We start from the raw sequence: 111290 nt of genomic DNA, 5'->3' as shown, positions 1-111290 counted from the left end.
ACCGCGTGGTACGCGCGGTGACGATGATCGCATCGTCGGCCCCGTCCACGGGAGCATCCGTGGTAGCGTCGGCGGCCGGGGTCGCCGGGGCGGCAACCTCATCCTTGGCCAGGGCAGGGGAGGCCGCCGCCAGCGCCATCACTGCCGCGCCGCTCAGCCAGAAAACTCGTTTGTCGAAAAAGATCATTGCCGTCCCTGCCAATTATGTTGCGCCGCACAACGGCGACCGGCAGGCCTGTAGCGAGGTAAAAAAACGGCATGATTGCCGATTTATGAAGCTTCGGGGTCAGTTATTGTCGGGATTGATGACAGCGGGTGCTGCGGTACTGGCTGGGCATCAGGCAATAGCCCAGATCGTCATAGGCGACGCTCCGCCACCCTCGCATCCTTGAAGAACACCCGATCGCGCCGGTTACTGCGCTACGTCACATGGTGCGAATGCTGGGCCGGACGATACGGGCGAGTCTGGCCATTGGCTAAGGCTAGCGACGCACTACGCCGAGTAAAGGGGTTGTTGCACGTGTTACCGTAATTCAATTCGGTAATCCCGTAATCCGGGCTCTCGCCATCGCTGCCCGCCGTGATGTCCTGCTGGGGAGTGTAGGATGGCGCTTGGCGTCACGCGTTAAAAACAATACTTTCAAATTCTAACTCTAAAGCTTCTCCTTTACTTATATCGCATCCATTGGTGTAAGAAGAACTATCAATGAATTGGCAAATAAATTTAAACCACTGAGAGAATGAATAAAATTTTTCTGTAAATACCGATTCCGAAACTAATCTTATATCGCCATCTTTGCTTAACTCTATAAAATATGATTTTTCAAAAAAAGATACACAGGAAACTTTTAACCAAAAATCATCTACAACATCTAAATAACTTTTCACATTTATGCCGGATCTGTTTTTTAAAGAAATAGCGTTTTGATCATTGAGAAGAATACTTCTTTTTAAATTATCTCTAAGTCCGAATATTTGAAAAGTATTGTCGAATAAACTTGCTCCAGAATACGATCTCATAAATTCCAAATAATCTCGATGGATATAGAAGTTCCGTAAGGAATTTAAAGAAGATGATGATGATCCTCCATATAGAACATGAAGATATCCAAGGTTATTTTCTGCAATTTTGTGGATAAATTTATTATCACTTTCTGTGGTTACAATCTCACTTTCGTCGAATTTATTCATCATATGAGATAAATACTCGAACAAATGATCGTCGCTGTGCGGGGTTTGTGTCATAGTCGCCATATTCCCAGGTTTCTATTACGGTAACACGTGCAATAACCCCTAATTCTCCGGCACCGGCCCGCGCTTGCGCGGCGCGCGGGGCAGGGCGCTGCGGGCTTCCATGTCGGTGAGCCATTCCTTCGATCCGACCGGATGACCGAAGCTCTGCGCCTTGCGGAGCATGGCATAGCGCATTGCGCCGTCAAACACTGCGCCCAGGAACGTCGTTAACCACCGACCGCTCCAGTGCTGGCGCGATATCCGTGAAACGATCGCTCTTTCCCGCGATAAGTACGCATTGGCCAGCGCTACGCCTCATCCTCACTCTCCCCCGACATTGGTCGCACCACCGCCACCCCCGATACCCCGTCGATCAGGATATCGTCGTCGCTCGTCCATAACGGCACGTATCCGCGTTGCTCGGCGCAATAGCGCTCATTCACGCCGCCGCGTTCCAGCATATTGAACAGGGCGACCTGCGCGTCCTTCTGCTCCTGCTCGGCCAATCGCACGATCGCGGTCCAGCGCTGCTGCGCGAGCTGGTTGCCCCGCATCGCCGCTGCGGTCAGCGCCCGGAACACTGCCTGGTTCGCCGGCATCTCGATCTCGCCGTCCGCATCCTCCACCCGCACCATTCGATAGGCTTCCTCCAGGATCATCGCCCGGGTCGGCTGGTCCGCGCCGGGCAGGCGGTCGCCACGCGCGCCCGTCGCACGGCGACCGGGTGGCCGCCCGGCGGGGTTGCCGGATATGCCTTTGACAAAACGCCTTCCCGGCCCGTGCCTGCGCTCGCGCGTCTCTATCGCGGCCGGCGTTTCTCCGGCGGTGTCCTGCGCCTCGTTCGATTCAAGCGTCTGTTCGTTCATGGTACAGCCTCGCTGATGGATGATCCCAGACCCCCGAAAGCCGATTTCGCCGATCGGTTGAATCGATCGCTGGCTGTTCCGGCGCACCGGCTGGCTGTTCCGGCCCGATTGCTGGCTGTTATGCTGGCTGTTCCGTTCGCTGTTCGGTGGCTGTTATCGAATAACAGCCAGGGGGTATCAACATGCTGATTTATCGGCAGGAATCGAGGTTTGGCGGCGGCAATAACAGCCAGCAAAAAACATATTGCCGGATAACAGCGAATAACAGCCAGCATGACGGGCGACCGGAGTGTCCATGCCGGGTTTCGAATCGGGGCTCGCATGGTTTGTCGGGGCGGGTAGGGGCAGATCATCCCCGCCGTTCACACCGGTTGACTCAGGACCCCCCCTTTTCTAAACGGACGCCGCAACGGGGGCCCTGTGCAGCAGTTCTCCCAGGTTTCTCGTCGCCGTGCGCAAGCCCGGCGGCGTTTTCTTATCAGGATGCTTTCGCGTTGGTCGACGACCGCCAGACCGATGACCTCGATCTCCGCATCGCCAAGGCGCGTGCGGCGGAAGAGGCGCGTGCCGGTGATGTCGGCGTGGCGAAGCCGGCCAAGGGCTATGCGCAAGGGTCGCGCGTGCTGGCCGAGCTGATCGGCGCCCCGCTTGGCGGCGGCGTGCTCGGCTGGGCGCTGGACCAATGGTTCGGCACCAAGCCGTGGATCATGCTGATCCTGATCGCGCTGGCCATTGTCGTGGCCTTCCGTAACATCTTCCGTATTTCGAAGGAGCGCGCAGAGTGAGCGCCGGCAAAATCGATCCGATGGAACAGTTCCTGGTTGAGCCCGTGCTCGGCCGCCATATCGAACTGTTCGGGTACGACGTCTCGTTCACCAACTCGGCGCTGTTCATGGTCGTCGTGTTCGTGTTGCTCGCCGTCTTCATGTCGGGCGGGCTGAAGCGTCAGCTGATTCCCGGCCGCTGGCAGGTTGCCGCCGAAGGCGCGGTGAGCTTCATCGACAATATGGTGAAGGTGAATATCGGCTCGGGCGGCAAGAAGTTCGCGCCGTACATCTTCTCGCTGTTCTTCTTCATCCTGTTCGCCAATCTGGTCGGCGTGCTGCCGCTGGCGATCCTGCCCGGTCTGCACACCTTCGCGGTAACCAGCCATATCACTGTCACTGCGGTGCTGGCGTTCCTGTCGTTCGGCATCGTGCTGCTGGTCGGCCTGTGGAAGCATGGCCTGAAATTCTTCTCGCTGTTCGTACCGCACGGCACGCCGCTGTGGCTGATGTGGCTGATCCCCCCGGTCGAACTGCTGTCGTTCCTGGTGCGCCCGTTCAGCCTTGGGCTGCGACTGTTCGTCGCGATGACCGCCGGGCACATCCTGCTCGAAGTGTTCGGCAGCTTCGTCGTTCAGGGCCTCAACGCCGGTGGCGCGATGGGCCCGGTCGTCAGCTTGCTCAGCTTCGTGATGATCGTCGGCGTCAGCGCACTCGAATTGCTGGTCTGCGCGATTCAGGCCTATGTCTTCGCGCTGCTCACCTCGCTTTACCTTCATGACGCGGTGCATCTGCACTAAGTTCTGATTTTTCCACCACTTGAAGATTATTTTGGGAGTTTTGACATGACTGATCTTGGTGCAATGTACATCGGTGCCGGCCTCGCGGCGATCGGCGTTGGCCTGGCCGCGCTCGGCGTGGGCAACGTGTTCGGCTCGTTCCTCGAAGGCGCGCTGCGCAATCCTGGTGCGGCTGACGGTCAGCAGGGCCGCCTGTTCATCGGCTTCGCGGCATCCGAGCTGCTCGGCCTGATCGCGTTCGTCGTCGCGATCCTCATCCTCTTCGTCGTCAAGTAAGAGCGAGCGCCTCCAATGCCTCAGTTATCCCAGATCGGAGAGATCTACGCGTCGCAGCTGTTCTGGCTCGCGATCGTATTCGCCCTGATCTATTTCGGGATCGGCAAGGCGATGGTGCCCAAGATCGAGCGGACGATCGATGATCGTACCGCCCGCATCTCGGGCGACATCGCCGCGGCGGAGGCGGCGCGCGCGACCGCCCAGGCTTCGGAAACCGAGTATCAGACGGGTCTGGACTCGGCCCGCAGCCAGGCGTTCAAGGCGGTGACCGAGGCCAAGGCCCGGGCCACCGCCAATGCCGAGACGCAGGTCAAGGCCGGCGATGCGGAGATCAACGACCGTATCGCCGCCGCGACGTCACGGATCGACGGCGCCCGGCAGCAGGCGATGACCGACATCGAAACATCGACCGTCGATGCGGTGCAGGACATCGTCGCGAAGCTTTCGGGCGTCGCGGTCGATCGTGCCGCGATCGAAAAGCAGGTAAAGGTGGAACTGGCGCATGGCTGAGGCGCATCCCGTAGAGACCGTGGCGCAGACCGGCGTGGTCGAGCTGCATCACGAGCCGACCGCATTCGGCGTGGCCGCACCCGGCTATGTCGCGCTGTCGATGCTCGTCGTCATCGCGATCCTGCTGTGGAAGAAAGTCCCGGCGATGATCGCGGGGATGCTCGATGCGAAGATCGCGGCGATCCGCACCGATCTCGATGAAGCCGCGCGGCTTCGTGCCGAGGCCGAGGCGCAGCTCGCCGAAGCCAGGGCGCGCAATGCGGCGAGCGCCGGCGATGCCGCCGCGATCGTCGCCCATGCCGAAGCGGAGGCGAAGCTGCTGCTCGCCAAGGCCGAGAGCGATGCGCAGGAACTGGTCGCACGTCGCGGCAAGATGGCCGAGGACAAGATCTCCGCCGCCGAGCGCGCTGCGATCGGTGAAGTCCGCGCCAAGGCAGCCGATGCCGCCGCCAAGGCCGCTGCCGCGATCATCGCCGAGCGTCATGGCGCGACCGCCGACAAGGCGCTGGTCGATCGCACGATCGCTGGCCTGGGCCGCCTGAACTGACATTTCGTTGCACTCGCCTCCGCGGGACGGGTGCAATCATTACATTTCGAAATGCCACTAATCCGGCTAAAGGCCGGATCTGCGGCGATTCTGCGCCGCTTTCTTTTGAAAGAGGCATTCCCAATGAAGTCTGTCGTCCTCGGCGCCGTCCTCGCACTTGCTGCCGCCGCTCCCGTCGCAGCCCAGACCGCGCCCGCCGCGGCACCGACCACGCCGGCGGCGCCTGCCGCCGCTGCTGCTGCGACCAAGTTCAACCTCGACACGCCGATCGAGACGATCGCTGCCGATCCGGCCGGCAAGGCCGTACTCGATACGGATCTGCCGGGTGTCACCACCCATGCGATGTACGACAGCTTCAAGGGCATGTCGCTGAACCAGCTTCAGCCGATGTCCGGCGGCGCGATCCCGCCCGAAGCTTTGGTCAAGGTCGGCGCCGACCTCGCCGCGATCAAGTGAGTACAGGCTCCGCTGCTGGCGCCGTTGCGCGGCGTCAGTAGCGGAGCATGATCCGCCGCGCGATCGCCGGCGAGACGTTGTAGACCGCATTGAGCACTGCAGTCATGCCGACATTGGCCTGATCCCGGCTCTTCTCCATCGCCACGACGATCTGTCGTGCGCATTCCGGCGCGGGCATCTTGCTGTGGTGGTTGTCCTCGGTCATCCGCGTCTCGACCACTGGCGGCAGTACCTCGAGCACATGGATCTTGCTGTCCGCCAGCTGCGCGCGCAGCGCCCGGGTAAAGCTGTGCAACCCCGCCTTGGTCGCGCAATAGACCGGCGTCGTGGCGGCCGGCGCGATCGCCAGGCCTGACGTGACATTGACGATCATCGCCTCGGGCCGGGTGCGCAGCGCATCGAGCATGCCGGCGATCAGGCGGATCGGGGCATTGAGGTTGAGGAAGATCGACTGGTCGACCACGCCCATGTCGATCGGCGCGGCGACATCGAACGGCACGCCCATGCCGGCATTGTTGACCAGGATGTCGATCGGCCGGCCGGCGACCGCCGCGAGCAGTTCGGCGCAGCCCGCCTCACGACTGAGGTCGGCGACAAGCGCCTCGAACCCCTCCGCCTGCGCTGCCGCGATGCGTTCGGCATTGCGGCCGACGACGATGACGGTCGACCCCGCTGCCTTGAGCCGGCGGGCCAGCGCAAGGCCGATGCCGTCGGTTCCGCCAGTGACCAGGATCGTCTTTCCCGCAAGCTGCATCGTCATTCCCCTCTGCTGCTCGATATAGCCGTTGTTGCCTGCGCGCCGGAGTCCTAAATGAAACGACACCATATGAGACAATGATGTCGTCGCCCAACGCCCCCGATCGTTTCAACGAAGAGAAATCGACCTTCACCGTCCGCGGCAGCGATGCGCCCGATCTGGAAGCGGGCGTGGCGGCGATCCGCAACGTGCTGGCGACGTTGCCGACGCGGCCGGGCGTCTATCGCATGCAGGATGCGCGCGGCGACGTGCTCTATGTCGGCAAGGCGCGCGCGCTGAAGAACCGCGTGACCAACTATGTCCAGGTCGACCGCTTGCCCAAAAGGCTGCAGCGCATGGTCGCGCAGACCCGCTCGATGACCATCGTCACGACCAATAACGAGGCCGAGGCGCTGCTGCTCGAGGCGCAACTGATCAAGCGCTACCGCCCCGCCTACAACGTGCTGCTGCGCGACGACAAAAGCTTCCCCTTCATCCTGCTGCGCGCCGATCATGATTACCCGCGCATCCAGAAGCATCGCGGCGCGCGGCGCGCCAAGGGCAATTATTACGGCCCCTTCGCCAGTGCCGGCTCAGTCAACAACACGCTCAACGCATTGCAGAAGCTGTTCCTGCTGCGCTCCTGCACCGACGGCTTCTTCAAGAACCGCGACCGGCCCTGCCTGCTCTACCAGATCAAGCGCTGCTCGGCGCCGTGCGTCGGGCGGATCGACGCGGCCGGCTACGACGAGCTCGTCACTGACGCGAAGTCATTCCTCGCCGGCAAATCGACTCAGGTGCAGACCAAGCTCGGCGGCCAGATGCAGGCGGCGGCGGAAGCGATGGATTTCGAACTCGCCGCGATCCTGCGCGACCGGCTGCGCGCGCTGACCTTCATACAGGGCACCCAGGCGATCAACGCCGAAGGGCTGGGCGATGCCGATATCTTCGCGCTTGCCTGCAAGAACGGCGTGATGGGCATCCAGGCCTTCTTCATTCGCGGGGGGCAGAATTGGGGCCATCGCAGTTTCTTTCCCGCGCACACCAACGACGTGCCCGAGGATGAGGTACTGAGCAGCTTCCTGACGCAATTCTATGAGGAGGTGCCACCACCGCGCACGATCTTCGTCGATCGCGAGCTGAACGAGGCCGCACTGCTGGGCGAGGCATTGGGCGCCGCGGCCGGGTTCAAGGTGACGCTGTCGATGCCGCAACGCGGTACGCGCCGCCGGTTGCTCGATCAGGCCAAGCGCAATGCCGAGGAAGCGCTCGACCGGCGGCTTGCCGAGAGTACGACCCAGGCGAAACTGCTGCAGGAGGTTGCCGACCTGTTCGACCTGGGTGAGCCGCCCGACCGAATCGAAATCTACGACAACAGTCATATCCAGGGCACCAACGCGCTCGGCGCGATGGTCGTCGCCGGGCCGGAGGGGTTCCGCAAGGGCCAGTACCGCAAGTTCAACATCAAGAACCCCGACACCGAGCCGGGCGATGACTTTGCGATGATGCGCGAGGTATTCGGCCGCCGTTTCGCCCGCGCGCAGGCGGAAGATCCTGATCGTGACGCGGGTGACTGGCCCGATCTGGTGCTGATCGACGGCGGGCGCGGCCAGCTCAACGCGGTGAAGGGCGTGATGGAGGAACTGGGCATCGAGGATGTCTGTCTGGTCGGCGTATCCAAGGGGCCGGATCGCCATGCCGGGCGCGAGGTGTTCCATATGCTCGACGGGCGCGAGTTTCAGTTGCCGGTCAATGCGCCGGTGCTGTTCTATCTCCAGCGCCTGCGCGACGAGGCGCATCGCTTCGCGATTGGCGCACACCGTGCCAAGCGCGCCAAGGCGATCGGTGCGTCGCCACTCGACGAAGTGCCGGGCATCGGGCCGGCGCGCAAAAAGGCGCTGCTGATGCATTTTGGCACAGGCCGCGCGGTGCGCAATGCAAGCCTGCAGGATCTGCAACAGGCGCCGGGCGTGTCGTCGGCGGTCGCGCAACAGGTCTATGATTTCTATCATAGCCGATAACGATGATTCCCCGTTTGCCGATCGCGGGCACTCGATTAGAGTCCGGCGCTTCGTCCGGGGGTAAGATCATGTTGCGGCCTATTTTCTTCACGGCACTCATTGCGGCAGCGAGTGCTGCTCAGGCGAGCGACAAGCCGATTTATGCGCCCGCACCCGACTGGATCAAGCCGGCTCCGGCGATCGACACGGCATCGATCAAGGATGAATCGCCGGTCTTCCTTCTGCTCGACGGCCAGCAATTGCTGAAAGACGGTCAGATCACCAGCTATGTCGAAACCGCTGCGCGAGTCGCCTCGACCCAGATGCTTGATCAGATCGGCTCGATCAAACTGCCCTGGCAGCCGGACAAGGGCGATCTGATCATCCACAAGCTGGAGATCATCCGAGGCTCCGAGCATGTCGACCTGATTGCCGCCGGTCAGCGCTTCTCGGTACTGCAGCGTGAAGAGCAGCTCGAACAGCGCATGCTCAATGGTGTGCTCACCGCAACGCTGGCGGTCGAAGGGCTGCGGGTCGGCGATGTCCTCCATATGAGTATCTCGATCACGCAGAAGGATCCGACGCTCAAGGGTAATCTCCAGACGATCTCGCTGTTGCCCACGGATCCCTTCAGGATCCAGTTCGGGCGGACCCGGCTGATCTGGCCGAAGGATGCGCCGATGCACTGGCGGCTCAATGTGGCGGGCCTTCAGCCAGAGGTGACGACCATCGGCGGCTATCGCGAACTCAGTCTCGCGCTGCCGCTCGCCAAACAGCCGGAAATGCCGAGTGATTCGCCGACACGGTTCCGACGGCTCCCGATGCTGGAAGCGACCAGCTTTGGCGACTGGGCATCGATCTCGTCGATCATGGCGCCCCTCTATGCCACCGATGGCCTCATTGCCCCAGGCAGCCCGTTGGCGGGCGAGGTCGCCAAGATCATGGCGGCGGACTCGGATCCTCTAAAGCGTACCGCGTTGGCGCTGGCGCTGGTTCAAGACAAGATCCGCTATCTCTTCAAAGGTATGGATGGTGGCAATTACGTACCCCAGACGCCGACCCAGACCTGGTCGCTACGCTATGGCGACTGCAAGGCGAAGACGCTGTTGCTGCTCGCCATGCTGCATCAAATGGGAATCGAGGCCGAACCGGTGCTGGCGAGCAGCCAGCTCGGCGATGCCTTGCCGGATCGGCTGCCCAGCCCGGGCGCCTTCGATCACGTCTTTGTGCGGGCAACGGTCGCGGGCGAGACCCTGTGGCTCGACGGTACCGGTGCCGGGACGCAGTTCGCCGATATCCGCGACACGCCGGCGTTCCGCAATGTATTGCCTTTGCGTACGGCAGGCGCAGCACTGATGCCGTTGCCGATGCGACCGAGCGCACGGCCCGAAATGGCGGCCGAGGTCGAGCTGGACGAATCGGCAGGCGCGAATTTCCCGGCTCCTTTCAAAGCCGCGATGACCATGCGCGGCCCTCTCGCGCAGCTCATGAAAGCCGGCGCAGCCCAGGCCAGCAAGGATCAGCTGACCGAGATGGCGAAGAAAATGAGCGAGAACCTCGTCACTTCGCCCACCATCATCACCCGCCGACTGAGCTTCGACGATGCGGCCGGCACCGCGACGCTGCATGCCTCCGGCGTGGCCTATCCCGACTGGACGCGTGAGAATGAGCGCTATCGCATCGCGATCGACAGCGGCGTCTCCGATCTGAGCTTCGCGCCGGATCGCACCCGCACCGCCTGGCGCGATATCCCGGTCTCGACCGGGGACGCGCAACACACCGCCATTCGCACGCGGATCATCCTGCCCGATGGCGGCAAGGGCTATACGCTGGAAGGCAATATGACTTTGTCCGACACTCTGGCGGGCACCAAAGTGGATCGCACCGCAACGCTGGCCAATGGCGTGATCACGACCGACGCGAAGGTGATCGAGAGCGGCGGGGAAATCGCGGCCGCCGATATCGGGGCGGTGCGCCAGCGGCTTGCCCAGGCCAAGCAGCATCTGCTTCGCGTGGTAGCACCGGCCGATCTGCCGCCCGCGTGGCAGATCGTCGAAGCGGGCAAGCGCGCGAAGAAGTTCGACGCCATTCTCGCACTGTACAAACAGGCGATCAGCGATGGGCCGGGCAAGGCCGAGCCCTATACCAACCGCGCCTGGTTCTTCGAGAAGATTTACGAACCGCGCCAGGCGATCGATGACGTGACCCGTGCGATCGCCATCGAACCGAGCGTCGACAGTTATTTGTGGCGTGCGCGATTGCTCAGCGGGCTCGGCGATCGCGACAAGGCGCTCGCCGACCTGACCACGGCGCGCAAGATCGACCCGGCGTCGAGCAGTGCAGTGACTCAGCTCGCAACGCTTTACGCCGATCGCGGCAACAAGGATCAGGCGCTCAGCCTGCTGGACGAGCGTATCGGTGAGGGCGGCAAGGACAAGGCCGACTTCATGGCGACCAAGGCCGTGATATTGGGGGAGGCCGGCGACAAGGAAGCGGCAATCGAGACGATCGATGCGGCGATTGCGACAAGCCCGGGCAACCCCGGATTGCTCAACAGCCGGTGCTGGCTGAAAGGCACCCTCGACACGATGCTCGACACCGCGTTGAAGGACTGCACCAAGTCGATCGAGCTGAGCGATTCGCCGCAGGAACCGCTCGACAGCCGCGCCATGGTATATTTCCGGCTCAACCGGCTTGACGATGCGCTGGCCGATTTGAACGCGGCGCTCGACCTGGAGCCGGATCGGCCGGAAAGCATCTATATGCGTGGAATGGTGCGCAAGCGGATGGGCGATGCCAAGGCAAGTGACGTCGACCTGGCTGCAGCGCGGATGATCTCGCCGATCATCGATCAGACCTATGCGAAATATGGCATCAAGCCGTGAGATGATGGGTCGCCATGTCGTCGTCGTTGGGAGAATCTTCACCACGCGCCGTTAGCTATGGGCCGCATGACCAGCGTTTTCCTCACTGTCGATACCGAGCTTGCCTGGCGGCATCATGCCGCATCGCTCGATGTCGAAACGATCTTCAAGCGCTCGCTCGAGCCGGCCGGCGTAGGCCTTGCCTATCAGCTCGACCGGCTTGCCCGGCATGGGCTAAAGGCCTGCTTCTTCGTCGATCCGTTGCCCGCTCTGTTGTTCGGCCTCGAGCCGATGAAGCGGATCGTCGGCGCAGTGATCGATGCGGGGCAGGAGGTGCAGCTTCACCTCCATCCCAACTGGACCGGCGCGGCGGCAGGCGATGGTGGCAAGACGCATGGCCGTTTCGAGCTGATCGATTTTCCGCAAGCGCAGCAGCGCGACCTGATTTCCGGCGCCACCGAGTTGCTGGTCGCGGCTGGTGCGCCGCACCCGATCGCGTTCCGTGCGGGCAGCTATAGCGCGAACGATGACACGCTGCGGGCACTGGCGAGCCTCGGCTTTGCCTATGATAGCAGCCATAATGGCGCCGAGCATCCCTGGCCGAGCGCAATCGGCCTGCCCGTTCGCCAGATCGCGCCGGTGTCGCGTGAGGGGCTGATCGAAGTCCCGGTAACCTTGATCGAGGACCGCCCGGGCGCCTTGCGCAATTTCCAGATTTGCGCGCTATCGGCGGGCGAGATGGCCGCGGCGCTCGACCATGCCATGGCCGAGGCGCATGCCGCGCTGACCATCGTCAGCCATAGTTTCGAACTCGCCAATCGCGCCGGGACGCGCCCCAATGCCGTCCATGTCCGTCGCTTCGACGCGTTGTGTGCGATGCTTGACGACCGCCGCGGCGATCTGCCCACCGTCCATTTCGCGGATCGGCCGGCGCTGGCGCTCGACCATGCCGACGCACCGCTGGGCCCCAATTCACTGCGCACCAGCTGGCGCCGTGCCGAACAGCTCTGGTCCAACATGATCGAGGAGCGTGCCGCATGACCGCCGTGCCACTGCCGCTGCGCTTCCAGATTGGCGCGCGGACGCTGGCGTCGATCCAGCGCCGGATGGTGCGGGTGCCGATGACTCTCGACGATGTACTGGAGGGGCGGCTGCCGGCCCTGCCGCCGCTTGGTCGCGACGCGCATGGCTATCAGATCACCTCATTGCCCGAGGCGAGCCGAGGCGCGATGATGCAGGCGGGCGGCGGGATGATCGCGTTCGTACGGCAACGCTACACGCGCCATTATGCCGACCTGACGATCGGCCATGATGACTGGCTCGCAACCATGTCGCCGAACGCGCGCAGCGGGATGAAGCGCAAGGCGAAGAAGGTCGCGACCGTGTCCGGTGGCGCACTCGACGTCCGGCGCTTCCGGACACCCGACGAGATGGCCGTCTTTCATGATATCGCGCGGCGGATCTCGGCCCGTACCTATCAGGAGAAACTGCTCGGGTCGGGCTTGCCCGACGACGCGGCATTTCTTCGCCAGATGTACAGCATGGCGGCGGCGGACGCGGTGCGCGGCTGGTTGCTCTATGTCGCCGGCGAGCCCGCCGCCTATCTCTATTGCCCGGTGGTCAACGGCACGGTGCGGTACGAGTATGTCGGGCATGATCCGGCATTCAACGAGCTGTCGCCGGGCGGCGTACTGCATATGGAAGCGATGCGCGATCTCTATGCCGAGGGCGGGGCAGAGGGAAAGCTGAAGCACTTCGATTTCACCGAAGGCGAGGGGCAGCACAAGCGTCAGTTCGCCACCGGCGGCGTGGCATGCCTCGACCTGCTGCTGTTCCGTCCCAGCGTGGTGAACCGGCTGACGATCGTCGCGCTGGGCAGTTTCGATCGGACCACCGCGCTGGGCAAGACGGTGGTGCAAAAACTGGGGTTGGGCAATCTGGCAAAGAAGTTGCGGCGGGCGTAAAGCCGAACTGCCCTGATCGGCCTGGAAGTTCCAATGCGCCTTTCGGTCGGCGGGAGTGCGCGGGAAAGGAAATGCTGCAACCATTCGGTGACGAGATCTGGATTGCGGAAGGCCCCATCGCAACCGTGGCGGGCTTCCGATATCCGACGCGAATGGCCGTCATCCGACTGTCCGACGGCACGCTGTTCATCTGGTCGCCGGTCGCGCTTGCCGATGGGCTTCGTGCGGCGGTCGATGCGCTTGGGCCGGTTCGCCACATCGTCGCGCCCAACTCGCTGCATCATCTGTTCATCGGCGACTGGCAGGCGGCCTATCCCGATGCAAGGCTCTACGCCCCGCCGGGACTGCGCAACCAGCGCAAGGACATCGTTTTCGATGCCGATCTCGATGATGATCCCGCGCCGGAATGGTCGGGGGAAATCGATCAGGTGGCCGTTCGGGGCAATGCGATCACCACCGAAGTGGTTTTCTTCCACCGGAATAGCCGCACGGCGATCTTCACCGATCTGATCCAGCATTTCGAGCCGGGATGGTTCACCGGCTGGAGGGCATTGGTGGCGAGGCTCGATCTCATGACAGCGCCCGAGCCGGCGGTGCCGCGGAAATTCCGCGGTGCGTTCACCAACCGAAGCGCAGCGCGTGCTGCCCTTCGCCGGATCCTGGAGTGGCCGGTGGAAAAGGTGCTCATGGCCCATGCCGCCCCGATTGAAGCGGGCGGCCAGGCCTTCATCGCGCGTAGCTTTGCCTGGCTGTTGACCTAGTGTCCGGCGGACCGGGGTTACGGTCATCGTTCGGTTGAATTAGGCACAAGGTGCGAGCCCGCCAATTCTGGAGTTTCATCTTGATCAGTCATCTCTCCATCGGCGTTTCCGATTTGGCCCGGTCGATCCTGTTCTACGATGCCGCACTCCGGTGCCTCGGCAGCTCACGCGTCTTCACCGGCGATGAATCGGTCGGCTATGGCCCAAGGCCGGATACCGAGGGTCTGGCGCTGAAGCAGCGCTCAAAAGAGGCTATCGGCCTGGATCAGGGGTTTCATCTGGCCTTTGACGCCGATGATGAGGACGCGGTCGATCAATTTCATGTAGCCGCGCTCGCCCATGGCGGGACCGATGACGGCGCGCCGGGCCTGCGGCCCGACTATGGCGACCATTATTATGCAGCCTTTGTCATCGACCCTGACGGCCATCGCCTGGAGGCAGTGTATCAGCGAGGCTGAGGTGACTCCATGGGCTAAGGGGCTTGGCGCGGCCAAGTCGGATCTCACGCATCGGCGGCACAGGACGCAAAGGACGAGCGGGGAGATATGGGACACCGGAATGTCGCATATCCTTTCCATCGTCACCTCTGTGAGAGGATGGTATAATACTGTTATATCAAATGCTTAATCTAAAAATAGAAGGATCTTGCCGTTTGTCCGCACGGCAGGCATGGTGGCCGTTCCAGTGTCGCCGGGCTATCAGATCAACGCGGAAGCGGCGGATCGAAAATGGTGCTTTCAATCGGACCGCAGTGGAACGATGTCACGGTGCCTTTGTCGGCCACCGCGCCGTCCCGTCCCAGCACATTCAGTTTGAAGGCGATCGTGAAGTCGCCGACCTTGCGATAGTCGCCGGCCTCCACCGTGGTCGGGGACGCGCCGTGGCGGTCAACCACGCGCTGGATCAGGTGGGTGCGACTGTCGAACCAGGCCTCGAAGGGTCGACCTCCCTGGGGCGTGATCTCGATCACATGAAGCCTCTTGCCGGCCTCCCGTACTTCGCGAAGATATTTGAACCTGGCCGGGAAGCGATCGGGGAAGAAGAACCCGTTTATGCTGAGGTAGTTTGTGACGATGCCTTCGCGGAGGGACGCCGGGTCGGATCGGACATCAACCTTGCCATCACCGGCAGCCAGCCAACTTGCTTTCCCGTTGAATCCCATCGAGCGGCTGGTGTCGCCGCGCTCGCTGTCGATACGCATCCCATAGCCGAAGAGCCTGAATCTCGTCCGATAGGAGATTGCGCCATCTGCGTGCGTACCCTGTTCGAAGCACCCTTGCGGTTTATTCCATGCGGTGCCGCCCGTCGCGCGTTTGGACGCTGCGATGATCGCTTCGGCCTTCGATGTCGGCGTGCGAGCTTGGCTGACACCGGCAAGGCCGGAGAAGACGAGAAACGCAAGCATGGCCTTCACGGATCTCGCCATCATATCCTCCCCGAATATTTGTGCCGGCTCTGGGACCAGGCGAGCAGCGCCGGCAGCACCACCGCCTGCAGGATCAGAGCATGGAATTCCGACGGCACGCCATCGATGCTCCAGACGATCGACAGCTGGATCGCCACCGCAACGCTGGCGACAAGGAGCGCAGCGCACCATGCGATGAGGAACCGGTGAAACTGTGTGCGGCTTAGAAACCAGGCTGCAGCGAGATGCGTACAGCCAAGGATGATGAAACAGCCGATGACGATCGGGCGAGCCGCTTCATAGCTCGCCATCAGTGCGGGACTCGCTCCATGATGCAGCAGGGCCTCGCTCATCCCGTCGCGAGCACCCAGAAGGGCGCGGATGCCATGCGCGGCGCAGGCGAACTGAACGACGGCAAACAGGCTCGTGACGATGGCGATCGACCATAGGCCGGCGGTAAATCGGGTGTCGAAATCGCACATCCGTTCGTGCAGGGCGGCCAGCAGGCAGCCGCCGGCATAGGCCAGCGCCGCGCGGTCATCTTCCGCGTGCGCGAGCTCGGCGGTCATCGCGTCGGCCCACGGCTTTCGTGCGGCCGGGAGCATGTGGCCAGCGACCCGGCACAGCGTGAAAGCCAGGCGATGCGTCATGCAGGGGCGATCCCGTGTCTGGGCCGTGCCTCAGCAGCGGCATCGATGCTGGCGTGCGCGAAGGCGAGGCCTGCCCGGGTAAGGCGATAGGCATGCCGTGCCGGCGTACCCGGACGGTCGGACACATGCCATTCGGACTCAAGCAGCCCCTGATCCGCCAACCGCATCAGCACGGGATAGAGCGTGCCCGATTTTAAGCCGATGTCCTTTGTCAGGTCATAACCGTACCGCCAATCGGCCGGACGGGACAGCAGGGCTTGCAACACGGCAAGTGTCTGGCGGGAAGGTTTACGGTGTCGCATTGCATCATAACTCTACATATATAGAGAAAACCGTCAAGCATCTGCATGGCCGCCCATGAAAGCGATGGGGTGAAGTCGCGCGCATCCCCGGCTACACCCCATCCATGCATCTCCGCGCCGAAGCCCTGATCCTCGCCGTTCGCCAGCACGGCGAACATGGTGCGGTGGTGCGGGCGCTAACCGCGGAACATGGATTGCAGCCCGGCTATGTCCGTGGCGGCAAGTCGCGGCGCATTCGCCCGATCCTGCAGCCGGCCAATCTGGTCCTTGGTGAATGGCGGGCACGGACCGACGATCAGCTTGCCGGACTGACCGTCGAGCTGATCCACAGCCGCGCACCGCTTTATGCCGAGCCATTGCCCGCTGCCGCGCTCGAATGGGTGACGGTGCTGACCGCGACCGCGCTGCCCGAAGCGCAGCCCTATCCGCGCCTCTATGCCGCGCTCGATGGGGTGATCGGTGCGATCGAGGCAGCGCCTGCCGCGCGCGGCTGGGCGCTGGCGCTGGCGCGCTATGAGCTGCTGCTGCTGGCTGAGCTTGGTTATGGTCTCGAGCTTGACGATCTGCCCGCCATCCTGCGCAGCGGGGGAGAAGCGGGCTGGAGCGATATCCTTGCCGCGCTGCGCATCACCGGCGAGGCGCTGGAGGTGGATATCCTGACCGATCGTCGTGCCGACACGCTCGCTGCGCGAGCCCGGCTGGTGGAAAGGCTCAAAAGGGCGGTTGCGTGAGCGACCGGGGGCGGGCATTGCCGCGGCGCCAACCTAGCGGAAGACGCCATGCTCATTGCCTTGCTGCCCGGAGACGGGATCGGTCCCGAAGTCGTCGCCGAAGCGCGCCGCGTGCTCGAAGCGCTGGATCTCGATCTGAGCTTCGAAGAGGCACTGGTGGGCGGCGCGGCCTATCATGCAACCGGGCATCCGTTGCCGCCGGAAACACTGGCATTGGCGAAGCGCGCCGATGCGATTCTGTTCGGCGCGGTCGGCGATCCGACATGCGACACGCTGGAGCGGCCGCTGCGTCCCGAACAGGCGCTTCTCGCCCTGCGCAAGGAACTGGGGCTGTTCGCCAATCTACGGCCGGCAACGCTCTTCCCCGGCCTGGAGGACGCGTCCACGCTTCGCCCCGAAATTGCCGCAGAGATCGACATGGTGATCGTGCGCGAGCTGACCGGTGACGTGTATTTTGGCGAAAAGGCCCGGCATATCACCAGCGATGGCCGACGCGAGGGCTATGATCGGATGTCCTATGCCGAGGACGAGGTGCGGCGGATCGCGATCGTCGCGTTCGAGATGGCGAAGCGGCGCGAACGAATCCTGTGCTCGGTCGACAAGGCCAATGTGCTGGAAACGTCGCAATTGTGGCGCGATGTCGTCAATGAGGTCGCGGCCGACTACCCCGAAGTGACGCTGACCCATATGTATGTCGACAACGCGGCGATGCAGCTTGTACGGAATCCGGGCCAGTTCGACGTCATACTCACGGGCAATCTGTTCGGCGACATCCTGTCGGATCAAGCGAGCATGTGCGCCGGGTCGATCGGCATGCTGCCCTCGGCCTCCTTGCGGGCATGGAGCGGCGAAAACGGCATGTATGAACCCATTCACGGCTCGGCTCCGGACATTGCCGGGCAAGGCAAGGCCAACCCCTGTGCGACGATCCTGTCGGCCGCGATGCTGTTGCGGCATTCGCTGGACCAGGAGGCGGCAGCGCAGCGGATCGAGGCGGCGGTTTCCGCTGCACTGGTCGCCGGCGCGCGGACGCTCGACCTGGGCGGCACGCTGTCGACCCGGGCGATGGGCGACGCGGTGCTCGCGGCGCTGAATTGAAGGCCGGCGCGTGAAGGATCTGCTCGAACTGGCGGTCGTCATTCCGACCTTCAACGAGATCGGCAATGTGCCGACTCTGGTCGCGAAGCTCGACGCGGCGCTGCAGGGCCGCAACTGGGAAGCGATCTTCGTCGATGACGACAGTCCCGACGGCACGGCGCAGGCGGCGCGCGAGATCGCGCGGTTAGACCGGCGTGTGCGGGTGATCCAGCGGATCGGCCGGCGCGGCCTGTCCTCGGCCTGTATCGAGGGCATGTGCGCGACCGCGGCCCCGGTGGTCGCGGTGATCGACGGCGATCTGCAGCATGACGAAACCATCCTGCCCAAGATGCTCGATGCGCTGCAGGCGGACGAAGCGCTCGACGTGGTGATCGGGTCGCGCTTCGTCGATGGTGGCTGCACCGGCGACTGGGATCGTGACCGGGTGGCGAAATCGGCGTTCGCCACAAAGCTTTCGCGGCGAGTCCTGAAGGCCGATCTGAGCGACCCGATGAGCGGTTTCTTCATGATCCGCACCCAGATCGTGCGCGAACTGTCGCCGCATCTCAATGCGATCGGCTTCAAGATCCTGCTCGACCTGATGACCGGCAGCCCCAAGCCGCTCAAATTCCTCGAGCTTCCCTACACCTTCCGCGTGCGCACCGAAGGCGAGAGCAAGCTCGATCATGTCGTCGCAATGGAATATCTCATCGCCATCTACGACCGGATGTTCGGGCGCGTCGTTCCGGTGCGGTTCGCGATGTTCTCCGCCATCGGCGCGCTTGGCGCCGGTGTGCATTTCCTGTTCCTCGGCATATTGTTCAAGGAACTGGGCATGAGCTTCATCGGCGCGACGATCGTTGCGACGATCGCGGCAATGACGTTCAATTTCTTCCTCAACAACGCGCTGACCTATCGCGACAGCCGGCTGAAGGGAGCAAAGGAATTGTTCGACGGCTGGGTGACCTTCTGCATCGTCTGCTCGGTCGGCGCGGTCGCCAATGTCGGCGTCGCTGCGTTCCTTTACGATGCGCGGGCGGACACCTGGGCCTTTTCGGCGCTGTCGGGAATCCTGGTCAGCGCGGTGTGGAACTATGCGCTTTCGTCGAGATTTACCTGGGGGCGCTATTAACTTTCGTTCCTCCCCGGAACGGGGAGGAGCAGGTTAGGGCCAGCTCCGCAACCACATCCAGTGCAGGAATGCCTGGTCGTTGGGCAATGCCGCGGCCGAGATGATCGGGTAGAACATCACGAAGAGCAGCGTGACCAGTGCGAGATAGGCCCAGTCCCAATGGCGCCATTTGCCGCGTCGGTGATCGATCAGCGCGGCCAGTGCGATGCACAGGAAAATGCTCGGCAAGTAATAATAATAGAAGAAACCCAGTGATTTGGGGATGACCGCCCAGATCGCATAGGACCCGATCCACAAGCCGGCGATGCCGAGGAATTTGAGCGATCGCCGGCGGATGCCGATGACCAGACAAGCCGCGACGGCCACCAGTCCGCCCCACAGGATCGCCGGGTTGCCGAGCAACAGGATGCCGCGCACCGCGCCATCGACCTTTTCGTAGAGATACCAGATCGGCCGGATCATCAGCGGCCAGCTCCACCAGCTCGACTGATAGGGGTGAGACGGCAGGACCTGAGTCTGTTGCGCATACATGTGAAGCTGGAACGGGATCAGCTGGCCCAGCGTCAGCGGTTCCTGGGCATAGAAAAAGGCCGGCGCGAAGGTCAGGAAATAGGTCGCGATGCTCACCGTCCCGAGGATCAGCAGGGCAGGGATCGGGCGCAGCCCCGGCCAGGCCGCCGCATCGCGCCGGCGCATCACCAGAAAGGCGATCGCGGCATAGGCGACGAACGGCGCCGCAGTCCATTTGGTCGCGACCGCCAGGCCGAGCAGCACGCTGCCCAGCACCCAGCGGCGCATCACCTTGCCGGGCGGGCTGCGCATTGCGCGCAGCAGCGCGACGATCGCCAGGATGACGAACGCCGCCATGAAACCGTCGAGCATCCCGATCCGCGCCTGGATGAAGACGGTGAAGTTGAAGATCACGAACAGCGCGCCGAACATTGCCGTGCGGGTGCGGTGGAACAACATCCACAGGATCGCGAACACGCCGATCACGATCGCTGTCGCTGCGATCGTCGACATGATCCGCCAGCCCAGCGCATTGTCGCCGAACAATGTCATGCCTGTCGCGATCAGCGCCTTGCCGAGCAGCGGATGCTCGGTGTTGGTCGGATAGGCGAGCTTCATCAGCACGCGCGCGGCCGGGACATAATGCGTCTCGTCGAACACGACCTTCGTTGGGCGGGTCAGATTCAGCGTGAAGAGAAACTGTGCCGCCGCACCGATTCCGCTGGCGATCAGCGTCGGGCGGGGCGGGGTGGCGGCGGTCTGCATCGCGCATCGCTATCCCTTCTTCGCGACCGGCTTTCAAGGGACGCCGACACGCCTGTTGGCCTGAGGGCATTGACGAGAGGTGACCCCACCCGGCAAAGCGGCGCCATGAAACGCCGTACCGGACAAAATCGCGACATCACCCGCACCTGGCGCCCAGCGACTCAGGCGATCCGTGGCGGCACCGCCCGCTCGGAATTCGGCGAGACGTCGGAAGCGCTCTTCCTGACGTCGGGCTATGCCTATGACTGCGCCGCCGATGCTGCCGCGCGGTTTGCCGGCGAACAGGTCGGCATGACCTATTCGCGACTGCAGAACCCGACGGTCGAGATGCTCGAACATCGAATCGCGCTGCTCGAAGGCGCCGAAGCATGCCGGTCGATGGCCACGGGCATGGCAGCGATGACCGCCGTGCTGCTGTGCCAGTTGCAGACCGGCGACCATCTGGTCGCGGGCCGCGCCGCATTCGGATCATGCCGCTGGCTGACCGACACGCTGCTGCCGAAATTCGGCATCGAGGTGACGATCGTCGACGCCCGCGATCCGCAACAGTTCGCCGATGCGGTGAAGCCCAATACCAAAGTCTTCTTCTTCGAGACCCCGGCCAATCCGACGATGGACGTGGTCGATCTGAAGGCGGTGTGCGACATCGCGCGCAGGCACGGCATCGTCAGCGTGGTCGACAATGCCTTCGCGACACCGGCGCTGCAGCGGCCGCTCGAATTCGGCGCCGACGTGACGGCCTATAGCGCGACCAAGATGATGGACGGGCAAGGCCGTGTGCTCGCCGGCGCAGTGTGCGGAACCGAGGATTTCATCAACAACACGCTGCTGCCCTTCACCCGCAATACCGGGCCGACGCTCAGCGCGTTCAATGCCTGGGTGGTGCTGAAGGGGCTCGAAACGCTCGATCTGCGTATCCGCCGCCAGAGCGAGAATGCGTTGAAGGTGGGCTCGTTCATCGAAAAGCGCGTACCGCGCATCCTCCATCCCGGCCTGGCCAGCCATCCGCAGCATAATCTGGCGATGAGCCAGATGGACGCCTGCGGGCCGATCTTCGCGTTCGAGGTCGAGGGCGGGCGCAAACAGGCGCACGGCCTGCTCGACGCCCTGGCGCTGATCGACATTTCGAACAATATCGGCGATTCACGGTCGCTGATGACTCATCCCTCCTCGACCACCCATTCCGGCGTTGCCGAGGACAAGCGGATCGAGATGGGCGTGACCGAGAATCTGCTGCGCCTCAATGTCGGCCTGGAAGATCCGCAGGACGTGATCGACGATCTCGATCAGGCGCTCAGGGCAGTCGGGTTGTGACCGGCCTGTCGGGCATGAAGGCACTGTTCCCCAATGTCGCGGAAACCCGCGGCGTCGTTGTGCGGGTTTCGGTCAGCTATCTGCCCGAACAATCCGAACCGCAGCGCGGCCGCTGGTTCTGGGCGTATCATATCCGTATCGAGAATGAAGGCGAGCAGGCGGTGCAGCTGCTCACCCGCCACTGGGTCATCACCGATGGGCGTGGCGCGCGCCATTCGGTCGAGGGCGAGGGTGTGGTCGGCGAACAGCCGCTGATCGCGCCGGGCGGGAGCTTCGACTATGTCTCGGGTTGCCCGCTGGCGACCCCCACGGGCTCGATGCAGGGCAGCTATCATATGATCGGCGAGGACGGATCGGGGTTCGATGTCGACATCCCCAAATTCGCGCTGCTCGCGCCGGCGGTGGGGGCATGAAGCGGACGCACCTCCCGCTCAATGGCCTGCGCGTGCTCGACGCGGCGGCGCGCCATTTGTCCTTCACCCGCGCCGCCGATGAACTTGCTGTCACGCCCGCCGCGGTCGGGCAGCAGATTCGCGCGTTGGAGGACACGCTGGGCGTGGTGCTGTTCCGCCGCACCACCAAGGGGCTTGAGCTCACGCCTGAGGGCGAGGCGGGGCTGGCGGCGTTGCGTCACGGCTTCCTGCAGTTCGAGGAAGCGGTGCGTGCCATGCAAGCGGGGCAGACCTCCAAGTCGTTGACCATCGCCGCGCCGCGCGACCTGACCGAGAAATGGCTGATGCCGCGTCTCGCCGAGATTGCGCGCAGCGATGGCGAGTTGCGCTTCGTGCTGGTGTCGGCGGACGAGGATGTCGATTTCACCGAAGCCAATCTCGATCTGGCGATCCGCTGGGGTGACGGCCCGGGCGAGCATGAGGGTGAAGCGATCGAGTCCGAAGGCATGATCACGATCGAGCGCCCGGGCGGCGGCATCGATACGCGTATTTCGTGGCCGGGCTGCGTCAATGATCCCGCAACATCGCTGGTGCGGGTCGGGGATGCCGGGCTCGCGCTCGATGCCGCGGCCCAAGGACTGGGCCGGGCGACCGTGCCCGAACTGCTCGCAGCCGCCGATATCGCGGCGGGACGCGTGGTCGCGATCGGCGACCCCAAGCCTTACCGGCTCGGTTACTGGCTGGTCGCGCCGCTGCCGCAATGGCGGCAGAAAAAGGTCAAGGCGCTGGTGGAAGCGCTGACCGCGTGAGCGCCGCGAGGCGCCTTGCCGCGCTTCTCGCGCCTTTGTGCCTCGTCGCCGCGCTGCCCGCCTCGGCGAGCACCTTCGCGCAAGTGACCAAGACCTGCCCGATCGGTGGCGAGAAATTCGAATTCGCCGAGCAGATGAGCGCCACGAGCTGGGGACAATTGCCGGACGGCATGAGGCTCGGCACCGGGCCCAACCCTGGATTGCTGCCGCAATGCCCGAAAAACGGCCTGGTCATGTACCGGGACTTCGATGCGGCGACGGTCAAGCGTCTCCAACCGCTGGTAGCGGACGACGAATATCAGGCGCTGCGCCAATCGGAGACGCCGCATTATCTCGCCTGGTGGCTGGCGAGCCGGCTCGGTGATGAGGATGCGCCGTGGCAGCTGCTCGCTGCGACCTGGGAAGCGAAGAACGCCGATCCGACAAGTGCGCAGGCGCGGCGCTATGCCGAAACTTTTGTCGCGCAGGTTCGCGCCATGCCGGTCGCGAACAGTGTCGACTCGGTCTCACTGCGTGCGCGTGCCGCCAACGCCCTGCGGGAGATTGGCGATTTCGCGGGCGCCGAGGCGCTTCGCGCCGCGATCATCATCGCCCCGGATATGGGCGGCAGCGATCAGGATGCGATCGACAACCGCAAGGGCCTGACGGATTTCCTGACCAGGCTGGCCGGGCCGATCGGGCGCAGCGACGCATCGCGCGCGCCAATCGACATGATGGGTAATCATGCGGCGGCGGAGCGCTGCCTCGAGCCGGGCATCAAGCGCGAGGCCGATGATCCACCGGCTGCCCCGCTGACGGCGTTCGAGGTCGATTATTGCGCCCGTCCGGCAATGATCGACGAGATCAAGCAGTTCAACGATGGCTTCGACGATCGGATGTCGTCCTGACATGACCGACGTGCAGTGGTTTGAAAGCGAGCGGCTGGTCATGCGGCCGCAGCGGATCGAGGATGCCGAGGCGCTGTTCGAGGCGTATCGCGATGCCGAGCTGATGCAATGGTGGTCGAGCGCTCCGCATGTGAGCGTCGAGGAAACGCGCAATTATCTGCTGCCGATGCTGGAGGGCGGGGACTGGCGCGGCTGGGCGATCACGCTGAAGGGCGACGACCGGGCGATCGGCACCATCGCCGCAGGCAAGCGCCGCACCGGCGTGGTGGAGATCGGTTACATGCTTGTGCGCAGCGCCTGGGGGCAGGGCTATGCGCATGAAGCGGTGACGCGTCTGCTCGACCTGCTGTTCGTGGAAGAAGGTAATCGCCGGGTCTTTGCCGATACCGATCCCGACAATGTCGCGTCGAACGCCCTGCTCGAGCGGCTCGGCTTCACCCGCGAGGCGCGGCTGCGCGGCGAATGGGAGACGCATATCGGCGTGCGCGACAGCTTCATCTGGGGATTGTTGCGCGACGAGTGGAAGGCCGCGTGATCCCGCCGCCTGATCTGGCCACGCCCGAAGGACGCGCAACCTATCGCGCGGAGTTGCGCGGCATTGCGCGGCCGATCCGTTATATGGGCGTGATTCTTATGCTGGTGGGCCTGGCGCTGGTGCTGTTCCGGCATTTTTCGATGCCGGCGCTGCCGTCGATCCTGCCGCTGGTGTTCATCATCCTCGGCGTGCTGCACATGCTGGCGGGGATTGTCGTGCGCCTGCGTTATCATCAACGGCGAATGAGTGGAGAATAGCCCGGGCCGAGCTGTTTCGACGCTCGTGCGGCGGGTTTGCTCAGGCGTGGACTGCCGGAGATATGTTACACCGGTCGTGTAAAATATCTCTCCGCCATCGCCTCGACGATGCGTCAATAAAGCAGTTATATATCAAGCATTTAATACGCCTGATGGCCTGCGCTTGGCGCGGGTGGACCGGATTCAGTACACGGCATGTTAGCTCCCCGCCGCCAGCTCCACCGCGCGCGCCATCAGTCCGGCGAAGCGGCCCTCGTCGACCGGTGCGGCAACGTCGTTCCAGCTTCCCGACATGGCATACCAGTGGCCATCCTTGCCCTGCAGCAGAAAGGTCATGGCGATGACCCCCGGTTCCGAGCCACCCTTGAAGCCGAGATACTGCCAGCGCCCCGCCGGGCCTGCGCCGACACCCGAATTCTTCGCCAGGATTTCCCGTGCGCGAGCGGCCGGGCCGCTCTCCGTGTGGCGGCGCAGCCAGTCCATCACCCGAACCATGTCGGCGGGGGATGCGAACCATTCGATGCTGCCGACGCGGATTGGCTTGCCGCTCGCAAACAATGCCGGATTGATGGCGGACACCGGCAGCCTCGCGACGTCGCCGTCGAGCAGCGCGCGTCGCCCCGCCTCGTCAAGGCCGGCCCAGCGCTCGCCGAGCGCACCGCCTGATGCGCCCTTGAGCTTGAAGAGCTCGAGCGTCGACAGAAACGGCCGCATGCCCGCGGGATCGGCGATGCCGACCGTGCCGAGCATCGCTTCGACCTTTGCGCGACCGGCGAGCTTGAGCAGGATATCGGTCGCGCTGTTGTCGCTGACCGAGATCATCTTTTCCGCCAGGTCATAGAGCGAGACCTTGGTCCCGGCGGGGCTCGACATATAGGCGCCGCCGGGCAACCCGGTGCCAGCCAGCGTGATCTCGTCCTCCCAGCGCCGCTCGCCGGCCGAGATCGAGCGGACCAGTTCGGCGAGAATCACCAGCTTGAATTCCGATCCGATTGCCAAGCCACGGTCCGGCGCGCGCGACTGCAGCATGACCGGACCGGCCGCGTCGAGCCTGGCAAAGGCGAACCCGGTCACCCCGGGCAGTTTCGCCAGCGTGTCGATCACGGCACCCAGCGTCGCTTCGCGTGCGGACATGCCGGTAATGAGCAGGCCGGTGATCTGGTGTGGTGGCGCCGGATCGGCCACGATCTGCATCGTCGCGATGCCGCGCTCATAACCGACCAGTACGACCGCGCTCCACGCGCTGGCCGGCGTGATGCGCTCGATCCCCGTAACCTTGCCATCCGATGTGGAGAGCTGCGTGCCGATTGTCGCAAACGTCTCTTTCGGAACCGCGGTTCGGAAGGCGGCCGAGAAACTGGCGTTATAATCGCCTCCACCCATGAGCAGCGTGGGAAGCTCGGCGATCCTTGCCTCGAGTTCAGGGGCGGCCTTCACGGATGCTGCCGGCGGCGTCTGCGCGGTCGCGACAATGGGCACGAGCAAGGTGGCGAACAGGGCAAGCAGCAAACGCATATCGGCTCCGTCAGGCGCACGGTTTTATCCGGAACGATTGCCGGAACACTGTCGCGTGAGGCGAACAGGATTGGCACGATCAGGCGTCGATCGCATCTTCCTCGATCCGAGCGGCATTTTCCTGGATGAAAGCGAAGCGGTGCGCAGGGTTGTTGCCCATCAGCCGGTCGACCAGATCCTTGACCACCGCGCGCTCCTCATATTCCTGCGGCAGGGTGATACGCAGCATCGAGCGCGTCTTCGGGTCCATCGTGGTTTCGCGCAGCTGCATCGGGTTCATCTCGCCAAGCCCCTTGAAGCGCGCGACATCGACCTTCTTGTTCTTGAAGGCGCCGGCCTCGATCTCCGCACGGTGCGCATCGTCCATCGCATAAAGCGACTTGGTGCCGGCGGTCAGGCGATAGAGCGGCGGCTGAGCGAGATAGAGGTGCCCGCGCCGCACCAGCTCGGGCATTTCCTGGAAGAAGAAGGTCATCAGCAAGGTCGCGATATGCGCACCGTCGACATCGGCGTCGGTCATGATGACGATGCGTTCGTAGCGCAGATTGTCGGGCAGGCAGTCCTTGCGCGTGCCACAACCGAGCGCCTGGATCAGGTCGGCGATTTCCTGGTTGGCGCCGATCTTGGCCGAGGTCGCGGAGGCGACATTGAGGATCTTGCCACGGATCGGCAGGATCGCCTGGGTCTTGCGATCGCGCGCCTGCTTGGCCGATCCGCCGGCCGAATCGCCCTCGACGATGAAGAGTTCGGTGCCCTTGGGGTCATCCGACGAACAGTCGGTCAGCTTGCCCGGCAGGCGCAGCTTGCGCGCGGAGGTCGCGGTCTTGCGCTTGACCTCGCGCTCCGCCTTGCGGCGCAGCCGGTCGTCCATCCGCTCCAGCACATAGCCAAGCAGCGCCTTGCCGCGTTCCATGTTGCGGCTGAGATAATGGTCGAAATGATCGCGCACCGCTTTTTCGACCAGCATTGTCGCCTCGGGCGAGGTCAGCCGGTCCTTGGTCTGGCTCTGGAATTGCGGTTCGCGGATGAACACAGAGAGCATCAGCTCGCACCCGACCATCACGTCGTCGGCGGTGATGTCCTTGGCTTTCTTCTGGCCGACCAGATCGCCGAAACCGCGAATGCCGCGCACCAGCGCCGCGCGCAGGCCCGCCTCGTGCGTGCCGCCATCGGGAGTGGGGATGGTGTTGCAATACCAGCTATAGGAGCCGTCGCTCCACAGCGGCCAGGCGACCGCCCATTCGACGCGACCCTGCTCGTTCGGAAAGTCCTGCGTGCCGGTGAAGAAGTCGGCGGTGGCGCATTCGCGCGTGCCGACCTGCTCGCGCAGATGGTCGGCGAGGCCGCCGGGGAACTGGAACACCGCCTCTGGCGGGGTGTCATCCGTGATCAGCTCGGGCGCGCATTTCCAGCGGATCTCGACCCCGGCGAACAGATAGGCCTTGGAGCGTGCGAGCTTGTGCAGGCGCGCCGGCTTGAAGTGCATCTCCGGCCCGAAAATCTCCTCGTCGGGCACGAAACTGACCGAGGTGCCACGCCGGTTGGGGGTTGGCCCGAGCGCTTCGAGCGGGCCGAGCGTCACGCCGCGCGAGAAACGCTGGCGGTAGATGGTCTTGTTGCGCGCCACTTCGATCGTCGTGTCGGACGACAGCGCATTGACCACGCTGACGCCGACGCCGTGCAGGCCGCCCGATGTCGCATAGGCCTTGCCGTCGAACTTGCCGCCCGAGTGCAGCATCGACATGATCACCTCGAGCGCCGATTTGTCCGGGAACTTCGGATGCGGGTCGACCGGCATGCCGCGGCCATTGTCGACGATCGTCAGCCGGTTGCCGGGTTCGAGCGTGATTTCGATCCGCGTCGCGTGCCCCGCGACCGCCTCGTCCATCGCATTGTCGAGCACTTCGGCGGCGAGGTGGTGCAGCGCGCGTTCGTCGGTCCCGCCGATATACATGCCGGGACGGCGACGAACGGGTTCAAGGCCTTCCAGGACCTCGATCGACGAAGCGTTGTAATCGGACCCGGCGGGAGTGGAGGAAGCGAACAGATCATCGGCCATGCCCCCGCTATAGGAGAGCAGGAGTCAGTCGGGCAAGCGCGAGCCGGTGCTGTGACTGGTTTGTCACACTCTCCCGTCAATGAGACGAACTGCGCGTCCATGTTGCAACTGCGAACGTTCCTGCCTTCGCTAACGCACCATTTGGAGTAACACGATGCGCAGCCTGTACATGCTTACCCTTGCCGCCGGCACTGCCGCTCTCGCGGTCGCCGCCCCGGCCTTTGCCCAGGATACCGAAAAGGCGCCGTTCGACGGCGTCTATGTCGGCGGGACGATCGGCTTCGACGCCCAGCCCAATGACGGCAATGAAACGATCCTGTTCGACCGCAATCTCGACGGCAAATTCGGCGACCCGGTCGTCACCTCGGGTGGCGCCAATGCCTTCTCGCCGGGATATTGCGGCGGCGCCGCGACTTCGACCGCCAATCTCGCCTGCCGCAACGACAAGGACAATATCAGCTATTCGGCGCGGATCGGCTTCGACAAGCAGTTCGGCAACATCGTCGCCGGCCTGGTCGGCGAATTCGGCAAGAGCCAGATTCGCGACAGCGTCTCGGCGTTCAGCACGACGCCCGCCAGCTATACGATGACGCGCGAAGTCGACTACAACGCCAATGTCCGCCTGCGTCTCGGCTATGCCGCCAACACGACCCTGTTCTATGCGACCGGTGGCCCGGCTTATGCCAAGCTCGACCACAGCTTCACCACCAGCAATGCCGTGAACAGCTTCACTGAGCGCGGCAAGAACAGCAGCTGGGGCTATGTCGCGGGTGGTGGTATCGAGCAGAAGCTCGGCCAGCATTTCTCGATCGGCCTCGAATATCTCTACAATCAGTACAAGGACGATGATTACCGGGTCCGCGCCGGTGCCGGTTCGGCGCCTGCCACCAACCCGTTCATCCTTGCACCCAACGCCACCGGAACCGACTTCGCGCGCAGCGGCGACCAGTTCCGCTGGCACAGCGTCCGCGCCACGGCGCAGTTCCGCTTCTAACGCCGGGTAGAAATGGGGAAAACGGCCGCCCGCGTGCGCGGGCGGCCGTTTTTCGTCAGGCGACCAGGCTCGCCATGCCGCAGCGCATGCCGGTCACCCGGACATCGGCCTGGCCATAATGGACACCAAGTGCGCCGGTGACCGTGTTGAGCAACCCGTCGACCAAGGGTGCGAGGATGGTGAGCTGAGAGCCCACCGCCGACAATAATCCGCCGAGCGGGAGCGGCAAGCCGATGATGACCGGGGTCAGATCCACATTGCTGACCAATGAGGCGGCGACACTTTGCACTGCGCTGCCGCTCGATACGGTTTTCGGGGTGGCGGCGGTGATCGCGGCATTGTCGAAGCGCAATGTCTGCCAGGGCTCCGACTGACCGAGGTTGAGACCGGCCCGGCCCTCGACGTCGATCAGCAGCGTATCGACGATCTTGGCATTGCTCAGCGTCACGGGATGCTGGAAATCGGCCAGCTGACTGGTGTTGTTGACGGCTGCGATCGCGGCCTGGCCGGGGTTGGGCTTGGCTTCGATCGTCACCCCGCGGCTCGCCTGAGTCGAACAATCTATGCCGCTCAGCCGCGCCTCCGCACTGGCCAGCTCGACGAACAGCGGTAATTTGATGGCGACCAAGTTGCCGACAACAGGCAGCGAGAGGTTGCCCACCTGCACCTCGGTATAGATGCGAGCCTGTGCGGTGCGGATGATCGGCGTACCATTGTCGCTGATCGCGATCCAGGGCGATTGCGCCGGCCGTTCGCCGATCGCGATCCACACCTTGGTCGAAACCAACCCGGCCACGCTCGCGCCGAGATCAAGCGCGACCTGGCGGCTGGGCGCAGCAAGCTGCAGAACCGTGCTGACAAAGGCCATGCTGTTGACCTTGACGAGACCGCGGCCGCCCGACGCCTGGCTACCGAATGTGCCTGGATCGATCAGCGTGTTGAGCGAGATGCTGCCCCCCGACACCTGTGTCGCCATGGTGCGCATCGCGCCGGCCGCGCTGGCGTTGCTGCCGTCGAGCGCATTGGCGAGTGCATTGAGGAGCTGCGAGCGGGTGACGCGTGCGTCGAGTACGTCCTGATAGGTCAGCGCATTGAGGCTGGCGGTCGTGCGCAACGCGTCGAGTGTCGCGAACAGGTCGACATCGGCGCCGGCCAGCGAGTTGTAATCCATCACCGACAGCGACAGGCTGCTGCCGGTCAGAGCCGACAGATAGGAATTGAGCAGGCCGCCATTGAGCGCGGCGAGGCGGCTGCCGACGCTGAACGCGGCAAGCCGCTCGCGCGCTGCGGTTGCAGTGCGTGCGATCGGGATCGAACGTTGCCCGAAGATGCGCGCGAAATAGGTTGGCGATGGCGTCTGCAGCGATACGCGAACCGCATCGGTCGCGCTGCTGCTGGGGGTGAACCGCGCACCGGGCGCGACGGCCGCGTCGCGGGTATAATCGCCGCGTGTCGCAACCACGGTGACCGCACGCGGCCAGCCGCTTTCCGCCACCGATGCCTGGGCAAGCGCCTGGGCCTGTTGCGGGTCGGCGGCGGCGGCCAGAGCGGCGGCATCGGCCAGCCCCTGCAACCGGCGTGTTTCCAGCGTGGCCGATCCGATATCGACCGCGAACGCGGCAAAGCCGAGGATCATCGGCAGGGCTGCGGCGGCGATCATGCCGACCCCGCCGCTCTGGTCGCGAACAAGCCGTTTCATAGCAAGATTTTTCATGAGACCCCTCCCGGACGAATGACCGCGCGCCGTTCGATCATCGGATCCGGCATCGGGATCATGGTATTGCGGAACATTGGCACCGTGCTGGCATCGAACCGCACACTTACGGTGACGACCTGCCCAGTTTCGGTGGTGGTGGTGGTGATCCGATTGGCGCGCAATTGAGGCAGCGAGGGCAGCGAGGCTGCGACACTGGCCGACGCGAGCGTCTGCCGTTCGGTGGCGGTCATCCCGGCAACCGTCGCACGGGCGGCATCATTGGCCAGCTGCTGAACACTGTGCGCGAGCAGGAAATACTGGCCATAGCCAAGGATGCCGTACAGCATGCAGGCGAACAGCGGCAGGATCAACGCGAACTCCACGACCGAAGTGCCGCGTTTGGCGCGAAGCAGGCGAGCGAAGGTCATTCCCAATTATCCCTGTGTTACAAAGGGATAATGGTCCGCTGAGGTTGCCGTTGAGAAAAGGGTTGAGGGAGCTGAGTTGCGTAAATTACGCATTTCCCACCTCCCCTAGCAGAAGACGGGTAGCGGCTTGGGGCGGCCCGGGCGCTTCGGGAGCGCGCGAAATAGTGCCTTACGAAGTAGTGGCGAACCTGAGTGAAGGGCGTCCGGACCGGAACCAGCGGTCCAATCCGTACGCCTTCGTTATCCTCTCACCCTTGAGCAAGAGGATAACTCCGTTCCGAACCCCAAATCCGCAATCCGCGTATTAGCGGTCCCGGAATCAGCAGCTTAGCGTGCGCGCACGCCGCCGAACGGCAGCGGTGGCGGAGGACGGCGGTCGCGGCGCGGCAACTGCGCCTGATAGGCATGACCGCAATGCGCCACGCAATATGGGAAGCCCGGGTTCACCTTCTCGCCGCAGAAATGGAAATCGGGCTCGCCCGGATGGCCGAGCGGCCATTTGCAGATCTTGTCGTTGAGATCGAGCAGGGTGGTCTTGCCTGCCATATCGGCAGACGGCTTGGCCGGAACCAGACGGCGGGGCGGGGCGGGGGTGATCGGTGCCTGCTGCTCGCCGGGCGCCTGGCGAAGAAAGCCGCCGGGGCCGACCGAGCGCATGATCGGCTGCGGCGCCGCGACAGGCCGCGCAACGGCGACGTCTTCGCCATCGTCATCCTCGTCTTCGTCGTCGGCAATCACCACTGGCGCGGGGGCAGGCGGGGGCGGAGGCGCTGCGACTCGCTCGACCGGCGGCTTGGGCGCGGGAGGGGGCGGTGCAGGCTTGGGCGCGGCCGGTGCGGCAGCAGCCGCTTTCGCATCGGGCTCATTGGCCTTTACCGGCGAGGGGCGCGATTGCAGGCCAAGGCGATGCGCCTTGCCGATCACCGCATTACGGCTGACGCCGCCCAGCTCTTCGGCGATCTGGCTCGCCGTGCTGCCCGATTCCCACATCTTCCTCAGCGTATCGATACGCTCGTCGGTCCAGCTCATCTCAAATCCTCAAATCTTGCCAACTGGCTTGCGGGCAGCGGCGGCAGTCATTAGCGCGTTCGCCATGAGCAGCCAGCCCCCATTCGGCCCAGAAACCAGTCATATTCAATCGGCGGTTGTTAACGCCCCAGGCGTTCCTGTCATCCGGAATGTCAATTGGGGCGGTCTTCGAACCCTCTATATCAAGGAGGTGCGCCGATTCTTCAAGGTGCAGCTCCAGACGATCTGGGCGCCGGCGATCCAAACCTTGCTGTATCTGATCGTTTTCACCGTCGCGATGGGCGGCCGCAGCGCAGTCCATGTCGGCGGAACCCAGGTCGCCTTTGCCGATTTTCTCGCCCCCGGCCTGATCGTGATGGGCATGCTGACCAATGCGTTCGCCAATGCCAGCTTCTCGCTGCTGGTGGGCAAGATCCAGGGCACGATCGTCGATTATCTGATGCCGCCGCTGTCGACTGCCGAATTGCTCGCGGCGCTGGTCGGCGGGGCGGTAACGCGCGCCTTTTGCGTCGGCTTTGCGGTGTGGCTGGCGATGCTGGTCTGGCCCGGCGTGCATGTCTTCCCGCATCACCCCATCGCGATCCTGTGGTTCGGCCTGCTCGGCGCGACCTTCCTCGCCCTGCTTGGCGTGCTGACCTCGATCTGGGCGGAAAAGTTCGATCATGCCGCAGCGGTGACCAATTTCGTCGTCGGCCCGCTGACCTTGTTGTCGGGCACCTTCTATTCGGTCGACAAGCTGGCGCCGACATTCCAGGCGATCAGTCACGCCAACCCGTTCTTCTACATCATCTCGGGCTTTCGCTACGGCTTTCTCGGCACCGCGGATTCGCCGATCTGGATCGGCAGCATCGTGATCCTGACGATCGACGTGGCGCTCGGGCTGCTTTGCTACGCGCTGCTCAAGGGCGGCTGGCGGTTGAAGAACTAGCGCGGTGGTCGGCGCGTACGATCGGGGCCGCGGGTGAAGACGCCGAAGATCGTCCTGGCCACGATTGGCTCGCTGGGCGACCTTCACCCTTTCATCGCCATCGCCCTTGCGCTCAAGGCGCGCGGGGTATCGCCGGTCCTCGCCGTGCCACAGGACCATGTCGACAAATGCCGCGCAGCAGGCGTGAAAGCCGAAGCGCTGTTGCCGACATTCGAAGAAGTGGGTCGCGCCACCGGTCTTGATGACGAGATGATCGTTCGCCAGGTCATCGACGATACCCATTTTTTGATCGACCATGTGCTGTTGCCGCCGCTTGCCGACAGCACCGATCGGCTGCTGCGGATTGCCGAGGGAGCGGACCTGCTGGTCGGATCGGCTTTCGCGCTTGCCGCGCCGATCGTCGCGGAGCGACTGGCGATCCCGTTCGTTTCGATCATCCTGCAGCCCATGTCGTGGTTCTCGCCGGGCGATCCTCCAGTGGCGCCTGGGTTTGCCGCGCTGGCCAGGCCACCGCTGGGCCTGATCGGGACAGGCTGGAACCGCTTTGTCCTTGGCGCGGTGAAGCTCGAGATGCGTCGCCGTTATGGCCGGCGCGTCAATCGGGTACGCGAAGCCCATGGGCTGGCGCGATCGCACGCGGCGCCGATCCTTGAACCCGGCACACCCCCCATGCTGTCGCTCGGCACCTATTCACCGGTACTGGCAGCGCTTCCCGCTGATGCGCCCAGGCCCGCGTCATTGACCGGCTTCCCATGGTTCGACAGTGCGGACGGCGCGCCCTCGATGCTCGATCCTGGGCTCGCTGCCTTCCTCGCGGAAGGGCCGCCACCGCTGATCGTCTCGCTCGGCTCCTTCCTCCCTTTTGCGGCGGCCGATTTCTACCGGCACAGTGCCGCCATCGCCGCCGAACTCGGGATGCGCGCGATATTGTTGACGGGGGAGGCGGTCACGGCGGCATCGCGTGATATCATGGTGTGCAGCTATGCCCCGCACTCGCTGCTGTTTCCCTGCGCCGCGGCGATCATCCATCATGGCGGTGTCGGGACGACCGGACAGGCACTCCGGGCCGGGAAGCCGCAACTGGTCGTCCCGTTCATGGGTGATCAGTTCGATCATGCCGATCGCATCACGCGGATCGGCGTCGGACTTTCAACCACGCCCCGGCGCTTCGCGACCGAGGGGGCATCGCTGATCCAAAGCCTCCTCGACCATCCCGGATTTTCTGCTTCCGCTGCCACGATCGGCAAGCGGGTGGCGGGCGAAGACGGCGCCAGCATCGCGGCCGAGAGGCTATTGGGGTTATTGGCGACTTCTCATCGGCACCGGGTTTCGTCGCGACCCTCTGCATAAGCGGCAGAGTCGGGCAGGCGCGCGAAGCGTTTCGGTGTGTCCGGGCCAGGCCCGGCAGTCCGAGGGTTGAGTGCAATCCAAACTATACTCATAAGGCTTCGCCATGCGCCCATGAGTATAGGGAGATGCCTGTGAAGTTTACCAAGCGATATCCGGGTTATGATGCGGTGCTCGACACGGACCGCTGCTCACCACGAAACAATGCGGACCTGAAGCTCACCCTGCGTATCGGATTCCGCCAGATCAACCCGATGGCCGGGGCGGCCACCGGCACCTATCCGGATTATGGCAGGTCGGGAGAGACACTGCGCCAGATCGTCAAATGGACGGCCGCCGACTGGGCTGCCTGGAAGCTGAATTTCTGCAATTCGGCGCAGAAATTCTGGGACAAGAAATTCTGGCTCGACAATCGGGCGGGCGATTTCGCGTTCCGGCAGGGAACCGAGATCTTCATCCCCAATATATTCTGCCGGTTCGAGCTGATCGGTAACGACGACACGGTTGGTACGCACCATGTCGTGATCGATGTCGTCCGCCTGGCCGCCACGGAGAATTTTTTTGGATCGCATTCGGTGCTGTTCGACAGCAAGGATACGAATCTGGTCCAGAAGGGAACCGACAGCAAGGGCAACAAGATCATGCAGCGCGCCCATGTGCATGAGGTGGGGCATCTGCTTGGCTTGGGACATGTCGCCATCGGATCGGCGGGATGCCCTGCAACGGGAGACACCAATATCAGCGCCTGTTACGGCGTGACCGATCAGGACAAGAACTCGGTGATGGGCGGCGGCATGCGCCTCGATGTGGTCCATGCCGCACCCTGGATAACCGCATTCAACGACCTGGCTGCCGCTCAGTCTGCCATGTCGCTGTTCAGGCTCTCGCCCAGTTTGCCGGTCTATTCGCCCCCGATCCTGAAAACGCGTCCGATCGTGGCGGTGATGTCGCAGATTTATCCGCGCAACGTCGCCGAGTTCGAGGCGGGCGCGGTACTGAAAACGCTCAAGCGCGGAAGGTAGACTCTCCATGATCACTGCATCGCGATCGATATTTCCCCGGCTGTCGTGCCTCGCCATGCTGCTCGCGGCGTGGTCCGGCCCGGTCATCGCCGCCAGTACATCGTCTTCAAAAAAGGATGCCGTCATGTCAGAACAGCGTTGCGCCAACGACCAGCTGGCCCGGTCGACCTGCATGATCCGGATCATTCTCGACGATCTCCATGCCAGCTTTCCGGGGGTGGATGAGGGCGGCATCTCGCAGATCAAGGCCGTGACCTCCACATCCTATATCGTCTCGCTTCCCCGCGAGGAGCGAATCCAGCAGCTTACCTACGAATTCGACGTGCGCGACGGCGTGGTGAAGCTCAAGCAGCGCTCGGAGTCGACCAAGAGCTTCTGACCATCTTCATCGCCGGGCGGCTCAGGTCCAGCCCGAGCCGGATATGTCCGTGCGCCCTGTGAACCAAATTCACACGGCGCACGGTGTTGCGCTCTTGCCCCAACCCGCTTAAAAATGCCGTTCGGGCGACCGCATGGGTCGCCCTTTGCTTTTTCAGGAGCATTGTCATGCCGATCACCCCACTCATGCCCGTCTATCCCCGCTGCGGGGTGCGGCCGGTGCGAGGCGAGGGCGTGTATCTCTATGGCGAACAGGGCGAGAAATATCTCGACTTCGCCAGCGGCATCGCGGTCAATGCACTCGGTCACGGTCATCCCAAGCTGGTCAAGGCGATCGCCGATCAGGCGGCGACCCTCATGCACGTGTCGAACCTGTACGGATCGCCACAAGGCGAGAAGTTCGCGCAGCGGCTGGTCGATGCCAGCTTTGCCGACACGGTGTTCTTCACCAATTCGGGCGCCGAGGCGGTCGAGTGCGCGATCAAGACCGCGCGGCGCTACCATTTCGTCAACGGCAACCCCGAACGCCACGACCTGATCACCTTCGATACGGCGTTCCATGGCCGCACGCTCGGCACGATCAGCGCGACCAACCAAGCGAAGATGCGCGACGGGTTCGAACCGCTGCTGCCGGGCTTCAAATACGCCAATTTCAACGACCTCGAAGGCGCGCTGGCGCTGATCGACGATAATACTGCCGGCTTCCTGGTCGAGCCGATCCAGGGCGAGGGCGGTATCCGTCCGGCGACCAAGGAATTCATCAAGGGCCTGCGCAAGGCGTGCGACGATCACGGCCTGCTGCTCGTGCTCGACGAAGTCCAGGCGGGTTATGGCCGCACCGGCAAGCTGTTTGCGCATGAACTGTACGGCGTGGTGCCGGACATCATCGCCGCAGCCAAGGGGATCGGCGGCGGCTTCCCGCTTGGCGCGTGCCTCGCGACCGAGGAAGCGGCCAAGGGCATGGTGATCGGCACGCACGGATCGACCTATGGCGGCAATCCGCTGGCGATGGCGGCGGGCGAAGCGGTGCTCGACGTGATCCTCGAGCCCGGTTTCCTCGAAAATGTCGAAAAGATGGGCGCACGGCTGCGCCAGGCGCTCGAGCAGATGCTGCCCAATCACGACCATCTCTTCGATCATGTGCGTGGTCATGGCCTGATGCTCGGCATCAAGCTCAAGTCGGACAGCCGCCGCTTCGTCGCGCATTGCCGCGACAATCACGGCCTGCTGACCGTGGCGGCCGGCGACAATGTCGTGCGCATCCTGCCGCCGCTGGTGATCGACGAGAGCCATATCGCGGAGTGCATCGAGCGGTTGAGCGAGGCGGCGCGGGTCTATGTGCCCGCCGCGGACGATTGAGCTACCGTCATTTCCTCGACCTGTCGGATGCCGGGGGCGACGGGATCGCGGCGATGATCGCCGACGCGCTGGACCGCAAGGCACTGCGCCAGGGCTGGCCAAAGGGTAAGGCCGACGCCGATGCCCCGCTTGCCGGCCATGTGCTGGGCATGGTGTTCGAAAAGAACTCGACCCGCACGCGCGTGTCCTATGACATGGCGATGCGGCAATTGGGCGGCAGTTCGATCGTGCTCGATGCGGGTACGACCCAACTCGGGCGCGGTGAGACGATCGCCGATACCGCGCGCGTCCTGTCGGGCTATTGCGACGCGATCATGATCCGCACCGACGATCACGCCAAGATCGAGCAGATGGCCGAATATGCCAGCGTGCCGGTGATCAACGGCCTGACCGACGCCTCGCATCCGAGCCAGATCATGGCCGATCTGCTGACCGTGATCGAGGCGGGCAAGCCGCTGCCCGGCCTGAAATGGGCGTGGCTCGGCGACGGCAACAATGTGCTGGCATCGATCATGGAAGCCGCCGCGCTGATGCATTTCGATGTCGTGGCGGCATGCCCGCAAGGGTTCATGCCGTCGGAAAGCGATGTCGCGCGGGGGCAGGGGCGTGCACGGGTCGTCGGTACCGCGGCGGAGGCGGTCGAGGGCGCCGATGTCGTGGTCACCGATACCTGGATCTCGATGGGCCAGGAGCATGCCGAGACCAAGCTCAAGGCGATGTGGCCCTATCAGGTGGACGAGACGCTGATGGGCAAGGCCAGGGCGGATGCGGTGTTCATGCACTGCCTGCCCGCGCATCGCGGCGAGGAAGTGACCGACGCGGTGATGGACGGGCCGCAATCGCTGATCTGGAAAGAGGCGGAGAACCGCATGCATGCGCAGAAATCGATCCTGCGCTGGTGCTTCGGGCAGATCGGCTGAGAGCTTGTTTGAAAATTCGCTCTTTCGTGAATTTTCAAACAGACTCTGACCAAGCCGGCGAGTTGTCTCGCAGATTGTAGCGCCTATCTTCCGTCATCCCCGCGAAAGCGGGGATCCCGCTGCCTTTGTGCAGCGTCAGTAGAAGAAGCGGGATTCCCGCTTTCGCGGGAATGACGATGGAAGACGATAACATTAGCGACACCGACCGCGCGCTCGGTTTCACCATTCCGGCGCGGCATGCGCGTGGGCGGATCGTGCGGCTCGGACCGGTGCTCGATACGATTCTCGCCGCGCATGCCTATCCGCCCGCGATCGAGGCTTTGCTGGCGGAGGCGCTGACGCTTGCCGCGCTGATCGGCTCGACCCTGAAGGATGCCGGCGGCCAGCTGACCCTGCAGGCGCAGACCGATGGTGGCGTGGTCAAGCTGCTGGTGTGCGATTACAAGGGCGGCGAGTTGCGCGGTTATGTCGATTTCGACGCAGAGCGCCTCGCGGCAGGACCGGAACAGCCGAGCCTGTTCGCGCTGTTCGGCGCCGGCTATCTCGCGATCACCTTCGATCAGGCGGCTACCCGCGAGCGTTATCAGGGCATTGTGCCGCTCGACGGCGATACGCTGGCGCAGGCGGCGCAGAATTATTTCGTCCAGTCGGAACAGATACCGACCCTGGTCAAGCTCGGCATTGCGCGCCGTGCCGATGGCAGCCATGTCGCGGGCGGGCTGTTCCTGCAGCATCTGCCTGAGGGCGAGGAGGGGCGTGAGCGCCTCCATACGCGGCTCGACCATCCGGAATGGGAGCATGTCGCGATTCTCGGCGGGACGATGGGCATCGACGAACTCGCCGATCCGGTCTTGTCGCTCGAAACGCTGATCTGGCGATTGTTCAACGAGGAAGACGAGGTACGCCTGCTGTCGGAGGTTGCGATGACGCGGGGTTGCCGTTGCTCGCCGGAGTATATCGCGCAGGTGTTGGGCAAGTTTCCGGTCGAGGAGCAGCGCGCCATGGCGGGGGACGACGGCATGATCACGGTCGATTGCGCCTTTTGCGCACAAAAATTTCCTGTCGCCGTGACAAATGTCGTTTTGTGACAATCAATGTCGTTTCGTGACCGTTATTGTAAGTCTCCGGCACGTTCCCCAAATGGCGAGGGGGTGCCGATAGGAGCCGCGTAGTTCGCGGCCATCGACGGGTGGAATTGAGAAGATGCGGGTTTCGACGATGATCCGCCCGGCACTGTTCGGGCTGCTGTTTCTGGGTGGTGTCGCTGCTGCCGAAGGGCCTGCCGCAGCACCGCATCTCGCTGCGCTCGATGCGATCGAACAGGGGCAGTGGCAGCTGCGTGAAGTCGGCGGACCCGGTTCGCGCAGCCTGTGCGTCGCCGATCCGCGCGTCCTGCTCCAGCTTCAGCACGGCAAGGCGCAATGCTCGCGGTTCGTCGTTGCCGATACGGCCAATTCGGCGATCGTCCATTATACCTGTCCGGGTTCGGGGCATGGACGCACCACCATTACCGTCGAAACGGGGCGTCTGTTCAAGCTGCAGACGCAGGGGATCGCCGACGGTGCGCCGTTCGACATGAGCTATGAAGCGCGTCGGACCGGCGCATGCGGCGCCGGAACTGCGTCCCGTTAAGAGCTTGTTTACCGTCAGGATGATAGGAATCTTGCGTGTCATTTACGGGCACGCTTTCTTCCCTAGAGGGCTCCGGGAGGAGCCACCCCTGGGTCGCTTACGGGCGGCCCGTTTTTTTGCTCAGGGTTGCGGTGGCGGGTCAATGGTCCTAGCGCGGGTCGCATAATGACATCTGCAGATACTTATGCGGTCGTCCTGATCTCGGGCGGCCTTGATTCGATGGTCGCGGCGGCGCGCGCGCGCGAGGACGGACACCGGCTGCTTGCGCTGTCGATGGATTATAACCAGCGCCACCATGTCGAGCTCGCCGCGGCGCGGCGCATTGCCCATCTGCTCGGTGCGGAACGCCATATCGTCATGCCGCTCGACCTGTCCGCGTTCGGCGGGTCGGCGCTGACCGCGGATATCGATGTGCCCAAGACGGGTGTCGAGGCGGGGATTCCGGTCACCTATGTCCCGGCGCGCAACACGATCTTCCTCAGCCTTGCGCTGGGCTGGGCGGAGGCGGCTGGCGCGCGTGATCTGTATATCGGGGTCAATGCGCTGGATTATTCGGGCTATCCCGATTGCCGCCCCGAATTCATTGCCGCGTTCGAGGCCTTGGCGGAACTCGCCACCAAGGCCGGCGTCGAAGGCGCACCATTCCGCATCCACGCACCGCTGCAGCATATGAGCAAAGCCGATATCGTGCGCGAAGCCGCCCGGCTCGGGCTCGATGCCGGCGTCAGCTGGTCCTGCTATGACCCGGCGCCCGGCGGGCTGCATTGCGGGCGCTGCGATTCCTGCCGGTTGCGCTCGAAGGGCTTTCAGGATGCGGGCCTGCCCGATCCGACCGCCTATGCCGTTATTCCCTAAGGCCCGTTCGACATGAGCTATGCCGTCAAGGAGATGTTCCTCACCCTGCAGGGCGAGGGCGTGAACGCCGGACGGCGCGCCGTGTTCGTGCGTTTTGCCGGTTGCAACCTCTGGTCGGGCCGCGAGCAGGACCGGGCGAGCGCGATCTGCCAGTTTTGCGATACCGATTTCGTCGGCGTGGATGGGTTGGGTGGCGCGAAATTCGCCACGGCCGACGCACTTGCCGAAGCCGCGCTCGGCTTCTGGGGTGAGGGAGATACCAGTCTCTTCGTTGTGCTGACTGGGGGCGAGCCCATGCTTCAGGTCGATGACGCGCTGGTCGATGCGCTGCATGCACGCGATTTCGAGATCGCGATCGAAAGCAACGGCACCTTGCCCGTTCACCCCGGCATCGACTGGGTCTGCATCAGCCCCAAGGCAGGAAGCGAGGTCGTTCAGCGCTCAGGCGACGAGCTGAAGCTGGTCTGGCCACAGGCCGGCACCGACCTGGACGAAATCGAGCGCTGGGATTTCGATCATTTCCTGCTGCAACCGATGGATAATCTGCAGGCGGTCGCCAATCATGCGGCGGCGATCGCGCTGGTCATGGATCGCCCGCACTGGCGGCTCACGATCCAGACGCACAAATTGCTGGGATTGCGCTGAGCTTTTCAGCAGGCAAGGCTGGGCCTCGTGCTGGCCCGATTGTCATGCCTGAGGGCAGTGGTATCTAGTTAAATACCTGATATATAATTGATTTATTTGATTCTCGTCGGGCCGACGCCAGACGAGATATGCAACAACCGGTGTCCCATATCTCTCGTCGCTCGCTCACGCGGCTCAGCTGCGGCGATCCAACCTTCATACAGGATCGGGCATGTCATCGCTCGCCGGACTGATACCGGCGCGCTCTTTCTCCGTGTGGATCTGAGCCGCAATCGGCGCTCGATATCCCTAGTAGCGCGTCACCCATTGAACATCCGGACCGCATTTTTTCGGGTTCCATATGCCTTGTTTGGTCCAGCATATCGCATCGAGACGGGGCAGGATCATGCGGCGGTCGAAGCGCATGCCGCGGGGAAAGCGCTGTTCGCCATAGGGGATCAGGCTGTTGCGCAAGGAGCGCATCCGGTTGCTCGCGACTTCGTGCAGCGACCCGCGTGGTGCAAAGATCGCTTCGCGGCCGACCAAGGCGGCCGTTTGGCAGAAGCCGAACTGCGCTGAAGCGGTCGAGAAACTGCCATAGATGCGCGTTCCGAACTGATCGAGCGCCAGCTGGCCGGCTTTGGGGCCCTTCGCCTTGTTGATGCGGATAAAATATTTGGCGAGCGTATCGTAGGTGGTCTTCAATTCGTCGCGGTGGTCGCGCAGCATCGCGTTGTAGTTCGGGACTGTCAGCAAGGTCGGTTCGAACTGGCATTGCAATGCGGAGATGTTCAACGCGGCGCGCAGGCTCCAGACAAGCGATGCGCGAAGTTCCGCGTCGGTCGCGCCGGGCAAGTCGATCCCGATGCCGGGCTCGTCGCCGCGCACCGGTGCACCACTGAAGTCGCGGGAAGCCATGAAGAATTGCGCCGACGCCGGTGCCGCGGCGAGCGTACCGGTGGCCATGAAGGCCGCAACAAGAATACGCACCACAGTCATCACTAACCTCTCACAGCCGCACCAGCACCGGTTAGGGCCTTTTGTGCGCGGTCCCAAGCATTTTTACCATGATTCCATATGTTACAGCGCGCTGGATCATCGCCCAGGCCATCGCCGATCCACGGAACTGGAATCGAAAGGGCCGCCCGGTTTCCCGGACGGCCCCCGAACCTAACAACCCGAGGGTCGATTAGTTTGCGTTCGTGGTCGTCGTCGAGTTCGACACAACGGTTTCGTTCGACACAACGGTGTCGTTCGCCAGAGCCGCGCCATTGTCGGTGCCCGCGCCGTCGACTGCGGTCATGTTGTCCGAGGTCATGGTGTCCATGCCTTCGGTGGCGTTCAGATCGGTAACCAACGTGTTGTCGGTGGTCGTCGTGGTGGTCGGACCGCAGGCCGAAACCGCCAGAGCCGCGCCAACGATCATGGCTTTGGTGATGAATGCACGCATTTGGAAAGCTCCCTAGATAATGGATCTGGATGGCCTCGAGACCTTAATACCCAAACCGTGGTGGACATTAGACTTAATACGGGTGTGCCTCAAGCCCAGTTTTCTCGTGGTGAAGAAACTGTTTCAAGGAACGTGTCGGCGCTCAACGCAAGGGCCGCGTCAAAGGTTGCAAAATCCGTTGGTTTTCCGAGGGTCCTGGCGCTGGTCACGGGAAACTCGGCGAGGCCGCACGGGACGATTCCGCCGAAATGCGAGAGGTCCGGGGACAGGTTGACGGAAAACCCATGCATCGTGACCCATTTCTTCACGCGCACCCCGATCGCTCCGATCTTCGCCTCGCGCCCCGCGTCGAGCGTCCAGATGCCGATCCGGCCCGGGGCGCGAAATGCCTCGATCCCGATCACGCCCAGGGCGTCGATCACCCAGCCTTCGAGCGCATGGACGAAACGGCGCACATCGCGCCCACGCTTGTTGAGATCGAGCACGATATAGCCAATCCGCTGCCCAGGGCCGTGATAGGTATAGCGCCCGCCGCGCCCTGCATCGATTACCGGGAAACGCGGGTTGATCAGCTCGGCCGGGTCGGCGCTGGTGCCGGCGGTATAGACCGGGGGATGTTCGAGCAGCCAGGCCAGTTCGCGCGCCGACCCGCCGGCCACGTCCTGCGCGCGTCCCTCCATTTCGGCCAGCGCGTCGGTATAGCCTACCGGCTGCGGCGCGACGCGCCATTCGATGTCGTCAAGAAAGCTACCCACATCGGTGCAATTGGGCCAGCACATGCGCTTGTGCAAGCATTGGCAAGCGCGCCGCGCCTGGGCTAACAGCAGACCAAGCGCGAACGACGCGCCCGGGAGTCGCATCTGATCATGGTCAACATGGGTAATGTCTGGGATCGCGCGACCGAGTTTTTGAGCGATAATCTTTCGGCGATCGTACCTATTGCATTGTTTGCGATTTTCCTGCCGTTGTCCCTGCAATCCAATCTTCAGCCGCTGGCCAGGACCGCGCCTTCGGCGGCGGTGGCGATCAACATCATCTGGTATGTAGCGGCGATCCTCTCGCTCTGGGGCCAGATCGCAATCATCGCGCTGGCGATCGATCCGGCGGCGGGGCGTCCGGCGGCGATCCACGTGGCCAACAAGCGCGTGGCGCCGGCGATCGGTATCATGTTGCTGCTGCTCATCGCATCAATGTTTCTGATCGCTCCGATCGGCGTGGCGATGGGTCTTGCGGGTTTCGATTTTGCCGCGGCCGTGGCGGGGAGCAAGCAGGACCTGCCCTCGGGCGTCGCCGGCTTTATCGCCATCTATCTCCTGATATTGACGGTGGCGGGGTGCTGGATCGCCGCGCGCCTTGGCCTGATCTACCCGATCATCGTCTGGGAACGGCGCGGCATGGGGGTGTTCCGCCGGTCATTCATCCTGACGCGCGGTATCGTCTGGAAGATCATTGGTGTGACGATCCTGTTCGGCGTCGTCGCCGGCGTCGCGATCATTGCCGCGCAATTGGTCTTCGGGTCGATCCTGCGGCTGGCGATGGGAGGAGAGGGCGATATTTCCGTCGCGACAGTGCTGACATCGGTCCTGGTCGGCGCAGTGACCACAGCCTTTATCGTGCTATACTCCGCCTTCACCGCCAAATTGTACCTGGCGGTCCGCGACCGGCGGGAAGCCATTGTTGAATCGGCATGAAGCGCGACGTGAAATGAAAAACGGATTCCGATGAAAAATAATATGGCGGGCGCGCTCGCCGACGCATGGACGATGTGGAAGGCCGATCGAGATCTGCTGATTCGGGTTGCCGGGTTGATTTTCTTCCTGCCGCGCTTTGCCGTTCTCGTGCTGACGCCGTCCTTTGTTGCGCCGCCGGTTTTTCCCGGATTCGAGGCCAAGGAGGCTGCCCTTCAATCCTATACTGCGGCCAGTCAGCAATGGTTTCTGACCTATGGCACAGGGCCAGTGGTGATTTCGCTCGTCACCCTGTTCGGCGTGCTTGCACTGACCATCATGTATCTGGGCAGCCATCGGCCGGACACCAGGGCGGCGTTGGGATCGGCTGTGCGCCTTCTGCCTCGCTATATCGTCGTCGCGATCCTGTTGGCGCTGCCGCTCGAATTATTCGTGAAGGCCTCGCCGTTGCTCATTCTCCCCGCCTTGTATCTGGCCGGCAGGTTGTTGCTTGTGACGCCGGCGTTCGTCGCCGAGCAGCCGATCGGCATTCTCGCAACCTTCCGTCGCAGCTGGGCATCGACGCAGGGGATGGGTCTTCCACTGACCGGGCTGGCGTGCATCGCCATTTTCGGCGGTTTTCTCTTTGCCCTGCCATTGGCCTTGATCGGCGCCAGCCTTGATGGTGCGCCGATGGCGAATCCGGTGATTGCGATCATCATCGATGCGGCGACAGCCGCGATCCTGTCGGCCGGGGTGGTTGCCGCGATCCTGATCCAGGTGGCGCTCTACCGGCGATTGGCGTCGAGGCCGGTGTCGAACATCGGTATTTGAGGCGCTGCATCGCGTGGCAGCGCGCCGGTCAGGCGCGGGTCGGGAAACGTCTCGATGGTGCGCTTGATGGGGGCGAAGCCGGACTTGCGATAGAAACCCAGCGCCGACGGGTGATCGAGCGTGCAGGTATGCACCCAGACACGATCGATCCCTTTGATCCAGGCGCGGGTCAGTGCCTGCGCCATCAGCCAGCGGCCATGGCCCTGTCCGGCAAGTTCCGGGACCAGCCCGACATAGGATAGCTCGCAGGTGCGCGGTTCGCGGAAATCGAGTTCGAGCATGCCGACCTCAATCCCTGCCGGATCGATGATGGCGAAAATGGCGACATCGGGATCGTGAATGATCCGGACCAGCGCCTCGTCGTCCATGACCAGGCGCGAAAACCATAGCCAGGGCGCGCCCACCCGGCGGAACAAGGCTCGATATTTGTCGGATGTTGGCCGATCCCAGACCACCAGTTGCAGGCGCGAGTCGGGCAGGAGGCGCGCGGGCGGACGCTTGCGCATCTCCAGCGTGGTAACGATCGTTGCTACCTCGCTTTCGGGGACCGGCGTCAGTCCCATGTCGCGACCGGCGGCAGGCTCATCAGGATCGCATCGATATTGCCGCCGGTCTTGAGCCCGAACAATGTGCCGCGATCATAGACCAGGTTGAATTCGGCATAACGGCCGCGCCACGCGCGCATTGCGGCAATCTCAGCATCGTCGAAGGGGGTATTCATCCGGCGTCGCACGATTCGGGGATAGGTATCGAGAAACGCTCGACCGACATCCTGGGTGAAAGCGAAATTGGCGGCGAAATCGCCCTCCAGATGATCGTAGAAAATGCCGCCGACGCCGCGATGCACTCCACGATGCGGAATGTAGAAATAATCGTCGGCCCATTTTTTGAAGCGCGGATAATGGCCGGCGTCATGGATATCGCAAGCGGTCTTGAGCGCCGCGTGGAAATCAGCCGTGTCCTCCTCGCGCGGCAGCGGCGGATTGAGGTCCGCCCCGCCCCCGAACCAACGCCTGGTGGTGACCAGGAAGCGCGTGTTCATGTGTACCGCCGGCACATGCGGGTTGGCCATGTGTGCGACCAGACTGATGCCGGTGGCGAAGAAGCTGGGATCCTCGCCAGCGCCATGGATCGATTTGGCGAAATCGCCCTCGAACGTGCCGCCAACGGTCGAGACGTTGACGCCGACCTTCTCGAACACCTTGCCCTTCATCACCCCGCGTACGCCACCCCCCCGGGCGCGCCCGAAGGGTCGGCGCGATCCCAGGCGATATACTCGAAGCTGGCGCCGGATCCCGCCTCGCGCTCGATCTGCTCGAACTCGGCGCAGATCAGGTCGCGCAGCTGTTCGAACCAGCCGCGCGCCTGCGCCTGTTCCCCATCCATTTCGATATCCATCTCGATGCCCGTCTCGTTCACGCGGGATATCCTCCGGTTTGCCGCAATGCTTCGCCGAGCGCGATGCCCGTCGCGACCGCGACGTTCAAGGATCGCATGCCCGGCATAAGCGGTATCCGTACCGCCAGCTCAGCGCGCGTGTGCACATTGGCGGGAACGCCGCTGCCTTCCGATCCCATCAGCAACACATCGTTGGAGGCGAACCGCGCCGTATCGAGGCGTTCTCCGCCGCGGGTCGTCAGCAAGACGACCCTGCCGGTCACCTGCGCCTCGAACGCAGCCCAATCGGCATGGCGCGTCACGAGCGCCGCCGGGACATAGTCCATTCCGGCCCGGCCAAGGGCGCGATCGGAAAAGGCGAATCCCATCGGCTCGATCAGATCGACACCGACACCAAGGCACGCTGCGGTGCGCAGAATCGTGCCGACATTGCCGGCGATATCGGGCTGATAGAGGGCAATGCGCATATTTCGAGCATATCCAGCCTCGTCACTGTCGCAACAAGCCTAAAATGCTGTTGGCAAAGCCGTCCGCTCGCGTCTATCAGGCCGCCAGCCTCCGTGGGGACGGGACAGGCTGGCTGAGGGCAATCTTTCTGCGCGACGCCTCGCCACCGTTCGAACGGGTCAAGAAGTGCAAGGGCAAGTGAATGGCAATTGTTGATACCGCGGTGCCGCCCGGGGAAGACCCGGCTCCTTTCCACGAACAGGTGGATGACCCGCGTCGCCGTGATTTCATCAATATCGCGGCGGTCGCCTGGATCGGTGTCGGTGGCGCGGTGACCGTGCTGCCGCTGCTCAATCAGATGAATCCGTCGGCCGACGTGCTTGCGCAATCGACCACCGAGATCGATCTGTCGAAGATCGTTCCGGGTCAGGCGATCAAGACCTCGTTCCGCAAGCAGCCCTTGTTCGTGCGCAACCTGACGCCGAAGGAGATCGCCGAAGCCGACGCAGTCGACGTCAAGACGCTGCGCGACCCGCAGACTCTGGCTCAGCGGACCAAGGAAGGCCACAAGAACTGGCTGATCACGCTTGGCGTGTGCACTCACTTGGGCTGCGTGCCGCTGGGCGCGGGCGAGGGTGAGATCAAGGGGCCGTTCGGCGGCTATTTCTGCCCGTGCCACGGCTCGGCCTATGATACCGCCGCCCGCATTCGCAAGGGTCCGGCGCCCACCAATCTGCACGTGCCGGATTACACTTTCTCGTCGGACACGACGGTCGTCGTCGGTTGAGGATCCAGATATGAGCTTTCCCTGGGCCAAGCATTATGCGCCGACCAACCCGCTGATGAAGTGGGTGGACGAACGGCTGCCGCTCCCCCGTCTCGTTTATAATGCCGTCGGCGCGGGTTACCCTGTGCCGCGCAACCTCAATTATTTCTGGAACTTCGGCGTCCTCGCCGGCGCCGCGCTCGGTATCCAGATCATCACCGGCATCGTCCTCGCCATGCATTATGCGGCGAATGGCGGCGTGGCGTTCGATTCGGTCGAGCATATCATGCGCGACGTCAATGGCGGCTGGATGCTGCGCTATGCGCACGCCAATGGCGCCTCGATGTTCTTCATCGTGGTCTATGTCCACATGTTCCGCGGACTCTATTACGGCTCGTACAAGGCGCCGCGAGAGATGGTGTGGCTGCTTGGCGTGGTGATCTTCCTGCTGATGATGGCGACCGCCTTCATGGGCTATGTCCTTCCCTGGGGCCAGATGAGCTTCTGGGGTGCGCAGGTCATCACCGGCTTCTTCTCGGCGATACCCGTGGTCGGCGAAACGATCCGCGTCTGGCTGCTCGGCGGCTATGCGCCGGACGACGCCGCGCTGAACCGCTTCTTCTCGCTCCATTACCTGCTGCCGTTCGTGATTGCGGGCGTCATCATCTTGCACATCTGGGCGATCCACATTCCGGGATCGAGCAACCCGACCGGCGTGGAAGTGAAGGGTGAACAGGACACCGTGCCGTTCCACCCTTACTACACGGCGAAGGACGGCTTCGGGCTGGGCATCTTTTTGCTGATCTTTGCGGTGCTGCTGTTCTACGCGCCGAATTATCTGGGGCATCCGGACAATTATGTCCCGGCCAACCCGCTCTCGACGCCCGCGCACATCGTGCCCGAATGGTATTTCTGGCCCTTCTACGCGATCCTGCGCGCCTTCACCGTCGACTTCATCATCCCGGCGAAGCTGTGGGGCGTGCTGGCGATGTTCGGCTCGATCCTGTTGCTGTTCTTCCTGCCCTGGCTGGACAGCTCGCCGGTGCGTTCGGCCAATTACCGGCCGACCTATCGCATCTTCTTCTGGATCCTGATGCTCGACATCCTGGTGCTCGGTTATTGCGGCGGATCGCCAGCCGATCCGGTCTATGTGATCCTCAGCCAGATCTGCGCCGCATATTATTTCGCCCACTTCCTGATCATCATGCCGATGATCGCGCGCTCCGAACGGCCGCGGCCGCTGCCCAATTCGATCACCGAAGCGGTGTTGTCGAAGCATGGCGGCACCAGCCCAGCCGCGTCCGCGCTGGCGTAAGCGAACAAGAGGGATATCGACATGGTTCGCTTCATCGCATTGCTCGTCGGGGTCGCCTTTGCCGGTGTGCTCCTGCTCGCACTGGGCAATACCGTTTATGGCGTGGTCACGGATCCGCCGGCGGCGACCGCTGAGCATGAGTTCCATCTTCACCCGAAGGAACTGAAGCTCGCATCGGACGGCGCATTCGGCAAATATGACAACCGGCAGCTGCAGCGCGGCCTGCAAGTCTACAAGGAAGTCTGCTCGGCGTGCCATTCGCTCCGCCTGGTTTCCTTCCGTGACCTTGAGGGCATCGGCTACAACGAAGCGCAGGTGAAGAACTTCGCCGCCAGCATCGACACGATCCCGTCGATCAACCCGGACACGGGTGAGGCCTCGACGCGCAAGGGCATTCCCTCGGATCGCTTCCCGTCGCCGTTCGCGAATGACGTCGCCGCGCGCGCCGCGAACAACAATGCGATCCCGCCCGATCTGTCGCTGATGACCAAGGCGCGTCATGACGGCTCGGCCTATGTCTATTCGCTGCTCACCGGTTTCCAGAACCAGCCCGCAAAGCTGCTCAAGGAATTCCCGGACTCGAAGACGCCGCCGGGGCTGCACTACAACCCCTATTTCGCGAATCTCAATCTTGCGATGGCGCCGCCATTGACCTCCGAAGGCCAGGTTGCCTATCTCGACGGCACGCGGCCGACGGTCGACCAGATGGCCAAGGACGTTTCAGCGTTCCTGACCTGGACTGCCGAGCCGAAGCTGCAGGCGCGTCGCCAGACCGGCTTTGCGGTGATCGGCTTCCTGCTTGTCTTCTGCGTCCTTGCCTGGGGCGCGTACCAGAATGTCTGGCGCAACGTTAAGCATTGAGGGTGTCCAGCGGCGCACCCAACAATGCCAATGATGACCTGAAGGCGCTGATTCGTACGATCCCCGACTTTCCGAAGCCGGGAATCATGTTTCGCGACATCACCACCCTCCTGCTCGACGCTCATGGCCTGGCGCAAAGCGTAGAGCGTATGGCCGCGGCCGCCAGTGGCAGGGTCGATCTCGTCGCGGGCATCGAGGCGCGGGGGTTTCTGTTTGCTGCTGCGCTTGCGTTGCCGCTCAAGGCCGGTGTCCTGCTGATCCGCAAGGACGGCAAATTGCCGGGCGCCACCATCGCCGAGGACTATGCGCTCGAATATGGCACTGACCGGATTGCGATGCATGCCGATGCCTGCACGCCCGGCGCCAATGTCCTGTTGATCGACGATCTGATCGCCACCGGCGGCACCGCGCGGGCAGCCGTCCGCCTGTTGCGCAAGGCCGGCGCGATCGTGACGCAGGCGCAGTTCCTGGTCGACCTGCCTGATCTGGGGGGTGCCGACGCGCTGCGCGCCGACGGGATCGATGTCACGTCGCTGGTGGCTTTCGCGGGGCATTAAGGGGCTGACGGGCCGGGGCGAGCGGAACAACGCCTGCCGGGCCGTCGTTCTACCATCGCAAGCGGCCATCTGCCGCACGGATGCTCGGGAGAGTGGCGATGTTTTCACCCCGGATCGGCCTTGCGGCTCTCGCGCTGGCCGCTGCCTTGGGCCTTGGTGGCTGCACCGACGGCTATGGATATAGCGGCGTGTCCCTCGGCTATAATTCGGGCGGCTATGGCGGCTATGACGGCGACTATTACGACGCCGCTTATTATGGTGGTGGCTATGGCGGCGGCTATGGCTGGTACGGCGACTATTATTATCCTGGCACCGGCTATTATGTCTATGACCGCAACCGTCGGCCGCATCGCTGGAACGATGGACAGCGACGCTATTGGGAAGGGCGTCGCGACCGTCGCGGGGACCATCGTCAGATTCGCGACAATTGGCAGAATTTCAACCGTGACCGCGATGCCGGCAATCGTGATGATCGACAGAATCGCTGGGGTGATCGTCAGGCCGTGCGCAATGGCCAGGGAACGCGCGAGCAATTTCGCGGCGATCGCGGTGGAAGCCGCCAGACCTTCCGCCCCGAATCTCGCGGCGACCGGGGCGCCTTGCGGCAGGGCGGCCGCCGCGGGCGGCGCGATTGACCTGCGCGAAGCGAATTCTGTGATCAGGTCTTCGGGCGGGTTTGGACCAGACCGATCGAGGTAAAGGTCATTACCGGCACATTGTCCTGGTTGAGCACCGTCATTTTGGTGCGGAAGCTGCCCATTTCCGGTCGACTTTGCGATGCGCGCTTTTCGAGAACTTCAGTCTCGCACCGTAGCGTATCGCCTGGATAGACCGGCTTCAGCCAGCGTAGCTCGTCCACGCCTGGCGAGCCCAATCCAGCCTGCTTGTTGGCCTTCAAATTGGCCACCACCATCGACATGACCATGCCGCAGGTGTGCCAGCCGCTGGCCGAAAGCCGTCCGAAATGGGTCTTCGCGGCTGCCTCGTCGGAGAGATGGAAGGGTTGTGGATCGAATCTCTCAGCATAGGCGACCACCTCTTCGCGGGTGACCTGGTAGCTGCCGAAGCTGGACTTGGTGCCGATGGCGATGTCTTCGAAATACTGCATGATATCAGTTTCGCAATGAAACTGGCTCAATGCAAGTGTCGAAACGGCTGGTGCCGAATTCAACGCTTCGCCGCATCCCAAGTCGAGGTGCTGCCATCGCCCTTGGGAGGCGTGACACCGAGCAGGTTGAGCGAGCAGCGGCTGGATATCGACATTGTCGAACGCGGGCAGGGCGCGGCCGCTGGCAAAGGCCGGCCCGTTGGCGATAAACAGCGCCGCCATGGCCGGGTCGGCATTGTCATAGCCATGGCTGCCGCCGCTGGAGCTCTCGGTCGGAGCGCTCTTGCTGATCAGCCAGCCGATCTCGGCAAGGCATAGATAAGGGGGCACGCGCGGGTTTGTGCCATAGGCGAACCGCGCGGGGATTTCGGCCTTGCGCCAGCATTGCATATGGTCATGGGGCGCGAGCAGCCGCTTTTCCAATGCCGCTTCGTGCCCGGGAATGGCGGCGAGTGCGGCATAGGGCCCGGACTCGACCATATGATAATCTGCTGGATCGGCAATGCTGTCGAGTGCCACGACCCGATCGCTGCTGGTCGCCGCCATGCCGTGATCGGCCACGATCACAAGATTGACGGGTTGGCCGAGCGCCTTCAGTCCATCGACCAGCGCGCCGATCGTTGCGTCGATCTCGCCGATGGCGGCGGTGGTGCGCTTGTCGTGGGGGCCATAGAGATGGCCTGCCGTATCGATCGTATCGAAATAGAGCGTCACGAAACGTGGCCGGATCGCTGGTGGACGACGCATCCAGTCGATCACCGCAGCGACGCGCTGGTGACCAGACACCGCCTGATTGAACTGCTGCCAGTCATCGGGACGCGTGCCGCCGGTAACCGCGTTAGGCCATTTCGCCGCGCGCGTGCCGCCGACCGGCACATTCGATCCGGGCCAGAACATCGTCGCGGTACGGATGCCGGCCTTGTCCGCTGTTACCCAGAGCGGCTCGGCCTCGTTCCACCAGAACGGATCGTCGGTCGCCATGGTGAAGGTCTCGCCAGGCCGGGCCGGATCCTCCATGGTATTGGCGACGATGCCGTTATGGTCCGGGCGCAGGCCGGTGACGAGCGTATAATGATTGGGGAAGGTCTTCGACGGAAAGGATGGCCGCATTGGCGCGGTCACCCCTTCCGCCGCCAATTTCGACAGGACCGGCGTCACGCCGCGCTCCAGATAATCGGGCCGGAAGCCGTCGATCGACACCAGGATGGTCGCAGGCGCGCGCGTTTCGGCGGTGATGGCGGGGGCCGGCGAGTCGGCGGGCGCGGTGACGCAGGCCTGAAGGGCCACGCATAAAGCGGCGGCGGCGATACGGCCCATCCAGTGCATCCGCGCCTCCCGCTTCAGTCCTGCGTCATCCGTATGACATCATACAGAAGAGCTCAGACATTGAAGCGGAACAGCATCACGTCGCCGTCCTGTACGACATATTCCTTGCCCTCGGAGCGCAGCTTTCCGGCGTCACGTGCACCGCTTTCGCCGCCGAGCGCGACATAATCGTCATACGCGATTGTCTCTGCGCGAATGAAGCCGCGTTCGAAATCGGTGTGGATCTCGCCCGCCGCTTGCGGTGCCTTGGCCCCGACATGGACGGTCCAGGCGCGCGCTTCCTTCGGCCCGACGGTGAAGAAGGTGATCAAATGGAGCAGCGAATAGCCGGCGCGGATCACGCGGGCGAGGCCGGTTTCCTCCAGCCCCAGCTCGGCAAGGAACTCGCCGCGCTCTTCCGGCGCCATGGTGGCGATCTCGGCCTCGATTGCGGCCGAGACGATCACTGCCTCGGCGCCTTCGGCCCTGGCCTTTTCGAACACACGCGCCGACAAGGCGTTGCCGTTGGCGGCATCGCCTTCATCGACGTTGCAGACATAGAGAACCGGCTTGGAGGTGAGCAATTGCGCCTGAGCGAAAACCCGCGCTTCTTCCTCGTCCTTCGGCACGGTCAGCCGCGCCGGCTTGCCTTCGCGCAGCAGCTCAAGCGCCTGGCCGAGCACCGATACGGCGATTTTCGCTTCCTTGTCGCCCTGCGCCGCCTTCTTGGCGAAATTGGGCACGCGTTTTTCAAGGCTTTCCAGGTCGGACAGCATCAGCTCGGTTTCGACCGTCTCGGCATCGGCGATCGGATCGACCTTGCCCTCGACATGGGTAACGTCGCCGTCCTCGAAGCAGCGCAGCACATGGACGACCGCGTCGACCTCACGGATGTTGCCGAGGAACTGGTTGCCGAGGCCTTCGCCCTTCGACGCGCCGCGCACCAGGCCGGCAATGTCGACGAAACCGAGCTGCGTCTCGATGATCTTGGCCGAGCCCGCGATCGCCGCGAGCTTGTCGAGCCGCGGATCGGGTACCGCGACATTGCCGACATTCGGCTCGATCGTGCAGAACGGATAATTTGCCGCCTGCGCCGCGGCCGTCTCCGTCAGCGCGTTGAACAGCGTCGACTTGCCGACATTGGGCAAGCCCACGATACCGCACCGAAAACCCATCTTGTCGCCTTGATCGTCATGAAGCCGGTCCACCCGGCGGTTGGTGACGCGCGATAGGGGGTTCGGACGCCGAGCGCCAGTGCTGCGTTACACGGCGGCGATCGGCTGTTTCACCTCGCCGGCCAACGGGGGCCGCGCGCCGCTGATGGAAATGCCGGTGGCGCGTTCCTTATGCATCTTCGCCAGAGCGAGGTGAACCCGCGCAACCGAAGGGTCGACGGCGCTATGTGCGCGGATCGTTTCCGCCTGCGCGCGTTGCTCGTGATATTCACGATCGTCCAACTGCATAGTCGAATCCTTGTTCGAGTCGTTGGCCCCGGTGAAACCAACTATAGCTGGAATCGCGGCGATCCGCCTTAACATCCGTCTAGTCGATGGCTTCGTTGATGTTGCGTGTTTCATGCCACGCGGGCCAAACGCCTGCATCACGGCGCAGGTCATGCACACAGCGTTGCGCCGGTAGTGCTGCAGCAATGCTGTTTTCCACACTGAGAAAGAGCGCGCCGGTTTCCGTCGGCAGGGGTGAGATACCCGTTCCCGTGTCATGGTTGAATCACGCTCAGCGCGGGGTTGCAGAGGCAGCGCCGTGAAGCTGGATGGCGAGATATGGGACACCGGAATGTTCCATATCTCAGCCCATGCTTCGACGAGATTTCGTAAAATATTATTTATATATCAACTACTTATGAACAAAAATTGCAGATGGCGCATATCTGCCGTTCCGGGGCGAAGCTCGGCCTCAGCGATAGTTGAAGCTGATGCTGATCCGTTCGTTCTTGGCAGTGCCCGGCGGCACTTCGTGGCGCAGCCAGCTTTCCCACAGCAACACGCTGCCTTCTTCCGGCGCGACATAGACGAAGCTGCGCAGATCCTCGGGCGCTTCCTCGTCACGGGTCGGTGCCGCCATCATCAGCGGCAGGCGCGGATCTTCGAGCTTGAGCGGCCCGGCGCCCGGCGGGACCGCGATATAAACCGTGCCAGAGACGACCGAATGCGGGTGGATGTGCCCGGAATGCGTGCCGCCGGGTTTGAGAATGTTGACCCACAGGCTGTCGAGCTTGAGCTTGCGCCCGCCCAGATCGAACGCGCAGTCCGTAGCAAAGGCGGCGACATGCTTGTTGAGCCGCTTGACCAGTTCGCCAAAGGTTGGATCGCGCAGTGGCAGGTCGTTAAGCGAGGCATAGGAGGTATAGCCGCGATAGCCATGCTCCTTCGACCAGGCGCGCCCGGCGCGGTCGTCCTCGGCAAGCATGCGACAGGCGTGATCCAGTTCCTCGACGAACAGGGCGTCATTCAGCGCGCCTTCGTAGAAGCGGGTCGCGAACAGGCTGCGGCTGGTCATGAATCGGCGAGCCGGAGCGCGACATCGCTCATGAAGCGCGCATCATCGCCCTTGGCGAGCCAGGGAGCCTCGGCCGAAACTGCGCCTAGCAGGTCGGAGAGCGGGTCCATTTCCACCTTGGCATAATTGCCCAGCACATGGCCGTGCACGCGGTCCTTATGACCGGGATGGCCGATGCCGATCCGCACACGGCGGAAATCGGGGCCGAGATGCTGGTCGATCGATTTCAGGCCATTATGACCCGCGGTGCCGCCGCCGGTCTTCACCTTGACGCGAAAGGCATCGAGATCGAGCTCGTCATGGAACACGGTCAGCGCGTCCATCTCGAGCTTGAAGAAGCGCAGCGCCTCGCCGACACTGCGGCCGCTTTCGTTCATGAAGGTGGCGGGCTTGAGCAGCAGGATCTTCTCGCCCCCGACCCGGCCTTCCTGGGTCCAGCCCTGGAACTGTTTCTTGATCGGCGCAAAATCATACAGGTCGGCGAGCGTGTCGGCGATCATGAAGCCGACATTGTGCCGGTTGAGCGCGTATTGCGCACCGGGATTACCAAGGCCGACCCAGAGTTGCATTCGATCTTCCTGAGGCAAGGAAAACAGGGAGGCAAGAAAAAGGGCAGGGGAAGTGGTCTTTTCGACCAGCCTCCCGCTGCCCTCTTCCAACCCTCTCCGGTAGCGAAGAGGGTCAATGTCCGATTACTCGGCCTTTTCGCCTTCAGCGGCATCGTCGCCAGCTTCAGCGGCTTCAGCCTCAGCGGCTTCCGCTTCGGACTCGGCAGCCTGTGCTTCCGCAACGGCGGCATCGGCTTCTTCGTCCTCGACGGTCGGCACGGTCGGCGGCACGATCGTCGCGATGGTGAAGTCGCGGTCGGTGATCGCCGAGGTCACGCCCTTGGGCAGTGCCACGTCGGAGATGTGGATCGCGTCGCCGATTTCGCGGCCCGCGAGCGAGATGGTGATCTCGTCCGGGATATGGGCCGCATCGCACACCAGCTCGAGCTCATGCTTGACGATGTTGAGGACGCCATTGCCCTTCTTGATGCCGGGCGCTTCCTCTTCGTCGGTGAAGACGACGGGAACGTTGACGTGAACGGTGGTGTGCTCACCGATGCGCAGGAAGTCGACATGCACGGGCCGGTCAGAGACGGCGTCGAACGCGACATCCTTGGGCAACGTGCGGATCGCCTTGCCACCGGCATCGATCATCACGACCGAATTCATGAAGTGACCCGTCATCAGGAGGCGCATCAGCGCCTTTTCCTCGACGTGGATCGACTGGGGATCTTGCTTGTTGCCGTAAATGACGGCGGGTACGCGGCCTTCGCGACGCAGCGAACGGGAGGCTCCCTTGCCAACCTGTTCACGCGTCTCGGCTGCGAGCGTCAGCTGTTCGCTCATGTTCTTGCTCCGAAATACGTTATGGTGCTTCCCGTCAGGCCTCCAGGGATGACCCTGACCGGAAGCGCGGCGCTATAGGGGAGCGGCGGGCAAGAAGCAACTATTGCACGCGCTCGACCGTCAGACCCTGTGCCTGCAGCATTGCGACGACCGATCTGTCGCCCGCCAGATGTCCGGCGCCCACCGCGATCAGGACCTTGCCGGGCGCGTTCATGCGGCGCGCAATCCAGCCCGACCAGCGCCGGTTGCGGTCGATCACCAGGGTGTTTTCGAGCGCGGGAGCGCCACGAAAGCCGGGCTCGAAGGTGGCGGCGATCCGGGCCGTGTCGCCGCTGCGCCATGCCGCCAGCGTCCGGCGATAGCCATCGGATCGCTCGACCGCGCGCAGCAGCAGGACGCGCTGCGCCGCTTCGGGCAGGGCATCGAACATCGCCAATTGCCCGGCCTGGGTTTCCAGCGCGCGGCGCGGCTTGCCGGCCGATGCGAAGCGCAGTGCCACCACCGCCTCGACACCATTGTCGATCGTCGCGCCCATCGCGCGGCTCTCGCCGCCGCTGAGCGTGGCCGCTGCCGCCCAGCTCTTCATCCCGTCGAGCGTTTCGGTGGAGATACCGGCGGCGTGGGCCGCCTGAGCCAGATGATCGCGCTGCCCGGGCGGTACCCGGTCCGCCACCGGCGGCAAGCCATCCGCCCGGGTTGCTGCTGCGAACGCCGCCGCCGCCTGTTCGGGCGGCTGCGCCGGTATTTCGGTCACCAGCATATCGGCGCCATCGATCGCCGCATCGATCGCCGGCGTCTCCCATCGCACATTAGGCGGCAGGACATGGACCGTGCCGAGCAGCCAGATCGTCGTGTCGGCATCCTGTACCCGCCACAGCGCCGGCCGCGCCTCAAGCGCGGGCCGGTCGCAGGCGGTGGCGAGCAGCGCGAGCGCTGCCGCCAGCAAGGGCCGTATCATCGTTAGAGCCGCATGGGACTGGGTGGAATCCCCTCTCACCGTCCGGGCTGCTCCACCACCCCCGTTCACCCTGAGCTTGTCGAAGGGCACGCGCAGCGTATGGGCTTCGACAGGCTCAGCCCGAACGGAGGGAAGAAGGCGATTCCTCCCAAGTCGGAACCGCTCTGGAGGAAGGCTGAGGATCAATGCAGGACCCGCGTGGCCTTCAATCCATAGCGGGCGAGCTGGTGCTGCACGCTGTCCGGCCCGGCGAGATGGCCGGCGCCGACCGCGACGAACACGGTGCCCGGCTGCTTCATGCGATCGGCGATCACCGTCGCCCAGCGCTGGTTGCGGTTCTTCAGCAGCACGTCATAGAGCGCGCGCGAATCCTTCAGGTCCTCGTTCATCATCTGGCCGAGCTTCACATCCTCGCCCTTGCTCCAATAGCCGAGCATTTCATTGAGCTTCGGGCCGAACTCCTCTGCTTCCTCGATGCTGCTCATCAGGAACACGACCTGTGCGGCCTCCGGCAGCGTGTCGAAATAACCGAGCTGCTGCGTCATGGTCTCGAAGCCCGACAGGCGCTTGCCCGACGCCTTGGCCGCTTTGGTCAGCTGCGCTTCGGTACCGTCCTCGGCGCTGAAGCCCGCCTTCTGCATCGCCATCTGCGACAGCATGATGCTGACGAACCACGGGTCATATTGCTCTACCGCGGCCGGCGGCAGGCCAAGCTTGGTCATGCCGGCAGTATAGGCCGCGCGCTTCGCCTCGGGAATCTTGTCGGACAGCTTCTTGCCGCTGGGATCGATCGCAAGCGGCATGACGATCTTCTGCGCCTCGGCCGGTTCCGGCATATTGAGTTCGAGCACGACCTGGTCGCTGGCATCGAACGCGGTCTTCACCGCGCCGTCGAACCAGTCGAGATTGGGCTTCAGCGCGTGGAAGGTGCCGAACAGATAGATGGTGGTGTCCTTGTCCTTGACCACCCACAAGGCCGGGTCGGCTTCGACCTTGGCGACAGTGGAGGCCGGAGTCGCCACCTGGGCCTGCGCCGGCGTGGCGGGCGCGGTCTGCGCCAGGGCGGACGTCGCGGACAGGGTTGCCGCGATCAGCGCGGCGACGAAACGTTTCATGCAGTGATCCTTCTATACGGGCAGGCAGATGGGGATGGGCGTGCGCTAGCGGAAGCGGCGCCACAAAAAGGTTATGATCGTGACCAGCATGGTGAGCAGGAACACGGCGTCGCCGTCCGGGGCGCGGGTCAATTCGACCTTGCCCAGCGCCCACCAGCAGATCCACAGCGCTGCGTAGAAATTGATCCCGATCAGCCCGGCCCATTTATTGGCATCGACCTCCAGCTCATCGACGGTGGTGAAATATTTCCACGAGCCCCATGTCAAAGTGATCACGAATGCCGCTACTGCAACCATCGCCATGACCCGCATGGTGGGCGTGGTGAGGTTGAAATCATTGACCGACAGCATGAGGCCGATGGCCGCGCCGGTGAGGCCACCGCCCAGCATCAGGCCACCGATCACGCGGTTATATTTGCGCCGATTGTCCCAGAACCGGGCCAACCCGGCCTTGCTGCCTTCATCGAGACCGTCATATTCGGGCTCGGCGGCGGTGAAATATTTCCACGCTGCCCCCATCACGATGACCATGAACGCCACCGCTGCGATCAGCTGCACATAGTGCAGATAAGAGGAGGGCGGCCCGGATTCATTGGCGGCCGTCATGTAGCCGATCACGCCGCCGCACAGCATCAGGGCGCCGATGATGGCGAAATATCTGCGCCGGATGCCCCTGAACCGGGTCTGCTCGGCGCTGTGCTGTTTCTCGCGACCGTCATGCGTCATGGCTATTCCCCGTATCGTCATGGAAAATGTCCTCGATAGGCATTTGAAACAGCCGCCCGATCCGGAATGCCAGCGGGAGCGAGGGATCATATTTCCCCGTCTCAATCGCGTTGACCGCCTGGCGTGAGACGTCGAGGCGCCCGGCCAGCTCGGCCTGACTCCAGTCGCGCTCGGCGCGCAGCACCTTGAGCCGATTTTTCACTGTTCGCCTTGTCATCCTCACCTGACCGAATGTCAGGTGACCATGACTAAATGTCAGCGATTCGATGCTATGTCAACAACACCTGACAAAAAGATGCGTGTGGCTGACTTTTGCGGTAATCCGATCGACCGCCGCATTCCCCTGATGAACATTGCTCGTTGACGTCATCCTGCTGGGTCTCCGGCGCACATGTCGCGTGTGACGCACGAAGCCATTCGGCCGACCATCTGAATCAAGCAGACGCGGACACACTCAAAAAGCATTTTCACGGAGAAATTCCCGTAGCTGCGGGAAAATGGAACACTGGCACATTGTACCAAAGTGCTTCGGAAGGGGATGATCGAGTCGATTCAAATCGCGCCGGTCGATCCGTGCCAGTTGACCCTAAAGAGGCCATGCGCCAAAGCGGCGGCGCTTTTTATCCCGCACTTGCGAAGGGTTTCCGCCGCGTGACCGCTGGTCCCGACACCAAGCCGCTGAGCTTTCAGCGCATGATCCTGAAGCTCCATGATTATTGGAGCGATCATGGCTGCCTCATCCTGCAGCCGTACGACATGGAAATGGGCGCGGGCACCTTCCATACCGCGACGACATTGCGCGCGCTCGGCCCCGATGCGTGGAACGCCGCGTTCGTGCAGCCGTGCCGCCGCCCGACCGATGGCCGCTATGGCGAGAACCCCAACCGGCTGCAGCATTATTACCAGTATCAGGTGATCCTGAAGCCGAGCCCGCCGAACCTGCAGGAACTCTATCTCGGCAGCCTCGCCGCGATCGGCATCGATTTCACCCATCACGACATCCGCTTCGTCGAGGACGATTGGGAAAGCCCGACGCTCGGCGCCTGGGGGCTTGGCTGGGAAGTCTGGTGCGACGGAATGGAAGTGACTCAGTTCACCTATTTCCAGCAGATGGGCGGATTCGACTGCAAGCCGGTCGCGGGCGAGCTGACCTATGGGTTGGAACGCCTTGCCATGTATCTGCAGAACAAGGATTCGATCTACGACCTCGCCTATAACGACGCGGGCGTAAGCTATGGCGACGTGTTCCTCGAAAACGAGATCGAGCAATCGACCTGGAATTTCGAAGTGGCGAACACCGACACGCTGTTCGACCTGTTCCGCAAGGCGACCGCCGAATGCGAGAATTGCCTCGAAGCGAAGCTGCCGATCCCTGCTTATGAGCAGGCGATCAAGGCGAGCCATGTGTTCAACCTGCTCCAGGCGCGCGGGGTGATCTCGGTCGCGGAACGCCAGGCCTATATGGGCCGGGTGCGCGATCTCGCGAAGGGCAGTTGCCAGGCGTGGATGGACAAGAACGGATGGGCGGCGTGACCGACTTTCTTCTGGAACTTCGTTCGGAAGAGATTCCGGCGCGCATGCAGGACAAGGCGCGTGGCGATCTGGCGCGCTTGTTCGCGGCCGAACTCGACAAGGCCGGCCTGAAAGCTGGCGCACTTGAAACGCTTGCCACGCCGCGCCGCTTGACCCTGATCGCCCGCGACCTGCCGCTTCAGACCGAAGCGGTGTCGGAAGAGACCAAGGGCCCGAAGACCAGCGCGCCGCCCCAGGCGCTCGAAGGCTTTCTGCGCAAGACCGGCCTGACCCGGGACCAGCTGACCGAGCGCGACGGCATTTATTTCGCGGTGGTCGAAAAGCCGGGCCGCGCGACCGCCGATGTGCTGGCCGAGGCGATTCCGGCGATCATCCGCGCCTTCCCATGGCCGAAATCGATGCGCTGGGGTGATGCCTCGGCCTCGACCGAAAGTCTCAAATGGGTTCGTCCGCTCCAGGGCATCGTCGCTTTGCTCGGCGAGACCGTGGTGCCGTGCGAGATTGCCGGGATCGCGTCGGGCGCGACCACGGTCGGCCATCGTTTCCACGCACCGGGCGCGATCGCCATCACCAGCGCGGCGACTTATGCCGAACAGCTGCGCGATGCGCATGTCATTGTCGACCAAGCCGAACGCCGCCAGATCATCGCGCTTGGCGCGACCATGGCCGCGCGCAAGGCTGGGCTGGAACTGATCCAGGACGAGGGGCTGCTGACCGAGAATGCCGGGCTGACCGAATGGCCGGTGCCGTTGCTCGGGCGCTTCGACGAAGCGTTTCTGGCGGTGCCGCCGGAAGTGATCCAGCTGACGGCGCGCGTGAACCAGAAATATTTCGTGTGCCGCGATGCTGAGGGCAAGCTCGCCAATGCCTTCGTGTGCACCGCCAATATCGACGCGGCCGATGGTGGCGCGAAGATCATCGACGGCAACCGCAAGGTACTGGCGGCGCGGCTGTCCGACGCGAAATTCTTCTACGAGACCGATCTGAAAGTGCCGCTCGAGGAGCAAGCGGCGAAGCTCGACCGCATCGTGTTCCATGAGAAGCTCGGTACGGTCGCGGACAAGGTCGACCGCGTGGCGAAGCTGGCACGGTGGCTGGTCGAGGAAGGGATTGTCGGCGCCGATCCGACCACCCGTCATCCCCGCGAAAGCGGGGATCCCGCTTCTTCTGCTTCTACCGCCGCGCCCGCGGAAACCGCGCAAGGCAGCGGGATCCCCGCTTTCGCGGGGATGACGGCGGAGGAACGGGCGCGGCTCGCCGATATGGCCGAACGCGCCGCACGCCTGTGCAAGGCCGATCTCGTCACCGGCATGGTCGGCGAATTCCCCGAACTGCAGGGCCTGATGGGCGGCTATTACGCCACCGCGCAGGGCGAACCCGTCGAGGTCGCCGAGGCGATCCGCGATCATTACAAGCCGGTCGGGCAGGGCGATGACGTACCGACCGCGCCGGTCACGGTGGCGGTGTCGCTGGCGGATAAGTTGGATACCGTGACTGCATTCTTTTTAATGCGGGAGCCTCCCACTGGCTCAAAAGATCCATACGCACTTCGGCGTGCAATGCTCGGAATCGTTGCGCTGCTGACGTCGATCAACCTGCGTGCCAATTTTGTAGTTATGGCCGGACAGATTCTGTTGGCATTTCAAGATCAAATTAAGAAAGAACTCGAAGATAGCGTTAGCGAACTTTCGGCGGACGTAGAACTAGGAAGAGAGTGGAATCGGGTACTAGCCTTTGTTAATGAAAATAAACTCCTAAAGGCTTTCGATATTATTAAAGACGTGCATAGATATGCCGACCGTAAGCGCAGATTTGAAGTAATAAGCTCGTTGATCGGCGGAGACGCTCAGGAGCAGTTGAGAATTTTGCAAAGTGAATATGATTTCGCATTGGACCGCCTCAAGGTCCAGCAACGCGAAGCCGGCGTCCGTCATGACCTGATCGATGCGGTATTCGCGCTCGGTGGCGAGGACGATCTCGTCCGCCTGCTCGCCCGCGTCCATGCGCTGCAATCCTTCGTCACGACCGAGGATGGCACCAACCTGCTCGCCGGCTACAAGCGCGCCGCCAACATCCTCAAGAAGGAAGGCTTTACCGCCGCCGAGGATAAGGATGTGGCGTATGATCGCGATCCGGCTGAAGGCGCACTGGTCGCTGCGCTCGATTCCGCTGAGCCGCGTGCGCGTGACGCCGTGGCGGCGGAGGAGTTCGAGGGAGCGATGGCGGCATTGGCGAGCCTGAGAGGGCCGATCGACCAGTTCTTCGAAGAGGTGACGGTCAATGATCCCGATCCGGACAAGCGCACCGCGCGGCTCGCCTTGCTCGCCCGGGTTCGCGATGCGGTCCATTCGGTCGCTGATTTTTCGAAGATCGAGGGCTGACCGGGTCGAGCCCAAACGCGCATGCTTAAAAATGGGGACGAGTGAATGACGCAGTACGTCTACCGCTTCGGCGGCGGAGTTTCCGACGGGGGCAAGGGCGACAAGAATCTGCTCGGCGGCAAGGGTGCGAACCTTGCCGAGATGGCCTCGATCGGCCTGCCGGTGCCGCCGGGCTTCACCATCTCGACCGAATTCTGCGAAGTCTATTATGACGAAGGCCGCGCCTTTCCACAGGCGCTGCGCGACGAAGTTGCCACCGGCATCGCCCATATCGAGGGCGTGACGGGCAAGAAGTTCGGCGACGCAGGCGACCCGCTGCTCGTTTCGGTCCGCTCCGGCGCGCGCGCGTCGATGCCGGGCATGATGGATACGGTGCTCAACCTCGGCCTCAACGACGAAACGGTGAAGGGCCTGGCCGCCACCTCGGGCGACGACCGTTTCGCCTGGGACAGCTATCGCCGCTTCATCCAGATGTACGCCGATGTGGTGCTCGAACTCGACCATGGCAGCTTTGAGGAAGCGCTCGAGATCGCCAAGGAAGACAAGGGTTATTATCTCGACACGGAGCTGACCGCCGAGGACCTGCAGGCGCTGGTCGCCGAGTACAAGGCGCTGGTCGAGGCGCAGTGGAACAAGCCCTTCCCGCAGGACGTGCATGACCAGCTGTGGGGCGCGGTCGGTGCGGTGTTCGGATCGTGGCAGTCGGAGCGCGCCAAGGTCTATCGCCGTCTGAACGACATTCCCGCAGCCTGGGGCACGGCCGTGAACGTGCAGGCGATGGTGTTCGGCAATATGGGCGATACCTCAGCGACGGGCGTGGCGTTCACGCGCGACCCGGCCAAGGGCGACCGGGCTTATTATGGCGAATTCCTGATCAATGCGCAGGGCGAGGATGTCGTCGCGGGCATCCGTACACCGCAATATCTGACGAAGGCGGCGCGCGAGACCGCCAATGCCAAGCCGGCCTCGATGGAAGAAGCGATGCCGGTCGTGTTCGGTGAGTTGGCCAAGGTGTTCGACCTGCTCGAGACGCATTACCGCGACATGCAGGACATCGAGTTCACCGTACAGCAGGGCAAGCTCTGGATGCTGCAGACCCGCTCGGGCAAGCGCACCGCCAAAGCCGCGCTGAAGATCGCGGTCGATATGGCCGAGGAAGGCCTGATCACGCGCGAGGAAGCGGTCGCGCGGGTCGATCCGCAGGCGCTCGATCAGCTGCTCCATCCGACGCTCGATCCGAATGCGGTGCGCGATGTGCTGACCAAGGGGCTGCCGGCATCGCCGGGGGCGGCCAGCGGCATGGCGGTGTTCGACAGCGACACGGCAGAGAAGCGTGCTGCGGCAGGCGAGAGCGTGATCCTGATCCGGGTCGAGACCTCGCCCGAGGATATCCACGGCATGCACGCGGCGAAGGGCATCCTGACCGCGCGCGGCGGCATGACCAGCCATGCGGCAGTGGTCGCGCGCGGCATGGGGCGCCCCTGCGTCTCGGGCGCCGGAACGATCTCGATCGATGCCAAGGCCGGCGTGATGCGCGTCGGCACCGGCAGTGCCGGGCGCGAAATACGCGAAGGCGACACGATCACCATCGACGGCACCACCGGCGAAGTGATGGCTGGCGCCGTGCCGACCGTGCAGCCCGAGCTGTCGGGCGATTTCGGTACGTTGATGGTGTGGGCCGATGGCGTTCGTCGCTTGAGGGTGCGCGCCAATGCGGAAACGCCGCTCGACGCCCGGGTCGCGCGCGAGTTCGGCGCCGAGGGTATCGGCCTGTGCCGCACCGAGCATATGTTCTTCGACGCCGCGCGCATCACCGCGGTGCGCCAGATGATCCTCGCCGAGGATGAGAAGGGCCGTCGGATCGCGCTCGAGAAGTTGCTGCCTGAACAGCGCGCCGACTTCATCCAGCTGTTCGAGGTGATGGCGGGCCTACCGGTCACCATCCGTTTGCTCGATCCGCCGCTGCACGAATTCCTGCCGCATGAGGAAAGCGAGTTCGCCGAAGTCGCCGCCGCCGCCGGGGTCGATGTCGACATCCTCAAGCGCCGCGCCGCCGAACTGCACGAATTCAACCCGATGCTTGGCCATCGCGGTTGCCGGCTCGGCGTGACCTATCCCGAAATCTACGAGATGCAGGCGCGTGCCATTTTCGAGGCAGCTGTGGAGGTCGCCGACAAATCGGGTGATGCGCCAATCCCCGAAGTGATGATCCCGCTGGTCGCCACGCGGCGCGAGCTCGAGCTGATGAAGGTCGTGGTCGACAAGGCGGCGCAAGCGGTGTTTGCCGACAAGGGCCGCACGATCGAATATCTCGTCGGCACGATGATCGAGCTGCCGCGCGCCGCGCTGATGGCAGGCGAAATCGCTGAGATCGGTGAGTTCTTTTCCTTTGGTACCAATGACCTGACTCAGACCACACTGGGCGTTAGCCGCGACGATGCGGCGCGCTTCCTGACGACCTATGTCGAGCGCGGCATCTACGCCAAGGATCCGTTCGTCAGCCTTGATGTCGAGGGCGTCGGGCAGCTGATCGAGATCGCGGCGGAGCGGGGCAGGGCAGCGCGCCCGGGCATCAAGCTCGGCATTTGCGGCGAGCATGGCGGAGACCCGGCGTCGATCGCGTTCTGCGAAAGCATTGGGCTCGATTATGTCAGCGCCTCGCCTTACCGCGTACCGATCGCGCGACTGGCGGCGGCACAGGCGGCGCTTAGGGTTCAGACCCACAACTAAAGAGGGTCGAGACAGCCTTGTCCGGGACGCTGTGGGAGGAGGGGCGCGCTAAACGGGGCTGTTCCCGTTCGAGCGTTCCGACGCGCCACAGTGCCCGGACAAGGCTGCCCCGAAGGAGTGGGACGAAAAGGGCCGCTGGAGCGGTCGGGCGCTTGCCAGATAGACACCGCCATCCGGCGGCGCGCCCTCTCTCCCAGCGACCCTTTTCGTCTCCATCTCGACCTCATTAGTTATGGGTCTGAACCCTAAATAGGCTGGTCTGCCCCGCGCTTTTCGCGCAGTCTCCCGCTCAGGGCAGGGGGAGACAGCGCCATGTGGCCATGGGCGAGATATGCGATCACCGGCGTCATCGGCATCCTCATCGGTTCCGGCGGTGCGGTCTGGAGCGTTCGCGCAGGCGCACTCGGCGGCGCCACGGCGATCGGGCCCTGGACCACCGGCAAGGATTACGGCACCGCCGCGGCCAGTGCGAAAACCCGTGCGGTGGTGGCGTTGCGCGGGTTGCTCGCACTGCCGGCAACCGAGACGCGCTATTACAACGCCGCGACGGATGATGCCGGCCGGCCGCTCGACGGCAAATGCCGCTATCTCGTGATGGGCGGTGCCTTGCCGGTCAAATGGTGGAGCCTGACGCTCTACGATCCACAGGGCTATCTCGTCGCCAATCCGGCGAACATCTGGTCGATCGGCAGCGCCGCGCTGCCGGCACCGGAGCAGGCGCAGTGGCTGGTGACGATCGCGCCTGACCGGCAGCCGGGGCACTGGCTGCCGACTGGCAAGCCCGGACGGTTCGAACTCACGCTGCGCGCCTATCTGCCCGCCGATCGCGGCGCCGCTAATTTCACCCGCGATCAATTGCCCAGCATCGTGCGGGAGGCCTGCGCATGACGCGTCGCTGGACCTTGCCGCTGATGTTCGGAATTCTGCTTGGAGTCACCGCCTGGCAGGTGACCCTGATCGCCACGCCGCGCATGCTGATGTGGCTCGCGGTGAAGCGCGTCGCGTCGATCGGCGGCTTCAACCAGATGAAGCACACGCCGCTCGCCACCGCGGCCTCGCGCACCATCGTTCGGCCGAGCCCTGACCTCGCCTATTCCTCCTGCCCCTATGACCTTTCCCACGGCCCGGTGCTGATCGAGGCGACGCCGGTTACGGCACCCTATTGGTCGCTGTCGATCTTCGATGCGAACACCAATGCCGTATTCGTGCGCAACGACGCCGGGGGCATGCGCAAGCCGCTGCGCATCGCCATTGCACGCGCCGGGCAATCGATCCCGGCGGGGGCCGAGACTGTGCGAGTCGATGGCAATCGCGGCGTGGCGTTGATCCGCATCCTGATCGAGAACCGCGCCAATTTCACGCCGATCGATGCGGCGCGGCGATCGGCGCGCTGCTCGGCAGTGACGGGCTGAACCGTCAGGCGGTCCCGAAGCGGGTGCGATGCACCTTGGTCTTGCCGGTACGCAGCAGCGTTGCCTGATCGCGCCATTGTTCACTCGCGATGCGGCCGGCAGGCAGGTCGAGCCGTCGTTCCAGCGCCATTTCGTCCTCGGCCGATAAATCCTCGATATCGGCAAAGCGCTTCACGCCAAGATCGGCCAACCGAGCCCTGAGCGGCTCGTCCACACCGCGCAGGCGTGACAGATCGTCGGCTTCGACCACTGGCTCAGGCTCGGGCGCGGGGGTGGGCGACGGAAAGGCCGAGACGGCGGCGCTGGCGGCAACCGGGAGCGCCAGTCCGAGGGCAGGGGCATAGGCAAAGCGGGGCACCGGCTCCCCGGCAGCCGGGTCATCCTTTGCGTCGGCGGGTTCGACGATCCTGGTTTCGGTGGTCGGCTCGGCGACGGCCTTTGACGGGGCGCTCACTCCCTTGAGCGCATCGTTCTCGCGCTCGAGTTCGGTGATGCGGGCGGTGCCCTCGCGGATCTGGGTCTCGGCCTTGCGTCGATAGGCGCTATAGGCCTCGCTCTCGGCGTAAAGTCGCTTGCGCCATTTCCTGCCGCCGGGATGCAGGCCGAGTCCCAGCATCAGTCCGCCGAAGAACAGCACCAGGAGCGCCACGAATTGACCAAAGGTCGTGAACAGCATTGCGATCGTCTCCCGACGAGTCCCGGCGCAATGGTTGCAGCGCCGGTGACAATCCTGACGAGTCAGGCGGTCGGGATCAAGCGCTAGGTCCGGCCCTAGATCCCGCCCTTGAACGCGTCGGAGATAGAGCAGGCGGCCGGCCCGAGAATGACGACGAACAGCGTCGGCAGGATGAACAGGATCAACGGTACGGTCATGATCGCGGGCAGGCGCGCGGCCTTTTCCTCGGCGCGCATCATGCGTTCGTTGCGGAATTCGGCGGAGAGCACGCGCAGCGCGGATGCCAGCGGCGTGCCGTATTTCTCGGTCTGTACCATGGTTGTCACCACGCCCTTGATGGCGTCGAGATTGACTCGCATGGCGAGATTCTCGAACGCTTGACGGCGCTCGCTGAGAAAGCCGAGTTCGATCGCGGTCAGGGTGAATTCGTCGCCCAGTTCAGGGTACGCGCGGCCCAGTTCGCGCGACACGCGGTGGAATGCGGCGTCGACAGTGAGTCCCGCTTCGGCACAGATCACCAGCAGGTCGAGCGCATCGGGCAGGCCTTTGCGGATCGCATCGGAGCGCTTGGTGATCTTGTTCTTGAGGAAGATGTCCGGTGCCTTGTAGCTCAGGATGAACGTCCCCGCGACAATCCCGTAGCGCTTGATCGCGCTGTAATCGGCGAACATCTCGGTGCCGTAGACGAGATAGAGCATCAGCCCGCCGAAGATGATCGGCAGGACGAGGCGGCCGAAAATGACCGCGACGGCATATTCCTTCGATCGGATGCCGGCCTGCATCAGCTTGATCTGCGCGGCCTTGACCTGGCTTTCCTGCAGCACCTGCAGCGACGACAGGATCGATTTGATGCGGTCGGTGGTCTGGTTCTTGGTGACCAGTTTGGCGCGGCGCTTGGTCGATGCGGTGATGCCCGCCTTCAACTGCTCGCGGCGTTCGTTCAGCGCCTTGACGCGCTTGATCATCGGGTCGCGGACCGTTGTCGCCGCATAGATGGCGAGCAATACGGCGAATGCGGCGACGCCGGCGAGCAGGGTCGCCACCATCATCACATCGACCCCAAGGATCGTCGGTCCAGCCGTATCGCCCATGATGCCCGTATTCTTCCTTAAATCTCGAAATTGATCATCTTGGCCATGATGAAGGCGCCGATCGCCATCCACAGGATGCCACCGCCACCGGCGACCATCAGCCGTTCGTCGCTGAAGAAGCTCTGCATATAGCTGCCGTTGATCATCCAGATCATGCCGAACACGATGAACGGCAGCGACCCGATGATGTAGGCGGACGCCTTGGATTCGGACGACATCGCCTTGATCTTGAGCTTCATCTGGCCGCGCATGCGCAGCACGGTGGCCAGATTGGCAAGCGTTTCTGCCAAATTGCCGCCGGTCTCGCGCTGGATCGCGATCGAGATGACGAAGAACTGGAATTCGGGCGTGCCGAGCCGGTCTGCGGTGTCCTGCAGCGCAACGTCGAGCGTGCGGCCGATCTTCATCTTGTCGGTGACCATGCGGAATTCAACGCCGACCGGACCCTCGACCTCGTTGCCGACCACTGCGATGGTTTCGGTGATCGGGAGGCCGGAGCGCAGGCCGCGCACCAGCAGCTCGATCGCGTCGGGCAGCTTGGCGGTGAATTGCGCGATGCGGCGCTTGATGAAGAAGCTGACCACCATATGCGGCAGGCCCGCGCCGAGCACGAGGCCGAGCAGCATGGACAGCGCAATGGGCAAGCCCTGGAGCGCCAGCAGAATGGTAACAGCGACGAAGATACCAACGGTCGCCATGCCGTACTGGCCGACCGTCCACGGCTTGCCGGTCATTGCCAGACGCTTTTTCAGGATAGCGGGACGCGGCAGGAAACGCATCGCGACGCCGTCCATCCGCGTCCCGCGGCTGGCGGTGATACGGCGCATCTGCGCTTCGACCGCGGCATTGGCCGAATCACTGTGCCGGGCGCGGAGCGTCGACAGACGGCGTGCCTGCGCACGCTCCGCCGAAGGCCCGGCAAAGGCGAAGACGATGAGCAGCAGGACGGCAAAGGCGCCCCCGCACAGCATGATGAACGGCATCAATTCCATTACGGTATCAAGCGCTCCGCTTGGTTACGATCCGGTCAATCGACCGCTTCGAACCGGTTATTTTTTTCGCTTCGGCATCATTGATTTGAAATCGCCGAACTTGCCCATCAACGATGTGCCCTTGGGAGCCAGCTTCTTCGGTGAATTCTCCGCCGCCGCGTCGCCTGCGCCCATCAGCTTCATCGCAAGATCGACGATCGGCGCGACGGTCTTCGAGCCCTTTCCGGCCTCAGCCAGCGGCTTGCCGAGCTTGGCCGATTGCGCCGCGATCTTCTGATCGAAGGGAATCAGGAAATCGATCCGGCGTTCGATCGATCCTTCGAAATCCTTGCGGTTGATCTCAAGCTGCGCATTGGCATGGACGCGGTTGGCGACCACGAAGACCTGGGTCTGCGGTGCGTTCGACTTCAGCCATGACAGGATGCGGATCGAATCGCGCGCAGCGGCGAGCGTCAATTCGGTTACCACGATGGCGATCTGCACATCGGTGATGAGATGCGGATGCAGCACCAGCATGCCGCGCGGCAGATCAACCACGGTGCATTCGAACGCCGAGCGCATTTCTTCCTGCAACTGATAGAAGGCGGCGCCATCGGTCAGCACCGGCGAGTTGATTGGCGCTTCCGCCGACAGCACCGACAAGGTGTCGCTCGACTTGACCATCGCGCGTTCGATGAACAGGCCATCGATACGGCTGGGATTCTCGATCGCGTCGGTCAGGCCGCGGCCCGGCTCAAGGTCGAGGGTCAACGCGCCGGTACCGAAATGCACGTCGAGATCGAGCAAAGCGGTGTTGCGCTTGCCCTTCTCGCTCAGCACCCAGGCAACGGAGGTGGCGATGGTCGAGGCGCCGACGCCGCCGCGCGCGCCGATCACCGCGGTCGAGCAATGCGGCCGTTCGACCGAGGGGTCGATTGCCTTGGGCGCGTTGAGCATCGTCTGTGCGTGCGTGAAGGCTTCACGCAGCATGTCGGGGCTAAGCGGCTTGAGCAGATAATCCTGAATGCCGCTGACCACCAGGTCGCGATACAGGCGCACATCATTGACCTGGCCGGCCGCGATCACGACCGTGCCGGGCTCGCACACTTCGGCGAGCGCATTGATGTCGTTGAGCGGATCGCCCGATTCCGAAAGATCGACGAACAGGATCTGCGGGCTTGCCGAGACCGAGAGCGACTGGACCGCATTGCGCAGCCCGCCCTTGTTCACCTTTTCGGGCGCCCAGCCCATTTCGGCGACCACCGGGCGGATCGATTCCGCCGTGGTCTCGTCGCAGACATAGGCGACGAAGGGTTCGCGGTGTCCGACGCGTCCCGGATTGAAAGGTGCGTTCATGACTTAGTTGCTCCCGCCGCTCTTGCCTTGGCTGGTACCGACGCTGATCGGCGCCTTGCGATAGGCGTCGATCGCCTTGGTCGCCGATGCCGGATCGGTGACATCCGCGCCGGGTTGTCCGCGCACCAGGTCGGTCGGGTTGGCGATCATCGCGGCGAGATTCGAATTGATCGAGCAGCCCTGGTTCGACGATGTGTTGCTCTCGAATTCGGGCTGGCTGACGCGGCTGAAATCGGGGCATCCCGGGACGCTGGCCTTCATCCGGCTGACGACCACGCGGACCATGCCGGGCTGTACCGGTGCGCCGGTGACCGGCGCATCGTCGGAGAGGAGCAGACCGTAACGGGAGATCTGCGACTGCACATCGTCACGCACACCGTTGCCCGAAGGGTTGGGGTCGTCGATCGCGACACGGTCGCCATAGCCAAGCCGCAGCGACTGCATCCATCCGGCCAGGCGCTGTGCTTCGCCGGGAGCCAGGCCATTGCCGCTGGTGCTTGCATCGAACACGAGATCGGTGCGGCTGACGACCGGCTGGTGGACGGATTCGAGACCGCGATTCTGCGTGCCGGTGCTGCACGCGCCTACCAGCAAGGCGGGGGCGAGAGTCGTGGCGATCAGGATGCTGCGCTTGAACATGGTTCTATCCCTTATGGGCTCTTCACGTTTTGACATCGTCAGTTGAGGCTGAAACCGGGAGCGACTGGCGCGCCCTTCTTTGCTTTGCCTGGCGGCGGCGCCTTTTCCTCGCGGCGATCTTCGGCGCGTGGAGCGGGCAGGACCGGCGCAGCAGCGCCGAAAGAGGGAACCGCAGTGGTGGACGGCGCCATACTCGGCTTGGGCCGGTCGCCACCGGTAACCCCGCCGCCAAGTTCACCCATCAGCACGCGACCAAGATCGGTCGGCGCCTTGTAGCCGTCGGTCGGCAGGACGATGTCGTTCGCGTTGACCGGCTTGACCAGATATGGGGTGATGACGATCACCAGTTCGGTTTCGTTGCGTTTGAAGCCGTTCGACCGGAACAGGGCGCCGAGCACCGGCACGTCGCCCAGGCCCGGGGTCTTGTCGATCGAATTGTCATGGCTGTTCTGCAGCAGCCCGGCGATCATGAAGCTCTGGCCCGAACCCAGTTCGACCGTGGTTTCCGCACGCCGCGTACTGATCGCCGGGATGGTCGTCCCGTTCAGCTGAACCGCGCCTGCCGAGGTCAGCTGCGACACTTCCGGGCGCACGCGGAGCGAGATGCGACCATCCGCCAGCACGATCGGCGTATAGGACAGGCTGATGCCATATTGCTTATACTCGACCGATACCGCGCCCAGCCCCTGGCTGACCGGGATCGGGATTTCACCGCCGGCGAGGAAGGTACCGGTCTCGCCCGACAGGGCCGTCAGGTTCGGATTGGCCAGGGTCGAAACCTGACCGATCGTTTCGCCCAGGTCGAGTGACGCAAGTAGGTCGACACCGAGGAAACGGCCGGCCGCGCCAATCGTGGAGCCCATGCCGAGACTGGGCGGGAATTTCACGATTGTCTGACCGGGCAATGCTCCATTGGCGTCGACCGTGCCGCTACCGAGAACGCCCGGCGCCGTCGAAATCGTGCCCTGACGGCCTTGGCTGAGTCCGAACAGGAAGCTGCCAGTATCGCGCGTGGTCATGTTGACGCCGATATTCTTGACGAAGCTGCGACTGACCTCGGCGAACTTGACCTGCAGGTTGACCTGCAACGGGGTCGCGTTCCTCAGTCGGCTGAGCACCTTTGTGGTATCGCCGACATAGGCCTGGACCAGTCGTTCCGCTTCGGCACCGTCCGCCGGCGCAGCGACGGTGCCGGTCAGCAGAACCAGACCGTTCATCGGCGTCGCGACGATGTGCGCATCGGGCATGGCGAGGTTCAGCATCTGCTGGATCGAATCAAAATTGTTCCCGACCCGGACCGTGGCTGAATAGACCACGGCGCCTGCCTTGTTGGTGGCGGAGATCGTCGTCTCGCCCGCTGCCTTGCCAAAGATATAGATCTGCGTGGCCGACCGGACCTGTACGTCGGCGATCGCGTCGCTGGCGACGAACACGTCACTCATCGGCCGGGCGAGTGTGATCAGCCTTCCTCGACCGGTATTGACCTGCAATACGGGTGCTGCGGCAGCGGACTGGGCCGGGGCAGGCACTGAAGCGCCCCCCACGGTTGCCGCGACAAGAACGGCGGCCAGCGGCCAGCCGATCGGCGTGAGCGCAATACGCATGTTACTTCTTCCCCCGACCGGAACTTCGGTCACGTTGTTGCCGCGTGCGATACGCACGACCGGGCCATGTACTGGTGCCGCGCCCGGATAACCCCCGGCTGGCGCGCCCCCGGCGCACTCGTCATCATGCTGCCTTCCGCACTCTTTCCTGGTACGGTGCGGCGCTGGAAGCGCGACACATCGGCACCGACGGCGAATGTATTGTTGCCGGTGGCGGGCTGGCTGGCGAGCTTCAGCATCATTGCCTTCTCGGCTTTGGGATCGTCGGTTTCGGGAACTTTGATATCCCCGCTGGCGATCGCCTGTTCGAGTTCGGAATTATTGTCGGCGATCGAGCGCAGCGACAGCGATAATGCGCCCAGCGTCTGCGCGACGGCGATCTGCTCGGCGATCTTCGGCGTTGCCTCGATCGTCACGTTGGAAAAGGTGCGCACCACGGTCTTGCCGTCTTCACCAGTGGTGTTGTCGGTCCGCTGATCGGTGGCGAGGACGCGCAGGTTGCGCATGATCGTCTCGGACGCCTTCAGCGGGGGGCCATCGCCGCCACCGGGAACCGTCTGAGTCAGGATCAGGTCGATCCGGTCGCCCGGAAATACGAAGCCCGCGACGCCGGTCTGTACCGAAATCGGGATGGTCACGGCGCGCATGCCGGCACCGAGCGCTGCTGCCAGGAAGCCGCGGTCGCCGGGCTTTACCAGCGCGCCCTGCGTCACCGGCTGTCCCGCCGTGATCGCGTTGCGCACGACCGTGCCCTGCAATGCCTTCAGGTCGGTGTCGGCCTTGATGTAATAGGCGTTCTCGACCAGTTCCTTGGGCCAGGGCTGAAATTTCAGCGCCGTGGCGTCGAGGATGGTGCCGACCGGCAATGCGCGCGTCGCGACCAGCACTTCCGGACCGTCAATCGGCGCGGCGGCGGTTGTTGCGGCTCCGGCGACAGGCGCCGGTGTGCCAGAGATCAGGCTGCGCGCCATGAACGCGGTGATTGCCGCGACAATCAATGCACCCACCAGCAGGACGATCTTACGGGTATCCATAACGCTTCGGACCTTTTCGAGCGCGGATCACGGTCGATCCGGCGTTAATCATTCACAGAAACTGGTTAAAAATCGGTTCGCGAACAGTAAGCAGGGCGGCGATCGCGATCGCGACGCCGTAAGGGATCTCCGGCGACCCCGGTTTCTTGCGGACGCGCTGCTCGATCATCAGCACGACGGTGAGCACACCGCCGACCAGCGACATGATGATCAGCATCGAGACGAGCGGGACGAACGGGAACCACAAGGCGAGCGCGCCGATCATCTTGACGTCGCCGCCGCCCATCCAGCCGAAGTGGAACGCAGCGCAGAACAGCGCGAATACGGCCAGAGCCATGCCGAATTGCATCGCCATGTCAGGCCAGACCGCCAAGCCGTTTGCCCACCACCAGGCAGGAGCGAGGAGGGCGATCGCGAGATTCTTCCAATTGGCGATTTCGCGATGACGCGCGTCCTCGATCCCGGCGGAAACAAGGAGCAGCGCGAGCGCGCCAAGCATCAAAGCTATCGGATTTCCCCAACCCATAAGGGAATTCCCTAGACGGCATGGCTTTCCAAAAAGTAACGATTGCCAATGGATTCACCTCAATCGTTCCGCCGCGCCATTCCGCTGGGTGCCGCAATCACTCGCTGGCATGGCCCGGATGGCTGGGAATTCCGCCGTTTCGACTGGCCTGCCGAGGGTACGATCCGGCGCGGCAATATTTTATTCGAGGGCGGGCGCGGCGATATTTTCGAAAAATATCTGGAGGTTTTCGCGCATTGGCACGCACAGGGGTGGTCGATCACGTCGCTTGACTGGCGCGGTCAGGGCGGATCGGGGCGAACATCGCCCGATTCTCATGTCGGGCATATCGAGGATTTCGGCACTTTTATTGCCGACTTCGCTGCCTTCTGGGCCGAATGGAAATTGGCGGCGGTGGGGCCCACGGTGCTGATGGGCCATTCGATGGGCGGCCATCTGATTCTGCGCGCGATGACCGAAGGAGTCGCAAAACCCGATGTGGCGGTGTTGATCGCGCCGATGCTTGGGCTGCACAGTCCGCTCGGGGCGCGGCTTGGCGAACGGATGGCGAAGCTGCTCGGCGGCGTCGGCAATTCGGCGCGACCCGCCTGGCGGGACAATGAACGTCCGGCGACCACCGTGACGCGCCAGGCGCTGCTCACGCATGATCGCTCGCGCTATGATGATGAAATCTTCTGGCAGACGACCAAACCCGAGTTGCTGCTTGGCCCGCCAAGCTGGCGCTGGGTGATGCAGGCATTCGAATCGACCCGGCGCCAGCGCGACGACCCGCGGTTGAAGACGATGACCGTCCCTACGCTCGTGATCGTCGCAGAGGCCGACAAGTTGGTGAATCCCAAGGCCGCGTTGCAGGTGGCAGCAAAATTGCCGGATGCGCGCGTCGTGCGCTTCGGCAAGGAATCGTCGCACGAAATACTGCGCGAGCGTGATGCGATCCGCAATCGTGCGATCGGCGAGATTGATATCTTCCTCGCGGCGCGCGCTCGGGCCTGAAGCGAACCGCCGATGGACCGCTACGATATCGCCATTGTCGGCGCGGGAATTGCCGGCGCAAGCCTCGCCGCTGCCGTAGCGCCCCATGCAAGCGTCCTGCTGATCGAGGCCGAGGATCGGCCCGGCTATCATTCGACCGGGCGATCGGCGGCCTTCTGGTCAGAAAGCTATGGCGGCGCTGGCGTCCAGCCGTTGACCACCGCTTCGGGTTCCGCGCTGCACGATGGCGGTTTCCTCAAGCCGCTTGGCGCGCTGCATATCGGTCGCGCCGAGGATGAGGAGGCGATCCACGCTTTTCTGGCGGCGTTCGACGGTACGGGCATATCGCTTGCCGCTGTCGATCCTGCGACATTGGTCCCGGGCCTTCGCGCCGACTGGACGCTAGGCGTGCTGGAGGCGAGCTGCGAATATATCGATGTCGCGGCGCTCCATGCCGATTGCCTTTCCCGCGCCCGCCGTGCTGGAGCGCAATTAATGCTATCGGCGCCGCTGCGCAGTGCAGAGCGAGTAGCGAATGGCTGGCAGGTCGAGGCCGGCGCGTTGTCCGTCACGGCGACGGTCCTGGTCAATGCCGCCGGCGCCTGGGCGGATCGAGTCGCGGCTATTGCCGGCGTCGTGCCGATCGGGATCCGGGCCTATCGCCGCACCGTCGCGCAATTGCGCGTCAATTCCACCCTGCCGGAACGCATGCCGATGGTCGTGGATATTGCCGGCCGCTTCTACTTCAAACCCGAAGGTGCGGGGCGACTCTGGCTCAGCCCGCATGACGAAACTCTGGTCGTACCGCGCGATGTCGCGCCGGAGGAAATCGACGTCGCAATGGCGATCGACCGGTTCGAACAGGTGGTCGACTGGCGCGTCGCAGCGGTCGAGCATAAATGGGCCGGTCTGCGCAGCTTCGCGCCGGACCGGTTGCCGGTCTATGGCTTCGATTCGGCTGTGCCGGGCTTTTTCTGGTGTGCAGGGCAGGGTGGCTTCGGCATCCAGACAGCGCCTGCCGCCGCTGCGCTGGCCGCTGCGCTGCTGCTTGAGCGCGCGCCCGATCCGATGGTCGCCGCGATCGATCCTGCGGCGTATGCGCCCGGTCGTTTCAGACCGCTGGCGTAACGGGATTTTCGAGCTTACTCTGGTCCGGTCCAACGACGGAGGATGACCATGGCGCACAAGTTCGAGATCTATAAGGACAAGGCCGGCGAGTTCCGCGTTCGCTTCAAGTATAACAGCGAAGTGATGTTCTCGACCGAGGGCTATTCGAGCAAGGCATCTGCCGAAAATGCGATCGATTCGATCAAGAAGAACGGTCCTGGCGCGCCGACCGAAGACAATAGCTGAGTTTTAGCCTTTGCGCGCGGCGTCGGCCGCGTTGCTTGCCAGCCGGTCAGCCCGCTCATTGTCGGGGTGACCGGCATGGCCCTTCACCCATTTCCACTCGATTCGATGCGGCTTGGCGGCGTCGAGCAGCGCCTGCCAGAGATCGGCATTCTTGACCGGTTTCTTGTCGGCGGTCTTCCAGCCATTGCGTTGCCAGCCTTTGATCCATTTGGTCAGGCCGTCCATCACATAGCGGCTGTCGGTCGACAGCGTGACCAGGCAGGGTCGCTTCAGGGCATTCAGCCCTTCGATCGCAGCGGTCAGCTCCATCCGGTTGTTGGTGGTCAGCTTTTCGCCGCCGGACAGCTCCTTTTCCTTGCCGCCGGCGCGGATCAGCGCGCCCCAGCCGCCGGGGCCGGGATTGCCCTTGCACGCGCCATCGGTGGCGATCTCGACTCGCGTGAGCTCGGCATTGGGTTCGGTCATTGAAAAAGGGTCTCGCCCATTTGATCATAAGTGTTGAGGCGGCGCAGATAGGCCAGCGGATCCTTGCGGGTGACCAGCGCATCGGCTGGCGTGTTGAGCCAGTCCCAGGCACGGGTGAGCAGGAATCGGATGCATGCGCCGCGCGCAAGCACCGGCAAGGCCGCGCGCTCGGCATCGCTTAAAGGGAAGTGTGAGACATAGCCTTCGACCAAGGCCGCGCCGATTGCGCGATCGACAGTGCCGCCGCTCGCATCGAACGACCAAGCGCTGTGCATCACCGCCAGATCCCATGCGCGAATATCGGTGCAGGCGAAGTAGAAGTCGATCAGGCCGCCAACCCGATCGCCGAGCATCAGGACATTGTCGGGGAACAGGTCGGCATGGATCACTCCGCGCGGCAGATCATATGGCCATGCCGCCAATACCCGCTCCAGTGCAGCGCTGACATGGTCGAATAGGCCCGACTCGATCGCGTCGAGATCATGTCCGCACCGCGCCAGGAGTGCCGTCCAGCCATCGGGGCCGAGACTGTTGGATCGCTCGCCGGTGAAATCGACCAGCGACTCGTGCATATGGCCCATTGCAGCGCCGGTCGCGAAGGCTTGTGCGGTGTTCGGATGCGACACCGACACGCCGGGCAGGAATTCGATCAAGCAGGCGGGCCGACCTTCGAGCTGCTGGATCGCCACGCCGGTTCGGTCGGTCAGCGCGCGCGGGACCGGATTGCCGCGTTCGGCGAGATGATCGAGCATCGCGAAAAAGAAGGGCAAGTCTGCCAAATCCACGCGCTTCTCGTATAGCGTCAGGATGAAGCGACCTCTGGTCGTGTCGACCATGTAGTTGCTGTTCTCGACGCCTTCGGCGATGCCCTTGGCAGAGACAAGCTCGCCATGGTCATAGCGCGCAAGGAATGCTGCCAGCGCTTCGGCCGACACATGAGTATAAACGGCCAAGGGGTCAGGCCGCGGCTTCGAGGCCGCGGGGCAGCTTAAACGACACGGTTTCGCGGTTGGTCTCGACCTCGCGCTCGCTGACCTCGAATCGTTCGCTCAGCCGGTCGACCAGTTCGCGGACCAGAATTTCGGGTGCGGAGGCGCCCGCGGTGATTCCGAGCGTCGTTACGCCGTCCAGGAATTCGAAATCGAGATCCGCGGCGCGCTGGATCAAGCGGGCCGGCGTGCCTTCGCGGACCGCGACCTCGACCAGCCGAAGCGAGTTCGACGAATTGGGCGCGCCGATCACCAATACTGCGTCGCACATCGATGCGATCGACTTGACCGCAGTCTGCCGGTTCGACGTGGCGTAGCAGATATCGTCGGGACGCGGTGCCTGGATCGAGGGAAAACGGCGCTGCAGCGTCGCGACGACATCAGCTGTATCGTCGACAGACAAGGTGGTCTGGGTCAGGAAGGCAATGTTGGTCGGGTCGGCCGGCGTGAACGCCTCGGCATCGGCAACGTCCTCGATCAGTGTCATCGCACCTTCCGGCACTTGGCCGAACGTGCCGATCACCTCGGGATGGCCGGTATGGCCGATGAACACGATATGCCGCCCCGCCGCGACGAGCCGCTCGGCCTGACGATGGACCTTCGAGACCAGCGGGCAGGTGGCATCGAGATAGGTGAGCCCGCGATCCTGCGCAGCTTCGGGCACCGATTTGGGTACGCCATGAGCGGAAAAGACTACCGGCACGCCTTCGGGCACCGCGTCGAGCTCTTCGACGAACACTGCACCCTTGGCCCGGAGTGAATCGACGACATATTTGTTATGGACAATCTCGTGCCGGACATAGACCGGTGCGCCATGCTTCTCGATCGCGAGTTCGACGATGCGGATCGCGCGATCGACGCCGGCGCAGAAGCCGCGCGGCGCCGCGATCAGCAATTGGAGGGCGGGCTTTTCCGGGGTGCTCATGTCATACGGCTCTACGCGATTGCTTGCGCCTGCGAAAGCCGGTTCCTATGGTGTCGTCGAACCGGGGCCGGCGTGCAAGCGCCAGGGCCCCTTCCTTGTGATAAGGTGCGTATGCCCGTGACAGCCTCGAAAATCGTCCTTCCCGTTATTGCGATGCTGCTGGTCGGCGGCTGCGCCAAAAGGGCGATATCGACCTGTCGGGCGGCGTCGGCATCACCGCGGTCCGTTCGGCCTGTCCGACGGTCGGCATTCCGGCCTCGACCGGCGACATCACGATCTTCGATCCACCGGCAAGCCGCGAAGCCTCGGCAATCGATGTGACCGCGTCGATGACCAATGTGCGCTCGACCTGTGCCGATGCTACCAACGACATCGTCACCAGCGTGACCTTCGAGGTTCGCGCCAGCCGCATTCGTGCCGACGCCGCGCGCGATGTGACGCTGCCCTATTTCATCACCGTCGTGCGCGGTGGGAGTGCGGTCGTCGCCAAGCGGATCGGGCATGTGAACCTGCATTTCGACGCCGGCCAGGTGCGCGCCTCAACCACCGGTCAGGCGAGTTCGATCATTGCGCGCAGCGCAGCAACGCTGCCAGATGAGGTGAAGGCGAAGCTGACACAGAAGCGCAAGGCCGGCGACAGCGATGCCGCGGTCGACCCGCTGACCGCTCCGGAGATTCGCCAGGCGGTGCAGCGCGCCACGTTCGAGGCGCTGGTCGGCTTTCAGCTGACCGACGATCAGCTGAAATATAACGCCACGCGCTAGCCCTGTCGCGGTGCTCGCTGCTCAGGCGCAGGATCCGGCTTCGTACCAGCGGTCATAGCGCTTGAGCGAGGACTGGGCTTCGGCTCGAAGCCAGTGCAGCAGCGATTGAACGCTGCGGCGCAAGCGTACGTCGCTGCTGGCATAGTGCAGGCAATAGGATTGGTCGGTGGGTAGCCGCAGGCGGGTGAACGCGACCAGTCTCTGATCGGCGAGAAAACGCTCAGCGACCATCGGCGTCGCCAGCGCGACGCCAAGGCCGGATGCCGCGGCCTCATTCTTGAGTTGATTGGTGTCGTATCGAGCGGCGACGGCCGGCGGTGGGCCGCTATAGCCGGCTTTGCGCAGCCAGTGCCGCCAGAGGCCGGCATTTGCCCGGACCTCGATCAGTGGCTGTCCCGCTAGATCGGCGGGCGTTCGAGGCGGCGAGCGGCCGGCGAACAGCCGCGGTGCCGCGACCGGAACCGCATCGAGATTTGCGATCACGTCGACCAGCGACGCCAATTCCGGGGTCGGCCCGCCCCAGAGCGCTACGTCCACCGCTTGCGAGCGCAGGCTCTCCGGATCGCGCGATACGGTCAGTTCAAGTGCGATGCCGGTTTCGGACAACAGCTTCGGGAGTCGCGGCATCAGCCATTCGGCCGCCATCGAATGCGAGGTTGCCATGCGCAGTGTCCCCTCGGCATCGACCTGGCGCAGCGAATTCGTCGCATGAAGGATCGCCTCGATCGCGGGGGCAACATTCGCCAGATATCGCTCCCCGTCCGCACTGAGGATTGCTGATGCGTTGGAGCGCTGGAAGAGCTGCCGCCCAGCGAAACGCTCAAGCAATTGGATCCGCCGGGAGAATGCCGACGGACTGAGCGCAAGTGACGCGGCGGCGGCGCGGAAGCTGCGTGATCTGGCTGCGGCAAGGAACGCCTCGACGGCTTCCAAGGGGGGCATCTGGCGCAACATGTGGCTCGCATAGCATCGTCGCGTGACGGTTCCGTTGCGTGGCGTGCAACATGGCGTGCGGCTTTGCGCGATACCGGTGCAGATCGCCCCGCGCTTATGGACCGCCCCGGAAATTCGGGGGATCGATCATGCGCATAACGCTCGCAACCATTGTGCTTGCCGCTTCGGTGGCGACGCCAGTTTTCGCCCAGGAAACTGGAGAAACGGGAGAGGCCGATATTCTCGTCGTGGGCACCCGCGCTTCAGGCCGACTGGTCGAGGAATCGCCATCGCCGGTCGATGTGTTCGACAGCGACGACCTTCAGGCACGGGGCCTGACCGACCTCAACCGCACGCTTCAGTATCTCGCGCCGTCGTTCAACTATCCACGCACCGCGACCGGCCCGTCGGGCGCGAATACCCGTGCCGCGACACTTCGCGGGCTCGCGCCCGACCAGGTACTGGTGCTGGTCAACGGCAAACGCTGGCATTTGTCGTCGGTGCTCAATTTCAACAATGTCGTCGGGCGCGGGTCGGTGCCTATCGATCTGGGTGCGATCCCGGTATCGGCGATCGAGCGGATCGAGATCCTGCGTGATGGCGCCGCGGCGCAATACGGCTCCGATGCGATTGCCGGGGTCATCAACATCACATTGCGGTCATCCGCCAAGGGCGGCTTTGCCAGCGTCCAATCCGGCATCACCGAAAAGGGCGATGGTCGAACGCTGATCGCTGCGGTCAACCATGGTTTTGCGATCGGGGATGGGGCGCTCAACCTTACCGCCGAGTTGCGCGACCGCGGTACGACCAATCGCGCGGGCGTAGACAGCCGCTACGGCCGCATCACCAGCGAGCAGGGCGACCCCAGGTCGCTCGACCTGAACCTGGCCGGCAGCTTCCGCCTGCCGATCGGCGCGGTCGAACTCTATGCCCAGGGCATCTACGACCATCGCCGCTCAACCAGCCCGGCGCAGTACCGTGCCCCAACCATCGCCCCGACCTTCTATCCGCAAGGATTCGTGCCGCACATCCGCGTCGATCTCGACGATGCCGGCGGTTCGGTCGGTGTCTCGGGCGACCTTGGTGCCTGGCGCTTCGATCTCAGCGATACGGTCGGCCTGAGTGACGCGACTTTCAACGTGTTCGACACGGTCAACACGTCGCTTGGTGCGGCTAGTCCGCGTGCCTTTGCGGGCGGCGGTGCGCGCTATTTCCAGAATGTGGCGAATCTGGATGTCAGCCGGAAGATCGACTTTGCCTCCGGGCTCAACCTGGCGGCGGGTGTGGAGCATCGCTACGAGACGTTCAAGCTGCGCCGGGGGGGGACCGGGATCCTATGTCGGGGCGGGCGCGCAGGGATTCCCCGGCTATAATCCACCGATCCCGGTCGATGAGAGCCGCCATGCCTTGAGCGTCTACGCCGATCTCGAGTTGAGCCCGATCCAGGGCCTGAACCTGGGCGCCGCCGTACGCCACGAACGCTATAGCGACTTCGGCGACGCGACCACCGGCAAGCTGAGCTTCTTTTACAAACCGGCGGAGGTGATCGCGTTCCGCGCCACCGTCTCGACCGGGTTTCGCGCGCCGTCGCTGCAGCAGCAATATTTCAGCACCGTCACCAGCCAGTCGAGCGGCGGGGTGCTGGTCAATATCGGTACCTTCGCCGTTTCCGATCCCGTAGCGGTCGCGCTTGGTGCCGCGCCGTTGCGCGAGGAGCGGTCGCGCAACCTTAGCGGCGGGTTGGTGCTCAAGCCCTTCAAGGGCCTGGTCCTGTCCGCCGATGTCTTCCATATCGAAATCGACGACCGCATCGCGCTGAGCGAGACTCTCAGCGGCCCGGCGGTCACGGCGATCCTGAAGGCGGCCGGCATCACCAATGCCTCGCAGGCGCGCTTCTTCACCAATGCGCTCGACACCACCACCAAGGGTTTCGAGATCACTGCCGACTGGACACAGCGCTTCGGCGGCATCCGTGCCAATGTCACCGCCAGCTATGCCCATGTCGAAACCAAGGTGGACCGGCTGGCGGTCAATCGCGTGATCCCGTCGCTGCCGCTGCTCGGTGGCCCCGCATTGCAATTGCTCACCGTCGCGCAGCCCGAGGAGAAGCTGACCCTTGCCGCGCGGATCGATGCCGGCGACTTCCGTCTCGGCGCCGATCTGGTGCGATTCGGGGCGTTCACCACCACCTCGGTGCTGACGCCGCAGACCTATGGCGCAGTGACGTCGATCGACCTCACCGCCGAACTCAAGGTCGACGAGCGCTTCCGCTTCGGCATCGGCATCCTCAACATGACCGACGCTTATCCCGACAAGACCGCGGAGCGGGGGCTGACGCAGGGCGGAGGGCTGCTGTACCCCGAGGCCGGCGCGATCGGCACCAATGGCCGCGAATTCTTCGCGCGCGCGACCCTGATCTTCTGAGAGGCGCGAGATGAGATCTTTACTCGCGTCGTTGATGATCGCTGCGATCGTTGCACCGGCACCGGCCAATGCTTGGAGCAGGCCCGGACACATGGTCGCCGCCGCCATCGCCTTTGATGAGTTGATGCGCGACGACCCGGCGGTGGTTGCGGAGATGCTACGGCTGCTGGCCGCACATCCGGATCCCGGGCCTTTCCAGGTGGCGATCGACCGAACCGAAGGTGCGGAGCGCGATCGCCGGCTGTTCCTGGAAACGGCGCGCTGGCCCGATGATGTGCGGGGCGGTCCGGACGATCATCCGACCTGGCACTACCGGCTGCGCGCCGTGGGCAAGGCCGACGGTGTCGCGACCAAAGGCTCGGGCGTCGAGGCGCTGGCTCTCAACCTCTCGGTCGCCCGCGATCCTCGCGCACCAGCGGCCGATCGTGCGGTTGCACTGTGCTGGATCCTCCATGTCGTGGCCGATCTCCATCAGCCGCTGCACAGCGCCGAGAGGATCGCGCCCGACTGGCCGCAGGGTGATGAAGGCGGATCCAAGGCGTTCGTGCGCGATTCGGTGACAGGCAAGCCGGTGTCGCTGCATTGGTTCTGGGACGATTCGGTAAGTCGCGACGGTTCTGCCGCAGCTGCATTTGTTCGGGCACATGATCTGGAAGCACGCTTTCCCCGCACCTCCTTTGCTGGGGCGCTGTCGCACCCGGTCGCTGCCTCCGACGCGAGCGAGCGCTGGCTTGCCGAGAGCCATGCGCTTGCGATCTCGGTGGCCTATCGCACCGACGCGCCGCAAGCGACCTCGGCGGCCACCGCCCAGCCGGTCGCGCCGGGCTATGCCGAGGCGGTCGTGCAGGTATCGGAGCGGCGAGTCGCGCTGGCCGGCTATCGTCTCGCCGATTTGTTGAAGACCGTGTTTGCGATCCAGCCGGATCATTCATCCGGCAATTGATGCGCGCACGCTCAAGACACGTTGACTCGGTTGCTGCACCGCGCCACACCGCATGTCGTCGATGCCGGGCAACCGGCATGGGCACGCGCGGGAGAGAGCCTTTCAATAGGCCGCCGAAGGAGCAACCGCCCCGGAATCTCTCAGGCAAACGGGACCGCGCGCGCCGATCGACACTCTGGAAAGCGGCCTGGCGGCGTTCGCCCGGCCCACCGAAGGGGTAAGCCGCGTCGCCGCGAGGTGACCGGTCAAAGCTCTCAGGTTCCGTGACAGAGGGGGCGGCGGATTGCGGCGCAGATTGGCGCTGTGGTGCGCCGTGGACCTTTGACGGAGATTCGGCATGAGCGACCAGACAGACGGCCCGGGAAGTGACGGGCCGGAAATCGAAACCCTGACGCTGCCGCTCGATGCTTGGCACCGCGATCGCGGCGCGCGGATGGTCGAGTTTGCCGGCTATCATATGCCGATCCAGTATGACGGTATCATGGCCGAGCATCTCTGGGTGCGCGAGAGCGCCGGCCTGTTCGATGTGTCGCATATGGGCCAGCTGCTGTTCACCGGCGAGGGCGCGGATGCCGCGCTCGAAGCGGTTTTGCCCGGCGATGTGAAGGGCCTGGGCGCGTCGCGCATGCGCTATTCGCTGCTGCTCGCGGAGAATGGCGGCATCCTCGACGATCTGATGGTCACGCGCCTGCCGGCAGGCAACAGCTTCGATGCCGATGGCCTGTATATGGTGGTCAATGGCGCAACCAAGTTCGACGACATTGCCTATCTGCTCGACCATCTTCCCGACGACATCACCATCAACCTGCTGGAAGATCAGGCGCTGCTCGCGCTGCAAGGTCCCAAGGCAGTCGAAGTACTGAGCCGGATCGTGCCGGGCGTCGAAGCGCTCGTGTTCATGACCTGCGCCGGGTTCGACTGGAGCGGTACGCCGCTATGGATCAGCCGTTCGGGCTATACCGGCGAGGATGGCTTCGAGATATCGGTCCCGTCCGAGGCCGTCGTTGCGCTGGCCGAGGCGCTGACCGCCGCGCCGGAGGTCAAGCCGATCGGCCTTGGCGCGCGCGATTCGCTGCGGCTTGAGGCCGGCTTGCCGCTCTATGGCCATGACCTCGACGCCGAGACCACGCCGGTGATGGCCGATCTTGGCTTCGCTCTGTCGAAGCGCCGCCGCGAAGAGGGCGGCTTCAAGGGCTATGACCGGATCATGGCAGAGCGCGAGCAGGGTGCGATCGTCAAGCGTGTCGGCCTGAGCGTCGAAGGCCGCCAGCCAGTGCGCGAAGGCGCCGCCGTGGTCGACGTCGAAGGCACGGAAGTCGGCAAGGTGACGTCGGGGGGCTTTGCGCCAAGCGTCGGGGCACCGATTGCGATGGCGTACGTTCCAACCGCCATGGCAACGCCGGGCACCACCATCCAGATCGCGCAACGCGGGAAGGTCCATCAGGCGACCGTTACTGCGATGCCATTTATTCCCCACCGCTACGTCCGCACAGGAGGCAAGTGAGATGAGCCGTTACTTTACCGAAGACCATGAATGGATCGACGTCGATGGCGACATCGGCACCGTCGGAATCAGCGACTATGCCCAAAGCCAGCTCGGCGATATCGTGTTCGTCGACGTGCCCGAAGAGGGCAAGGAACTGACCAAGGGCGACGAGGCCGCAGTGGTCGAGTCAGTCAAGGCAGCGTCCGATGTCTATGCGCCGGCCAGCGGCACGGTGCTCGAGGGGAATGACGACCTCGCCGACACGCCCGGGCTGGTCAACGAGGATCCCGAGGGCGATGGCTGGTTCTACAAGATCACGCTGTCGGATCCGAGCGAGCTCGAGAGCCTGATGGACGAGACGGCTTACGCGGCGTTCGTCGCCAAGCTTTGATCTGATCTTCCCCTCTTGCTTGCGGGAGGGGTAGGGGTGGGCTCGCGCTCTCCTCTGACGTTTCGCCCGGATTGGCCGGGCGCCCACCCTCCGGTCCCCTCCCGCAAGCGGGAGGGGAGGAGTTGCCAATGCGCTATCTTCCCCTGACCCAGTCCGACCGTGAGGCGATGCTCGCCGTGATCGGCGCCGCCTCGATTGACGAGCTTTTCGTCGATGTGCCGGGCGTCGCCCAGCTCGATGGCCCGATCCACGGCCTGCCGCTTCACGCGAGCGAACTTGCGGTCGAACGGCACATGACCGCGCTTGCGCGCAAGAATGTCGCCGCCGGGGACGGGCCCTTCTTCCTCGGCTGCGGCGCGTACAAGCATCATGTGCCGGCCTCGGTCGATCACCTGATCCAGCGCGGCGAGTTCCTGACCGCCTATACGCCGTACCAGCCCGAGATCGCGCAGGGCACGCTGCAGATGCTGTTCGAGTTCCAGACCCAGGTCGCGCGGCTGCTCGGCACCGACGTTGCCAATGCGTCGATGTATGATGGCTCGACCGCCTGCTGGGAGGCGATCGTGATGGCGCGGCGCATCACCAAGCGCGGCAAGGCCTTGCTCTCCTCCGGCCTGCATCCGCATTATGTCTCGGTCGCCAAGACGATGGCCAAGTTCACCGGCGACGTGCTCGACACCTCGGTGCCGACCTTGACCGCCGAGAGCGATATCGACCAGCTGATCGCCTCGATCGACGGCGATACCTCCTGCGTCGTGGTGCAATATCCCGATATCCTTGGCCGCATCGCCGACCTGTCGGCACTGGCCGATGCCTGCCATGCCAAAAAGGCACTGCTGATCGCGGTGGTGACCGAGCCGGTCGCACTTGGCGCGATCAAGTCGCCGGGTGAGATGGATGCCGATATCGTCGTCGGCGAAGGCCAGTCGATCGGCGTCGGGCTGCAGTTCGGCGGGCCCTATGTCGGTCTGTTCGGCTGCAAGGAGAAATATGTCCGCCAGATGCCGGGACGGCTGTGCGGCGAGACGCTCGATGCCGATGGCCGGCGCGGCTTCGTGCTGACGCTGTCGACGCGGGAGCAGCATATCCGGCGCGAAAAGGCGACCTCGAACATCTGTACCAATAGCGGCCTGTGCGCACTGGCTTTCTCGATCCACATGACACTGCTCGGCGAAGCGGGCTTGCGCGCACTCGCCGAGACCAATCATGCCGGCGCATCGGCGGCGGCGGATCGCCTGGCGCAAGTGCCGGGAGTCGAGCTGGTGACGCCGGCCTTCTTCAACGAATTCACCATCAAGCTGCCGCAGGAGGCGCGTCCCGTCGTTCGGACGCTGGCCGAGCGCGGTATCCTCGCCGGCGTCTCGCTCGGGCGGCTCTATCCGGGCGAGGCAGATCTCGCCAACGGGCTGGTCGTGGCGGTGACCGAGACGACGACGACGGAGGATGTCGAAGCCCTGGCGGTCGCGCTGCAGGAGGTGCTGGCATGACGATCAACGCGAGCGGCTGGCGTCCCGAAACGCCTGTAGTCGGCAACAGCACGGCGCCGACCTTTACCGGCAACAAGGGGCTGATGCTCGAAGAGGCGCTGATCTTCGAGATCGGCTCGGCCGAAACGACTGGAGTCGAAGTGGCGCCGCCGGTCGAGGCCCCGTCGCGTCTCGGCACGCTGGGCCGGGCCAAGCCGATCGGCCTTCCCGGCCTCGCCGAGCCCGAGGCGGTGCGCCATTATACGCGTCTGTCGCGGCAGAATTACGCGATCGACCTCGGCCTGTTCCCGCTCGGGTCGTGCACGATGAAGCACAATCCGCGGCTCAACGAGAAGATGGCGCGGCTGCCCGGTTTCGCTGATGTCCATCCGCTCGCGCCGGTCGATACGGTGCAGGGCGCGCTCGAGGTGATCCATCAGCTCGCGCACTGGCTGGTTACGCTGACCGGCATGCATTCGGTCGCGATGAGCCCCAAGGCCGGCGCGCATGGCGAGCTGTGCGGCATCCTGGCGATCCGCGCCGCGCTCGAAGCGCGCGGCGAGGGACATCGCAAGACCATCCTGGTGCCGGAAAGCGCGCATGGCACCAACCCGGCGACTGCTGCCTTTGCCGGCTATGCGGTAGAGGATATCCCGGCGACCGCCGAAGGTCGGGTCGACCTGGCGGCGCTGACCGCGCGGCTCGGGCCGGACGTGGCCGGGGTGATGATCACCAACCCCAATACCTGCGGCCTGTTCGAGCGCGACATGCGCGCAATCTCCGACGCAGTGCATGCGGCGGGTGGGCTGGTCTATTGCGACGGTGCGAACTTCAACGCGATCGTCGGGCGCGTCCGTCCGGGCGATCTCGGCATCGATGCGATGCACATCAATTTGCACAAGACCTTCTCCACGCCGCATGGCGGCGGCGGACCGGGCTCGGGGCCGGTGGTGTTCTCCGAAGCGCTGAGCCCCTATGCGCCGCTGCCGTTCGTCGAGCAGACGAGCGACGGCTTCCGTCTGGTCGAGGAGGAGACCGCCGATGAGCATCATGACCATAGCTTTGGCCGGATGGTCGCGTTCCAGGGCCAGATGGGCATGTTCACCCGCGCCCTGACTTATATCCTCAGCCATGGTGCCGACGGGCTGCGCCAGGTCGCCGAGGATGCGGTGCTCAACGCCAATTACGTCCTGCGCTCGCTCGATTCGACGCTCGACGCGCCGTTCGGGGCGTCGGGGCCTTGCATGCATGAAGCGCTGTTCTCGGATTCGAACCTGGCCGAAGGCTTCTCGACGATCGATGTCGCCAAAGGCTTGATCGACGAGGGCTATCATCCGATGACGATGTACTTCCCCCTGGTCGTCCACGGCGCGATGCTGGTCGAGCCGACCGAGACCGAGAGCAAGGCGGCGCTCGATCAGTTCATTGGTGCGCTGCGCAGCGTGGCAGAACGGGCCAAGGCAGGCGATGTTGCGCTGAAGTCCGCGCCGCACTTCGCCCCGCGCAGCCGGCTCGACGAGACGCTGGCGGCGCGCAAGCCGGTGCTGGTGTGGAAGGATCCCGAACTGGCGGTGGCCGCGGAATAATGCCGAAAGGCTGCCTGGTCGGCCTTGGCTTTGTCGGCGGCGCGGTTGCGGGCTATCTTGCCTGTTTCCTCGCCTATCTGTTCTGGACCGTCGTGCTCGGCGGGTTCGATCGCGAGGGTGCCTGGGCGATGGGCATCGCATTTGGGATCGGCCCGTTTGTCGCATTGCTGTCGGGGATTTCGGTTGCGCTCTGGATCGGACTGCGCAAGCGGCGTAGAGCGAACTAGCGGCGTCGGCTTGGGAATCACTTTTCCCCGTTCGGGCTGAGCCTGTCGAAGTCCAGTCCTTCCTTCGGAGGTCAGTCTTCCTTCGAAGAAAGAACGGCCCTTCGACAAGCTCGGGGCGAACGGACGAGAGTGGATCAACTCGGTTCGAAACCGCTCCAGCGGCGTTCTTCCCCGGGGGCAAGATGCAGGTTCAGACGGTCCATCCCAATCAGCTGATGACCTATGCGATCACTGGTGTGGTCGTCGCGATCGTCCTGTTTTTCCGTATCCGCCGAATGAGCCGGGCACGACCGCTGAAGCTGGAGCGGCTGTGGGTCATGCCGGCCATCTATCTGCTCTTCGCGATCTTCGTCCTGTGGCAGGTCCCGCCCGCCGGGATGACGTGGCTCTATTGCGCTGCGGCGCTGCTGCTCGGTGCGGCACTGGGCTGGCAGCGCGGCAAGATGATGCGGATCAGCGTCGATCCGGAGACGCACGCGCTCAATCATCAGCCATCGCCTGCCGCGATCCTGTTCATCGTCGCGCTGATCGCGATCCGCTTTGCCGTGCGCGAGGCAGCGCAGATCGGCGGATCGACGCTGCACATCAATACATTGATGGTGACCGATGTGCTGATTGCGATGGCGCTCGGCTTGTTCGCGGCGCAGCGGCTCGAGATGTATCTGCGCGCCACGCGGCTGTTGCAGGCGGCGCGCGCTGCCTGAAAGCGAGACAACTGCGCCCCTGTTTCCCCTGTTATCGGCATGAGTGATTTTTTAACGCGATAACAGGGGCGAGAGTTGGATTTTTGCGGTAGATTTTCGATCTATATTCAATGGCTTGATGAGGTTCGCCCCTGTTATCGAATAACAGGGGGACAAAAAGTAAAAACAGGCCCCTGTTTCCACCGGAACAGGCCGTTGCATTCTCTGCTTTGATTTCATGATGAGAAAGAGCGGCTGGAGCGTTCGGGCAGGAACTCCAGCGGCGCAATATTGGCATGGCCGATAGCCATATTGAATCGGCTTCCCGCGGCTTTCATGGCAAGGCCATCGCGGGACGAGACGTCGTCCAGCAAAGCGGGGATGCCAGTGACGCAAGAAACCGATGCACAGCCCTGGATCGTGGCGGATGTCGATGTGGATGTGCGCAAACATGCGCCGGCGACGCTGCGCAACCGCGAGGCGATCGCGGCGGCGCTGCGCAAGGTGCTGCCGATGACCGGGCTGGTGCTGGAGATCGCAAGCGGATCGGGCGAGCATTGCGCCTATCTCGCCACCGTCTTCGACCATCTCGAATGGCAGCCGAGCGATCCCGACGCGGGCGGCCGGGCATCGATCGCGGCGTGGTGCGACGGTCTCGCCAATGTTCGCCCGCCGGTCGATCTCGACGCCGCCGCACAGGACTGGCCGGTCGCGCGCGCCGATGCGATCCTGTGCGCCAACATGGTCCATATCAGTCCCTGGCAGGCGACACTCGGCCTGCTGGACGGGGCGGGCCGCGTCCTGCCCACGCGCGGGCCGCTGATCCTCTACGGACCCTATCTGCGCGACGGCCATCCGACCGCACCCAGCAACGAGGCGTTTGACCAGTCGCTCAAGAGCCGTGACCGGAGCTGGGGCCTGCGCCGGGTCGAGGATGTCGCAGTCGCGGCCGGGCACCATGGCCTTGTCCTTGGCGAGATCGTCGAGATGCCCGCGAACAACCTGACCCTGGTCTTTCGCCGGGATTGAATTCCGGCCCGGGAATTCACCCGGACCGGAAGACGGCTCTCCAAGGATTCCGACTCGTTAGGGATTCAGGGCGTCGAGGATCAGCGGCTGGAGCTGTTGTTCCAGCGTCACTGCCTTGGTCGAGCCGCTGAGCAGGACGCGGGTCGCGATCAGACCGTAATAGCCATGCTCGCGGTCGATCCAGCCGAGCCAGCCATTGGCGCCGGGCGAGGAATTGATCTTCGCCGTGGCGCAGGGCCGGGCCGGCTGACCGGCGGGTGGCGTATCGTCGCACTCGACGAACGATCCGATCGCATATTGCCAGGTGCCGTGCCCGTCGCCGTCGCCCGGGACATAGGGCCGGGGAAGGCCAATCGTGCGCGCACCGGTGAAATCGTCCATGTCAGTGATGAAGCTGGTGCCGAGAAATGCCTGGAGCATCTTGGCATAGTCATAGGCACTGGATTGCGCGCCGCCGGCGATCCACGGATTGGCGGCGCTGGCCTTGGTATATTTGGTCTTGGTCATACCGAGCGGCGTGGTGAGATATTCTGCGAACAAGCTGTTGAAGCTCTTGTTGCCGGCCTTTTCGAGCATCGCCGCGGCGACCTGCATATGGTGTGGACCATAGGAGAAGGCGGCGCCCGGGGCCGTGTCGACGCCTTGATTATGGATCGTCTGAGCGCAGCTTTGCAGCGTGTAGAGCAGGCCGTTCGAGACGCAGCCGCCCGCCAGCGGGCCGGCGTTGAAGCCCGATCGCATCGACATGAGATGGTCGAGAGTCATCGTGCGCCGGTTGTCGCTGGGGTTGGTGGTCCAGAAGGTCAGATATTGCTGCGGATGATCGCCGAGATTGGCCTTGCCCGCCTGGACCATGCGTATCGCCATCGCTGCGAACAGCCATTTCGATCCCGAGGCGAGGTCGGTCGCCGCATTGGGATCGAAATTGCCCTTGGTATGAACGTGCAGGATGCCGTCGGCATCGCCGATAATCAGCGTCATGTTGGGAATGACCGACGCATCGACCGCGCCATCGACGGTGGCGAAATCGGCTGCGGTCAACGCGCTTGCCGAGGTCGCCTGCGCTTTTACATGCCGGGCCTGGACGCTGTCGGGCCCGGAGGCAGATTGGGTGGTACCCGGTACCACCCTCAGGACGATTTCGCCCGATCCCTCCGCATTCGGGCTATAGCCGGTCAGCGCCAGGGCCCCGACCGCTGCACTTGCCGCGGCACCGGCAGCAAGAAAGCCCCGTGCTCTGCTTTTCGACATCTCCATCTCCTCGATTGTGACTGCACTCGACAGGCTCGCGGAAACGCGAGTCGCCCGGCGCTGAAACCGAAGGTATCGGAAAGCGAAAAAATTATCGATAATTTATGCACCGGACCAGCGATCGGCAAATCGCTGGTCCGGGTCGATGATCGAATCAGAAGTTGACCGTTGCACCGAAGAATATCGTCCGCCCGAGCGGGTCGTACACGCCGGGATAAGTGTTGCCGTTTCCAAACAAGGATAGAAGGCCCGCGTCGATCGCCGGCGGATCCTTGTCGAACAGATTGTTCACGCCCATGCGGAGCTTGAAGGACTTGGCCACAGCGATCGTCCCGGCCAGATCGAAATAGCTATAGGGGGCGATCCGGTCGTTCACCACGGACGAGCCGTTGACCTTGGTCGCGCCAATATAGCGCCAGGACAGCGACAGCGTCGCATCCTGCGGCAGTGCCCAGGTGGTTCGCAAGACATGGCGCCATTCCGGCAAAGGCTGGCCGCAGGTCGGGCCATAGAGGCCCTTGCAGTCATAAGTGCCAAGGCCAGGCAGGGGCTGGGCAATCCGGTTGATCAGATAAGTGCCGACCAGGTTGAAATTGAGCTTGCCGAGGCCGCCCAGACCCAATGTGTAATCGGTGATGACGTCGATCCCCGATGTCTTGAGATAACCGGTGTTGAGCGTCGTCGAGACGATATAGCCGTCCGTTCCGAAGATCGCGCCGCTCCGGGGGTCGCGGTGAAACAGGCCGCAATAGAATGGATCCTGCGTTTCCTGGCACTGGTCGATGATCAGCGCGGGGTCGATCGGACTGATATAGTTTTTCACCTTGATGTTGTAATAATCGACCGAGAGAGAGAAATTGCGGATCTGTTCGGGGGTCAGCACCAGGCCGATCGTATAGGTATCGCCGATTTCCGGCTTCAGGGCCAGATTGCCGCCACCGAGCGCCGAGCAGACATCGGATGGACAGTCGATTATATGGCCATATTGCGCGGGGGTGACGCCAGTCAGCGCGCAGGTTGCCGCGCTGGCCGAGGGTGTTGCGCCTGAACATGGATCCACCGCCGCGACATTGCCTACCTGCTGCGAGGCGAATAATTCGCCGATATTGGGCGCCCGAATGGCATGATTGTAGCTTGCGCGCAGACGCAGCATTTCGATTGGACGCCAGGTCAGCTCGCCCTTGTACGTCCATACGTTGTAGCTGGATCCGAAACCCGTCGATCCTTGCGAATTCTTGTAGGCGGAATAGCGCGCCGCACCGTTGAGCGTGAGTTCGCGGAAAAACGGCTTGTTCTGGACAAGCGGCACTTCGAGTTCGCCATAACCCTCGATCACGCGGATGCTGCCATCGGCATCGGTCGTGCCGCCCTGCTTGGCGACATCGTCAGCGGTAAATTTCAGCGTCTCGAGCCTGTGCTCCGCGCCCAGCACCAACGAGATACCGCGTGAGGCCCAGGGACTGGTCAGGCCATAATTGCCGAGATCGCCGGTAATCGTGCCTGAAAACACCGTCTGGCGGTTACGGCCGGCGGTATTGCTCGGGCTGAACAGATAGGCGGCCTGATCGGCGGTCACGCCATTGGCCTGGAACACATTGACCGGCACGCACGACCTGTCGGTGCCGTCCACCACCGAGCGGCAGGTCGGAGTGCCGCCGACGTTGACTACATCCAGCGCCCGCTGCGCCTTCACATTGTCGACATTGTTGAGATAGGTTTCGTCGAAATTCACCCGTGAATGCAAATAGTTGAAGTCGTAGCTCAAGCCGTTCGCAATCTCGCCGCGAATGCCGGCGGTCCAGCGATAGTCCTGATGCCGGAGATCGTCGCGGCGCGGCGCGATCGCCAGCCGATAGCCGATCAGCGTGGGCTGCAAGCCGGCACTCCCGGCATTGGCACCGCACAGTGCGCTGGCCTGGCTGCTGCTCAGCATCGGGCTGTTGCACGGCACGTTGAACGTGGTGCCGAGAAATAGTGCCGATGGCGCGGCCTGCGAGAACGTATGATCCCGCATGAACATGAAGCTGCCATAGACCTCGGCCGCCGGGCTGAACTTGAACTTCGCGAAGGCGCCGGCCGAGTAGCGATTGTCCGAACGCTGGAAATAATTCGTCGGCGCATAATTATAGGCGAAGCTATTGTCATACGGCACCCAGTTCGGACTGCCGTCCTTCGCATTGGTGAGCGTGATACCCTGATTTGGTCCGGCCAACGGGGCGAATGTGCCATAGGGCGTGTTGCTGGACCCCCCGCAAGTCAGTGCTGTCCGCGGCGCGTCGATCGACTGCAATGCGCAAGCGGACACGTCGCGATTCGACTGCAATACAGGGTCGAAATGACGATAGCCTGCGTACATCGTGATATTGCCGCGGCCGTCGGCGAAATTCTTGCCGAACGCGATATTCAGGTCCTGCTTGCCGCCATCCGCAACTTTTCCCGGCGCCAGGTCGAAGCCGCGGGCGCGCACGATCGAACGAACTGCTTCATTGTTGTTGTCGTGTTGCGCGAAGCCGACTTGCGCATCGGCCCTGAAGCCGTCGAGATTATCCTTCAGGATGAAATTGACGACGCCCGACAACGCATCTGACCCATAGACCGCCGATGCGCCGCCGGAGACCACGTCGATCCGCTCGACCAGCGCGCTGGGCACGAAATTCAGATCGATCGCCTGTTGGGGCAGGAGGCGCTGGCCGTTGAGCAGAACCAGTACGCGGTTCGAGCCCAGGTTGCGCAAATTGACGTTCGATGTGCCGTCCGAGCCGTTGGACACGTTCTCGTTCGAATCCGCGGTGAACTGCGGCAGGCGATTCAGCACGCTCTCGACCGTCGTGGCGCCCTGATACTGAATTTCCTGGCTGCCGACGATCGTCAGCGGGCTGTTGCTTTGCAGATCGGGACGGCGGATCCGCGTACCGGTAACGACGATGTCGCTTGCCTGCTCGCTGGCTCCAGAGGCGGGGTCCTCCGACGGCGTTGGCGCGACCTGGGCCATTGCACTCGTCGACAGCAGCGACGTCACCAAGGCAGCGGAAACCGCCGCGAACTTTCCCTTTGTCACGTTTAGCCCTCCAATTTTTTTCCTCTGCCAGAACATTATGCCGAACCGGCCCAATGAGCAAATTATTTTATACGATATACGACATCCGGTATATACTCCGGCCTAAGAGGCCGATGGTTCTTGATCGCGTTTCCCCAGAAATCCGCGTCATGCGATCTGTGATTCGATCGGCTCGGCGCCGCCCGGCCTCCGTCGCCAGGAGGGTGCACAGCGGTGCGGCGACAGAGAGAGCAGGCTGCTTCGACTTGCCGGGACAAGGGGCTGCCGCGCCTTGCAATATTGGCTTGGCCAGCTCCGCAGCGGCTCATTGCAAGGGTGGTTCAGGATCAACCCGGCTGATCAGAAGATGGTATACAATCTGGCCGCGTTGTTTTTGGGCAGATCCAGCCGGAGAACGAGCGAGCCTAGATCTGCGGCACCGTTTCGAGGGTCAATTGAGTGCGGCGAAGATGTTCGCGCCAGACGATATACATGCCGCTCAGGATGATGATTGGTGCCCCGACCCAGGTCCATTTGCCCGGCAGCGCGCCGAACAGCAGCCAGCCATAGGCTGTCGCCCATAACAGGCTGGAATAATCCATCGGCACGACCACCGAGACGGGACCGAGGCGTAGCGCCGACGTCATCGCGAGTTGGGCGATGCCGCCGATCACGCCGACCGCCAGCAGCATGACCCAGACGATCGCGGCATGTGGCTGCACGACGAAGGCGTAGACGATGCCGAGCGGGATCAGCGACAAGGTGGAGAACCAGAATACCGTGGTCATCGTGCCTTCGGTACGCGAAATCTGGCGCAGCAGGATCGAGACGCTGGCGGTGAGAAGTGCCGCGGCCAAGCCACTGATCGCGCCCCAAAGCGGAAAATGCCCGCCGCCCGGCTGCGCCACGACCAGTACGCCGGCAAAGCCCGCCGCTACCGCAACCCAGCGGTGCCAGCCGGTCGGCTCGTGCAGGATCAGGGCGCCAAGGATCGTCGCGAAGATCGGCATCGTGAAGCCGAGCGTGGTCGATTCGGCGAGCGGCAACATCAGGATCGCGGTGAAGGTGCAGGCCATTGCGCTGAGCCCGAGCACTGCGCGCGCGATATGAGCAGGCAGGCGCTGCGTCGCGACCGATTTAAGCCCTGGCCCGCCGGCTATGATCGCCACCAGCAGGATCGCCGCGCCGAATTGCCGGAAGAACAGGATCTCGCCGAGCGTCGCGCCGCGTGCTTCGGCCAGTTTGATGACCGCATTCATGCTCGCGAACAGCGCAGCGGATAGCAGGCGCATCGCAATGGCGGGAAGGATGCGGTCGCTGGTGTCGGCCATCATTCCCTTCTTTCCAGCTGCCGTGTGTGAGGGGGCTATGAGGAAGGGGGGAGCCGGAGACAAGGCTGGACTTGGTCGGCAGAATGACCACCGTCATGCTGAAACAAGTTCGGCATGACAGCAGCTTTTCTGGGTGCGCTGTTTACCGATCGAACAAGTTCCGGGTGACGAGATTGTCCAATGCGGGTAATCGCCCGCAATCATGATCAAACGCGCACTCCCCGTCACCCGTGAGGCGGACTTTTCCGCCTGGTATCAGTCCGTCATTTCGGAAGCCGATCTCGCCGAGGAATCGGGCGTGCGCGGCTGCATGGTCATCCGGCCATGGGGCTATGGCATCTGGGAGCGGATCCAGCGGCTGCTGGACGACCGGATCAAGGCGACGGGTCACGAGAATTGCTATTTCCCGTTGTTCATCCCGCTGTCCTATTTCGAAAAGGAAGCCGAGCATGTCGAGGGCTTCGCCAAGGAAATGGCGGTGGTCACGCATCACCGACTGATCTCGGATGGGAAGGGCGGATTGACGCCGGACCCCAGCGCGAAGCTGGAAGAGCCCCTGGTTGTGCGGCCGACATCGGAGACGGTGATCGGTACGGCGTTCGCGCGCTGGATCCAGTCGTGGCGCGATCTGCCGGTGCTGATCAATCAATGGGCGAACGTCGTGCGTTGGGAAATGCGCACGCGCATGTTCCTGCGCACCAGCGAATTCCTCTGGCAGGAAGGGCATACCGCCCATGCCACCGCCGCCGAAGCGCGCGAAGAGACGCTGAAGATGCTCGAAGTCTATCGCAGCTTCGCCGAGGATTGCCTCGCGCTGCCGGTCGTCGCAGGCGAGAAGCCGGAGAATGAGCGTTTCCCCGGTGCGGTCGCGACCTATTCGATCGAGGCGATGATGCAGGACGGCAAGGCGCTTCAGGCCGGCACCAGCCATTTCCTCGGCACCAATTTCGCGCAGGCGCAGAATATCCGGTTCCAGAATGCCGCGGGCGAACTGGAGCTTGCCAACACGACAAGCTGGGGCGTGTCGACGCGGATGATCGGCGGCGTGATCATGGTGCATGGCGACGATGACGGGTTGCGCGTGCCGCCGCGCATTGCGCCGTGGCAGGTGGTGATCGTGCCGATGCTGCGCGACACCGATGAGGACGCTGCGCTGATCGACTATTGCAAGGCATTGCAGGCTGACCTCGCCAAGCTGTCGGCGCTGGGCGAGCCGGTGCGTGCGCTGCTCGATCTCAAGCCTGCCAAGGCGGCGACCAAGCGCTGGGGCTGGGTCAAGAAGGGCGCGCCGATCATTCTCGAGGTCGGCGGGCGCGATATGGCCGGCGGCAATGTCTCGGTGATCCGCCGCGACCGGCTGTATCGCGAGGACGGCAAGCTCGACAGCGCAGCAGTCGCGCAGGAGGCGTTTACCGCTGGAGCGGCGGCAATGCTTGAAGAGATACAAGGCGCGCTGCATGTCGAGGCCAGGCAGCGGCTGGAGGCGAATATCGCGCGCGACGTGACCGATTTTACCGGGATCGAGCGCGCCTTTGCCGAGGGCGTGAAGAATCCCGGTTGGGTCGAGGTGCAATGGTCGAAGCCGACCGGCCCGGGGCTGGACAAGGTGGTCGAGCGGCTGAAGGCGTTGAAGCTCACTGTGCGCAACGTGCCGAGCGATGCGGCGGCAGCCGATGGTCCCTGCGTGTTCACCGGCGATCCGGCGGTCGAGCGCGTGCTGGTCGGGCGCGCTTATTGACGGTCTGCTCGGGATCGCCGCGCGGTCGCAACTCCCTAGTCGGGAATGAGGTCGCGTGGCTGCACGGTTGTGACGCCCTCCGCACCGGCGCGGAGGTAGCGGATCGTCACGGGGGTCGTGATCGGCGCCAGTTTCAACGATCGCCGCATCTCCGATAGCGTGCGGTCCCTGTATGAGACATCGCCAATCATGGTGACGCGGTCGCCGGCCCGCAGCCCTGCCTGATCGGCGGGGCCGCCGGGCAGCAGGTCCATGATCTCCAACCCGTCGGGGCGGGCGTTGAGCCACATGCCGGCGCGATCGAAGCGCCCGGTGTCGGGATCGATCCGGGCGAGCGGCTTCAGATACAGGGTCCGGCGGGCATAGTCGAAGGTGGTGACGAAGCGTTTGAGCAAGCCGCTGCCGACGTTGCCGCCATAGGCCGCGTCGCTGAACGATCCGCGTTTGGCGGCGCTGAGCCCGATGATCGGGCGGGGTACGACGACCGGACCGAGCGCGACGGCGCGTGCACGCACGGTATAGGTGCGCGACGGCCCGCCGACGCCCCAGCCGGTGGTCATCGTCACGCCCCCGGGATACCGGCTGCGCAGATCATGGGCGGCGACGAACGGGCTTGTGACTGTCACTTCGTCCCGCGCGCCGGTGTCGATGTCGAGGCGCGTGGCGCGCCCGTCGATGGCACCGTCGATTTGCGGCATATCGATATAGAAGCGCATCGGCACGGCGGTTCCGAATGACTGCCGTTCTGCAGGTGTGACACGGTCGGGATCGATCAGGGTCATCGCCGCCGCGCCATAGTCGATCATCACGACGAAGCGTTCGAGAAATTCCGAGCCGAGCATGCCGCCCAGTTGCAGCCCCTCGACATCCGCCGGCGCGAATTCGAGGGTGATGATAGTCTTGTCGCGCAGTATCGCGCCGCCGGCGGCGATTTCCCGAACGCTGGTATAGCCGCTGCTGACCGTCTTCTCGCCAGCACCCGACGATGACCCCTTGCCCTGGTTCTGCAGGTTCAGCGCTGCCACCGTCGAAGGGGTGAGGATATTATGGCCGCCGGTATCGACGATAAAGGGAAGGGGCCCTGACCGTCGATCTTCACATCGACGATGATATGATTGTTGAGCAGCCGGAACGGGAGCGTCACGCGCCCGGCGGCGGGAAGTTGCCAGTCGGCCGGATTGCCCTGCGGCATGGCAAAGGCGGCGGCTGGGCGGGCGGGGGATATGGAGGCGTCCTGCAGAGTCAGGGTCTCGCGGCTTGCCGGATCGTCGCCATGGATCGTGTCGATCCGGGTCGGCAGCAGGAGTGCGGCGCGGCGCCGATAGTCCGAATAGCTGATCTCGACCATGTTTGCGAAGCTGCGCATCTCGCGGATCTTGAGGAGCAGATGCGTGGTCGGGTCGAACCATGCCTCGAATGGCTTGCCGCCCTTGGGCACGACCCGGATCGCGCCGCATCCGATCGATTGGATCGTCGCGCCGCCGCGATCGCTTCGCCACCACAGGTTGGCGTTGCGATAGGCGTCGTTGACCGCCAGTTCGTGCCGGTCACCCCCGGCCTGCGGTTTCACGAAGCCGGACAGGTCGCGAAGCCAGGCCTCCCGGCCATCGAAACCATCCGAGCCGTTCACGATACCGGTGCGCTGGTCGTTGGCGAACCTGCCGGTGGAGAGGTCGATGGTCGTGGTGGTTTCCCCCTCCAGGCCGCTGCTGCGATACGCGTAGCGGCTGGTGAGCGTTCCGCCGGGCGTGCCGGATGCGGCGACCGCGGTGCGGTTGGCGTCGAGGAGCCGGCCGGGATCGGACTCGGATGTGCAGGGAGTCGCGGCGGCCAGGGCAAGGAACATCAACATGTGCGGACCATCTTTTGCTTCGGATGCGCCGCTGCTAGCCTTGACGGCAATGCCGGGTCTTGAACCAATTGAACATGCATGCTGCGGTCATGGTCCACCGATCCCGCCGCGGATCCGGCATCCCGGCGGGCAGGTGCTCGACCGCCACCGCCATGGTGGCGCGTTTGCCGCACTGCTTCTTGCCGGAAGCTATGTCGAGGCGGGAGATACCGGACGGCACCGCGTGCAGGCCGGCGACGTCATCATCCATCAGGCTTGGGAAAGCCATATCGATCGGTTTCACCCCCGGGGTGCGGAAGTGCTTACCCTGCCGCTGGCGGAACTCGGCCCGGTTCCGGCGCTGGGGCGCGTCGCCGATGTCGATGCGATCGTGCGGCTGGCCGAGCATGACCGTGTGGCCGCCGCGGGGCTGCTCCTGACCCGGCTGGTCGCGGTGAGTGCGCCACCCGAGGACTGGCCCGATCTCCTCGCCGGCGATCTGCTGGCCGATCCGGGGCTGTCGATCGGAGACTGGGCGCAGGCACGGCAGCTGCACCCGAGCAGCATTGCGCGCGGGTTTCGTCAGCAATTCGGAATCACGCCCGCCGGGTTTCGGTTCAATGCGCGGACGCATAATGCATTGCGCGACATTCGTGGTTCGCACGACACGCTTTCGGGAATAGCGGCAAAACACGGCTTCGCGGACCAGGCCCATATGACACGGGCAACGCGCATGATCACTGGATTGCCGCCCGGCCGGCTCCGCCCGAGCCGGCCGGATCATGCCTGTGGTGCGGCGCGGGGTGCCGACGGTCCGTGCACGCACTGAGATAAGCAGGATTCATGTTCGGCACGGCATCCCGGAACAACCGCCAATCGCCACATGTCGCCGCATAAATATGGGCTGGTGATCGTTTTCGGGACAAGGCGCCACCACCTGTCCAATTCTTCCAATCCCGAGTTGCAGCTTGCCGTTATGGCCTTTTTCCGAAAGGAGCGCGGATCATGCTTTGGAACAGGGCGAAATGTCTCGTCGGCAAGCATGAGCGCGCCGGACGGCTCGCGCATTTCGACGGCGAGATATTCGTATCGCGGTGCAAATATTGCGGCATCGGCATGGCCAAGGATTTCGAGCGCGGCTGGATCGTGGCCGATACCGCTCATGGTGCGAAAGGCGATCCGACCAACACGGCGTTGTTCCTTCCGGCTGATGCGGGCATGAGCGCGCCACGCGACAGATAGGGCGGGCGCACGCCGCGCCGATTGAACGCCACGTCAGGACTTGTCGATCAGCACTGCGCCCACATGGGTTTCGCCGCGCGCTGCGGCGAGCAATTCCTGCTTGTGCCGTTCGGCATAGCCTGCGCGCTGCGCCGTATCACGCTTGGCGTGGCAAGCGGGGCAACTGATGCCCTCGACATAAAGCGGTGACTGGCGATCCTCCGGGCTGACGGGCATGCGACAGCCATGGCACAATGCGTGCGTGCCGATGTCGAGGCCGTGCGTTACCGCGACGCGCTGGTCGAAGACAAAGCATTCGCCCTCCCAGCGGCTGTCGGCGGCGGGCACCTCCTCGAGATATTTCAGGATGCCGCCGTCGAGATGATAGACCTCCTCCAACCCTTCTGCCTTGAGAAAGGCGGTGGCTTTTTCGCAGCGGATGCCGCCGGTGCAGAACATCGCCACCTTCGGTTTCTCCCCGCCGCCAAGTAGCGCGTCTCGGTTGGCGCGGAACCAGGCGGGAAATTCGCTGAAGCTGTGCGTCTTCGGGTCGATCGCGCCGGCGAAGCTGCCGATCGCGACTTCGTAATCGTTGCGCGTGTCGATCACGATCGTGTCGGGCCGGTCGATCAGCGCGTTCCACTCGGCCGGCTTCACATAATGGCCGACATCCGTGAGCGGATCGATATCGGGTTCGCCCATCGTCACGATCTCGCGCTTGAGCCGGACTTTCATGCGGTGGAACGGCATAGCCTCGGCATGGCTGTCCTTGACCTCCAGGTCGGCGCAGCCAGGCAAAGTGCGAACATGCGCCAGCACCGCCTCGATCGCATCGGGCGCGCCGGCGATGGTGCCGTTGATTCCTTCGCGGGCGAGCAGCAGCGTGCCCTTGACCGCGCCTGCCGTGCACAGCTCAAGCAAGGGCGCGCGCAAGGCAGTCGGATCGGGGAAGCGGGCAAAGCGGTACAGGGCAGCGACTCGAATCATCGGAAAGCGTCATTCAACCTGGAAACGCATTCGTCCACCATGTTGCGAAGCCTTCACGTTGTTCGGGCGTCAGATGCAGTCCGATCTTGCTCCGCCGCATCAGCGCGTCTTCCGGTGCGCGCGCCCATTCGCGGTCGTGCATCCAGCGTGCCTCGACTTCGGTCAGACCGTCGCCGAGATCGGTGCCCATCCCGGCCTCGTCTGCGATACCGGCGAGCATCTCGGCGAGCAGTTCGCCATAAGCATGGGCCATCCGCACCGATCGTGCCTCACCAAGGAACGGCCAGCGTTTGCGGACGCTTGCGAGAAGTGCGTCCCAGCCCTGTGCGCTGGCGCCTGGAAACAGGCGGTCGCGGGTCACGTGGCGCTCCTTGAACCCGAGCGGGTCGGCGAGCTTGCCCAGGGCTTCCTCGGCGAGATGCCGCGCAGTGGTGATCTTGCCGCCGAACACCGAGAGCAGGGCAGGGCCATGAGTGTCGAGTTCGAGCACATAATCGCGCGTCACCGCCTTCGCCTCGCTTGCGCCATCGTCGTAAAGTGGGCGCACGCCCGACCAGCTCGAGGTGACGCCCGCGGGCGTGATCTGGGCGATGAAATGCCGGTTCACCGCGTCGCAGAGATAGGCAATCTCGTCATCCGAAATGACCGCATCCTCCGGTCGGTCGACCGGGATGTCGGTGGTGCCAATTTCGGTAAAGCTTTCCTGATAGGGGATGGCGAAGACGATGCGTCGGTCGGGCTGTTGCAGCATATAGGCATGGTCGCCCTCGAACAGGCGCGGCACGACGATATGGCTGCCCTTCACCAGCCGCACGTCCGACTTCGCGTCGACGCCGAGCTTGCCGAGCATCTGGTGGACCCAGGGGCCGGCGGCGTTGACCAGCGCGCGCGCCGTAACAGTGCGGCCGTCGGACAGTGCCGCCTGCCACAGATCGCCGTCGCGCCGGGCCGAGTCGAGCGTGGTGCGCACCGCGATCTCCGCACCATTGTCCGCGGCGTCCATCGCGTTGAGCATGGTGAAGCGCGAATCATCGACGAACGCATCGGAATAGACAAAGCCTCGGTCACCGCCCTGGAGCGGTGCAACATAGGCGGTGTCACTTTTGCGCAGACCGCGCGAGCGCGGCAGCGAAATCCGGCCGCCGAGGAAATCGTAGAGGTAGAGGCCGAGCCGTACCATCCACCACGGTCGTACCGCGTTTTCCTGCGGTAGAACGAAGCGCATTGGGCGGATGATATGCGACGCCGCCTTGACCAGCCGCTCGCGTTCCCGAAGCGCTTCGGCGACCAGCTTGAAATCATAATATTCAAGATAGCGCAGCCCGCCATGGATCAGCTTGGTCGAGGCCGACGAAGTATGAGCGGCGAGATCGTCGCGCTCGACCAGCAGCACCTTGAGTCCGAGCAGCGCCGCCTCGCGCGCGATCGCGCAGCCATTGATGCCGCCGCCGATAATAAGGAGATCGTATGTCACCGTTGTCATATTCTCATTCATAGCGGTGTGTGCCGAACTTGTCGAAGCGCTGCCCTGCTCTTGAAAGAAGAGCCGTGCTTCGGCAAGCTCGACGCGGACGGAAAGTGCCGGCCGCTTCGGCCACGCTCGCCATTGACCGCCCCCGAGTCGGCCTGTATAGGCGCCGCTGCCCCGGAGGACCCGTTCCCCCTGGGCTGCTTGAACATTGCTGGATGCATTCCAGGGCCAAGGGAGGCGATATGCTTTCCGATGGTCCTTTTTGTATTCTTAGGCGCTTCGGCTCCAGCAAAGTAACCATTTGAAAGGTGAAGGCTTCAATGCCGACGATTAACCAGCTGGTCCGCAAGGGCCGCGATCCGCAGAAGGCCAAGTCCAAGGTCCCTGCAATGGAGCAGAACCCGCAGAAGCGCGGCGTTTGCACCCGTGTCTACACCACCACCCCGAAAAAGCCGAACTCGGCGTTGCGCAAGGTTGCCAAGGTCCGCCTGACCAACCAGCGCGAAGTCATCAGCTATATCCCGGGTGAAGGCCACAACCTGCAGGAGCACTCGGTCGTGCTGATCCGCGGCGGTCGCGTCCGCGATCTTCCCGGCGTTCGCTACCATGTGCTGCGCGGTGTGCTCGACACACAGGGCGTGAAGGATCGCCGCCAGTCGCGTTCCAAGTACGGCGCAAAGCGTCCGAAGTAAGCCGGTCGATCTATTCGACCAACAGGCTGAAGTTTAGAAGGAAATTGAAATGGCACGTCGTCGTCGCCCAGAAAAGCGTATCATCCTGCCTGATCCCAAATATGGTGATGAGGTTCTGTCCAAGTTCATGAATTCGGTCATGCTGGACGGCAAGAAGTCCGTCGCCGAGCTGATCGTCTACGGTGCGTTCGAGACCGTCGAGCAGCGCGCGAAGAAGGACCCGCTCAGCGTGTTCCACGACGCGCTCGCCAATGTGAAGCCGGGCATCGAAGTCCGCAGCCGCCGCGTCGGTGGTGCGACCTATCAGGTCCCGGTCGAGGTGCGCCCCGAGCGCGCCCAGGCATTGGCGATCCGCTGGCTGATCAATGCGGCACGCGCCCGCAGCGAGCACACGATGGCCGCACGGCTGTCGGGCGAGTTGATGGATGCGGCGAACAATCGCGGCAACGCGGTCAAGAAGCGTGAAGACACGCATCGCATGGCCGAAGCCAACCGCGCCTTCTCGCACTACCGCTGGTAACAGCCGCTACCGGTCTTTTGCCGGTAACACCGACTACCTATATCGGGCGGGCCGGGGCGTAAGTCCCGGCTCCTCCACATTCCAAGGAACCGATCATGGCCCGCAGCCATCCGCTCTCGATGTATCGCAATATCGGCATCATGGCTCACATCGATGCCGGCAAGACGACGACCACCGAGCGCATCCTCTATTACACCGGCAAGTCCTACAAGATCGGCGAAGTGCATGAAGGCACGGCGACGATGGATTGGATGGAGCAGGAGCAGGAGCGCGGGATCACGATCACGTCGGCTGCGACCACGTGCTTCTGGAACGATCACCGCATCAACATCATCGACACCCCCGGGCACGTCGACTTCACCATTGAAGTCGAGCGTTCGCTGCGCGTGCTCGATGGCGCGGTTGCTTGCTTCGACGGCGTTGCCGGTGTCGAGCCGCAATCCGAGACGGTGTGGCGTCAGGCCGAGAAGTATCACGTGCCGCGCATGTGCTTCATCAACAAGCTCGACCGCACCGGTGCGAACTTCAACATGTGCGTACAGATGATCAAGGATCGTCTGGGTGCGCGTCCAGCCGTGCTGTATCTGCCGATCGGCCTGGAGAGCGATTTCAAGGGCCTGGTCGACCTGGTCGAGAATCGTGCGATCATCTGGCTCGAAGAGTCTCTCGGTGCGAAGTTCGAATATCGCGACATTCCCGCCGACTTGGCCGACGAAGCAGCAACCGCGCGCAGCGAGCTGATCGAAATGGCCGTCGAGCAGGACGACGACCTGATGGAAGCGTATCTGGAAGGCACCGAGCCGACCACCGCGCAGCTCAAGGCACTGATCCGCAAGGGCACGCTGAACTTCTCGTTCGTGCCCGTGCTGTGCGGCTCCGCGTTCAAGAACAAGGGCGTGCAGCCCTTGCTCGACGGCGTGGTCGACTATCTGCCGTCGCCGCTGGACATCAAGGACGTCGAAGGGCTCAAGCTCGACGGCGAGACCCCCGACACGCGTCCGCCGGAAGACGATGCGCCGTTCTCGGCGCTGGCGTTCAAGATCATGAACGATCCGTTCGTCGGCACGCTGACCTTCGCGCGTATCTATTCGGGCAAGCTCGAAACCGCGTCGCAGGTGATGAACTCGGTCAAGGACAAGAAGGAAAAGGTCGGCCGCATGCTGCTGATGCATGCCAATGACCGCGAGGACATCCAGGTGGCCTATGCCGGCGACATCGTCGCTCTGGCGGGCCTGAAGGACACCACGACCGGTGACACGCTGTGCGCCATCAACGCGCCGATCATCCTTGAGCGGATGGAATTCCCGGACCCCGTCATCGAGGTCGCTGTGGAGCCGAAGACCAAGGCCGACCAGGAAAAGATGGGCATCGCGCTCAATCGCCTCGCTCGCGAAGATCCGTCGTTCCGCGTGACCTCGGACATCGAGAGCGGCCAGACCATCATCAAGGGCATGGGCGAGCTCCATCTCGAGATTCTGGTCGATCGCATGAAGCGCGAGTTCAAGGTCGAAGCGAATGTCGGCGCGCCGCAGGTGGCGTATCGCGAGTATCTCGCGAAGCCGATCGAAATGTCCTACACCCACAAGAAGCAGTCGGGTGGTTCAGGTCAGTTCGCCGAGATCAAGATCAAGGTCATTCCCGGCGAGCGCGGTTCGGGCTTCGTCTTCTCCGACCAGATCAAGGGCGGCAACGTCCCGAAGGAATATATTCCTTCGGTCGAGAAGGGCATGCGCGAAACGGCTGAAACCGGATCGCTGATCGGCTTCCCGATCATCGATTTCGAAGTGCAGCTGATCGACGGTAAATACCATGACGTCGATTCGTCGGCGCTGGCATTCGAAATCTGCGCGCGTGGCGCGATGCGTGAAGCGGCCCAGAAGGCCGGCATCAAGCTGCTCGAGCCGATCATGAAGGTCGAGGTCGTGACGCCCGAGGATTATCTCGGCGACGTGATCGGCGATCTGAACAGCCGTCGTGGCCAGATCCAGGGCACCGACAGCCGCGGCAACGCGACTGCGGTGGAGGCGATCGTGCCATTGGCGAACATGTTCGGCTATGTGAACCAGCTCCGCTCGTTCAGTCAGGGCCGGGCGCAGTACACGATGCAGTTCTCGCATTATGACGAAGTGCCCGCGAATGTTGCCGAAGAAGTGAAGGCTAAGCTGGCGTAACTTGAAATAGGTCGTTAAGGGGCCGCGTTCGCGTGGCGCCCTGAAGGCCGCGAATCTGATTCTAGAAGGTAGGAAAAATGGCGAAAGCAAAGTTCGAGCGGACCAAGCCGCATCTCAACATCGGCACGATCGGCCATGTCGATCACGGCAAGACGTCGCTGACGGCTGCGATCACCAAGGTGCTCGCTGAAACCGGCGGTGCCACGTTCACCAGCTATGCAAACATCGACAAGGCTCCCGAAGAGCGCGAGCGCGGCATCACCATCTCGACCGCACACGTCGAGTATGAGACGACCGCACGTCACTACGCGCACGTCGATTGCCCTGGCCACGCCGATTATGTGAAGAACATGATCACCGGTGCGGCGCAGATGGACGGCGCGATCCTGGTCGTGTCGGCCACCGACGGCCCGATGCCGCAGACCCGCGAGCACATCCTGCTCGCCCGTCAGGTCGGTGTGCCGACGATGGTCGTGTTCATGAACAAGGTCGATCTGGTCGACGACGAGGAAATCCTCGAGCTGGTCGAGATGGAAATCCGCGAGCTGCTCTCGAAGTATGATTTCGACGGCGACAACATCCCGGTCATCCGTGGCTCGGCTGTTGCGGCACTCGAAGACAAGACCCCCGAGATCGGCCATGATGCCGTGCTCAAGCTGATGGCAGCGGTTGATGAATATCTGCCGCAGCCCGAGCGTCCGCTCGACAAGCCGTTCATGATGCCGATCGAAGACGTGTTCTCGATCTCGGGTCGTGGCACGGTCGTCACCGGCCGCGTCGAGACCGGCGTTGTGAAGGTCGGCGAGGAAGTCGAAATCGTCGGCATCCACCCGGAGGTCCGCAAGACGGTCGTGACCGGCGTCGAAATGTTCCGCAAGCTGCTCGACCAGGGCCAGGCTGGCGACAACGTTGGTGCGCTGATCCGTGGCGTTGCACGCGACGAAGTCGAGCGTGGCCAGGTTCTCTGCAAGCCGGGCTCGATCAAGCCGCACACCGACTTCCAGTCGGAAGTGTATGTGCTGTCGAAGGACGAGGGTGGCCGTCACACGCCATTCTTCGCCAACTATCGTCCGCAGTTCTACTTCCGTACCACGGACGTGACCGGCACCGTCGAGCTGCCTGAGGGCACCGAAATGGTCATGCCTGGCGACAACATCGCACTGGGCGTCAAGCTCATTGCACCGATCGCGATGGACGTTGGTCAGCGCTTCACGATCCGTGAAGGTGGCCGGACCGTCGGTTCGGGTATTGTCAGCGGCATCTCGAAGTAATATAGACGCGCCTCCGCCCGATTCCCTGTCTTCGCGACAGGGAGTCGGGCGGTTGCTATTTTCGTGAACAACCAAAGAGTTGCCATCAGGCAACCCGCTCTTTCGCATCGGTAGGGATTAAATGGAAACGCAGAATATCCGTATTCGTCTGAAGGCATTCGATCATCGTGTGCTCGATCAGGCGACCGGCGACATCGCCGACACGGCGCGCCGCACCGGCGCCCTTATTCGCGGTCCGATCCCTTTGCCGACGCGTATCGAGAAGTTCACGGTCAACCGCGGACCGCACATCGACAAGAAGTCGCGTGAGCAGTTCGAGGTCCGCACCTACAAGCGGATGCTGGACATCGTTCAGCCGACCCCGCAGACGGTAGACGCGCTGATGAAGCTCGATCTTGCCGCGGGTGTAGACGTGGAGATCAAGCTGGCCTAAAGGCCGCTGCTCCACACGAGATTCGGTTCCGCTTCGGCGGCACCTGATAAGGGATACCGCCCGGCTTGCCGGGGTCTGCGTCCCCCGTCACGTTCCCTAGCGGGAACACCAGCCCGGGACGGGGCACGTACAAAAATCGCTGGGCTGACACGCACGTCGGAAATCGTTCCGGCGTGCCTCTGTAATAAGGAGCATGATCATGCGCACAGGCGTGATCGCGAAGAAAATGGGGATGACCCGCTTGTTCAAGGATGATGGGCGCCATGTGCCCGTCACCGTTCTTGCACTTGAGGGCAACCAGGTTGTGGCCGTTCGCGAGGCCGATCGTGATGGGTATGTTGCCGTCCAGCTGGGCGCCGGCGTTGCCAAAGCGAAAAACGTTTCCAAGCCGCAGCGCGGCCACTTCGGCAAGGCCGAAGTCGAGCCCAAGGCGAAGCTTGCAGAATTCCGTGTGTCCGAGGACGCCGTGCTCGCAGTGGGCGCCGAGATTTCGGCTGACCATTATGTCGCCGGCCAGATCGTCGACATTCAGGGCGTGACCCAGGGTAAGGGTTTCCAGGGCGGCATGAAGCGCTGGGGCTTCGGCGGTCTGCGTGCCACTCACGGCGTGTCCGTCTCGCACCGTTCGCTCGGTTCGACCGGTCAGCGCCAGGATCCGGGCAAGGTCTTCAAGAACAAGAAGATGGCCGGTCATATGGGTGACAAGAACCGCACCCAGCAGAATCTCGAAATCGTGTCGACCGACGTCGAGCGCGGCCTGATCTTCGTCAAGGGCTCGGTGCCCGGCTCGAAGGGCGGCTGGCTGCTCGTCAAGGACTCGGTCAAGGTCGCGCGTCACGCTGACGCGCCGTACCCCGCCGGTCTGAAGGCCGCCGCGAACAGCAACAACGCTCCTGCCGAAACGCCTGCTGAAGACGTTCCGGCCGTGGAAGCGACCGAAGGCCAGGAGGGCTGAACATGAAGGTCAAGATTCAGTCCTTCGACGCCAAGGCGAAAGCTT

The 111290-nt window shown here is 63.5% G+C and carries 114 protein-coding genes, 4 pseudogenes and 2 riboswitches (2 of these 120 cut by a window edge); of the genes and pseudogenes, 68 read left to right on the top strand and 50 right to left on the bottom strand.

Annotated features, from left to right (window positions below; translation table 11 throughout):
• From H3Z74_RS14920 to H3Z74_RS14910, 4 genes are all read right to left on the bottom strand, one after another.
• A protein-coding gene (locus H3Z74_RS14920; RefSeq protein ID WP_229726603.1) for a TonB-dependent receptor crosses the window boundary here: on the bottom strand, positions 1-187 show its start. Its footprint begins 2228 nt before the window's first position; 187 of the gene's 2415 nt are visible here — the first part of the coding sequence; the start codon lies at positions 185-187; its stop codon lies off the left edge, out of view.
• 431 nt (positions 188-618) lie between these two features.
• The gene (locus H3Z74_RS14915) at positions 619-1254 is read right to left on the bottom strand and encodes a hypothetical protein (protein WP_187760397.1); all 636 of its coding nucleotides are present in this window, start codon (positions 1252-1254) and stop codon (positions 619-621) included.
• Between the two features lie 39 nt (positions 1255-1293).
• Complete coding sequence (locus H3Z74_RS24645; protein ID WP_261300160.1) at positions 1294-1428, bottom strand: hypothetical protein; 135 nt, start codon at positions 1426-1428, stop codon at positions 1294-1296.
• 113 nt (positions 1429-1541) lie between these two features.
• On the bottom strand, positions 1542-2099 hold the full coding sequence (locus tag H3Z74_RS14910) for a DUF5681 domain-containing protein (protein ID WP_187760396.1): 558 nt from the start codon (positions 2097-2099) through the stop codon (positions 1542-1544).
• A 494-nt stretch (positions 2100-2593) separates the two neighbouring features.
• Between H3Z74_RS14910 and H3Z74_RS24435 the strand changes: the two genes are divergently transcribed.
• From H3Z74_RS24435 to H3Z74_RS14880, 6 genes are all read left to right on the top strand, one after another.
• Positions 2594-2884: an AtpZ/AtpI family protein gene (locus H3Z74_RS24435; protein ID WP_229726602.1), complete on the top strand. Its 291-nt coding sequence runs from the start codon at positions 2594-2596 to the stop codon at positions 2882-2884.
• Positions 2881-3663, top strand: a complete 783-nt coding sequence (locus H3Z74_RS14900) for a F0F1 ATP synthase subunit A (RefSeq protein ID WP_187760394.1) — start codon at positions 2881-2883, stop codon at positions 3661-3663. The genes H3Z74_RS24435 and H3Z74_RS14900 overlap by 4 nt, the downstream gene beginning before the upstream one ends.
• A 63-nt stretch (positions 3664-3726) precedes the next feature.
• On the top strand, positions 3727-3939 hold the full coding sequence (locus tag H3Z74_RS14895) for a F0F1 ATP synthase subunit C (protein WP_010164404.1): 213 nt from the start codon (positions 3727-3729) through the stop codon (positions 3937-3939).
• 15 nt (positions 3940-3954) lie between these two features.
• The gene (locus tag H3Z74_RS14890; protein WP_187760393.1) at positions 3955-4449 is read left to right on the top strand and encodes a F0F1 ATP synthase subunit B family protein; all 495 of its coding nucleotides are present in this window, start codon (positions 3955-3957) and stop codon (positions 4447-4449) included.
• Positions 4442-4996, top strand: coding sequence for a F0F1 ATP synthase subunit B family protein (locus tag H3Z74_RS14885; protein WP_187760392.1), 555 nt, complete (start codon positions 4442-4444; stop codon positions 4994-4996). Before H3Z74_RS14890 ends, H3Z74_RS14885 begins: the two co-directional genes overlap by 8 nt.
• 123 nt (positions 4997-5119) lie before the next feature.
• Positions 5120-5452, top strand: a complete 333-nt coding sequence (locus H3Z74_RS14880; protein ID WP_187760391.1) for a hypothetical protein — start codon at positions 5120-5122, stop codon at positions 5450-5452.
• A 34-nt stretch (positions 5453-5486) separates the two neighbouring features.
• Here H3Z74_RS14880 and H3Z74_RS14875 read toward each other — a convergent pair whose 3' ends face one another.
• A complete protein-coding gene (locus tag H3Z74_RS14875; protein WP_229726601.1) occupies positions 5487-6212 on the bottom strand; it encodes an SDR family oxidoreductase in 726 nt (241 codons plus the stop codon).
• A 77-nt stretch (positions 6213-6289) separates the two neighbouring features.
• On the opposite strand from H3Z74_RS14875, the gene uvrC reads away from it, so the two are divergent.
• The 6 genes from uvrC to H3Z74_RS14845 all read left to right on the top strand — a co-directional run bounded on the left by uvrC (position 6290) and on the right by H3Z74_RS14845 (position 14235).
• The gene (gene uvrC / locus H3Z74_RS14870; protein WP_187760390.1) at positions 6290-8209 is read left to right on the top strand and encodes an excinuclease ABC subunit UvrC; all 1920 of its coding nucleotides are present in this window, start codon (positions 6290-6292) and stop codon (positions 8207-8209) included.
• A gap of 68 nt (positions 8210-8277) precedes the next feature.
• Positions 8278-11073, top strand: coding sequence for a DUF3857 domain-containing protein (locus H3Z74_RS14865; RefSeq protein ID WP_187760389.1), 2796 nt, complete (start codon positions 8278-8280; stop codon positions 11071-11073).
• A gap of 66 nt (positions 11074-11139) precedes the next feature.
• Positions 11140-12093 carry a polysaccharide deacetylase family protein gene (locus H3Z74_RS14860; RefSeq protein ID WP_187760388.1) on the top strand — a complete coding sequence of 318 codons (954 nt, stop codon included), beginning with the start codon at positions 11140-11142 and terminating at the stop codon, positions 12091-12093.
• A complete protein-coding gene (locus tag H3Z74_RS14855) occupies positions 12090-13016 on the top strand; it encodes a GNAT family N-acetyltransferase (RefSeq protein ID WP_187760387.1) in 927 nt (308 codons plus the stop codon). Before H3Z74_RS14860 ends, H3Z74_RS14855 begins: the two co-directional genes overlap by 4 nt.
• Before the next feature lie 71 nt (positions 13017-13087).
• On the top strand, positions 13088-13777 hold the full coding sequence (locus H3Z74_RS14850) for a DUF4336 domain-containing protein (RefSeq protein WP_187760386.1): 690 nt from the start codon (positions 13088-13090) through the stop codon (positions 13775-13777).
• A gap of 80 nt (positions 13778-13857) precedes the next feature.
• The gene (locus tag H3Z74_RS14845; RefSeq protein WP_187760385.1) at positions 13858-14235 is read left to right on the top strand and encodes a VOC family protein; all 378 of its coding nucleotides are present in this window, start codon (positions 13858-13860) and stop codon (positions 14233-14235) included.
• Between the two features lie 245 nt (positions 14236-14480).
• Here the strand turns inward: H3Z74_RS14845 and H3Z74_RS14840 are convergent, their stop codons facing one another.
• Genes H3Z74_RS14840 through H3Z74_RS14830 form a run of 3 tightly spaced genes read right to left on the bottom strand, consistent with a single transcriptional unit; the run spans position 14481 to position 16098 of the window.
• Positions 14481-15203, bottom strand: coding sequence for a LolA-like protein (locus tag H3Z74_RS14840; RefSeq protein WP_187760384.1), 723 nt, complete (start codon positions 15201-15203; stop codon positions 14481-14483).
• Complete coding sequence (locus H3Z74_RS14835; RefSeq protein ID WP_187760383.1) at positions 15203-15832, bottom strand: hypothetical protein; 630 nt, start codon at positions 15830-15832, stop codon at positions 15203-15205. Before H3Z74_RS14835 ends, H3Z74_RS14840 begins: the two co-directional genes overlap by 1 nt.
• Positions 15829-16098, bottom strand: coding sequence for a PadR family transcriptional regulator (locus H3Z74_RS14830; RefSeq protein WP_229726600.1), 270 nt, complete (start codon positions 16096-16098; stop codon positions 15829-15831). Before H3Z74_RS14830 ends, H3Z74_RS14835 begins: the two co-directional genes overlap by 4 nt.
• Positions 16099-16238: 140 nt before the next feature.
• On the opposite strand from H3Z74_RS14830, the gene recO reads away from it, so the two are divergent.
• From recO to H3Z74_RS14815, 3 genes are read left to right on the top strand one after another with little or no spacing between them, the layout of a single operon-like run.
• Positions 16239-16865 (top strand): DNA repair protein RecO, encoded by a 627-nt coding sequence (recO, locus tag H3Z74_RS14825; protein ID WP_187760381.1) that lies wholly within the window; start codon positions 16239-16241, stop codon positions 16863-16865.
• 48 nt (positions 16866-16913) lie between these two features.
• The gene (gene leuB, locus H3Z74_RS14820; RefSeq protein WP_187760380.1) at positions 16914-17963 is read left to right on the top strand and encodes a 3-isopropylmalate dehydrogenase; all 1050 of its coding nucleotides are present in this window, start codon (positions 16914-16916) and stop codon (positions 17961-17963) included.
• A 10-nt stretch (positions 17964-17973) separates the two neighbouring features.
• Positions 17974-19074 (top strand): glycosyltransferase family 2 protein, encoded by a 1101-nt coding sequence (locus H3Z74_RS14815; RefSeq protein WP_187760379.1) that lies wholly within the window; start codon positions 17974-17976, stop codon positions 19072-19074.
• A 33-nt stretch (positions 19075-19107) separates the two neighbouring features.
• Here the strand turns inward: H3Z74_RS14815 and H3Z74_RS14810 are convergent, their stop codons facing one another.
• Positions 19108-20349 carry a glycosyltransferase family 39 protein gene (locus tag H3Z74_RS14810; protein WP_187760378.1) on the bottom strand — a complete coding sequence of 414 codons (1242 nt, stop codon included), beginning with the start codon at positions 20347-20349 and terminating at the stop codon, positions 19108-19110.
• Between the two features lie 105 nt (positions 20350-20454).
• Between H3Z74_RS14810 and H3Z74_RS14805 the strand changes: the two genes are divergently transcribed.
• The 6 genes from H3Z74_RS14805 to H3Z74_RS14780 are packed head-to-tail and all read left to right on the top strand — an operon-like array spanning position 20455 to position 24543.
• Positions 20455-21663 (top strand): trans-sulfuration enzyme family protein, encoded by a 1209-nt coding sequence (locus tag H3Z74_RS14805; RefSeq protein WP_187760377.1) that lies wholly within the window; start codon positions 20455-20457, stop codon positions 21661-21663.
• Between the two features lie 14 nt (positions 21664-21677).
• Entirely contained in the window at positions 21678-22076 is a 399-nt protein-coding gene (gene apaG, locus H3Z74_RS14800; protein WP_187760376.1) for a Co2+/Mg2+ efflux protein ApaG, read from the top strand.
• Positions 22073-22864, top strand: coding sequence for a LysR family transcriptional regulator (locus H3Z74_RS14795; RefSeq protein WP_187760375.1), 792 nt, complete (start codon positions 22073-22075; stop codon positions 22862-22864). The genes apaG and H3Z74_RS14795 overlap by 4 nt, the downstream gene beginning before the upstream one ends.
• Entirely contained in the window at positions 22861-23751 is an 891-nt protein-coding gene (locus H3Z74_RS14790; protein WP_187760374.1) for a hypothetical protein, read from the top strand. Before H3Z74_RS14795 ends, H3Z74_RS14790 begins: the two co-directional genes overlap by 4 nt.
• Position 23752: 1 nt before the next feature.
• The gene (locus H3Z74_RS14785) at positions 23753-24286 is read left to right on the top strand and encodes a GNAT family N-acetyltransferase (RefSeq protein WP_187760373.1); all 534 of its coding nucleotides are present in this window, start codon (positions 23753-23755) and stop codon (positions 24284-24286) included.
• Positions 24283-24543, top strand: a complete 261-nt coding sequence (locus H3Z74_RS14780) for a hypothetical protein (RefSeq protein WP_229726599.1) — start codon at positions 24283-24285, stop codon at positions 24541-24543. The genes H3Z74_RS14785 and H3Z74_RS14780 overlap by 4 nt, the downstream gene beginning before the upstream one ends.
• Before the next feature lie 198 nt (positions 24544-24741).
• Here H3Z74_RS14780 and H3Z74_RS14775 read toward each other — a convergent pair whose 3' ends face one another.
• Together H3Z74_RS14775 and parE are read right to left on the bottom strand one after the other, a co-directional pair.
• Positions 24742-26058 (bottom strand): serine hydrolase, encoded by a 1317-nt coding sequence (locus H3Z74_RS14775; protein ID WP_187760371.1) that lies wholly within the window; start codon positions 26056-26058, stop codon positions 24742-24744.
• A 79-nt stretch (positions 26059-26137) separates the two neighbouring features.
• Positions 26138-28117 carry a DNA topoisomerase IV subunit B gene (gene parE / locus H3Z74_RS14770; protein WP_187760370.1) on the bottom strand — a complete coding sequence of 660 codons (1980 nt, stop codon included), beginning with the start codon at positions 28115-28117 and terminating at the stop codon, positions 26138-26140.
• Between the two features lie 154 nt (positions 28118-28271).
• Between parE and H3Z74_RS14765 the strand changes: the two genes are divergently transcribed.
• A complete protein-coding gene (locus tag H3Z74_RS14765) occupies positions 28272-29111 on the top strand; it encodes an outer membrane protein (protein WP_187760369.1) in 840 nt (279 codons plus the stop codon).
• Between the two features lie 55 nt (positions 29112-29166).
• On the opposite strand, the gene H3Z74_RS14760 is transcribed toward H3Z74_RS14765, so the two are convergent.
• From H3Z74_RS14760 to H3Z74_RS14750, 3 genes are all read right to left on the bottom strand, one after another.
• A complete protein-coding gene (locus H3Z74_RS14760) occupies positions 29167-30825 on the bottom strand; it encodes a pilus assembly protein TadG-related protein (protein ID WP_187760368.1) in 1659 nt (552 codons plus the stop codon).
• Positions 30822-31235, bottom strand: coding sequence for a TadE/TadG family type IV pilus assembly protein (locus tag H3Z74_RS14755; RefSeq protein ID WP_187760367.1), 414 nt, complete (start codon positions 31233-31235; stop codon positions 30822-30824). The genes H3Z74_RS14760 and H3Z74_RS14755 overlap by 4 nt, the downstream gene beginning before the upstream one ends.
• 327 nt (positions 31236-31562) lie before the next feature.
• Positions 31563-32264 (bottom strand): GcrA family cell cycle regulator, encoded by a 702-nt coding sequence (locus H3Z74_RS14750; RefSeq protein ID WP_187760366.1) that lies wholly within the window; start codon positions 32262-32264, stop codon positions 31563-31565.
• A gap of 64 nt (positions 32265-32328) precedes the next feature.
• Here H3Z74_RS14750 and H3Z74_RS14745 point away from each other — a divergent pair, with 64 nt between their 5' ends.
• The 10 genes from H3Z74_RS14745 (at position 32329) to queE (ending at position 41350) form a co-directional block, all read left to right on the top strand.
• Positions 32329-33192 carry an ABC transporter permease gene (locus tag H3Z74_RS14745; protein ID WP_187760365.1) on the top strand — a complete coding sequence of 288 codons (864 nt, stop codon included), beginning with the start codon at positions 32329-32331 and terminating at the stop codon, positions 33190-33192.
• A 33-nt stretch (positions 33193-33225) separates the two neighbouring features.
• Complete coding sequence (locus H3Z74_RS14740; RefSeq protein WP_187760364.1) at positions 33226-34542, top strand: glycosyltransferase; 1317 nt, start codon at positions 33226-33228, stop codon at positions 34540-34542.
• Between the two features lie 131 nt (positions 34543-34673).
• A complete protein-coding gene (locus H3Z74_RS14735) occupies positions 34674-35561 on the top strand; it encodes a hypothetical protein (protein WP_187760363.1) in 888 nt (295 codons plus the stop codon).
• 55 nt (positions 35562-35616) lie between these two features.
• Entirely contained in the window at positions 35617-35940 is a 324-nt protein-coding gene (locus H3Z74_RS14730) for a hypothetical protein (RefSeq protein WP_187760362.1), read from the top strand.
• 167 nt (positions 35941-36107) lie between these two features.
• Positions 36108-37298, top strand: a complete 1191-nt coding sequence (locus H3Z74_RS14725) for an aspartate aminotransferase family protein (RefSeq protein ID WP_187760361.1) — start codon at positions 36108-36110, stop codon at positions 37296-37298.
• A gap of 53 nt (positions 37299-37351) precedes the next feature.
• Positions 37352-38218: an ornithine carbamoyltransferase gene (gene argF, locus H3Z74_RS14720; RefSeq protein WP_229727087.1), complete on the top strand. Its 867-nt coding sequence runs from the start codon at positions 37352-37354 to the stop codon at positions 38216-38218.
• 176 nt (positions 38219-38394) lie between these two features.
• Positions 38395-39306, top strand: coding sequence for an Hsp33 family molecular chaperone HslO (gene hslO / locus H3Z74_RS14715; RefSeq protein WP_187760359.1), 912 nt, complete (start codon positions 38395-38397; stop codon positions 39304-39306).
• 130 nt (positions 39307-39436) lie between these two features.
• Positions 39437-39850: a DUF3617 domain-containing protein gene (locus H3Z74_RS14710; protein WP_229726598.1), complete on the top strand. Its 414-nt coding sequence runs from the start codon at positions 39437-39439 to the stop codon at positions 39848-39850.
• 165 nt (positions 39851-40015) lie between these two features.
• The gene (gene queC / locus H3Z74_RS14705; RefSeq protein WP_187760357.1) at positions 40016-40705 is read left to right on the top strand and encodes a 7-cyano-7-deazaguanine synthase QueC; all 690 of its coding nucleotides are present in this window, start codon (positions 40016-40018) and stop codon (positions 40703-40705) included.
• 12 nt (positions 40706-40717) lie between these two features.
• The gene (gene queE / locus H3Z74_RS14700; RefSeq protein ID WP_187760356.1) at positions 40718-41350 is read left to right on the top strand and encodes a 7-carboxy-7-deazaguanine synthase; all 633 of its coding nucleotides are present in this window, start codon (positions 40718-40720) and stop codon (positions 41348-41350) included.
• A 288-nt stretch (positions 41351-41638) separates the two neighbouring features.
• Here the strand turns inward: queE and H3Z74_RS14695 are convergent, their stop codons facing one another.
• The 3 genes from H3Z74_RS14695 to lipB form a co-directional block, all read right to left on the bottom strand.
• Entirely contained in the window at positions 41639-42328 is a 690-nt protein-coding gene (locus H3Z74_RS14695) for a hypothetical protein (RefSeq protein ID WP_187760355.1), read from the bottom strand.
• Between the two features lie 190 nt (positions 42329-42518).
• Positions 42519-42779 carry a hypothetical protein gene (locus H3Z74_RS14690; protein ID WP_187760354.1) on the bottom strand — a complete coding sequence of 87 codons (261 nt, stop codon included), beginning with the start codon at positions 42777-42779 and terminating at the stop codon, positions 42519-42521.
• An 89-nt stretch (positions 42780-42868) separates the two neighbouring features.
• Positions 42869-43558: a lipoyl(octanoyl) transferase LipB gene (gene lipB / locus H3Z74_RS14685; RefSeq protein ID WP_187760353.1), complete on the bottom strand. Its 690-nt coding sequence runs from the start codon at positions 43556-43558 to the stop codon at positions 42869-42871.
• Positions 43559-43744: 186 nt separating this feature from the next.
• Here lipB and H3Z74_RS14680 point away from each other — a divergent pair, with 186 nt between their 5' ends.
• Both H3Z74_RS14680 and H3Z74_RS14675 read left to right on the top strand, forming a co-directional pair.
• Positions 43745-44470, top strand: a complete 726-nt coding sequence (locus H3Z74_RS14680) for a hypothetical protein (RefSeq protein WP_229726597.1) — start codon at positions 43745-43747, stop codon at positions 44468-44470.
• A 42-nt stretch (positions 44471-44512) separates the two neighbouring features.
• Entirely contained in the window at positions 44513-45280 is a 768-nt protein-coding gene (locus H3Z74_RS14675; RefSeq protein ID WP_229726596.1) for a hypothetical protein, read from the top strand.
• Here H3Z74_RS14675 and H3Z74_RS14670 read toward each other — a convergent pair.
• From H3Z74_RS14670 to H3Z74_RS14660, 3 genes and pseudogenes are all read right to left on the bottom strand, one after another.
• Entirely contained in the window at positions 45235-45843 is a 609-nt protein-coding gene (locus H3Z74_RS14670; protein ID WP_187760350.1) for a GNAT family N-acetyltransferase, read from the bottom strand. The genes H3Z74_RS14675 and H3Z74_RS14670 overlap by 46 nt on opposite strands.
• Positions 45834-46678 (bottom strand): annotated as a pseudogene (hemF, locus tag H3Z74_RS14665) (oxygen-dependent coproporphyrinogen oxidase). The gene H3Z74_RS14670 and the pseudogene hemF overlap by 10 nt, the downstream one beginning before the upstream one ends.
• 17 nt (positions 46679-46695) lie before the next feature.
• Positions 46696-47145 carry a tRNA (cytidine(34)-2'-O)-methyltransferase gene (locus tag H3Z74_RS14660; protein ID WP_187760349.1) on the bottom strand — a complete coding sequence of 150 codons (450 nt, stop codon included), beginning with the start codon at positions 47143-47145 and terminating at the stop codon, positions 46696-46698.
• 182 nt (positions 47146-47327) lie between these two features.
• Here H3Z74_RS14660 and petA point away from each other — a divergent pair, with 182 nt between their 5' ends.
• From petA to H3Z74_RS14635, 5 genes are all read left to right on the top strand, one after another.
• On the top strand, positions 47328-47912 hold the full coding sequence (petA, locus tag H3Z74_RS14655) for a ubiquinol-cytochrome c reductase iron-sulfur subunit (protein ID WP_187760348.1): 585 nt from the start codon (positions 47328-47330) through the stop codon (positions 47910-47912).
• Positions 47913-47922: 10 nt separating this feature from the next.
• Positions 47923-49206, top strand: coding sequence for a cytochrome b (locus H3Z74_RS14650; protein ID WP_187760347.1), 1284 nt, complete (start codon positions 47923-47925; stop codon positions 49204-49206).
• Positions 49207-49227: 21 nt separating this feature from the next.
• Positions 49228-50067 carry a cytochrome c1 gene (locus tag H3Z74_RS14645; RefSeq protein ID WP_187760346.1) on the top strand — a complete coding sequence of 280 codons (840 nt, stop codon included), beginning with the start codon at positions 49228-49230 and terminating at the stop codon, positions 50065-50067.
• On the top strand, positions 50064-50624 hold the full coding sequence (locus H3Z74_RS14640; RefSeq protein ID WP_229726595.1) for an adenine phosphoribosyltransferase: 561 nt from the start codon (positions 50064-50066) through the stop codon (positions 50622-50624). The genes H3Z74_RS14645 and H3Z74_RS14640 overlap by 4 nt, the downstream gene beginning before the upstream one ends.
• Before the next feature lie 98 nt (positions 50625-50722).
• Entirely contained in the window at positions 50723-51259 is a 537-nt protein-coding gene (locus H3Z74_RS14635) for a hypothetical protein (RefSeq protein ID WP_187760345.1), read from the top strand.
• A gap of 23 nt (positions 51260-51282) precedes the next feature.
• Here the strand turns inward: H3Z74_RS14635 and H3Z74_RS14630 are convergent, their stop codons facing one another.
• The 11 genes and pseudogenes from H3Z74_RS14630 to H3Z74_RS14580 all read right to left on the bottom strand — a co-directional run bounded on the left by H3Z74_RS14630 (position 51283) and on the right by H3Z74_RS14580 (position 59949).
• On the bottom strand, positions 51283-51732 hold the full coding sequence (locus H3Z74_RS14630) for a MaoC family dehydratase (RefSeq protein WP_187760344.1): 450 nt from the start codon (positions 51730-51732) through the stop codon (positions 51283-51285).
• Positions 51733-51791: 59 nt separating this feature from the next.
• Positions 51792-53058 (bottom strand): annotated as a pseudogene (locus tag H3Z74_RS14625) (alkaline phosphatase family protein).
• A 53-nt stretch (positions 53059-53111) separates the two neighbouring features.
• On the bottom strand, positions 53112-54212 hold the full coding sequence (gene ychF / locus H3Z74_RS14620) for a redox-regulated ATPase YchF (RefSeq protein WP_187760343.1): 1101 nt from the start codon (positions 54210-54212) through the stop codon (positions 53112-53114).
• Between the two features lie 87 nt (positions 54213-54299).
• On the bottom strand, positions 54300-54686 hold the full coding sequence (locus H3Z74_RS14615; protein ID WP_187760342.1) for a hypothetical protein: 387 nt from the start codon (positions 54684-54686) through the stop codon (positions 54300-54302).
• 265 nt (positions 54687-54951) lie between these two features.
• A complete protein-coding gene (locus H3Z74_RS14610) occupies positions 54952-55554 on the bottom strand; it encodes a TIGR02466 family protein (protein WP_187760341.1) in 603 nt (200 codons plus the stop codon).
• Positions 55551-56123 carry an aminoacyl-tRNA hydrolase gene (pth, locus tag H3Z74_RS14605; RefSeq protein WP_187760340.1) on the bottom strand — a complete coding sequence of 191 codons (573 nt, stop codon included), beginning with the start codon at positions 56121-56123 and terminating at the stop codon, positions 55551-55553. Before pth ends, H3Z74_RS14610 begins: the two co-directional genes overlap by 4 nt.
• Positions 56124-56246: 123 nt before the next feature.
• On the bottom strand, positions 56247-56948 hold the full coding sequence (locus tag H3Z74_RS14600) for a 50S ribosomal protein L25/general stress protein Ctc (RefSeq protein WP_187760339.1): 702 nt from the start codon (positions 56946-56948) through the stop codon (positions 56247-56249).
• A gap of 100 nt (positions 56949-57048) precedes the next feature.
• Positions 57049-57906, bottom strand: coding sequence for a TraB/GumN family protein (locus H3Z74_RS14595; protein WP_229726594.1), 858 nt, complete (start codon positions 57904-57906; stop codon positions 57049-57051).
• A gap of 182 nt (positions 57907-58088) precedes the next feature.
• Complete coding sequence (locus H3Z74_RS14590) at positions 58089-59021, bottom strand: TraB/GumN family protein (RefSeq protein ID WP_187760338.1); 933 nt, start codon at positions 59019-59021, stop codon at positions 58089-58091.
• Positions 59022-59066: 45 nt separating this feature from the next.
• Positions 59067-59747 (bottom strand): hypothetical protein, encoded by a 681-nt coding sequence (locus H3Z74_RS14585; RefSeq protein WP_187760337.1) that lies wholly within the window; start codon positions 59745-59747, stop codon positions 59067-59069.
• Positions 59737-59949, bottom strand: coding sequence for a helix-turn-helix transcriptional regulator (locus tag H3Z74_RS14580; RefSeq protein WP_187760336.1), 213 nt, complete (start codon positions 59947-59949; stop codon positions 59737-59739). Before H3Z74_RS14580 ends, H3Z74_RS14585 begins: the two co-directional genes overlap by 11 nt.
• A gap of 491 nt (positions 59950-60440) precedes the next feature.
• Here H3Z74_RS14580 and H3Z74_RS14575 point away from each other — a divergent pair, with 491 nt between their 5' ends.
• The 5 genes from H3Z74_RS14575 to H3Z74_RS14555 all read left to right on the top strand — a co-directional run bounded on the left by H3Z74_RS14575 (position 60441) and on the right by H3Z74_RS14555 (position 67803).
• Positions 60441-61280, top strand: a complete 840-nt coding sequence (locus tag H3Z74_RS14575) for a glycine--tRNA ligase subunit alpha (RefSeq protein ID WP_187764339.1) — start codon at positions 60441-60443, stop codon at positions 61278-61280.
• A complete protein-coding gene (gene glyS / locus H3Z74_RS14570; RefSeq protein ID WP_187760335.1) occupies positions 61277-63661 on the top strand; it encodes a glycine--tRNA ligase subunit beta in 2385 nt (794 codons plus the stop codon). The genes H3Z74_RS14575 and glyS overlap by 4 nt, the downstream gene beginning before the upstream one ends.
• Before the next feature lie 45 nt (positions 63662-63706).
• Positions 63707-66391 (top strand): pyruvate, phosphate dikinase, encoded by a 2685-nt coding sequence (ppdK, locus tag H3Z74_RS14565; RefSeq protein ID WP_187760334.1) that lies wholly within the window; start codon positions 63707-63709, stop codon positions 66389-66391.
• Between the two features lie 312 nt (positions 66392-66703).
• Positions 66704-67279: a DUF1214 domain-containing protein gene (locus H3Z74_RS14560; RefSeq protein ID WP_187760333.1), complete on the top strand. Its 576-nt coding sequence runs from the start codon at positions 66704-66706 to the stop codon at positions 67277-67279.
• On the top strand, positions 67276-67803 hold the full coding sequence (locus tag H3Z74_RS14555) for a DUF1254 domain-containing protein (RefSeq protein ID WP_187760332.1): 528 nt from the start codon (positions 67276-67278) through the stop codon (positions 67801-67803). The genes H3Z74_RS14560 and H3Z74_RS14555 overlap by 4 nt, the downstream gene beginning before the upstream one ends.
• A gap of 4 nt (positions 67804-67807) precedes the next feature.
• Here H3Z74_RS14555 and H3Z74_RS14550 read toward each other — a convergent pair whose 3' ends face one another.
• The 8 genes and pseudogenes from H3Z74_RS14550 to H3Z74_RS14515 all read right to left on the bottom strand — a co-directional run bounded on the left by H3Z74_RS14550 (position 67808) and on the right by H3Z74_RS14515 (position 75673).
• Positions 67808-68479 carry a hypothetical protein gene (locus H3Z74_RS14550; protein WP_187760331.1) on the bottom strand — a complete coding sequence of 224 codons (672 nt, stop codon included), beginning with the start codon at positions 68477-68479 and terminating at the stop codon, positions 67808-67810.
• Positions 68480-68574: 95 nt separating this feature from the next.
• Positions 68575-69570: a type II secretion system F family protein gene (locus H3Z74_RS14545; protein ID WP_187760330.1), complete on the bottom strand. Its 996-nt coding sequence runs from the start codon at positions 69568-69570 to the stop codon at positions 68575-68577.
• 17 nt (positions 69571-69587) lie between these two features.
• Positions 69588-70562, bottom strand: coding sequence for a type II secretion system F family protein (locus H3Z74_RS14540; protein ID WP_187760329.1), 975 nt, complete (start codon positions 70560-70562; stop codon positions 69588-69590).
• A 57-nt stretch (positions 70563-70619) separates the two neighbouring features.
• Positions 70620-71897, bottom strand: a complete 1278-nt coding sequence (locus tag H3Z74_RS14535) for an AAA family ATPase (RefSeq protein WP_187760328.1) — start codon at positions 71895-71897, stop codon at positions 70620-70622.
• A 3-nt stretch (positions 71898-71900) separates the two neighbouring features.
• Positions 71901-72536: a CpaD family pilus assembly protein gene (locus tag H3Z74_RS14530; protein ID WP_187760327.1), complete on the bottom strand. Its 636-nt coding sequence runs from the start codon at positions 72534-72536 to the stop codon at positions 71901-71903.
• 38 nt (positions 72537-72574) lie between these two features.
• Positions 72575-74140, bottom strand: coding sequence for a type II and III secretion system protein family protein (locus H3Z74_RS14525; RefSeq protein WP_187764338.1), 1566 nt, complete (start codon positions 74138-74140; stop codon positions 72575-72577).
• Between the two features lie 6 nt (positions 74141-74146).
• Positions 74147-75174: pseudogene (gene cpaB / locus H3Z74_RS14520) on the bottom strand (Flp pilus assembly protein CpaB); the annotation flags it as partial.
• Between the two features lie 52 nt (positions 75175-75226).
• Complete coding sequence (locus H3Z74_RS14515; RefSeq protein WP_229726592.1) at positions 75227-75673, bottom strand: A24 family peptidase; 447 nt, start codon at positions 75671-75673, stop codon at positions 75227-75229.
• 75 nt (positions 75674-75748) lie between these two features.
• Here H3Z74_RS14515 and H3Z74_RS14510 point away from each other — a divergent pair, with 75 nt between their 5' ends.
• Genes H3Z74_RS14510 through H3Z74_RS14500 form a run of 3 tightly spaced genes read left to right on the top strand, consistent with a single transcriptional unit; the run spans position 75749 to position 78025 of the window.
• Positions 75749-76693 (top strand): alpha/beta fold hydrolase, encoded by a 945-nt coding sequence (locus H3Z74_RS14510; protein ID WP_187760325.1) that lies wholly within the window; start codon positions 75749-75751, stop codon positions 76691-76693.
• A 12-nt stretch (positions 76694-76705) separates the two neighbouring features.
• Entirely contained in the window at positions 76706-77800 is a 1095-nt protein-coding gene (locus H3Z74_RS14505) for an NAD(P)/FAD-dependent oxidoreductase (RefSeq protein ID WP_187760324.1), read from the top strand.
• Between the two features lie 48 nt (positions 77801-77848).
• Complete coding sequence (locus H3Z74_RS14500) at positions 77849-78025, top strand: YegP family protein (RefSeq protein WP_082006694.1); 177 nt, start codon at positions 77849-77851, stop codon at positions 78023-78025.
• A gap of 3 nt (positions 78026-78028) precedes the next feature.
• Here H3Z74_RS14500 and rnhA read toward each other — a convergent pair whose 3' ends face one another.
• Genes rnhA through ispH form a run of 3 tightly spaced genes read right to left on the bottom strand, consistent with a single transcriptional unit; the run spans position 78029 to position 80404 of the window.
• Entirely contained in the window at positions 78029-78490 is a 462-nt protein-coding gene (gene rnhA / locus H3Z74_RS14495) for a ribonuclease HI (protein WP_187760323.1), read from the bottom strand.
• Complete coding sequence (gene thrB, locus H3Z74_RS14490; protein WP_187760322.1) at positions 78487-79443, bottom strand: homoserine kinase; 957 nt, start codon at positions 79441-79443, stop codon at positions 78487-78489. The genes rnhA and thrB overlap by 4 nt, the downstream gene beginning before the upstream one ends.
• A gap of 4 nt (positions 79444-79447) precedes the next feature.
• A complete protein-coding gene (ispH, locus tag H3Z74_RS14485; RefSeq protein ID WP_187760321.1) occupies positions 79448-80404 on the bottom strand; it encodes a 4-hydroxy-3-methylbut-2-enyl diphosphate reductase in 957 nt (318 codons plus the stop codon).
• Positions 80405-80515: 111 nt separating this feature from the next.
• Between ispH and H3Z74_RS14480 the strand changes: the two are divergent.
• A pseudogene (locus tag H3Z74_RS14480) lies at positions 80516-81168 on the top strand (hypothetical protein).
• A gap of 21 nt (positions 81169-81189) precedes the next feature.
• Here the strand turns inward: H3Z74_RS14480 and H3Z74_RS14475 are convergent.
• On the bottom strand, positions 81190-82110 hold the full coding sequence (locus H3Z74_RS14475; RefSeq protein ID WP_187760320.1) for a LysR substrate-binding domain-containing protein: 921 nt from the start codon (positions 82108-82110) through the stop codon (positions 81190-81192).
• Between the two features lie 140 nt (positions 82111-82250).
• On the opposite strand from H3Z74_RS14475, the gene H3Z74_RS24430 reads away from it, so the two are divergent.
• The 10 genes from H3Z74_RS24430 (at position 82251) to H3Z74_RS14430 (ending at position 92336) form a co-directional block, all read left to right on the top strand.
• On the top strand, positions 82251-83474 hold the full coding sequence (locus tag H3Z74_RS24430; protein WP_229726591.1) for a TonB-dependent receptor plug domain-containing protein: 1224 nt from the start codon (positions 82251-82253) through the stop codon (positions 83472-83474).
• On the top strand, positions 83383-84525 hold the full coding sequence (locus H3Z74_RS24425) for a TonB-dependent receptor plug domain-containing protein (RefSeq protein WP_229726590.1): 1143 nt from the start codon (positions 83383-83385) through the stop codon (positions 84523-84525). The genes H3Z74_RS24430 and H3Z74_RS24425 overlap by 92 nt, the downstream gene beginning before the upstream one ends.
• A 10-nt stretch (positions 84526-84535) precedes the next feature.
• The gene (locus H3Z74_RS14465) at positions 84536-85468 is read left to right on the top strand and encodes a S1/P1 nuclease (protein ID WP_187760319.1); all 933 of its coding nucleotides are present in this window, start codon (positions 84536-84538) and stop codon (positions 85466-85468) included.
• A gap of 78 nt (positions 85469-85546) precedes the next feature.
• A riboswitch (glycine riboswitch) is annotated at positions 85547-85635 on the top strand.
• Positions 85636-85748: riboswitch (glycine riboswitch) on the top strand.
• A gap of 57 nt (positions 85749-85805) precedes the next feature.
• Positions 85806-86972, top strand: a complete 1167-nt coding sequence (gene gcvT / locus H3Z74_RS14460; RefSeq protein ID WP_187760318.1) for a glycine cleavage system aminomethyltransferase GcvT — start codon at positions 85806-85808, stop codon at positions 86970-86972.
• 1 nt (position 86973) lies between these two features.
• Positions 86974-87345 carry a glycine cleavage system protein GcvH gene (gcvH, locus tag H3Z74_RS14455; protein WP_187760317.1) on the top strand — a complete coding sequence of 124 codons (372 nt, stop codon included), beginning with the start codon at positions 86974-86976 and terminating at the stop codon, positions 87343-87345.
• 128 nt (positions 87346-87473) lie between these two features.
• The gene (gene gcvPA, locus H3Z74_RS14450) at positions 87474-88832 is read left to right on the top strand and encodes an aminomethyl-transferring glycine dehydrogenase subunit GcvPA (RefSeq protein WP_187760316.1); all 1359 of its coding nucleotides are present in this window, start codon (positions 87474-87476) and stop codon (positions 88830-88832) included.
• Positions 88829-90397: an aminomethyl-transferring glycine dehydrogenase subunit GcvPB gene (gene gcvPB, locus H3Z74_RS14445; RefSeq protein ID WP_187760315.1), complete on the top strand. Its 1569-nt coding sequence runs from the start codon at positions 88829-88831 to the stop codon at positions 90395-90397. The genes gcvPA and gcvPB overlap by 4 nt, the downstream gene beginning before the upstream one ends.
• Positions 90397-90624 (top strand): hypothetical protein, encoded by a 228-nt coding sequence (locus H3Z74_RS14440; protein WP_187760314.1) that lies wholly within the window; start codon positions 90397-90399, stop codon positions 90622-90624. Before gcvPB ends, H3Z74_RS14440 begins: the two co-directional genes overlap by 1 nt.
• Positions 90625-90806: 182 nt before the next feature.
• Positions 90807-91328 (top strand): CcdC protein domain-containing protein, encoded by a 522-nt coding sequence (locus H3Z74_RS14435; RefSeq protein WP_229726589.1) that lies wholly within the window; start codon positions 90807-90809, stop codon positions 91326-91328.
• Positions 91329-91694: 366 nt separating this feature from the next.
• Positions 91695-92336: a DUF938 domain-containing protein gene (locus H3Z74_RS14430; RefSeq protein ID WP_229726588.1), complete on the top strand. Its 642-nt coding sequence runs from the start codon at positions 91695-91697 to the stop codon at positions 92334-92336.
• A gap of 57 nt (positions 92337-92393) precedes the next feature.
• Here H3Z74_RS14430 and H3Z74_RS14425 read toward each other — a convergent pair whose 3' ends face one another.
• From H3Z74_RS14425 to H3Z74_RS14415, 3 genes are all read right to left on the bottom strand, one after another.
• Positions 92394-93587 carry a serine hydrolase domain-containing protein gene (locus tag H3Z74_RS14425; RefSeq protein ID WP_187760312.1) on the bottom strand — a complete coding sequence of 398 codons (1194 nt, stop codon included), beginning with the start codon at positions 93585-93587 and terminating at the stop codon, positions 92394-92396.
• Positions 93588-93741: 154 nt separating this feature from the next.
• Entirely contained in the window at positions 93742-96645 is a 2904-nt protein-coding gene (locus tag H3Z74_RS14420; protein WP_229726587.1) for a TonB-dependent receptor, read from the bottom strand.
• A 404-nt stretch (positions 96646-97049) separates the two neighbouring features.
• On the bottom strand, positions 97050-97958 hold the full coding sequence (locus H3Z74_RS14415) for a DMT family transporter (RefSeq protein ID WP_390901761.1): 909 nt from the start codon (positions 97956-97958) through the stop codon (positions 97050-97052).
• A gap of 199 nt (positions 97959-98157) precedes the next feature.
• Between H3Z74_RS14415 and proS the strand changes: the two genes are divergently transcribed.
• The gene (gene proS / locus H3Z74_RS14410) at positions 98158-99693 is read left to right on the top strand and encodes a proline--tRNA ligase (protein WP_187760310.1); all 1536 of its coding nucleotides are present in this window, start codon (positions 98158-98160) and stop codon (positions 99691-99693) included.
• Positions 99694-99728: 35 nt separating this feature from the next.
• On the opposite strand, the gene H3Z74_RS14405 is transcribed toward proS, so the two are convergent.
• Together H3Z74_RS14405 and H3Z74_RS24420 are read right to left on the bottom strand one after the other, a co-directional pair.
• Positions 99729-100718 carry a PDZ domain-containing protein gene (locus H3Z74_RS14405; protein ID WP_229726586.1) on the bottom strand — a complete coding sequence of 330 codons (990 nt, stop codon included), beginning with the start codon at positions 100716-100718 and terminating at the stop codon, positions 99729-99731.
• Positions 100706-101545 carry a hypothetical protein gene (locus H3Z74_RS24420; protein ID WP_229726585.1) on the bottom strand — a complete coding sequence of 280 codons (840 nt, stop codon included), beginning with the start codon at positions 101543-101545 and terminating at the stop codon, positions 100706-100708. The genes H3Z74_RS14405 and H3Z74_RS24420 overlap by 13 nt, the downstream gene beginning before the upstream one ends.
• Positions 101546-101594: 49 nt before the next feature.
• Between H3Z74_RS24420 and H3Z74_RS14400 the strand changes: the two genes are divergently transcribed.
• Together H3Z74_RS14400 and H3Z74_RS14395 are read left to right on the top strand one after the other, a co-directional pair.
• Positions 101595-102353, top strand: a complete 759-nt coding sequence (locus H3Z74_RS14400; protein ID WP_187760308.1) for a helix-turn-helix domain-containing protein — start codon at positions 101595-101597, stop codon at positions 102351-102353.
• Positions 102354-102529: 176 nt separating this feature from the next.
• Positions 102530-102766 carry a hypothetical protein gene (locus H3Z74_RS14395; protein ID WP_187760307.1) on the top strand — a complete coding sequence of 79 codons (237 nt, stop codon included), beginning with the start codon at positions 102530-102532 and terminating at the stop codon, positions 102764-102766.
• A gap of 33 nt (positions 102767-102799) precedes the next feature.
• On the opposite strand, the gene trhO is transcribed toward H3Z74_RS14395, so the two are convergent.
• Together trhO and glpD are read right to left on the bottom strand one after the other, a co-directional pair.
• Complete coding sequence (gene trhO / locus H3Z74_RS14390; RefSeq protein WP_187760306.1) at positions 102800-103732, bottom strand: oxygen-dependent tRNA uridine(34) hydroxylase TrhO; 933 nt, start codon at positions 103730-103732, stop codon at positions 102800-102802.
• 13 nt (positions 103733-103745) lie between these two features.
• Positions 103746-105215, bottom strand: coding sequence for a glycerol-3-phosphate dehydrogenase (glpD, locus tag H3Z74_RS14385; RefSeq protein WP_229726584.1), 1470 nt, complete (start codon positions 105213-105215; stop codon positions 103746-103748).
• 308 nt (positions 105216-105523) lie between these two features.
• Here glpD and rpsL point away from each other — a divergent pair, with 308 nt between their 5' ends.
• The 7 genes from rpsL to rplD all read left to right on the top strand — a co-directional run.
• Positions 105524-105895: a 30S ribosomal protein S12 gene (rpsL, locus tag H3Z74_RS14380; RefSeq protein WP_019516007.1), complete on the top strand. Its 372-nt coding sequence runs from the start codon at positions 105524-105526 to the stop codon at positions 105893-105895.
• A 49-nt stretch (positions 105896-105944) separates the two neighbouring features.
• Positions 105945-106415, top strand: coding sequence for a 30S ribosomal protein S7 (gene rpsG / locus H3Z74_RS14375; protein WP_183108987.1), 471 nt, complete (start codon positions 105945-105947; stop codon positions 106413-106415).
• Positions 106416-106510: 95 nt separating this feature from the next.
• Positions 106511-108586: an elongation factor G gene (gene fusA, locus H3Z74_RS14370; protein ID WP_187760305.1), complete on the top strand. Its 2076-nt coding sequence runs from the start codon at positions 106511-106513 to the stop codon at positions 108584-108586.
• A gap of 77 nt (positions 108587-108663) precedes the next feature.
• Positions 108664-109857 (top strand): elongation factor Tu, encoded by a 1194-nt coding sequence (tuf, locus tag H3Z74_RS14365; protein WP_034161641.1) that lies wholly within the window; start codon positions 108664-108666, stop codon positions 109855-109857.
• Between the two features lie 121 nt (positions 109858-109978).
• Positions 109979-110290, top strand: coding sequence for a 30S ribosomal protein S10 (gene rpsJ / locus H3Z74_RS14360; RefSeq protein ID WP_034161642.1), 312 nt, complete (start codon positions 109979-109981; stop codon positions 110288-110290).
• Between the two features lie 199 nt (positions 110291-110489).
• Positions 110490-111245, top strand: a complete 756-nt coding sequence (rplC, locus tag H3Z74_RS14355) for a 50S ribosomal protein L3 (protein WP_034161712.1) — start codon at positions 110490-110492, stop codon at positions 111243-111245.
• A 2-nt stretch (positions 111246-111247) separates the two neighbouring features.
• On the top strand, positions 111248-111290 hold the 5' end (the start) of the coding sequence (rplD, locus tag H3Z74_RS14350; RefSeq protein ID WP_187760304.1) for a 50S ribosomal protein L4. It continues 587 nt past the right edge of the window; 43 of the gene's 630 nt are visible here — the first part of the coding sequence; its start codon is at positions 111248-111250; its stop codon lies off the right edge, out of view.

Source organism: Sphingomonas alpina, assembly GCF_014490665.1.
Classification (GTDB): domain Bacteria; phylum Pseudomonadota; class Alphaproteobacteria; order Sphingomonadales; family Sphingomonadaceae; genus Sphingomonas; species Sphingomonas alpina.
Note: the sequence above shows the minus strand (reverse complement) of the source record. Positions and strands in the feature narration are given on the sequence as shown.

Bases quoted from the DNA above. Each gene is read 5' to 3' on its own strand.
- H3Z74_RS14915 (WP_187760397.1), bottom strand. From the start codon at position 1,254: ATGGCGACTATGACACAAACCCCGCACAGCGACGATCATTTGTTCGAG.
- H3Z74_RS24645 (WP_261300160.1), bottom strand. From the start codon at position 1,428: ATGCGCTATGCCATGCTCCGCAAGGCGCAGAGCTTCGGTCATCCGGTC.
- H3Z74_RS14910 (WP_187760396.1), bottom strand. From the start codon at position 2,099: ATGAACGAACAGACGCTTGAATCGAACGAGGCGCAGGACACCGCCGGA.
- H3Z74_RS14895 (WP_010164404.1), top strand. From the start codon at position 3,727: ATGTACATCGGTGCCGGCCTCGCGGCGATCGGCGTTGGCCTGGCCGCG.
- H3Z74_RS14890 (WP_187760393.1), top strand. From the start codon at position 3,955: ATGCCTCAGTTATCCCAGATCGGAGAGATCTACGCGTCGCAGCTGTTC.
- H3Z74_RS14885 (WP_187760392.1), top strand. From the start codon at position 4,442: ATGGCTGAGGCGCATCCCGTAGAGACCGTGGCGCAGACCGGCGTGGTC.
- H3Z74_RS14880 (WP_187760391.1), top strand. From the start codon at position 5,120: ATGAAGTCTGTCGTCCTCGGCGCCGTCCTCGCACTTGCTGCCGCCGCT.
- H3Z74_RS14875 (WP_229726601.1), bottom strand. From the start codon at position 6,212: ATGACGATGCAGCTTGCGGGAAAGACGATCCTGGTCACTGGCGGAACC.
- uvrC (WP_187760390.1), top strand. From the start codon at position 6,290: ATGTCGTCGCCCAACGCCCCCGATCGTTTCAACGAAGAGAAATCGACC.
- H3Z74_RS14865 (WP_187760389.1), top strand. From the start codon at position 8,278: ATGTTGCGGCCTATTTTCTTCACGGCACTCATTGCGGCAGCGAGTGCT.
- H3Z74_RS14860 (WP_187760388.1), top strand. From the start codon at position 11,140: ATGACCAGCGTTTTCCTCACTGTCGATACCGAGCTTGCCTGGCGGCAT.
- H3Z74_RS14855 (WP_187760387.1), top strand. From the start codon at position 12,090: ATGACCGCCGTGCCACTGCCGCTGCGCTTCCAGATTGGCGCGCGGACG.
- H3Z74_RS14850 (WP_187760386.1), top strand. From the start codon at position 13,088: ATGCTGCAACCATTCGGTGACGAGATCTGGATTGCGGAAGGCCCCATC.
- H3Z74_RS14840 (WP_187760384.1), bottom strand. From the start codon at position 15,203: ATGGCGAGATCCGTGAAGGCCATGCTTGCGTTTCTCGTCTTCTCCGGC.
- H3Z74_RS14835 (WP_187760383.1), bottom strand. From the start codon at position 15,832: ATGACGCATCGCCTGGCTTTCACGCTGTGCCGGGTCGCTGGCCACATG.
- recO (WP_187760381.1), top strand. From the start codon at position 16,239: ATGCATCTCCGCGCCGAAGCCCTGATCCTCGCCGTTCGCCAGCACGGC.
- leuB (WP_187760380.1), top strand. From the start codon at position 16,914: ATGCTCATTGCCTTGCTGCCCGGAGACGGGATCGGTCCCGAAGTCGTC.
- H3Z74_RS14810 (WP_187760378.1), bottom strand. From the start codon at position 20,349: ATGCAGACCGCCGCCACCCCGCCCCGCCCGACGCTGATCGCCAGCGGA.
- H3Z74_RS14805 (WP_187760377.1), top strand. From the start codon at position 20,455: ATGAAACGCCGTACCGGACAAAATCGCGACATCACCCGCACCTGGCGC.
- apaG (WP_187760376.1), top strand. From the start codon at position 21,678: ATGAAGGCACTGTTCCCCAATGTCGCGGAAACCCGCGGCGTCGTTGTG.
- H3Z74_RS14795 (WP_187760375.1), top strand. From the start codon at position 22,073: ATGAAGCGGACGCACCTCCCGCTCAATGGCCTGCGCGTGCTCGACGCG.
- H3Z74_RS14785 (WP_187760373.1), top strand. From the start codon at position 23,753: ATGACCGACGTGCAGTGGTTTGAAAGCGAGCGGCTGGTCATGCGGCCG.
- H3Z74_RS14775 (WP_187760371.1), bottom strand. From the start codon at position 26,058: ATGCGTTTGCTGCTTGCCCTGTTCGCCACCTTGCTCGTGCCCATTGTC.
- parE (WP_187760370.1), bottom strand. From the start codon at position 28,117: ATGGCCGATGATCTGTTCGCTTCCTCCACTCCCGCCGGGTCCGATTAC.
- H3Z74_RS14765 (WP_187760369.1), top strand. From the start codon at position 28,272: ATGCGCAGCCTGTACATGCTTACCCTTGCCGCCGGCACTGCCGCTCTC.
- H3Z74_RS14760 (WP_187760368.1), bottom strand. From the start codon at position 30,825: ATGAAAAATCTTGCTATGAAACGGCTTGTTCGCGACCAGAGCGGCGGG.
- H3Z74_RS14755 (WP_187760367.1), bottom strand. From the start codon at position 31,235: ATGACCTTCGCTCGCCTGCTTCGCGCCAAACGCGGCACTTCGGTCGTG.
- H3Z74_RS14750 (WP_187760366.1), bottom strand. From the start codon at position 32,264: ATGAGCTGGACCGACGAGCGTATCGATACGCTGAGGAAGATGTGGGAA.
- H3Z74_RS14745 (WP_187760365.1), top strand. From the start codon at position 32,329: ATGAGCAGCCAGCCCCCATTCGGCCCAGAAACCAGTCATATTCAATCG.
- H3Z74_RS14730 (WP_187760362.1), top strand. From the start codon at position 35,617: ATGCTGCTCGCGGCGTGGTCCGGCCCGGTCATCGCCGCCAGTACATCG.
- H3Z74_RS14725 (WP_187760361.1), top strand. From the start codon at position 36,108: ATGCCGATCACCCCACTCATGCCCGTCTATCCCCGCTGCGGGGTGCGG.
- argF (WP_229727087.1), top strand. From the start codon at position 37,352: ATGATCGCCGACGCGCTGGACCGCAAGGCACTGCGCCAGGGCTGGCCA.
- hslO (WP_187760359.1), top strand. From the start codon at position 38,395: ATGGAAGACGATAACATTAGCGACACCGACCGCGCGCTCGGTTTCACC.
- H3Z74_RS14710 (WP_229726598.1), top strand. From the start codon at position 39,437: ATGATCCGCCCGGCACTGTTCGGGCTGCTGTTTCTGGGTGGTGTCGCT.
- queC (WP_187760357.1), top strand. From the start codon at position 40,016: ATGACATCTGCAGATACTTATGCGGTCGTCCTGATCTCGGGCGGCCTT.
- queE (WP_187760356.1), top strand. From the start codon at position 40,718: ATGAGCTATGCCGTCAAGGAGATGTTCCTCACCCTGCAGGGCGAGGGC.
- H3Z74_RS14695 (WP_187760355.1), bottom strand. From the start codon at position 42,328: ATGACTGTGGTGCGTATTCTTGTTGCGGCCTTCATGGCCACCGGTACG.
- H3Z74_RS14690 (WP_187760354.1), bottom strand. From the start codon at position 42,779: ATGCGTGCATTCATCACCAAAGCCATGATCGTTGGCGCGGCTCTGGCG.
- lipB (WP_187760353.1), bottom strand. From the start codon at position 43,558: ATGTGCTGGCCCAATTGCACCGATGTGGGTAGCTTTCTTGACGACATC.
- H3Z74_RS14675 (WP_229726596.1), top strand. From the start codon at position 44,513: ATGGCGGGCGCGCTCGCCGACGCATGGACGATGTGGAAGGCCGATCGA.
- H3Z74_RS14670 (WP_187760350.1), bottom strand. From the start codon at position 45,843: ATGGGACTGACGCCGGTCCCCGAAAGCGAGGTAGCAACGATCGTTACC.
- H3Z74_RS14660 (WP_187760349.1), bottom strand. From the start codon at position 47,145: ATGCGCATTGCCCTCTATCAGCCCGATATCGCCGGCAATGTCGGCACG.
- petA (WP_187760348.1), top strand. From the start codon at position 47,328: ATGGCAATTGTTGATACCGCGGTGCCGCCCGGGGAAGACCCGGCTCCT.
- H3Z74_RS14650 (WP_187760347.1), top strand. From the start codon at position 47,923: ATGAGCTTTCCCTGGGCCAAGCATTATGCGCCGACCAACCCGCTGATG.
- H3Z74_RS14645 (WP_187760346.1), top strand. From the start codon at position 49,228: ATGGTTCGCTTCATCGCATTGCTCGTCGGGGTCGCCTTTGCCGGTGTG.
- H3Z74_RS14635 (WP_187760345.1), top strand. From the start codon at position 50,723: ATGTTTTCACCCCGGATCGGCCTTGCGGCTCTCGCGCTGGCCGCTGCC.
- H3Z74_RS14630 (WP_187760344.1), bottom strand. From the start codon at position 51,732: ATGCAGTATTTCGAAGACATCGCCATCGGCACCAAGTCCAGCTTCGGC.
- ychF (WP_187760343.1), bottom strand. From the start codon at position 54,212: ATGGGTTTTCGGTGCGGTATCGTGGGCTTGCCCAATGTCGGCAAGTCG.
- H3Z74_RS14610 (WP_187760341.1), bottom strand. From the start codon at position 55,554: ATGACCAGCCGCAGCCTGTTCGCGACCCGCTTCTACGAAGGCGCGCTG.
- pth (WP_187760340.1), bottom strand. From the start codon at position 56,123: ATGCAACTCTGGGTCGGCCTTGGTAATCCCGGTGCGCAATACGCGCTC.
- H3Z74_RS14600 (WP_187760339.1), bottom strand. From the start codon at position 56,948: ATGAGCGAACAGCTGACGCTCGCAGCCGAGACGCGTGAACAGGTTGGC.
- H3Z74_RS14595 (WP_229726594.1), bottom strand. From the start codon at position 57,906: ATGATACGGCCCTTGCTGGCGGCAGCGCTCGCGCTGCTCGCCACCGCC.
- H3Z74_RS14590 (WP_187760338.1), bottom strand. From the start codon at position 59,021: ATGAAACGTTTCGTCGCCGCGCTGATCGCGGCAACCCTGTCCGCGACG.
- H3Z74_RS14585 (WP_187760337.1), bottom strand. From the start codon at position 59,747: ATGACGCATGACGGTCGCGAGAAACAGCACAGCGCCGAGCAGACCCGG.
- H3Z74_RS14575 (WP_187764339.1), top strand. From the start codon at position 60,441: ATGATCCTGAAGCTCCATGATTATTGGAGCGATCATGGCTGCCTCATC.
- ppdK (WP_187760334.1), top strand. From the start codon at position 63,707: ATGACGCAGTACGTCTACCGCTTCGGCGGCGGAGTTTCCGACGGGGGC.
- H3Z74_RS14560 (WP_187760333.1), top strand. From the start codon at position 66,704: ATGTGGCCATGGGCGAGATATGCGATCACCGGCGTCATCGGCATCCTC.
- H3Z74_RS14555 (WP_187760332.1), top strand. From the start codon at position 67,276: ATGACGCGTCGCTGGACCTTGCCGCTGATGTTCGGAATTCTGCTTGGA.
- H3Z74_RS14550 (WP_187760331.1), bottom strand. From the start codon at position 68,479: ATGCTGTTCACGACCTTTGGTCAATTCGTGGCGCTCCTGGTGCTGTTC.
- H3Z74_RS14545 (WP_187760330.1), bottom strand. From the start codon at position 69,570: ATGGGCGATACGGCTGGACCGACGATCCTTGGGGTCGATGTGATGATG.
- H3Z74_RS14540 (WP_187760329.1), bottom strand. From the start codon at position 70,562: ATGGAATTGATGCCGTTCATCATGCTGTGCGGGGGCGCCTTTGCCGTC.
- H3Z74_RS14535 (WP_187760328.1), bottom strand. From the start codon at position 71,897: ATGAACGCACCTTTCAATCCGGGACGCGTCGGACACCGCGAACCCTTC.
- H3Z74_RS14530 (WP_187760327.1), bottom strand. From the start codon at position 72,536: ATGTTCAAGCGCAGCATCCTGATCGCCACGACTCTCGCCCCCGCCTTG.
- H3Z74_RS14525 (WP_187764338.1), bottom strand. From the start codon at position 74,140: ATGCGTATTGCGCTCACGCCGATCGGCTGGCCGCTGGCCGCCGTTCTT.
- H3Z74_RS14515 (WP_229726592.1), bottom strand. From the start codon at position 75,673: ATGCTTGGCGCGCTCGCGCTGCTCCTTGTTTCCGCCGGGATCGAGGAC.
- H3Z74_RS14510 (WP_187760325.1), top strand. From the start codon at position 75,749: ATGGATTCACCTCAATCGTTCCGCCGCGCCATTCCGCTGGGTGCCGCA.
- H3Z74_RS14505 (WP_187760324.1), top strand. From the start codon at position 76,706: ATGGACCGCTACGATATCGCCATTGTCGGCGCGGGAATTGCCGGCGCA.
- H3Z74_RS14500 (WP_082006694.1), top strand. From the start codon at position 77,849: ATGGCGCACAAGTTCGAGATCTATAAGGACAAGGCCGGCGAGTTCCGC.
- rnhA (WP_187760323.1), bottom strand. From the start codon at position 78,490: ATGACCGAACCCAATGCCGAGCTCACGCGAGTCGAGATCGCCACCGAT.
- ispH (WP_187760321.1), bottom strand. From the start codon at position 80,404: ATGAGCACCCCGGAAAAGCCCGCCCTCCAATTGCTGATCGCGGCGCCG.
- H3Z74_RS14475 (WP_187760320.1), bottom strand. From the start codon at position 82,110: ATGCCCCCCTTGGAAGCCGTCGAGGCGTTCCTTGCCGCAGCCAGATCA.
- H3Z74_RS24430 (WP_229726591.1), top strand. From the start codon at position 82,251: ATGCGCATAACGCTCGCAACCATTGTGCTTGCCGCTTCGGTGGCGACG.
- H3Z74_RS14465 (WP_187760319.1), top strand. From the start codon at position 84,536: ATGAGATCTTTACTCGCGTCGTTGATGATCGCTGCGATCGTTGCACCG.
- gcvT (WP_187760318.1), top strand. From the start codon at position 85,806: ATGAGCGACCAGACAGACGGCCCGGGAAGTGACGGGCCGGAAATCGAA.
- gcvH (WP_187760317.1), top strand. From the start codon at position 86,974: ATGAGCCGTTACTTTACCGAAGACCATGAATGGATCGACGTCGATGGC.
- gcvPA (WP_187760316.1), top strand. From the start codon at position 87,474: ATGCGCTATCTTCCCCTGACCCAGTCCGACCGTGAGGCGATGCTCGCC.
- gcvPB (WP_187760315.1), top strand. From the start codon at position 88,829: ATGACGATCAACGCGAGCGGCTGGCGTCCCGAAACGCCTGTAGTCGGC.
- H3Z74_RS14440 (WP_187760314.1), top strand. From the start codon at position 90,397: ATGCCGAAAGGCTGCCTGGTCGGCCTTGGCTTTGTCGGCGGCGCGGTT.
- H3Z74_RS14435 (WP_229726589.1), top strand. From the start codon at position 90,807: ATGCAGGTTCAGACGGTCCATCCCAATCAGCTGATGACCTATGCGATC.
- H3Z74_RS14425 (WP_187760312.1), bottom strand. From the start codon at position 93,587: ATGTCGAAAAGCAGAGCACGGGGCTTTCTTGCTGCCGGTGCCGCGGCA.
- H3Z74_RS14415 (WP_390901761.1), bottom strand. From the start codon at position 97,958: ATGATGGCCGACACCAGCGACCGCATCCTTCCCGCCATTGCGATGCGC.
- proS (WP_187760310.1), top strand. From the start codon at position 98,158: ATGATCAAACGCGCACTCCCCGTCACCCGTGAGGCGGACTTTTCCGCC.
- H3Z74_RS24420 (WP_229726585.1), bottom strand. From the start codon at position 101,545: ATGTTGATGTTCCTTGCCCTGGCCGCCGCGACTCCCTGCACATCCGAG.
- H3Z74_RS14400 (WP_187760308.1), top strand. From the start codon at position 101,595: ATGCCGGGTCTTGAACCAATTGAACATGCATGCTGCGGTCATGGTCCA.
- H3Z74_RS14395 (WP_187760307.1), top strand. From the start codon at position 102,530: ATGCTTTGGAACAGGGCGAAATGTCTCGTCGGCAAGCATGAGCGCGCC.
- trhO (WP_187760306.1), bottom strand. From the start codon at position 103,732: ATGATTCGAGTCGCTGCCCTGTACCGCTTTGCCCGCTTCCCCGATCCG.
- glpD (WP_229726584.1), bottom strand. From the start codon at position 105,215: ATGACAACGGTGACATACGATCTCCTTATTATCGGCGGCGGCATCAAT.
- rpsL (WP_019516007.1), top strand. From the start codon at position 105,524: ATGCCGACGATTAACCAGCTGGTCCGCAAGGGCCGCGATCCGCAGAAG.
- rpsG (WP_183108987.1), top strand. From the start codon at position 105,945: ATGGCACGTCGTCGTCGCCCAGAAAAGCGTATCATCCTGCCTGATCCC.
- fusA (WP_187760305.1), top strand. From the start codon at position 106,511: ATGGCCCGCAGCCATCCGCTCTCGATGTATCGCAATATCGGCATCATG.
- tuf (WP_034161641.1), top strand. From the start codon at position 108,664: ATGGCGAAAGCAAAGTTCGAGCGGACCAAGCCGCATCTCAACATCGGC.
- rpsJ (WP_034161642.1), top strand. From the start codon at position 109,979: ATGGAAACGCAGAATATCCGTATTCGTCTGAAGGCATTCGATCATCGT.
- rplC (WP_034161712.1), top strand. From the start codon at position 110,490: ATGCGCACAGGCGTGATCGCGAAGAAAATGGGGATGACCCGCTTGTTC.